At 40.1% G+C, this 115343-nt stretch carries 104 protein-coding genes and 1 tRNA gene (1 of these 105 running past the window's edge); 80 read left to right on the top strand and 25 right to left on the bottom strand.

Features of this window, described 5'->3' with window-relative positions:
* The 4 genes in view from Q4600_RS14830 to Q4600_RS14815 are tightly spaced (at most 26 nt apart) and all read left to right on the top strand, a layout consistent with a single transcriptional unit that may run on beyond the window.
* Window positions 1-425: the end of a ketoacyl-ACP synthase III gene (locus Q4600_RS14830; RefSeq protein WP_303516960.1), read on the top strand. It extends 499 nt beyond the left edge of the window; only the last 425 of its 924 coding nucleotides appear in the window; its start codon lies beyond the left edge, outside the window; the stop codon is at window positions 423-425.
* A 13-nt stretch (window positions 426-438) separates the two neighbouring features.
* Window positions 439-669, top strand: a complete 231-nt coding sequence (locus Q4600_RS14825) for an acyl carrier protein (RefSeq protein ID WP_102528971.1) — start codon at window positions 439-441, stop codon at window positions 667-669.
* Window positions 662-1699 (top strand): pseudaminic acid synthase, encoded by a 1038-nt coding sequence (gene pseI / locus Q4600_RS14820; RefSeq protein WP_303516961.1) that lies wholly within the window; start codon window positions 662-664, stop codon window positions 1697-1699. The genes Q4600_RS14825 and pseI overlap by 8 nt, the downstream gene beginning before the upstream one ends.
* 26 nt (window positions 1700-1725) lie before the next feature.
* Window positions 1726-2784 (top strand): putative sugar O-methyltransferase, encoded by a 1059-nt coding sequence (locus Q4600_RS14815; protein WP_303516962.1) that lies wholly within the window; start codon window positions 1726-1728, stop codon window positions 2782-2784.
* A 24-nt stretch (window positions 2785-2808) separates the two neighbouring features.
* Here the strand turns inward: Q4600_RS14815 and Q4600_RS14810 are convergent.
* The 3 genes from Q4600_RS14810 to Q4600_RS14800 all read right to left on the bottom strand — a co-directional run bounded on the left by Q4600_RS14810 (window position 2809) and on the right by Q4600_RS14800 (window position 6834).
* Window positions 2809-2884, bottom strand: a tRNA-Arg gene (locus tag Q4600_RS14810).
* Between the two features lie 198 nt (window positions 2885-3082).
* Window positions 3083-5560 carry a 6-hydroxymethylpterin diphosphokinase MptE-like protein gene (locus tag Q4600_RS14805; RefSeq protein ID WP_102528982.1) on the bottom strand — a complete coding sequence of 826 codons (2478 nt, stop codon included), beginning with the start codon at window positions 5558-5560 and terminating at the stop codon, window positions 3083-3085.
* A 92-nt stretch (window positions 5561-5652) separates the two neighbouring features.
* A complete protein-coding gene (locus tag Q4600_RS14800) occupies window positions 5653-6834 on the bottom strand; it encodes a flagellar assembly protein T N-terminal domain-containing protein (RefSeq protein ID WP_303516963.1) in 1182 nt (393 codons plus the stop codon).
* 384 nt (window positions 6835-7218) lie between these two features.
* Here Q4600_RS14800 and Q4600_RS14795 point away from each other — a divergent pair, with 384 nt between their 5' ends.
* Both Q4600_RS14795 and Q4600_RS14790 read left to right on the top strand, forming a co-directional pair.
* Window positions 7219-7929 carry a FlgO family outer membrane protein gene (locus Q4600_RS14795; protein WP_303516964.1) on the top strand — a complete coding sequence of 237 codons (711 nt, stop codon included), beginning with the start codon at window positions 7219-7221 and terminating at the stop codon, window positions 7927-7929.
* Window positions 7926-8384 (top strand): LPP20 family lipoprotein, encoded by a 459-nt coding sequence (locus tag Q4600_RS14790; protein ID WP_102528985.1) that lies wholly within the window; start codon window positions 7926-7928, stop codon window positions 8382-8384. Before Q4600_RS14795 ends, Q4600_RS14790 begins: the two co-directional genes overlap by 4 nt.
* A 103-nt stretch (window positions 8385-8487) precedes the next feature.
* Here Q4600_RS14790 and Q4600_RS14785 read toward each other — a convergent pair whose 3' ends face one another.
* The 3 genes from Q4600_RS14785 to flgA all read right to left on the bottom strand — a co-directional run bounded on the left by Q4600_RS14785 (window position 8488) and on the right by flgA (window position 10103).
* Entirely contained in the window at window positions 8488-8913 is a 426-nt protein-coding gene (locus tag Q4600_RS14785) for a flagella synthesis protein FlgN (protein WP_102528986.1), read from the bottom strand.
* Between the two features lie 65 nt (window positions 8914-8978).
* Window positions 8979-9308, bottom strand: a complete 330-nt coding sequence (gene flgM / locus Q4600_RS14780) for a flagellar biosynthesis anti-sigma factor FlgM (RefSeq protein ID WP_102528987.1) — start codon at window positions 9306-9308, stop codon at window positions 8979-8981.
* A 72-nt stretch (window positions 9309-9380) separates the two neighbouring features.
* Window positions 9381-10103: a flagellar basal body P-ring formation chaperone FlgA gene (gene flgA / locus Q4600_RS14775; RefSeq protein ID WP_102528988.1), complete on the bottom strand. Its 723-nt coding sequence runs from the start codon at window positions 10101-10103 to the stop codon at window positions 9381-9383.
* A 335-nt stretch (window positions 10104-10438) separates the two neighbouring features.
* Between flgA and Q4600_RS14770 the strand changes: the two genes are divergently transcribed.
* From Q4600_RS14770 to Q4600_RS14525, 50 genes are all read left to right on the top strand, one after another.
* Complete coding sequence (locus Q4600_RS14770; RefSeq protein ID WP_102528989.1) at window positions 10439-11359, top strand: chemotaxis protein CheV; 921 nt, start codon at window positions 10439-10441, stop codon at window positions 11357-11359.
* Window positions 11360-11557: 198 nt separating this feature from the next.
* Window positions 11558-12391: a protein-glutamate O-methyltransferase CheR gene (locus Q4600_RS14765; RefSeq protein WP_102528990.1), complete on the top strand. Its 834-nt coding sequence runs from the start codon at window positions 11558-11560 to the stop codon at window positions 12389-12391.
* 149 nt (window positions 12392-12540) lie between these two features.
* Window positions 12541-12939, top strand: coding sequence for a flagellar basal body rod protein FlgB (flgB, locus tag Q4600_RS14760; RefSeq protein WP_102528991.1), 399 nt, complete (start codon window positions 12541-12543; stop codon window positions 12937-12939).
* 2 nt (window positions 12940-12941) lie between these two features.
* Window positions 12942-13358 carry a flagellar basal body rod protein FlgC gene (gene flgC, locus Q4600_RS14755; RefSeq protein WP_102528992.1) on the top strand — a complete coding sequence of 139 codons (417 nt, stop codon included), beginning with the start codon at window positions 12942-12944 and terminating at the stop codon, window positions 13356-13358.
* 24 nt (window positions 13359-13382) lie between these two features.
* On the top strand, window positions 13383-14153 hold the full coding sequence (gene flgD, locus Q4600_RS14750; RefSeq protein WP_102528993.1) for a flagellar hook assembly protein FlgD: 771 nt from the start codon (window positions 13383-13385) through the stop codon (window positions 14151-14153).
* Between the two features lie 103 nt (window positions 14154-14256).
* The gene (gene flgE, locus Q4600_RS14745) at window positions 14257-15621 is read left to right on the top strand and encodes a flagellar hook protein FlgE (RefSeq protein ID WP_102528994.1); all 1365 of its coding nucleotides are present in this window, start codon (window positions 14257-14259) and stop codon (window positions 15619-15621) included.
* A gap of 236 nt (window positions 15622-15857) precedes the next feature.
* The gene (gene flgF / locus Q4600_RS14740; protein ID WP_102528995.1) at window positions 15858-16601 is read left to right on the top strand and encodes a flagellar basal-body rod protein FlgF; all 744 of its coding nucleotides are present in this window, start codon (window positions 15858-15860) and stop codon (window positions 16599-16601) included.
* Window positions 16602-16612: 11 nt separating this feature from the next.
* Window positions 16613-17401: a flagellar basal-body rod protein FlgG gene (flgG, locus tag Q4600_RS14735; protein WP_102528996.1), complete on the top strand. Its 789-nt coding sequence runs from the start codon at window positions 16613-16615 to the stop codon at window positions 17399-17401.
* 24 nt (window positions 17402-17425) lie between these two features.
* Window positions 17426-18100, top strand: a complete 675-nt coding sequence (gene flgH, locus Q4600_RS14730; protein WP_303516965.1) for a flagellar basal body L-ring protein FlgH — start codon at window positions 17426-17428, stop codon at window positions 18098-18100.
* Window positions 18101-18164: 64 nt separating this feature from the next.
* Window positions 18165-19226 carry a flagellar basal body P-ring protein FlgI gene (locus Q4600_RS14725; protein ID WP_241906460.1) on the top strand — a complete coding sequence of 354 codons (1062 nt, stop codon included), beginning with the start codon at window positions 18165-18167 and terminating at the stop codon, window positions 19224-19226.
* A gap of 17 nt (window positions 19227-19243) precedes the next feature.
* Window positions 19244-20338 (top strand): flagellar assembly peptidoglycan hydrolase FlgJ, encoded by a 1095-nt coding sequence (flgJ, locus tag Q4600_RS14720; protein WP_102528999.1) that lies wholly within the window; start codon window positions 19244-19246, stop codon window positions 20336-20338.
* Complete coding sequence (flgK, locus tag Q4600_RS14715) at window positions 20338-22275, top strand: flagellar hook-associated protein FlgK (protein ID WP_303516966.1); 1938 nt, start codon at window positions 20338-20340, stop codon at window positions 22273-22275. The genes flgJ and flgK overlap by 1 nt, the downstream gene beginning before the upstream one ends.
* An 11-nt stretch (window positions 22276-22286) precedes the next feature.
* Window positions 22287-23489: a flagellar hook-associated protein FlgL gene (flgL, locus tag Q4600_RS14710; RefSeq protein WP_102529001.1), complete on the top strand. Its 1203-nt coding sequence runs from the start codon at window positions 22287-22289 to the stop codon at window positions 23487-23489.
* Between the two features lie 111 nt (window positions 23490-23600).
* The gene (locus Q4600_RS14705; RefSeq protein ID WP_102529002.1) at window positions 23601-24422 is read left to right on the top strand and encodes a flagellin; all 822 of its coding nucleotides are present in this window, start codon (window positions 23601-23603) and stop codon (window positions 24420-24422) included.
* A gap of 249 nt (window positions 24423-24671) precedes the next feature.
* Window positions 24672-25490, top strand: a complete 819-nt coding sequence (locus Q4600_RS14700; RefSeq protein ID WP_102529003.1) for a flagellin — start codon at window positions 24672-24674, stop codon at window positions 25488-25490.
* A gap of 110 nt (window positions 25491-25600) precedes the next feature.
* Window positions 25601-25990 (top strand): flagellar protein FlaG, encoded by a 390-nt coding sequence (locus Q4600_RS14695; protein ID WP_241906457.1) that lies wholly within the window; start codon window positions 25601-25603, stop codon window positions 25988-25990.
* A 62-nt stretch (window positions 25991-26052) separates the two neighbouring features.
* On the top strand, window positions 26053-27420 hold the full coding sequence (gene fliD / locus Q4600_RS14690) for a flagellar filament capping protein FliD (protein ID WP_102529004.1): 1368 nt from the start codon (window positions 26053-26055) through the stop codon (window positions 27418-27420).
* 3 nt (window positions 27421-27423) lie between these two features.
* On the top strand, window positions 27424-27744 hold the full coding sequence (locus Q4600_RS14685) for a hypothetical protein (RefSeq protein ID WP_102529005.1): 321 nt from the start codon (window positions 27424-27426) through the stop codon (window positions 27742-27744).
* Window positions 27745-27756: 12 nt separating this feature from the next.
* On the top strand, window positions 27757-28161 hold the full coding sequence (fliS, locus tag Q4600_RS14680) for a flagellar export chaperone FliS (protein ID WP_102529006.1): 405 nt from the start codon (window positions 27757-27759) through the stop codon (window positions 28159-28161).
* 471 nt (window positions 28162-28632) lie between these two features.
* On the top strand, window positions 28633-30063 hold the full coding sequence (locus tag Q4600_RS14675) for a sigma-54 dependent transcriptional regulator (protein ID WP_248955054.1): 1431 nt from the start codon (window positions 28633-28635) through the stop codon (window positions 30061-30063).
* Between the two features lie 133 nt (window positions 30064-30196).
* Window positions 30197-31591: a PAS domain-containing sensor histidine kinase gene (locus Q4600_RS14670; RefSeq protein ID WP_303516967.1), complete on the top strand. Its 1395-nt coding sequence runs from the start codon at window positions 30197-30199 to the stop codon at window positions 31589-31591.
* On the top strand, window positions 31584-32933 hold the full coding sequence (locus tag Q4600_RS14665) for a sigma-54 dependent transcriptional regulator (protein ID WP_303516968.1): 1350 nt from the start codon (window positions 31584-31586) through the stop codon (window positions 32931-32933). Before Q4600_RS14670 ends, Q4600_RS14665 begins: the two co-directional genes overlap by 8 nt.
* Window positions 32934-33130: 197 nt before the next feature.
* The gene (gene fliE / locus Q4600_RS14660) at window positions 33131-33472 is read left to right on the top strand and encodes a flagellar hook-basal body complex protein FliE (protein WP_102529009.1); all 342 of its coding nucleotides are present in this window, start codon (window positions 33131-33133) and stop codon (window positions 33470-33472) included.
* A gap of 34 nt (window positions 33473-33506) precedes the next feature.
* The gene (gene fliF / locus Q4600_RS14655) at window positions 33507-35201 is read left to right on the top strand and encodes a flagellar basal-body MS-ring/collar protein FliF (protein WP_102529010.1); all 1695 of its coding nucleotides are present in this window, start codon (window positions 33507-33509) and stop codon (window positions 35199-35201) included.
* Entirely contained in the window at window positions 35191-36237 is a 1047-nt protein-coding gene (fliG, locus tag Q4600_RS14650; RefSeq protein ID WP_102529011.1) for a flagellar motor switch protein FliG, read from the top strand. The genes fliF and fliG overlap by 11 nt, the downstream gene beginning before the upstream one ends.
* An 85-nt stretch (window positions 36238-36322) precedes the next feature.
* The gene (fliH, locus tag Q4600_RS14645) at window positions 36323-37441 is read left to right on the top strand and encodes a flagellar assembly protein FliH (RefSeq protein ID WP_303516969.1); all 1119 of its coding nucleotides are present in this window, start codon (window positions 36323-36325) and stop codon (window positions 37439-37441) included.
* Window positions 37410-38747: a flagellar protein export ATPase FliI gene (fliI, locus tag Q4600_RS14640; RefSeq protein ID WP_303516970.1), complete on the top strand. Its 1338-nt coding sequence runs from the start codon at window positions 37410-37412 to the stop codon at window positions 38745-38747. Before fliH ends, fliI begins: the two co-directional genes overlap by 32 nt.
* Entirely contained in the window at window positions 38747-39193 is a 447-nt protein-coding gene (gene fliJ, locus Q4600_RS14635; protein ID WP_102529014.1) for a flagellar export protein FliJ, read from the top strand. The genes fliI and fliJ overlap by 1 nt, the downstream gene beginning before the upstream one ends.
* 231 nt (window positions 39194-39424) lie before the next feature.
* Window positions 39425-40999, top strand: coding sequence for a flagellar hook-length control protein FliK (locus Q4600_RS14630; RefSeq protein WP_303516971.1), 1575 nt, complete (start codon window positions 39425-39427; stop codon window positions 40997-40999).
* A 98-nt stretch (window positions 41000-41097) separates the two neighbouring features.
* A complete protein-coding gene (fliL, locus tag Q4600_RS14625) occupies window positions 41098-41622 on the top strand; it encodes a flagellar basal body-associated protein FliL (protein ID WP_229369244.1) in 525 nt (174 codons plus the stop codon).
* Between the two features lie 27 nt (window positions 41623-41649).
* Window positions 41650-42675, top strand: a complete 1026-nt coding sequence (fliM, locus tag Q4600_RS14620; protein ID WP_102529017.1) for a flagellar motor switch protein FliM — start codon at window positions 41650-41652, stop codon at window positions 42673-42675.
* A 6-nt stretch (window positions 42676-42681) separates the two neighbouring features.
* Complete coding sequence (gene fliN / locus Q4600_RS14615; RefSeq protein WP_102529018.1) at window positions 42682-43071, top strand: flagellar motor switch protein FliN; 390 nt, start codon at window positions 42682-42684, stop codon at window positions 43069-43071.
* Between the two features lie 33 nt (window positions 43072-43104).
* Window positions 43105-43545: a flagellar biosynthetic protein FliO gene (gene fliO / locus Q4600_RS14610; protein WP_102529019.1), complete on the top strand. Its 441-nt coding sequence runs from the start codon at window positions 43105-43107 to the stop codon at window positions 43543-43545.
* 5 nt (window positions 43546-43550) lie between these two features.
* The gene (gene fliP, locus Q4600_RS14605; RefSeq protein ID WP_102529020.1) at window positions 43551-44297 is read left to right on the top strand and encodes a flagellar type III secretion system pore protein FliP; all 747 of its coding nucleotides are present in this window, start codon (window positions 43551-43553) and stop codon (window positions 44295-44297) included.
* A 12-nt stretch (window positions 44298-44309) separates the two neighbouring features.
* Complete coding sequence (gene fliQ / locus Q4600_RS14600) at window positions 44310-44579, top strand: flagellar biosynthesis protein FliQ (RefSeq protein WP_102529021.1); 270 nt, start codon at window positions 44310-44312, stop codon at window positions 44577-44579.
* Window positions 44580-44583: 4 nt separating this feature from the next.
* Entirely contained in the window at window positions 44584-45390 is an 807-nt protein-coding gene (gene fliR / locus Q4600_RS14595) for a flagellar biosynthetic protein FliR (RefSeq protein ID WP_102529022.1), read from the top strand.
* 7 nt (window positions 45391-45397) lie between these two features.
* Complete coding sequence (gene flhB / locus Q4600_RS14590) at window positions 45398-46528, top strand: flagellar biosynthesis protein FlhB (RefSeq protein WP_102529023.1); 1131 nt, start codon at window positions 45398-45400, stop codon at window positions 46526-46528.
* Window positions 46529-46644: 116 nt separating this feature from the next.
* Window positions 46645-48744, top strand: a complete 2100-nt coding sequence (flhA, locus tag Q4600_RS14585) for a flagellar biosynthesis protein FlhA (protein WP_102529024.1) — start codon at window positions 46645-46647, stop codon at window positions 48742-48744.
* A gap of 30 nt (window positions 48745-48774) precedes the next feature.
* Window positions 48775-50160 (top strand): flagellar biosynthesis protein FlhF, encoded by a 1386-nt coding sequence (flhF, locus tag Q4600_RS14580; protein WP_102529025.1) that lies wholly within the window; start codon window positions 48775-48777, stop codon window positions 50158-50160.
* Window positions 50161-50164: 4 nt separating this feature from the next.
* Window positions 50165-51046 (top strand): MinD/ParA family protein, encoded by an 882-nt coding sequence (locus Q4600_RS14575; protein ID WP_102529078.1) that lies wholly within the window; start codon window positions 50165-50167, stop codon window positions 51044-51046.
* Window positions 51039-51758 carry an RNA polymerase sigma factor FliA gene (locus Q4600_RS14570; RefSeq protein WP_102529026.1) on the top strand — a complete coding sequence of 240 codons (720 nt, stop codon included), beginning with the start codon at window positions 51039-51041 and terminating at the stop codon, window positions 51756-51758. Before Q4600_RS14575 ends, Q4600_RS14570 begins: the two co-directional genes overlap by 8 nt.
* A 43-nt stretch (window positions 51759-51801) precedes the next feature.
* The gene (gene cheY / locus Q4600_RS14565) at window positions 51802-52185 is read left to right on the top strand and encodes a chemotaxis response regulator CheY (protein ID WP_080916243.1); all 384 of its coding nucleotides are present in this window, start codon (window positions 51802-51804) and stop codon (window positions 52183-52185) included.
* A 14-nt stretch (window positions 52186-52199) separates the two neighbouring features.
* On the top strand, window positions 52200-52937 hold the full coding sequence (locus tag Q4600_RS14560) for a protein phosphatase CheZ (protein WP_102529027.1): 738 nt from the start codon (window positions 52200-52202) through the stop codon (window positions 52935-52937).
* Between the two features lie 16 nt (window positions 52938-52953).
* The gene (locus Q4600_RS14555) at window positions 52954-55230 is read left to right on the top strand and encodes a chemotaxis protein CheA (RefSeq protein WP_303516972.1); all 2277 of its coding nucleotides are present in this window, start codon (window positions 52954-52956) and stop codon (window positions 55228-55230) included.
* A 24-nt stretch (window positions 55231-55254) separates the two neighbouring features.
* Window positions 55255-56433 (top strand): chemotaxis response regulator protein-glutamate methylesterase, encoded by a 1179-nt coding sequence (locus Q4600_RS14550; RefSeq protein ID WP_303516973.1) that lies wholly within the window; start codon window positions 55255-55257, stop codon window positions 56431-56433.
* Window positions 56426-56890: a membrane anchored protein in chemotaxis locus gene (locus tag Q4600_RS14545; protein ID WP_241906459.1), complete on the top strand. Its 465-nt coding sequence runs from the start codon at window positions 56426-56428 to the stop codon at window positions 56888-56890. The genes Q4600_RS14550 and Q4600_RS14545 overlap by 8 nt, the downstream gene beginning before the upstream one ends.
* 30 nt (window positions 56891-56920) lie before the next feature.
* Window positions 56921-57712 (top strand): ParA family protein, encoded by a 792-nt coding sequence (locus tag Q4600_RS14540; protein WP_102529030.1) that lies wholly within the window; start codon window positions 56921-56923, stop codon window positions 57710-57712.
* Window positions 57696-58769 (top strand): chemotaxis protein CheW, encoded by a 1074-nt coding sequence (locus Q4600_RS14535; RefSeq protein WP_303516974.1) that lies wholly within the window; start codon window positions 57696-57698, stop codon window positions 58767-58769. The genes Q4600_RS14540 and Q4600_RS14535 overlap by 17 nt, the downstream gene beginning before the upstream one ends.
* An 8-nt stretch (window positions 58770-58777) precedes the next feature.
* Window positions 58778-59272 (top strand): chemotaxis protein CheW, encoded by a 495-nt coding sequence (locus tag Q4600_RS14530; protein ID WP_102529032.1) that lies wholly within the window; start codon window positions 58778-58780, stop codon window positions 59270-59272.
* A 107-nt stretch (window positions 59273-59379) separates the two neighbouring features.
* Window positions 59380-59778 carry a DUF2802 domain-containing protein gene (locus Q4600_RS14525; RefSeq protein WP_303516975.1) on the top strand — a complete coding sequence of 133 codons (399 nt, stop codon included), beginning with the start codon at window positions 59380-59382 and terminating at the stop codon, window positions 59776-59778.
* 30 nt (window positions 59779-59808) lie between these two features.
* On the opposite strand, the gene Q4600_RS14520 is transcribed toward Q4600_RS14525, so the two are convergent.
* Window positions 59809-60108, bottom strand: a complete 300-nt coding sequence (locus tag Q4600_RS14520) for an EscU/YscU/HrcU family type III secretion system export apparatus switch protein (RefSeq protein WP_102529034.1) — start codon at window positions 60106-60108, stop codon at window positions 59809-59811.
* 26 nt (window positions 60109-60134) lie between these two features.
* A complete protein-coding gene (locus Q4600_RS14515; RefSeq protein ID WP_303516976.1) occupies window positions 60135-62219 on the bottom strand; it encodes a hypothetical protein in 2085 nt (694 codons plus the stop codon).
* A gap of 329 nt (window positions 62220-62548) precedes the next feature.
* Between Q4600_RS14515 and Q4600_RS14510 the strand changes: the two genes are divergently transcribed.
* Window positions 62549-63328 (top strand): VacJ family lipoprotein, encoded by a 780-nt coding sequence (locus Q4600_RS14510; protein ID WP_229369222.1) that lies wholly within the window; start codon window positions 62549-62551, stop codon window positions 63326-63328.
* Window positions 63329-63379: 51 nt separating this feature from the next.
* On the top strand, window positions 63380-64525 hold the full coding sequence (locus tag Q4600_RS14505; RefSeq protein WP_303516977.1) for a response regulator: 1146 nt from the start codon (window positions 63380-63382) through the stop codon (window positions 64523-64525).
* A gap of 193 nt (window positions 64526-64718) precedes the next feature.
* Here the strand turns inward: Q4600_RS14505 and Q4600_RS14500 are convergent, their stop codons facing one another.
* On the bottom strand, window positions 64719-66191 hold the full coding sequence (locus tag Q4600_RS14500) for a peptide MFS transporter (RefSeq protein ID WP_102529038.1): 1473 nt from the start codon (window positions 66189-66191) through the stop codon (window positions 64719-64721).
* Between the two features lie 609 nt (window positions 66192-66800).
* Here Q4600_RS14500 and Q4600_RS14495 point away from each other — a divergent pair.
* The 4 genes from Q4600_RS14495 to Q4600_RS14480 all read left to right on the top strand — a co-directional run bounded on the left by Q4600_RS14495 (window position 66801) and on the right by Q4600_RS14480 (window position 69950).
* Window positions 66801-67334 (top strand): OmpA family protein, encoded by a 534-nt coding sequence (locus Q4600_RS14495; RefSeq protein ID WP_102529039.1) that lies wholly within the window; start codon window positions 66801-66803, stop codon window positions 67332-67334.
* Between the two features lie 22 nt (window positions 67335-67356).
* Window positions 67357-68181 (top strand): mechanosensitive ion channel family protein, encoded by an 825-nt coding sequence (locus tag Q4600_RS14490; protein WP_102529040.1) that lies wholly within the window; start codon window positions 67357-67359, stop codon window positions 68179-68181.
* Between the two features lie 150 nt (window positions 68182-68331).
* Window positions 68332-69357, top strand: a complete 1026-nt coding sequence (gene ltaE, locus Q4600_RS14485; protein WP_229369220.1) for a low-specificity L-threonine aldolase — start codon at window positions 68332-68334, stop codon at window positions 69355-69357.
* Window positions 69358-69581: 224 nt separating this feature from the next.
* Complete coding sequence (locus tag Q4600_RS14480) at window positions 69582-69950, top strand: hotdog domain-containing protein (RefSeq protein ID WP_102529042.1); 369 nt, start codon at window positions 69582-69584, stop codon at window positions 69948-69950.
* A 116-nt stretch (window positions 69951-70066) separates the two neighbouring features.
* On the opposite strand, the gene Q4600_RS14475 is transcribed toward Q4600_RS14480, so the two are convergent.
* From Q4600_RS14475 to Q4600_RS14460, 4 genes are all read right to left on the bottom strand, one after another.
* Complete coding sequence (locus Q4600_RS14475) at window positions 70067-71368, bottom strand: NAD(P)/FAD-dependent oxidoreductase (RefSeq protein WP_102529043.1); 1302 nt, start codon at window positions 71366-71368, stop codon at window positions 70067-70069.
* A 523-nt stretch (window positions 71369-71891) separates the two neighbouring features.
* Window positions 71892-72260, bottom strand: coding sequence for a cytoplasmic protein (locus tag Q4600_RS14470; RefSeq protein WP_303516978.1), 369 nt, complete (start codon window positions 72258-72260; stop codon window positions 71892-71894).
* A 565-nt stretch (window positions 72261-72825) separates the two neighbouring features.
* Window positions 72826-73974: an L-threonine dehydrogenase gene (yiaY, locus tag Q4600_RS14465; RefSeq protein WP_102529045.1), complete on the bottom strand. Its 1149-nt coding sequence runs from the start codon at window positions 73972-73974 to the stop codon at window positions 72826-72828.
* Between the two features lie 276 nt (window positions 73975-74250).
* Window positions 74251-74868, bottom strand: coding sequence for a peptidylprolyl isomerase (locus Q4600_RS14460; protein WP_102529046.1), 618 nt, complete (start codon window positions 74866-74868; stop codon window positions 74251-74253).
* 265 nt (window positions 74869-75133) lie between these two features.
* Here Q4600_RS14460 and Q4600_RS14455 point away from each other — a divergent pair, with 265 nt between their 5' ends.
* Both Q4600_RS14455 and Q4600_RS14450 read left to right on the top strand, forming a co-directional pair.
* Complete coding sequence (locus Q4600_RS14455) at window positions 75134-76417, top strand: DEAD/DEAH box helicase (protein WP_303516979.1); 1284 nt, start codon at window positions 75134-75136, stop codon at window positions 76415-76417.
* A 50-nt stretch (window positions 76418-76467) separates the two neighbouring features.
* Window positions 76468-77592: a GTP-binding protein gene (locus Q4600_RS14450; protein ID WP_303516980.1), complete on the top strand. Its 1125-nt coding sequence runs from the start codon at window positions 76468-76470 to the stop codon at window positions 77590-77592.
* A 137-nt stretch (window positions 77593-77729) separates the two neighbouring features.
* On the opposite strand, the gene nadK is transcribed toward Q4600_RS14450, so the two are convergent.
* The gene (gene nadK / locus Q4600_RS14445) at window positions 77730-78608 is read right to left on the bottom strand and encodes an NAD(+) kinase (protein WP_102529049.1); all 879 of its coding nucleotides are present in this window, start codon (window positions 78606-78608) and stop codon (window positions 77730-77732) included.
* A 98-nt stretch (window positions 78609-78706) separates the two neighbouring features.
* Between nadK and grpE the strand changes: the two genes are divergently transcribed.
* Window positions 78707-79324 carry a nucleotide exchange factor GrpE gene (gene grpE / locus Q4600_RS14440; protein WP_303516981.1) on the top strand — a complete coding sequence of 206 codons (618 nt, stop codon included), beginning with the start codon at window positions 78707-78709 and terminating at the stop codon, window positions 79322-79324.
* 269 nt (window positions 79325-79593) lie between these two features.
* Here the strand turns inward: grpE and dxs are convergent, their stop codons facing one another.
* The 3 genes from dxs to xseB are packed head-to-tail and all read right to left on the bottom strand — an operon-like array spanning window position 79594 to window position 82625.
* Window positions 79594-81486, bottom strand: coding sequence for a 1-deoxy-D-xylulose-5-phosphate synthase (gene dxs, locus Q4600_RS14435; protein WP_303516982.1), 1893 nt, complete (start codon window positions 81484-81486; stop codon window positions 79594-79596).
* A gap of 20 nt (window positions 81487-81506) precedes the next feature.
* Window positions 81507-82388 (bottom strand): (2E,6E)-farnesyl diphosphate synthase, encoded by an 882-nt coding sequence (gene ispA / locus Q4600_RS14430; RefSeq protein ID WP_303516983.1) that lies wholly within the window; start codon window positions 82386-82388, stop codon window positions 81507-81509.
* Window positions 82389-82625 carry an exodeoxyribonuclease VII small subunit gene (gene xseB / locus Q4600_RS14425; protein ID WP_303516984.1) on the bottom strand — a complete coding sequence of 79 codons (237 nt, stop codon included), beginning with the start codon at window positions 82623-82625 and terminating at the stop codon, window positions 82389-82391. It lies immediately after the preceding gene.
* A gap of 416 nt (window positions 82626-83041) precedes the next feature.
* Between xseB and pomA the strand changes: the two genes are divergently transcribed.
* The 3 genes from pomA to thiI all read left to right on the top strand — a co-directional run bounded on the left by pomA (window position 83042) and on the right by thiI (window position 86585).
* Window positions 83042-83809 (top strand): flagellar motor protein PomA, encoded by a 768-nt coding sequence (pomA, locus tag Q4600_RS14420; RefSeq protein ID WP_303524412.1) that lies wholly within the window; start codon window positions 83042-83044, stop codon window positions 83807-83809.
* 3 nt (window positions 83810-83812) lie between these two features.
* A complete protein-coding gene (locus Q4600_RS14415) occupies window positions 83813-84748 on the top strand; it encodes a flagellar motor protein MotB (RefSeq protein WP_303516985.1) in 936 nt (311 codons plus the stop codon).
* 382 nt (window positions 84749-85130) lie between these two features.
* Window positions 85131-86585, top strand: coding sequence for a tRNA uracil 4-sulfurtransferase ThiI (gene thiI / locus Q4600_RS14410; protein WP_303516986.1), 1455 nt, complete (start codon window positions 85131-85133; stop codon window positions 86583-86585).
* 285 nt (window positions 86586-86870) lie between these two features.
* Here thiI and Q4600_RS14405 read toward each other — a convergent pair whose 3' ends face one another.
* Window positions 86871-87107, bottom strand: coding sequence for a hypothetical protein (locus Q4600_RS14405; protein ID WP_102529057.1), 237 nt, complete (start codon window positions 87105-87107; stop codon window positions 86871-86873).
* A gap of 181 nt (window positions 87108-87288) precedes the next feature.
* On the opposite strand from Q4600_RS14405, the gene Q4600_RS14400 reads away from it, so the two are divergent.
* From Q4600_RS14400 to rlmM, 4 genes are all read left to right on the top strand, one after another.
* Complete coding sequence (locus tag Q4600_RS14400; RefSeq protein ID WP_102529058.1) at window positions 87289-88200, top strand: transcriptional regulator GcvA; 912 nt, start codon at window positions 87289-87291, stop codon at window positions 88198-88200.
* 65 nt (window positions 88201-88265) lie between these two features.
* Complete coding sequence (locus Q4600_RS14395; protein WP_303516987.1) at window positions 88266-89000, top strand: alpha/beta family hydrolase; 735 nt, start codon at window positions 88266-88268, stop codon at window positions 88998-89000.
* A 38-nt stretch (window positions 89001-89038) separates the two neighbouring features.
* Complete coding sequence (locus tag Q4600_RS14390; protein WP_102529060.1) at window positions 89039-89419, top strand: DUF423 domain-containing protein; 381 nt, start codon at window positions 89039-89041, stop codon at window positions 89417-89419.
* Window positions 89420-89650: 231 nt separating this feature from the next.
* Window positions 89651-90745, top strand: a complete 1095-nt coding sequence (rlmM, locus tag Q4600_RS14385) for a 23S rRNA (cytidine(2498)-2'-O)-methyltransferase RlmM (protein ID WP_102529061.1) — start codon at window positions 89651-89653, stop codon at window positions 90743-90745.
* A 110-nt stretch (window positions 90746-90855) separates the two neighbouring features.
* Here rlmM and Q4600_RS14380 read toward each other — a convergent pair whose 3' ends face one another.
* Window positions 90856-91866 carry an isocitrate dehydrogenase gene (locus Q4600_RS14380; protein ID WP_102529062.1) on the bottom strand — a complete coding sequence of 337 codons (1011 nt, stop codon included), beginning with the start codon at window positions 91864-91866 and terminating at the stop codon, window positions 90856-90858.
* A 496-nt stretch (window positions 91867-92362) separates the two neighbouring features.
* Here Q4600_RS14380 and Q4600_RS14375 point away from each other — a divergent pair, with 496 nt between their 5' ends.
* Entirely contained in the window at window positions 92363-95119 is a 2757-nt protein-coding gene (locus tag Q4600_RS14375) for a prolyl oligopeptidase family serine peptidase (protein WP_303524411.1), read from the top strand.
* Window positions 95120-95279: 160 nt separating this feature from the next.
* Here Q4600_RS14375 and Q4600_RS14370 read toward each other — a convergent pair whose 3' ends face one another.
* The 5 genes from Q4600_RS14370 to Q4600_RS14350 all read right to left on the bottom strand — a co-directional run bounded on the left by Q4600_RS14370 (window position 95280) and on the right by Q4600_RS14350 (window position 101996).
* Window positions 95280-95756: a DUF3192 domain-containing protein gene (locus Q4600_RS14370; protein ID WP_303516988.1), complete on the bottom strand. Its 477-nt coding sequence runs from the start codon at window positions 95754-95756 to the stop codon at window positions 95280-95282.
* A 3-nt stretch (window positions 95757-95759) separates the two neighbouring features.
* On the bottom strand, window positions 95760-96536 hold the full coding sequence (xni, locus tag Q4600_RS14365; protein WP_303516989.1) for a flap endonuclease Xni: 777 nt from the start codon (window positions 96534-96536) through the stop codon (window positions 95760-95762).
* 175 nt (window positions 96537-96711) lie between these two features.
* Window positions 96712-98076: a nucleotide 5'-monophosphate nucleosidase PpnN gene (gene ppnN / locus Q4600_RS14360; RefSeq protein ID WP_303516990.1), complete on the bottom strand. Its 1365-nt coding sequence runs from the start codon at window positions 98074-98076 to the stop codon at window positions 96712-96714.
* 35 nt (window positions 98077-98111) lie between these two features.
* Complete coding sequence (locus Q4600_RS14355) at window positions 98112-99668, bottom strand: GGDEF domain-containing protein (RefSeq protein ID WP_102529067.1); 1557 nt, start codon at window positions 99666-99668, stop codon at window positions 98112-98114.
* 168 nt (window positions 99669-99836) lie between these two features.
* Window positions 99837-101996 (bottom strand): tetratricopeptide repeat protein, encoded by a 2160-nt coding sequence (locus Q4600_RS14350; protein WP_303516991.1) that lies wholly within the window; start codon window positions 101994-101996, stop codon window positions 99837-99839.
* A gap of 185 nt (window positions 101997-102181) precedes the next feature.
* On the opposite strand from Q4600_RS14350, the gene Q4600_RS14345 reads away from it, so the two are divergent.
* Window positions 102182-103987: a M61 family metallopeptidase gene (locus Q4600_RS14345; RefSeq protein ID WP_303516992.1), complete on the top strand. Its 1806-nt coding sequence runs from the start codon at window positions 102182-102184 to the stop codon at window positions 103985-103987.
* An 87-nt stretch (window positions 103988-104074) separates the two neighbouring features.
* On the opposite strand, the gene rdgC is transcribed toward Q4600_RS14345, so the two are convergent.
* A complete protein-coding gene (gene rdgC / locus Q4600_RS14340) occupies window positions 104075-104986 on the bottom strand; it encodes a recombination-associated protein RdgC (RefSeq protein ID WP_102529070.1) in 912 nt (303 codons plus the stop codon).
* A gap of 345 nt (window positions 104987-105331) precedes the next feature.
* Between rdgC and Q4600_RS14335 the strand changes: the two genes are divergently transcribed.
* The 6 genes from Q4600_RS14335 (at window position 105332) to Q4600_RS14310 (ending at window position 113202) form a co-directional block, all read left to right on the top strand.
* Window positions 105332-106291, top strand: coding sequence for a porin (locus Q4600_RS14335; protein WP_102529071.1), 960 nt, complete (start codon window positions 105332-105334; stop codon window positions 106289-106291).
* 234 nt (window positions 106292-106525) lie between these two features.
* Window positions 106526-107215, top strand: a complete 690-nt coding sequence (gene phoB, locus Q4600_RS14330) for a phosphate regulon transcriptional regulator PhoB (protein WP_102529072.1) — start codon at window positions 106526-106528, stop codon at window positions 107213-107215.
* Between the two features lie 219 nt (window positions 107216-107434).
* Window positions 107435-108727 (top strand): phosphate regulon sensor histidine kinase PhoR, encoded by a 1293-nt coding sequence (phoR, locus tag Q4600_RS14325; RefSeq protein ID WP_303516993.1) that lies wholly within the window; start codon window positions 107435-107437, stop codon window positions 108725-108727.
* 352 nt (window positions 108728-109079) lie between these two features.
* Window positions 109080-110024, top strand: coding sequence for a hypothetical protein (locus Q4600_RS14320; protein WP_229369199.1), 945 nt, complete (start codon window positions 109080-109082; stop codon window positions 110022-110024).
* 256 nt (window positions 110025-110280) lie between these two features.
* Entirely contained in the window at window positions 110281-111255 is a 975-nt protein-coding gene (locus Q4600_RS14315) for a PstS family phosphate ABC transporter substrate-binding protein (protein ID WP_303516994.1), read from the top strand.
* A gap of 219 nt (window positions 111256-111474) precedes the next feature.
* Complete coding sequence (locus Q4600_RS14310; protein ID WP_303517007.1) at window positions 111475-113202, top strand: M1 family metallopeptidase; 1728 nt, start codon at window positions 111475-111477, stop codon at window positions 113200-113202.
* Window positions 113203-115343: the final 2141 nt, after the last annotated feature.

Below are 115343 nucleotides of genomic sequence, written 5' to 3'. Positions count from 1 at the left end.
GTTGGATTGGTCATGAACCTGTTTTTAAACTGGGTTCTGTGCTGTTTGGAACTGACGGCAATGGAGCAGAAAGTTTACAAACAAAACAAGGCATTTTGTCAATGAATGGCCGACAGGTGTTCAACTTTGCTTCGGTGAATGTGCCTAAACATATTAAAGCGTTGCTAGAAGGTAGCGAAATGTCTGAGGCTGATATTGATGCTTTTCTTATCCATCAGGGAAGCGCCGCGATTGTGGACACGATTGCGAGGCGTTTTAAAGACAAGAACCGCTTTATTAAAGATCTCAAAGATACTGGTAATACCGTTTCATCCTCTATTCCTCTTCTTATTGAAAAGCACGCGATGAGTAGTGAATGGAACAATATTGTGTTGAGTGGATTTGGTGTGGGTTTCTCCTGGGCCAGTGCATTAATTCATAGATAATAAGGAGGCCATTATGGTCAATTTAGAAGTAATTAAAAAAGCGCTAGAAGAATCTGGCGCAGTCGATCTTGAAGCGCTAGCACTTGATGTCACTTTCGAGGACGCAGGATTTGACAGTTTAGACATGTTTAATTTATTTGTGGAACTTGAGCAACTTACAGGCCATCAAGTTTCTGACGAAAAGGTGGATGAATTGACCACACCTGCTGCTTTGATTGCTTACTTTGATAGTTTAAATGACTGATTGGCTCCCGAAAAAGGCCATCATCATTGCTGAATTATCAGCCAATCATAATGGTAGCTTAGAAAGAGCTTGTGACACTATTAGAGCTATGGCAGCTTCTGGTGCCGATATTGTAAAGGTTCAAACATATCGCCCTGAATCATTATGTCTTGATATTGATAATGACTACTTTGGTAAGCGCAAAAAAGGCTTATGGAAGGGGAGGACGTTATGGAGTCTTTACCAAGAAGCCGCATTGCCTTATGAATGGCATCAGCCTTTACAAAAGCTTACCCATGAGCTGGGGATGGAGTTTTTCTCAAGTCCATTTGACCTTGAAGGGGTGGACTTTTTAGAAAGCCTTAATGTGCCATATTACAAAATTGCCTCCTTTGAAGTTAACCATATTCCCCTGATAGAAAAAGCAGCACTAACAGGTAAGCCACTTATTATCTCTACCGGTGTTGCTGATGATAAAGATATCGAACTCGCCCTTAATACTTGCTTCAAGGCTGGTAACTTTAACGTTGCTTTACTTAAGTGCACATCTCAGTACCCAGCAAGCTTAAATGATGCCAATCTGAAGATGATCACCGATATGCAGCAAAGATTTAAGGTACCCATAGGATTGTCAGATCACACAATGGGCTCACTAGTCCCCATGACTGCAGTGAGCCTAGGGGCAAGAATCATTGAAAAGCACTTTACCTTAAATCGAAATGATGGCGGCGCCGATGGCGCGTTTTCTATGGAGCCCCATGAGTTTCGAGAAATGGTTGATCAGATCAGAGCTGTTGAGTCCTGTTTAGGTGAAGTGAATTACACAGTGACCGAAGAAGATAAACTACGCCGCCGTTCGCTCTTTTATTGCCGAAATCTATCCGCTGGAGAAGTGATTGGTGAAGAAGATATAAAAGTGCTGCGTAATGGTAGTGGCTTACAGCCTAAATATATGGAGCAGTTATTGGGTAAAGCCATAGAACGCAGTGTAAAAGTGGGTGAACCTGTACTTGCAGATGATCTGCCGAATAAAGATAACTGGCAAAACTAGATACAGTAATGAAAGGATGTTTTTCCATGTGGACTGAACAGATTGAACTAATTAGCACAGATATGAAGCAAGCTGATTCCAAATATTTGCCTACCAGCTTTTGGCAATTTGGTGCTAAAGGTTTGCAGCAGGATATTGAAACCAATGGCATTGAGAACTTTCGGGGGCTGAAAAGTGCCTTGTCATTCTTTGTTCCTACCTATACTTTCCATGGCTGGGCATCATCACCTGCAAAGTATCAGGAAATGATGACACTGTGCGAAACGCACTTATCAGGAAATCAAAAAGCAATCCTATCGATGCAGGACTTCTTGTCTGGTGAAAATCATGCAAGAAGTGATTTTCGAGTTTACAAAGCGAGCGATAGTAATAAAAAACCTTTCACTGATAACTTTAATGAAAGCTCAGTTGGCTCACCTGTTGAGCAATTTGAATTTGAAAATCGTAAGTTTAGTCGTTCAAGTTTAAACTATTTATTAGGTCTCAATTTTTTAAAGCAACAACTCGCTGATGTACCTATTAATAAAGTATTAGAAATTGGCGGTGGTTTTGGCTCGTTAGGTGAAATCCTGTTGAGTGATGAGCGAAATGACACTTTTTATTTAAATGTTGATATTGCACCCACTTGTTTATTTTCAACATATTATCTTCAGTCTATTTTTGGTCAAGATAAGATTGCTGATTATAAAGCCCTGACGACTTGTGATGACTTTTCACTAGAAAATCTATCAAGTCAGTTTCAAGGTGCGGTAATGTGCCCTTGGCAGCTTCCAAAAGTGACCGGTGAGCTGGATTTGTTTGTTAACTTTATCTCATTTCAAGAAATGGAACCTGACATAGTTGAAAACTATTTGGGTCATGTGTCGCGATTAAACTGTAAATATGTGCTTTTGAGGAACCTAAGAGAAGGTAAGCAACTTGCCATTGATGGAAAACGAGCTGGTGTTAAAAAGCAAATTAAGGGAGAAGATTATGATGTTTTCTTACCTGAATATGAATTACTTGCCACCAATGTTCATCCGTTTGGTTTTGAAACCATAGACGGTTTTCATTCAGAACTGCGTCTGTATAAACGTAAGAGCTAAATGGGGAATAAAGAAAGGTTAGTATGGTCTCCCCACAAGGACTCGAACCCTGATCGGCCGCTTAGGAGGCGGCTGCTCTATCCTGTTGAGCTATAGGGAGACTTTACTAATTATACAAGTTTTACCTTTGATTAAAAGCGTTTAAATTTAGTTGCTTAGTCCTTAGCCACTTCTAATATCATTTCCTTATCGAATCAATGATTATTATAGCTTTTCCCCGAAAATGTGGGCAAACCAAACCTGTCAAAATCAGCTGACTAGTAGGTTAATATTCAAATATGTATAAGCTAGTGAATGGTTAAGCTTGCTGGAGTACTTGCTCCAAATAATTTTTAGCTGAAATGCTATCAGGGTTAATACTTAACACTTGTTCAAAAGCTGACTTCGCTCCCCCAAGTTGACCAATTTTAGCAAGAAAAATTCCAAGCTTAAGTAAAGTGCCTTCGTCCGTCGGGTATTTATCTAAATAATCAAGATAGGTATCAAGTGCTTGTTGATTATTGCCTTGTAGCGAGAAAATATGAGCAAGTTGAGGGAAGTATTCATCGCTGTAAAGTGAAAGGCTTTTGATGGTTTGTTCTGCAAGATCAAGTTGATGAAGCTTTAAAGCCACCAATAACAGTTGTTTGAGCTCTAACTCTGTTCTATCTGCCTTTTCAATTTGTAATAAAGACTGCAACGAAGATTCAAAATCTTTTTCAATGAAATAAATATAATGTTCAGCAAGGAGGAGTAGCCTTGCCGCAAAAGCATCTTTTTCGATTAAAGGTCTAATACTATTAATCAGTAAAGTTAGCCCTTTTATATTGTTATGCTTCTTTAAGTCCAGAATTTTGGCTAATGTATTATCTAAATTCTGATTGGTTTTTTTCATGGCAAAATATGGATGAGAAAAACTAGTTAATTGTTCTTGATATTGCTTTTTTGATTCTGCTAATTGTTCTGATTCTTTTGCTGATAATGTATCCAAAGAAGTTGCATTGAGTTTTTGTTCCAATAACCATACTCGACCTGGTTGATTGTATTTATTCCAGCCAATGGTAAGCAGCTCAATGTTGGGCTGAACTTTAGTTTCTTCACGTCTAATTCTAATAGTCTCTATCGATGTTTCTGTCAGATTTTGTAGCTTTTGAGTGATGACTTCATATGCGCTGTAATACAACTTTGTCATCTTAAGCATATGTTGTTCAGACCAATCTTGTTTTTTTTTGGTGGTCAGAAACTGAGAAAACTCAAAATAGCCAAACACTTTAATCGACATGTTATAGCGATTAAACTTCTTATTTATTTTAGTTTCAATGCTATCTATTTCTTTAACTTTACCTTGATATTCAATGGATTCAGGTTTAAGTTTTCTCGCTGAGTTAGTCAAATTTAATGCTTTTTGGGACAGCTTTTTAATGCTGACAAAAGCATTTTTAGCATCGATGACTTCAGTTTCTAATGTGCTAAGAAAGCTTGATTCATTATCGGTATTCGACGGTATCATTGCCAATAATTGAGCAGGAGAACATTGTGCAGATACAATATTAATATCGTTGAAGTTTTTATAAGCAACGCCTTTTATTTTGGCAGCGTGTTCTGAGAGGTTAATAATTTTAACATTAGGAAATTGCGAAGCTTCTTCTTCAAGCCCTTGAGCTGCGTATAGTAATTGAATCGGTGTCTCAGCTATTTGCCCTGAATAGGTTTCAACCCACTCGTGGATTTTACTGTTTTTACTGCCTGCACTGGCTTCAAGGCTACCTTTAGCATGAGTAACCCCAGTTGGAGAATGACAAAAATCAACGCCGGTTAATAATACTTGTTCAAACCCCATTTCTATAGCGATTCTGATGGCACTGTTTGTGACTGTTGGTCCGATGGTCAGAATATTATCTGTTTCAATCCAAGGTAACTGATCTCCCAAGAACAATGATTTACCTTGCCATTGAGCAAGAATTCTATGATTGACATGATGTGAATTGATGAACAGGCTTTCTCCTGCTAATTTCATCATGTCACGATTCACTTCAAAGCTCGTATCTTGGGGATCAACTGAAACAATAATATGTGCGGGAATACCAGCTTGGGAGAGTTTTGCTGCAAATCTTGAAACGGTAAAGATAAAGAGTTGTTGATAGTTTTCTTTTATCCACTCTAGGTGTAGATCCAGTGACGGGCCACCACCAATGACAATGGCGGTTTTACCAAGAAACTTATTTTTTAATAATGATGCAGGTAACTGGTTTTCAACCACGTTAAACATCTGCTGTTCAAAAAAAGACTTTTGGTTAAAGTTGGTTTTATGTGAAATAGAGTGTTGATTTATGGTTCGATAAGCTTGGCTGTATAGCGTTGAATACTCCTCTATCACGCCTGATGAAGCTGCTAGTGAAAGAGTCACAGCAATCTGGTCTTTAATAAAGTATAAGTCGTCTTCTGCAGATTCAATATGGTGTGTTAACTCATCAAAACTGATGACTTTTAGGTAATCCTGTTGCTCTGTAGGTATCTCAATGTTGAGCATGTTCATCACTTCTGGTAGTTCAACAAAAATGTATTTACTGCCATCAGTTTTTGGCGCTTCCAGAATGTAATTTACCAATAATCCAGAATCTAAGCCCAGAACAATATGTAGGGTGTCTTTAGCAAAAATATCTTGTTTAAATTTTTGTTTAAACGCAGTTGTCGAATCTACTTTCTCAAAGGTATTACGATTAACACTCGGTAAGTAATATTCGCCAAATTGACTAATTGAAAATTGATTATTAAATACTGAGCTAGATCTTTCCATTGTTTGTAAGCCTTTTCTTTTAGTAGCAAATCGCAAATAAATTTTTAATAATTTAATCTATATATCAGGGTTTTACTTCAGTAAAGTTTATATTAAATTTTAATCACAATATCTTGTACTTGAATATTGCCTGTACTTCCTATCCCTTCTAGCACCGCAGTTGCGCTTTCTTCTGATACTTGCTCAATGGTAACTGTGGCGCGATTTTTCGTTGCGACTGCACGCATTAAGTTGACTCTGTCTGGGATATTTTGCTGCAAGACAATTTGAAAGTTATCACCCATTTTAACGTTATTTTTTCGGCCTAGATTGATGATAATTCTGTTTCCTTGCTTAGCGACGATTTGTCCTAATAATGGACGACAGTTTAGGAGGTTATCAATATCTTGCGTGCTTTGTTGAAATAATTGGTTCATTGATTGTCCGTAAGTCGAACTCCAAAAGCGCTTTGTTGTTGGAGAGACGGTTTCATCTTTATCAAATGCCCATTCTGCTGTAGCGGCGTAGTCTTTACTCCATACTTTTTCGCCGCTAATGCCGTGAAATAATGTAAAGCGTAAATTAATTTGTCGTTGAGGGTAATCACTCCACAGGCCGAACATTGAGCTCTGATTTGGCTCTGTGGAAATATCTAAAATCTCAGGCTGTAAAATATATTGGCTATCAGTAATTTCACCCAGCCAACTTGGGATCCTGTTGCCTCTAAAGTTTATCAATTGATTTTTATGGTCTAGTTTTTCTTCGGCGTGCATATGCGCAAAACTAAACTCTGACATGCTATTAATCACTGTGCCATATTGTTGTGACAGGGCTTGTTCAAAATTGGCTAATTGACCATAGCGCAATTGGGAGCGATCTCGCATGGTAGCTTGTGGAATCATCAGTGCCGCTTTAAGTTGCTGGCTGTGACATTGCTGAACGACCTTCTGTGATTCGAGATTTAGCCTTAATGAGACAGTAATATCAGTTGAGGTGATTATTTCTGATACCACTTCAATATTTTTAGCCTCACCCATGCGTTGTACTTGAAATGCATTTTGAGTCAAGTTGCCTTGATTAATGGTTTGACGACTATTGAAGTTCACTCCAGCTTTTAAGCTGGCATAGTTTAATGCTTGATTTATTGCAGCTTCACGGGCTTTATCAATATTGCCATCGACTATGCTCGCTTGACCTGATACTTCGATTCTTTGTGCAAAAGCGACGTGACTGATACTAGCCAATTGCAGTACAAGCACTGAAAAAAATAATAATTTAATGTTTAAATTCGGCATGTTCAGTTTCACTTTTTACAAAATAATGAAGATATCAGTGCCAACTTAATGACTTTTAGACACCATTTTTATGAGTCTTTATAGCAAAGCAATAATTGTGCCCTTTGTGTATCTGTGGCTTTGATAAGTGTGAACATTTAGAAAAGGCTCATCATGGCTAATTAATAGCGGTTAAATGATAAAGTTTTTAACTTAAGTGCCGATAGGGTTTCAGAGAGTGTGGCTATTAACATTGTTATGAGTGTGATGACGAATATGGTTATTAATAAAGTTAGGCCACTTGATACCCATTGAATGAGTAAGGTTTGTTCACTGGGTTTAAAACCATACTTCTCTAGATAACGCCAATGACAGTGCATGAATTGAGTTAAGGATATAAAGGCTATGCGTCAATTTATTTTATTACCCATCGCTTTATTAATGGCAGCTTGCGCAAGTGAGACGTCAAAGAGTGGCGATGAGTTAACCTATACTGGGCAGCCTACTGACACTAACTCATGGTTTATGTCCGAACCAGAAGCTCAGACGCCAAAAGCATTAAGCTACGATATAGAGAAGGTCGGTTTAGCCCCAAAGTCTCAAGTGAACACCCTTGCAGAAAAAATCGTCAATGAACTGGTATTACAAAATGATAGCCTGCGTTCAGATCAACCTTTATTGGTGACGACACCTGTAAAAATAGATGCTTTTAGTCAAACTGACGCTCTAGGTTTGCAGCTACAACAAGGTTTTGTTGCAGCATTTCATGCTCATGAATTTAATTTAGTTGATATGAATGTGGCTAATGCCATAAGAGCAACAGAACAAGGTGAGTTTATTCTCAGTCGCGATTGGAAGCTATTGCCGTCTGATTTACCCGTGTCCCATGTTGTTGTGTCGACAATGGCTACAACAACACAAGGAGTCGTGTTGAATGCCAGGATTGTTAATGTAACCAATAATCGAGTGGTTTCTGCTGTACAAACTTTTGTTCATACAGACAGTTTACCGGGTTACTTATCACCCTCTAATAAAGTTACCTCAGAAAATGGTTTGCTCTATCGTAATGAGCAATCTGGGGATGGAAAAGTGGCTGTGCTAGGAGAGAAATTATGAAAAAGCTTTTAATGGCAATGATGTCTGTCGCAGCATTATCGTTAGTCGGTTGCTCAAGTAATGATAAATATGTTCAGTGGGAAACAGAGGCGCCTGAGCAGTTTCCAAAATTAACCGCGATAGGTTATGCCCCTCTCGCGACGCAGCCAGCAAAAGAGCAATCTCATAAAGTGTTAATGGCGATGCAAGCGTCAAAAATTGCGGCGTATCGTGAGTTAGCAGAGCAGGTATATGGTCAACAAGTGGATGCTCATAGCCAAATGAGCGAGTGGTTATTAAATAGTGAAACCGTGTCGACTCAGGTTTCTGGCATGATTAAGGGGGCTAAGGTGATTAAAAGCTATCCCGCTGGTGATATGTATGTTACTGAATTAGAGTTAGATTTTGCTCAAGTGTGGAACTTATATCAACAAGACAATCGACCAAGAAAAATCAAAGAAGTCACTTATTTTTAGTGTTTAAATGTTGATTGAGCTATTACAAATAAATACAAGAAAGCCGCTGATGACAGCGGCTTTTTTATGGTTTTATTCATGGGTGCAGAAATTGACGCTTACATTAGGCTTTTAGATTAGAGCCTAATGATGAAATGGTCGACGTTCGCCCTTTGTCATTATAAGTGAGGCTGGTAGCGTTTCGACTCATTTGCATCGCTTGAGAAAAGCGATTTAGACTCGCAATATTCAGTTCAATCAAGCTGGCATTTTGATTATTAATGTCTTTACACTCTTCTAATATTACCTTGGCTTCTTCCACTTTCTGAATCAATACAGTGTCAGTGCTAAGTAATTCTTTATCAGGATGGTTAGCGAGCTTCTGATCATTCTGCTGCAGATTATTGAGACAGGTTACTTTCTCGCGGGCTAAAGCTAAAAGGGTATCTGCATCTTGATCTGTTAACGCTTGCTTTTCTGCAGATACAAGTTTTTTCAGCGACGACAAAGTGCCGTGCTGAAAAGATAACAGCTGTAGTAATTCATTCATAAGTTACTCTTCATAAAATCCACATTACATTTGTAATGCTTGATTAGCCAAGAGTCATTATGAAATTACTCTTGGTCGAAATTTAGTCCGCTCATGTCAGCTTCAAAACTGGCAATATTAGCAGCAAGCTTTTCTGGATCGACTTTATATCGACCTTCAGAAATCGCTGTTTTAATTGCATCAACTTTGCTTTGATCAATTTCAGGTAACGATGCCATTTTGCTCTGAGCTCCTTGCAGCTGTTGTGCTTGCGAGGTAATGCTGACCGAATCAGTTTTCACTGCTGCTGTATTACTGCTCGTTGACTCTGCAGTTTTTGTCGCAGCACTTGCGTCACGGTTAGTACGTAACTGAGTGTGTGAAGCTGTTTTTAGATTGTTAATATCAATTGCCATGTAAGGCTCCAGCGTAATTTATGGTATTCCTAACAGGGTATCGGCCATGCTGGAAAGAACTTTAGGATTATTTTACATCCTAACTTCAACTTCTCCAACACCTATGACAATAACATCTAGTTTCCTGTTTGAGTTAGAGTTTTTGACTCTAATGGTCTCTCCCACATTTCCGTCTCTTAATGCTTCACCGGCTGTTTTTATTTCAAAGCTATTAGTTTTTGCATATATGGAGACTGAATCACCTTTACATACAAAACATAGGTTATTATTGAGTAATGGGGCTTTGGCTGGGACTCGTCTTTTTGAGCGAGTGCCAATAATGTCGGATACACCCGAGAAAAACTGGCCACGAATACTGTGCTGATCAACATAATTTATTTCTATGGTGTCATTGGTGATGAGTTCGCCTTTCTCGATAATACTTTTAGCCGTCACTACAGGGTAGAGTACTTCAACTTTGACGGATAAATACATTTGCCAAGGGTAATCGTACTCCGGACTGTTGCAACTTATCTTTACGGTATTGGTTCGGTTAATCGGTCTGTCGCTGGCCATTTCTACATTGATTGGCGGGTAGCATGATGGAGGGGTTAACCTTCCTTCAACACGTTGTGGCAAGATATTTATCTTTGCATCACTATTATATGAAGGACTATTAGCAATTTTTTTTGCCACAGTCTCTTTAGCTAACTCAGTAATGGTCGATAAAGAGTAGGTAATAGTGCTGTCTTCACTGGCGAAAGCCGGTAAAGAGGAACACAATATAATGAGTAGCCATAGCATTCTTTTATTCATTTTTAGTTTCTAGCCAGTATTGCCAGTATGTCTCTATACTTCTCTATTAACGGTTTAAATCTGTGGATTTAAACAAGAATATTAATTTAGTTGTTTATATGAGTCGCATTGTACTCATCAGTGAGTCAGAAGTTTGACTGTTCAACTATCAATATGGGGTTTTATTGTCATTGTTTTACATGAAGCAATAAGCATGCCCAGTTAGTATGTTGATAATCATATTGTCAGAAAATCGAATTTAGCGTGTGGTACAATTTGATGGTAATAGATTTACTGTCGCTTTAAATCATAAGAAAAACGCCCGGAAGGGGCTGTAAAATAAACAAGGCAGGGTTATGTCGAGTATTCTTGAATCAGTCAATAAACGTACCCAACTCGTTGGTCAAAATAGACTTGAGTTGTTACTTTTTAAATTGAATGGCCGTCAACGATTTGGTATCAACGTTTTCAAAGTAAAAGAAGTCTTACAGTGTCCACCATTAACGACATTACCGCGCTTAAGCCCAATGATTAAAGGTATTGCTCATATTCGTGGTTCGACTATTTCTGTGATTGATTTGAGTGCGGCAACAGGCGGCCGTCCTTTAACTTCAACAGAGAACTGCTTCATTATTATTGCTGAGTATAACCGCAGTATTCAAGGGTTCTTAGTCAGTTCTGTTGAGCGTATTATCAATATGAACTGGGAATCAATTATGCCGCCGCCACAAGGTGCGGGACGTAATTCATATCTAACAGCAGTGACTGAAATTGAAGGTGAATTGGTCGAGATTTTGGACGTTGAAAAAATCTTAGATGAAATCTCACCTGTTAAGACTGAAATCAGTAAAGAAGCTGATGAAGCGTTAACTATCGACCGTGATCAGCATTATCATATTATGGTCATTGATGACTCTGCGGTGGCACGTAAACAAATTATTCGTTCTTTAGAGTCTTTGAATCTGCAAATTGATACTGCAATTGATGGTAAAGATGCACTCGAAAAACTCAAAGCTATAGCAACAGAAATGGACAATGTCGCTGACGAAATTCCATTAATCATCTCTGATATTGAAATGCCTGAGATGGACGGTTATACCCTAACTGCTGAAATTCGAGATGATCCAAAACTAAAAGACATTAAAGTTGTATTACATACTTCGTTAAGTGGTGTCTTTAACCAAGCAATGGTTGAGAAAGTCGGTGCAAATGATTTTATCGCAAAATTTAATCCGGATGAGCTGGCTTCTGCTGTAAATAAACACTTAATTTTATAAGCATTATTATCATTCTCTGTCTATGATTAACTTAATAGACAGATGAATGTTATCTATGAAACTGCAGCATCTCGTTAAGTTCATTAAAATGAATGTTTGAGTTAGCAAGTCAACATTGATAGCGTTAGATGAGTCAATCAAGTGACCGGTTCACACTGAAATTACTTGTAGGTAGTTTCTTTATAATAGGGTGTAAATGTGACGAATAAATCACTCGCTGAAGCAGAATATAATCAGTTTAAGCTTTTTTTAGAGCAGCACAGCGGCATTGTATTAGGTGACAACAAGCAGTACTTGGTCAGAAGTCGTTTGGCTCCATTGATGGGTAAACATGATTTACCCTCATTATCTGAAGTCGTTAAACGCTCAATGAAGCCAACTGAAAGACATTTACGGGCAGAAGTTATTGATGCCATGACCACAAATGAAACCTTGTGGTTTAGGGATAAATACCCCTTTGAATTACTTCATAATTCATTATTACCTGAATATAGCCGTTTAGGGCGTCCATTGAAAATATGGTCAGCTGCATGCTCGTCTGGGCAAGAACCTTACTCCTTAGCGATGACCATTCTTGAGTATCAGCAACGTAAGCCTGGTGCGTTACCCGGAAACGCGACTATTCAAGCAACTGACTTATCACCTTCGATGTTAGAGCGGTGTAAGAATGCAGAATATGACAGTTTAGCGTTAGCGCGTGGGTTATCTCCTGAACGCAAACGCCAATTCTTTGATCAATTACCGTCTGGTAATATGAAAGTTAAAGATAACGTTAAGCGATTAGTGAACTTTAGAGCGCATAACTTACTTGAAAGTTATAGCCTTTTAGGTAAATACGACATTATTTTTTGTCGTAATGTACTGATTTATTTTGCCCCTGAGGCAAAAGCTAAAATACTGCGGCAATTTGCTGCCGCTTTGAATCCTAACGGCATACTATTTTTAGGTGCGTCAGAATCTATCTCAGGTTTGACTGACGAATTCAGTATGGTTCGATGTAACCCTGGTATTTATTATCAAAAGAAAACCTAATTATAATACATTGTAAATAAAGGTTTTTTATCATTTTCTATGCCAGCTTCTGCTGGCATTATTTTTTTTATCTATTTCGCATCTACTTCCTAAATGTTTTGGCATAACCTTTGCTTTATTCCTCTCAGTTAGCTGATGGAGGCAATTTTATGGCGATTAATTTTGAAAATGGTTTGGGGATACATCAATACTCATTGGGCATTCGTGCTCAAAGGGCTGAAGTGCTATCAAGTAACATCGCCAATTCAAATACGCCTGGCTATAAAGCACGTGATGTAGACTTTGCGTCTGCCATGAATAGTGCTCGTTCTCATCAGCAAGGTTTACAAATGAGTCAAACAACTGACAAGCATTTTGATTTAAAGGCGCTTAGCCAAGAACATGTGCAGTTCCGCGTACCCAATCAGCCAGATACAGGCGATGGCAATACTGTTGACTCCCAGCAAGAACAAGCTGCTTTTATGCAAAACTCTTTAGAATATCAAATGTCATTGGGTTTCCTTGAAAGTAAGTTTTCTGGCATGCGTAAAGCGATTAGAGGAGATTAATCATGAGTCTATTTAATATTTTTAATGTGTCAGGTTCAGGTATGTCAGCACAATCAGTGCGACTGAATACGACTGCCAGTAACATTGCCAACGCCGATTCAGTCTCTAGTAGTGTTGATCAAACTTATAAGTCGCGCCATCCGATCTTTGAAGCTGAAATGGCAAAAGCGACGAGTCAGCAAAATAGTTCTCACAGTGTCAGTGTTAAAGGCATTGTTGAAAGTGATAAACCATTATTAAAGGAGTTCTCTCCTGATCATCCAATGGCTGATGGTGATGGGTTTATCTATAAACCAAATGTGAATGTGATGGAAGAAATGGCAGACATGATTTCTGCATCTCGGTCATATCAAATGAATGTCCAAGTGGCTGATGCAGCTAAATCTATGCTGCAGCAAACGCTTCGTATGGGTAAGTAATATGAAATTTGATGGAGGTAACAGATGAGCCTCGTAAATCCTTACAGCAGTCAAACATTGCCGCAGACACAGTCGAGCAGTACAAGTAGTGTTGCTTCAAATACAACACAAACGGCTACGACAGGTAATGCTTTTCTAGACAGTGTTCAGCATGCTGAAGTCGCTGAAACACCTGAGCCTAATAGCCAGGAGCTGACTCAAGCGGATTTCTTCGCTTTATTAAGCCAACAGCTGTCAATGCAAGATCCATTTAAACCTGTAGAAAATGACCAGATGATTTCTCAAATGGCATCTTTCTCAACGGTTGATGGTATCTCAAAATTGAATGAAGAAATCCTAAATCTAAATAACTTAACTAGCTCCAGCCAAGCGTTACAAGCATCAGGACTTGTTGGTCAAAAAGTACTTATTCCATCAGATACAGGGCATATCTCTAGTGAAAGCCCTGAAGTGAAAGGGGTGATCAGTACGCCGACACCGATTGACAGCATTACTGTGAATATCGAGGATGAATCCGGCCAAGTTATCAGAACATTCGAAGTTGATGGTTCTGCAGGCGGTAACATCGATGTGACATGGGACGGCCTAGATAAAAACGGTGAACCTGTTGCTGAAGGAAATTATGCCATTAAAGCTAACGGTAAAATTGATGGCACATCAGAAGACTTAGCGGTATCGACTTACGCACATGTTTCCAGCGTTTCATTGGGTGATGTCACAACCGGGGCGATATTAAACCTTCGTGGTATTGGCGGCATTCAATTGTCAGATGTACTTGCTGTTGCGGAAAGTTAATTTACTAAAAGTTAGACCGTGGAAAGCTTAAAACCAAATTTCAATAATGGTCAGAATACTGACTATTAACAATAAATAGAATTAGTAAGAGAAGGGGTGAATTATGTCGTTTAACATTGCTTTGAGTGGTATTTCAGCTGCTCAAAAAGATCTCAATACCACAGCAAATAACATTGCCAACGTTAATACAATTGGTTTTAAAGAGTCTCGTGCTGAATTTGCTGATGTTTATGCTAATTCTATTTTTTCAAACAGTAAAACTGCAGTGGGTGGTGGTGCAACCACGACTCAAGTGGCACAACAGTTTCAACAAGGTAGCTTACAATTCACCAGTAACTCACTTGATATGGCTATTAGCGGCGGTGGCTTCTTTGTTACGGCATCTGAAGTGGGTACGCAAGATCACTCATTTACACGTGCTGGTGCATTTAAAGTGAACTCTGAAAGTTTCATGACAGATTCAGCGGGTAACTTCTTACAAGGTTTCCCAGTTGATGCCGATGGTAACTCTACTTCGGTGAGCTTATCGAGTACTGTACCGATTAAAATTCCAGATACTGCTGGTAGCCCTGTAAAAACCAGTAATGTTGGTTTGCAAATGAACTTAAATGTAGGTGAGTCAGCATTAGATCCTGCTAACTTTGATCCAAACGATCCAGATACGTTTAATAACTCAACGTCAGTGACTATTTATGATTCATTAGGTGAGTCTCACATTATGACAACCTATTTCATCAAACCAACAGATGGTGCTTATACCGGTGAGAGTAACTGGGTTGCCTTTTATGCCGTTGATGGCGAGCAGGTCGATATTGATCAAGCAAATGGTGGTTCATACGGTGTAGATACTACCGGCGATGGTATTGCAGATGGTACGGCACTTGCTGAAAATGCATCAGGTTGGAAAGGGTCAGTATTGAAGTTTAATGATGCCGGAGCTTACACTGGTTCAGATCCCGCAACTGTTGAAACGGTCGAGCTGGGTGTCAATGGCGCAAATGTTCTAGGTCCTGGTGCTGATGGTACTCAAAAATTAACTCTTGGTTTTAATAACCCAACACAATATGCTTCACCTTTTGAAGTGACTGAGTTAACCCAAGACGGTACAACAGTAGGTCGTTTAACCAATGTGGGTATCGGTTCTGATGGCTTAGTGACTGCAAGTTACAGTAATGGTTCAACTGAGCCACTGGCGCGTGTTGCACTAGTGCGTTTTGCTAATGAACAAGGTTTGACTCAAGTGGGTAATACCTCTTGGAAAGCGAGCTTAGATTCTGGTGCAGCCTTGGCAGGTGAAGCCAATAGTGGCACGTTCGGTAGTATTCGTTCATCAGCACTTGAGCAGTCTAACGTTGATTTGACCACAGAATTGGTTGACTTAATCTCAGCTCAACGTAACTTCCAAGCTAACTCTCGTACGCTTGAGGTGAATAACACCTTGAATCAGTCAATACTACAAATCCGCTAGTTATCGATTAAGGTTTTGATTAATCATAGAGTTTAGATTTTCAAAGAGTTGCCGCAACGGCAACTCTTTGCCATTTTAATTGACCCCCTTCTTATTAGTACCTCACCAGGTAATCGTTTTATTCCATCTCAAATTCATTAGCTTAGCTTTAATTATTTCTACTTACATGTGTTGGCACACTGATTGCTAGTTCTGTATATATCTTTTGTTATGTAAAAAGTTTGACGGAGCAGCAAATGGACAAATTACTTTATGTTGCCATGAGTGGGGCAAAGCAGAATATGAATGCTTTGGCTGTTCGTGCCAATAATTTAGCTAATGCCAATACTGATGGTTTTAAAGCTGATCTTGCTCAAGCTCGCTCTATGCAAGCATTTGGTGAAGGTCTACCTACACGTGTGTTTGCCATGACAGAAAGTCCCGGACACAACTTTAATTCTGGCCCGATTAAAACTACGGGCCGAGATTTAGACATTGCAATTAAAGATCAAGGTTGGATTGCGGTTCAAAGTAAAGAAGGTGGTGAGGCTTATACCCGTTCTGGGAGTCTAAGTTTTGACAGTACCGGTTTACTGACCAATGGCCGCGGTAATCCAGTGATGGGTGAAGCTGGGCCAATTGTACTGCCTTTACCAATCGATAAAGTTCAGATATCACCTGATGGCATTATTTCTGTAAGACCACAGGGTGCTACCGCAGATGTGATTGAAGAAGTGGCGCGAATTAAATTAGTCAATCCAGATAATGCAGAAATGATGCGTGGCGAAGATGGTTTATTTAGGCTGACATCGGGCTTAAATGCGCCGAATGATCCTAATGTAACCGTTGAGAGCGGCGCAGTTGAAGGAAGTAACGTTAATGCTGTATCGGAAATGGTGGCGTTAATTGATATTCAGCGTCAATACGAAATGCAAGTGAAGATGATGAAAAATGCCGAAGATCTAGATCGCGCATCCTCGTCTTTAATGAGAATTAGTTAGGAGTAATTATTATGCATCCCGCTTTATGGATCAGTAAAACAGGCCTTGATGCCCAACAAACCGATATTGCTGTTATTTCTAACAATGTGGCCAATGCCAGTACCGTTGGCTATAAAAAGAGCCGAGCAGTATTCGAAGATTTACTCTATCAAACCGTCAATCAGGCTGGTGGTATTAGTGCTGATAACACTAAGTTACCTAATGGCTTAAACATTGGTGCAGGTACCAAAGTTGTCGCGACGCAGAAAATGTTCACTCAAGGCAATATGCTAACAACTGACAACTCATTGGACTTAATGATTGAAGGTCCGGGTTTTTTTGAAGTTGAAATGCCGGATGGCACAGCTGCATATACCCGTAACGGCCAATTCAGTCTTGATGAAAATGGTCAAATCGTAACTCCAGGTTCAGGGTATGTTTTACAACCCTCTATTACTATTCCTGATGATGCCACTTCAATAACTGTATCTTCAGAAGGTGAAATCTCGGTTAAATTATCTGGCGCGACAGAAAGTACGGTTGTTGGTCAATTGGCGATGAGTGATTTCATTAATCCATCAGGGTTAGATCCAGTGGGTCAAAACCTTTACACCGAAACGGGTTCAAGCGGCACGCCTATTCAAGGCACTGCATCATTGGACGGTTTAGGGGCGATTCGTCAAGGCGCGCTTGAGACATCGAATGTAAACGTGACTGAAGAGTTAGTGAACCTTATTCAAAGTCAGCGAATTTATGAGATGAACTCTAAAGTGATTTCAGCTGTTGACCAGATGATGTCTTACGTAACGCAAAACTTATAACGTTTGATGATTAGGAGAGGGATGATGAAAACATATCTAGTCATAGCATCAGTTATTGTGCTATCAGCTTGTAGCTCAACCCAAAAAAAGCCCATTCCTGACGATCCATTTTATGCGCCTGTTTATCCTGATGCACCCGCAACTCAGATGGTATCGACAGGCTCTATTTATATGGACCATCAAGCATCGAGTTTATATTCAGATATCAGAGCACATAAAGTGGGCGATATCATTACGGTGTTATTAAATGAGTCAACACAAGCCACTAAAAGTGCTAACAACGAAATCAAAAAAGATTCAAGTTTAAGTGTCGATCCGATTTATGCCGGTGGCGGTAATGTCACCATCAAAGGGGTGCCACTCGATTTGCGCTATTCAGATTCTATGGATACCAAACGTGAGTCTGATGCCGATCAGTCAAACAGTTTAGATGGCAGTATCTCAGCCAACGTAATGCAAGTGCTCAGTAACGGTAATCTAGTGATACGTGGCGAAAAATGGATCTCAATCAATAATGGAGATGAATTTATCCGTGTTACAGGCATGGTTCGTAGTCAAGATATCACCCCAGAAAATACCGTTGAATCAACCCGTGTTGCCAATGCCCGTATTCAATACAGTGGTACTGGCACGTTTGCAGATGTCCAAAAAGTGGGTTGGTTAAGCTCCTTCTTTATGGGCGAATGGTGGCCTTTCTAAGGAGTATGCCATGAAGACTAAATCATTTTTAAAAGGTGTGGTTGTTACAGCAGCTATTACTACAATGTTGGCCCTTACAGCGCCTGTTCAAGCGCAACGAATTAAAGATATTGCCAATGTTCAAGGGGTGCGTAGCAACCAATTGATTGGTTATGGTCTTGTTGTTGGCTTACCAGGCACAGGTGAAAAAACGCGTTATACCGAACAAACCTTTAGAACGATGCTGAAAAACTTTGGCATTAACCTACCTGATAATGTTAAACCGAAAACCAAAAACTCTGCAGTGGTAGCTGTACACGCTGAAATGCCAGCATTTATCAAACCAGGTCAAAATCTTGACATTACCGTATCCAGTATTGGTGAAGCCAAAAGTTTACGTGGTGGAACACTGCTGCAAACTTTTCTTAAAGGAGTCGACGGCAATGTTTATGCTATTGCGCAGGGAAGTTTAGTTGTTAGTGGCTTTAGCGCAGAAGGCCTAGATGGTTCGCAAGTTATTCAAAATACCCCAACAGTGGGACGTATTCCTGGTGGTGCAATGGTTGAACGTAGTGTGATGTCGCCTTTTGCTACAGGTGACCACTTGACGTTTAATCTACATCGTTCGGATTTTTCAACGGCAAAGAGCATGGCTGATGCGATTAATAGCTTTTTAGGCCCTGGAATGGCACGCGCGTTAGATGGCACTTCTATTCAAGTCAGTGCACCACGTGATGCATCTCAACGAGTGTCATTTTTAGCCACATTAGAAAATGTAGAAGTCGAGATAGCCAGCGAGTCGGCGAAAGTGATTGTTAACTCTCGTACAGGCACGATTGTTGTTGGCCAAAATGTGAAGTTAATGCCAGCTGCAGTTACCCATGGCGGTCTAACGGTAACCATTGCTGAGGCCACGCAAGTTTCTCAACCTAATGCTTTTGCAAATGGTCAAACAGTTGTCACTACTGATTCAACCATTGATGTGGCCGAAGCTGACAGCCGTATGTTTCTTTTTGACCCTGGTACCACCCTTGATGAGCTTGTGAGAGCGGTAAACCTTGTAGGTGCAGCTCCTTCTGATGTACTTGCAATACTCGAAGCGTTAAAGATGGCAGGCGCTTTGCATGGAGAACTTATCATCATCTAAAAATTGTCGGTACGACTATGGAAAAGCTGTCAAATTCATCGCACTTTCTGGATCTAGGAGGACTAGATTCATTACGTTCTCAAGCTCAGAAAGACGAGAAAGGCGCGCTTAAAGAAGTCGCGAAACAGTTTGAAGGTATCTTCATTCAAATGCTGATGAAAAGCATGCGTGATGCCAATGCAGCTTTTAAATCAGATAGTCCAATGAACAGCCAAACCACCGAGTTTTTTGAAAACATGCGTGATCAACAAATGTCGGTGGATTTATCAGATAAGGGCATGTTGGGCATAGCAGACTTGATGGTGCAGCAGTTATCACCGCAAGATACTCCATTTAGACCAGCGTCAGTGCTTCGTGGTGATATCGATGCAAAAATAAAGCATGGCATGTTCGATAATCATTCTCGTGATGATAAAACGCTAAATCAACCTGCCATACCGTCTTCTAGCATTGCAGTGCATTCAATTCAGCAACCGGCCATTAATATTGAGCAATTATCTTCGAGCCATGATGCGATTGATGAGGCGGCACTTCAGCAAATTTTGGCTGGAAAGTCGGTGACTTCTGTTGCCACGAGTGGCAATCAATTGCCGCAAACGATAAATAAAGCCCCTAGCGAATTTGAAAATCCTGAGCATTTTGTTGCCGTGTTATATCCCCATGCAGAAAAAGCGGCGAAAGCATTAGGTACCACACCAGAAGTCTTGTTAGCACAATCAGCATTAGAAACTGGCTGGGGACAAAAAATGATCCGCCGTCATGATGGTGAGGCCAGTAACAACTTATTCAATATTAAAGCTGATAAGCGCTGGCAAGGTGATAAAGCCTCGGTGAATACCTTGGAGTATGAACAAGGGGTAGCAGTGAAGCAAAAAGCCGACTTCAGAACCTACGACAGTATTGAGCAGAGTTTTAATGATTTTGTGTCATTTATTTCAAATGGCGAGCGTTATCAAGAAGCTAAAAAAGTGGCAGCAGAGCCTGCCAAGTTTATACATGCATTACAAAAAGCTGGTTATGCCACTGATCCTCAATATGCACAAAAAGTGTTGAAGGTGATGGAGTCAGTGACCAATGGGCTTAAGTCTGTATTACCAGGAGAGACTAACTAATGGCTGTTGACTTACTAAACATTGCCCGTACGGGTGTACTGGCTGCGCAATCTCAAATGGGCGTGACCAGTAATAATATTGCCAATGCCAATACGGTGGGTTATCACCGTCAAGTGGCTGAGCAATCGTCATTAGAGTCCCAAAAAATTGGTAATAGTTTTTATGGACAGGGCACTTATGTATCCGATGTTAAACGGATATATAACGACTATGCAGCAAGAGAGTTGCGTATTGGCCAAACCGCAATGAGTGGCGCGGAAACTCGCTACACTAAAATGAACGAAATGGATCAGCTATATTCTCAAATTGGCTCTATGGTTCCTGATAGATTGACTGATTTTTTTGCCAGTATTAATAGTGTCGCCGATCTGCCTACAGATATTGGTATGCGTGACAGTATGTTAGGTGCTGCACAGCAAACTGCGACTAGCTTGAATCAAATGCAGTCTCACTTAGATTCACAGATGAAACAAACCAATAGTCAAATTGGCGCTGTTGCAGATCGAATCAATGAAATTAGTACTGAGCTCGCCAATATTAATTTAGAGCTAATGAAATCGGGCGGACAACAAGATAGCCAGTTACTTGATCAACAAGATGCGTTAATTCTTGAATTAAGTGAATACTCAGAAGTGAATGTGATTCCGTTAGAAAATGGTGGCAAAAGCGTCATGTTGGGCGGCTCTGTGATGCTAGTGTCTGGTGAAGTGGCTATGCAAGTGGGCACAACCACAGGCGACCCTTATCCTAATGAGCCGAGACTGACAACGTCAACAGGTAACCAAACTTTAGTTATTGATGGTTCTAAACTTGGCGGGCAACTCGGAGAGTTGTTCAAATTTAGGGATGAAACCTTAATTCCAGTTAACCAAGAGTTAGGACAACTTGCTCTAGGTGTTGCTGATGCATTCAATGAAATGCAGTCTAAGGGTTTTGATTTAAATGGTGAGCTTGGACAGAATATGTTTACCGATATTAATGATCCAACGATGGCAGCTGGCCGAGTTGGCGAATACGAAGGTAATACTGGTACTGCCAAATTAAAAGTTAATATTGATGATGTCGGTCAATTAACAGGGAGTTCATATGAGCTTTCATTTACTGCACCTTCATCTTATGAATTAAAAGATACTAAAACGGGTGAGACCCAAGCGTTAACTTATGATGCTGTGAATAACCAATTAACGGGTGGGGATGGTTTTTCTATTCAAATTGATTCAGTTCCAGCGGGTTTCGCTGATGGTGATAGGTTTGAAATAAGACCAAACGCAGGTGCAGCCGCAGGTATCGGGGTTGAAATGACAGACCCAAAAGGTATTGCTGCAGCAGGCCCTAAAATCATAGGCGAGTCAACAAATTCGGGTGATACGAGTGTTCAGTTAACTAGCATAGATCGTACTAATGCTAACTTCCCGCTCACAGACAGTGAAATCACGATTCAGATTGATACCGTCACTAATACATATCAAGCATTTGATGTCGATGGTACTGCTATTGGTGGACCTACTGCATTTACACCACCTCAAATCAGTACACCTTTTGGATTTGATTTTGAAATCGATGATAGTTCTGCTGGCGGTGTTATTGATACTTATACCTTCGACTTGTCATTTGCTGAAGGTGATAACAGTAATGCAGTTGAAATGGCTAAATTGTCAGATGCAAAATTGATGAATGGTGGCACTACAACCTTAGCCGGTGTTTTTGAGGGCAGTAAATTAGATATTGGCAGTAAAACTAAAGCTGCAGCAGTATCTGTTGCGTCTAATGAAGCGGTTTATCAGCAAGCTTACAATCGAGTTCAAAGTGAGTCTGGTGTTAATTTAGATGAAGAAGCAGCTAACCTCATGCGTTTTCAACAGTCATATCAAGCTTCCGCCAGAATCATGACAACTGCTCAGCAGATGTTTGACTCATTGCTTAGTTCTGTTCGCTAGGAGAATCAGTTATGCGAATTTCAACCGCTCAAATGTTTAACCAGAATACTTCTAGTATTTCAAAGGGGCAGTCTGCAACCAATAAAATTCTTGAACAGTTGGCAAGCGGCAAAAAGATTAATACTGCTGGCGATGATCCTGTGGCGGCAATTGGTGTTGATACCTTAAGGCAGAAAAACGCACTAGTTGATCAATATGTCAAAAATGTTGATTACGCTCAAAAGCACCTTGGATTAAGTGAAAGCAAGTTAGGCAGCACTGAAACCTTGATGAGCAGTATGCGTGAACAGCTACAACGCGCTGCAAACGGCAGTTTATCTCAGTCTGAACGGCAAATGATTGCCGATGAAATGAAAGATAGCTTAGAAGAGTTAATGTCGATAGCCAACACTAAAGACGAGTCTGGTAATTATATTTTCGCGGGGAACAACACGAATAACCCTCCGTTTGCTTTTGATAACAATGGCGAAATTGTTTATAGCGGAGATAGCGGAGAGCGGCAAAGTATTGTTGCCTCCGGTGTCACCGTAGGAACAAATGTGCCAGGGGATACGGTATTTATGAATGCCTCAAACCCTTTAGGTGACTATGGCGTCAATTATCTGCCATCCCAACAAGGTGACTTTACCGTAGATAAGGCGGCAATATTTGATTCCGCTGCTCATGTTGAAGATACCTACACGTTTAAGTTTGTTGATAACGCCGGTGTATTGGATTTACAAATAGAAGACTCTGGCGGAGCAGTTATTTCTACAGTGCCCAATTTTGATCCCAGTAACCCTGTAAGCTTTAACGGTATTGAGGTTCAATTGTCTGGACAGCCCGTTGCAGGTGACTCTTTCACTATGGAACCGCAAGAAACAGTCAGTATTTTAGATACCTTTAATCAAGCAATTTCTATGCTTGAAGACCCTACAATACCAAATACTCCCCAAGGTAACTCAAAGTTGGCACAGCTATTGAATAATATCGATAGTGGTCAAATTCAAGTCAGTGCGGCAAGAAGTATTGCAGGCAATAGCTTGAAGAGTTTAGAAAGTATCTCTACAAATCACGCAGAAGAAAAAATCGTTAATGACAGTGCTTTATCCATGCTTGAAGATTTGGATTATGCCGCAGCAATAACTGAGTTTGAAAAACAGCAACTGGCATTAAATGCCGTGTCGAGTGTATTCGGCAAAGTCGGTTCTATTTCGTTGTTTGACTATATCTAGCAAGGTTTTTGAATTTTGCAAAATATGTAAACAATAATGACCCACGTTAAATTGTAAAATTTAGCCAAGCTCCAAAGTCTTGGCAACAAAACTAAGAATGAGGATTTATTTATGGCTATTACAGTAAATACAAACGTTACATCAATGAAGGCACAGAAAAACTTAAACACTTCAACTCAGGGGTTGGCGACCTCGATGGAACGCTTATCTAGTGGTTTACGTATTAACAGTGCAAAAGATGATGCGGCAGGTCTGGCTATTTCTAACCGCTTGAACTCTCAAGTTCGCGGCTTAGAAGTGGGTATGCGTAATGCAAATGATGCAATTTCGATTGCACAAATTGCTGAAGGCGCGATGCAAGAACAAACAAATATGCTGCAACGTATGCGTGATCTAACGATTCAATCTGAAAATGGTGCAAACAGCACAGAGGATTTAGCTGCACTTAAAGCTGAAATGGATCAACTTGCAGAAGAGATTACCGCTATTGGTGGCAGTACTGCATTTGGTGATACTAAGTTATTGGATGGTAGTTTTTCAGCAGGTAAAACTTTCCAAGTTGGCCATCAAGATGGCGAAGATATTAGTATAACTGTAAAGCAAAGTGACTCAACAAGCTTATCAGTTGCCGCTTTAACTAATGCTACTTCTGCAGGGCGAGCTTCTTCCCTTAACAAAATTGATGCAGCGATTAAGTCAATTGATGAACAACGTGCTGACTTAGGTGCAAAACAAAACCGTTTAGCACACAACATCGCTAACAGTGCTAACACTCAGGCAAACGTTGCTGATGCTAAGAGCCGAATTGTAGATGTAGATTTCGCCAAAGAAACAGCTGAAATGACCAAAAATCAGGTATTACAACAAACAGGTAGTTCAATGCTTGCACAAGCGAATCAATTACCTCAAGTTGCACTTTCGCTACTGGGGTAATTTACATCCCAGAAATGTAGTTTAGTTAACCAATTGCATAAAAAGCCATATCCATTTTTGAATGAATATGGCTTTTTTAATGCCTGTAAGCCACTGTTTTCTAGCTAATATGATAAATGTTCGAAAAATGTTCAAATAATTTCTAAAGTATCTTAAAACGCTGCCGTTAAAGTATTTGTAACCCAATAGACCCGCCTGGCAATAAAGACAGGCAATGTTTTAAAGCCAGGTATAAAGAGGAATCAAATTATGGCTATTACAGTAAATACAAACGTAACTTCAATGAAAGCGCAAAAGAACTTAAACGCTTCAACTGGTAACTTAGCCACATCGATGGAACGTTTATCAAGCGGTTTACGTATTAACAGTGCAAAAGATGATGCGGCGGGTTTAGCGATTTCTAACCGTTTGAACTCTCAAGTTCGTGGTTTAGAAGTGGGCATGCGTAACGCTAACGATGCAATTTCAATTGCGCAAATTTCTGAAGGCGCGATGCAAGAGCAAACTAACATGCTTCAGCGCATGCGTGACCTGACTGTACAATCTGAGAATGGTGCAAACAGTACTGAAGATTTAGCAGCTATTAAAGCAGAGATGGACGAGCTTGCCTTAGAAATCACTGAAATCGGAAACAATACTGCATTTGGTGATACTAAATTATTGGATGGTAGTTTTTCAGGCGGCAAGAATTTCCAAGTTGGTCACCAAGATGGCGAAGACATTACTATTACAGTAGCTACAAGTGATTCGACTAGCTTATCAGTTGGAGGTCTAACTAATGCTACCTCCGCAGGTCGTGCTTCAGCTCTAACTAAAATTGACGCAGCGATTGCCACTATTGATAGCCAACGTGCAGATTTAGGTGCGAAACAAAACCGTCTTGCTCACAACATTGCTAACAGTGCTAACACTCAAGCAAACGTTGCAGATGCTAAGTCTCGAATCGTAGATGTGGATTTTGCTAAAGAAACAGCTGAAATGACTAAGAATCAGGTTTTACAACAAACGGGTTCAGCAATGCTTGCACAAGCTAACCAACTACCTCAAGTTGCACTTTCTCTTCTCTAATTTGACTAATCGAATTAGAGTTTGAAAATTTAAGAAGGGAGGTCTTGATAGATCTCCCTTTTGTCGTTTTTGATGATGATTATCGTAATAAACTAACTAAGAGGCGTAAGATGGCTATGGATATCAATTTTACTGGTACCTCAAATACCCTTACTGATAATATGGGGACTCGTCAGCTTACTGAGACTAAGGCTGCGGTAGCTGAAGAAAAGTCGAAAGTCACTGAGCTTGAAAAAACAGAGCAAGAAAGTAAAGATTTGACAGAAAAAGATTCTGACAAACAAGATTTAGCAGATATTACCAACGATCTTAATGATATGACTGCATTGATGCGAAAAGGTTTGGCTTTCAAATTAGATGATGATTCCGGTCAAAATGTCATTAGCGTTATGGATGTAGATTCAGGTGATATAATAAGACAGATACCCAATGCCGAAGCGTTGGAATTATCAAAAAAACTGGCTGAAGTGGCAGGAATTTTGCTTAATACAGAAGCATAAAATCAGCAGTTTTAGTAATCTTTGGTCGCTCACATTTTTATCGAAGTATCTAAGAGGAAATTATGGCATTAACAGCAACTGGTATTGGCTCGGGCCTTGATATCAACACCATTGTCGGTGTATTGGTCGATGCTGAAAAACTTCCCAAAGAGGCACTATTCGACAAAAGTGAAGCAACAATAGATGCTAAGGTTTCAGCTATCGGTTCATTGAAAAGTAAATTATCTACCTTCCAAGATGCGTTAGAGAAACTGAGCGATCCTGATTCATTAAATATTCGCAAAGTGTCTACGGGTGACAGTATTTATTTTGGCGCTACGGCCGATAAAACTGCGCAAACAGGTAGTTATCAGATCCAAGTCGAGCAACTCGCATCTTCACATAAAGTGGCTGGAGCAAACGTTGCTGATCCAACTTTAGGTGTCGGGGCTGGTAGTTTGGACCTCTCTGTCAACGGTGAAGCTTTCTCTGTTGATATTGAAGCGACTGATTCACTTGAAGATATTGCCAGTAAAATTAACAGTTCAACTGATAATTCTGGTGTGACAGCCACCATTATTACAAGTGATGCTGGAAGTCGGTTAGTGTTTAGCTCAGATGAGCCTGGTACAGACAATGAAGTTACTATAACTGCAACAGATACTGCAGGTACAGGACTAGATGACATGTTTGGCGCCGGTAACCTGACGACATTACAAACTGCTGAAAATGCAGTTTTATACATAGATGGTCAAAAAGTAACATCACAATCTAATGAAGTTACAGATGCCATCGCTGGTGTGACTCTGTCGTTAACAGATGCTGACATTGCTAAGACAACAACATTGAAAATAGAACAAGATGACGAGCTGGTTAAAGAGAATATCCAAGCCTTTGTTGACGCTTACAATACATTAGTTACTTCAATTAGTGACATGTCTAAATACGATACTGAAAAAGAAGAAGCGGCTGCTTTGCAGGGGGATTCGATGATCCGCTCAATCGAATCTCAAATGCGCAGTATGATCAGTAACCGAGTCGATGTTGATGGACAAACTGTTGCATTATATGACATAGGCATCGAGACTGATCGATACGGTAAAATGTCAATTGATAGTGATAAGTTAGATACTGCAATTAGTGAAAATATGGATTTAGTTGAAGGCTTATTTGCGACTCCTGATACTGGGATCGCTAATCGTTTAGATACTATGGTCGAAGGTTATGTGAAAACTGGTGGACTCATTGATAACCGAAATAATAGCTTAACCAGTGAAAAGAGTCGTTTAGATGACCAACGAGACGCATTTAGTTTGAAAATGGAGCTGTTAGAAGCAAGATTATTTAAACAGTTCAATACAATGGATTTAATCGTTGCTCAAATGAACCAACAAAGTTCGGGCCTCGTAGAGCGTTTAAATTCACTTCCAGGCTCAGTTCCAAGCAGTTAATTTATGAAACAACTTAACGAAACTAATAAAAAAATAGAACAAACACTGCAGACATTAGAAAATACCCCATCAGAAAATGAACAGTCTGATGAGTTGGTATCTATTTTGCAAGAGTTGACTGTAGAGCGTCAAATTTTACTCGATAGTATTGATGAGACAGATGTAGAACTTGCTAAAAAGACACTTCAAGAACAGATCGTAATTAGTGAAGGGTTTGAATTAAGGGCGAGAAATGTTCTTAAGCATATTCAGGCATTGCTTCAAGCTAGAAAGAAAAATCAACGCCAAATTAATATATATCAATCAGTCGATTCAAATAAGTAGCGAAGGTGACCTATGAGAGGATCAATAAAATCTTACCGCAAAGTATCTCTAGATAGTGAGATTGCTGTTGCTTCCCCGCATCGTTTAATCCAAATGATGTTCGATGGTGCTTTGTTGCGTTTAGCTCAAAGTCGTTACGCAATCGAAACTCAAGATTTACAAGGCAAAGGCGTTGCAATCAATAAAGCGATTGGAATTATAAACGGTCTAAATAACAGCTTGAATATGGATGTAAAAGATTCTGTAGCGGGTAATTTAAGTGAACTATATGACTTCATGTTACGCCGTATTTCAGAGGCAAATATGAATAATGATGTTAAAGCGATTGATGATGTTTCGGGGATTCTTCGAACCATTAAAGAAGGCTGGGATGCCATTCCTCAAGATATGCACTTGATGACTTCAGAAGCAAGTTGATACTAAGTGTTACGATTGTAAAACAGGCGCCAATGGCGTCTTTTTTATTGCTGATAAGTTTTAAGGTTGCAGTTAAAGCGAATGCTCGTTTTATTTACTTTTTGAAATAAAATGTTGAAACCTGCCTATAAAAACAACTGTTGGTGACTTAAATCAACAGCATGGTAGAATAATGTCTTCTGATGCTTGATTCTCATGCTCTGATAATACAATATTTAATTTTTGCGTATTCGTTTAAACTTTATTGCTGGTTTGGCTATATTTAAGTAAAGATTAAAAAATATGAGTATGCATTCTGCTATGTTAATGTTTATATTATAATTGTGTCTTCTGACTCAAAAAATATAGCGTGATAATCAATATTCAAGTCTAGACTCTGTAATGTGTGCTAACTCTATGATGTTTGCAAATAGACAGCCAATACATGAATATGACTTTGAATAACTAATAACTAGAGCTTTGGCCTTCTTAATGATGCAAATAGAACAACGAATTTTAATTGTTGCTGAACCTTCTGAGCGAGTCTCTCGTCTTTGTTGTATTTTTGAATTCTTAGATGAAAAACATCATGTCATCTCTACTGATGATCTTGCTTCATTATCACGTGAATCTCGTTTTAGAGCCTTAGTCATTGATACTGAATCAGTATCGCCAGAGTTTATCAAAGATGTTCAGTCATCCATTCCTTGGCAGCCAGTATTATTGATTGGTACGCTTGAAATTAATGGTGTTAATGTACTTGGCACTATTGATGAGCCTATCAATTACCCTCAATTAACTGAGCTACTTCATTTTTGTCAGGTTTATGGTCAAGCTAAGCAACCACAAATTCCTACCAGTGCTAATCAAACTAAGTTATTCCGTTCACTCGTCGGGCGAAGTGAAGGGATAGCCAATGTTCGTCATCTGATAAGCCAAGTGGCCACTTCAGGTGCGACTGTTTTAGTATTAGGTCAGTCTGGTACAGGTAAAGAAGTTGTAGCCCGCAATATTCACTACATGTCAGAGCGACGGGATGGTCCTTTCATTCCGGTAAACTGTGGCGCAATTCCACCTGAATTATTAGAAAGTGAACTTTTTGGACATGAAAAAGGCTCATTTACTGGCGCAATTTCAACTCGTAAAGGCCGTTTTGAATTGGCTGAGAATGGCACACTATTTCTAGATGAAATTGGTGATATGCCGCTGCAAATGCAGGTTAAGTTACTACGCGTATTGCAAGAAAAAGTATTTGAAAGAGTGGGTGGTTCTAAAACTATTACCACTGATGTGAGGGTTGTTGCTGCAACACATCGTGATTTAGAAACGATGATAAATGATAATTTATTTCGTGAAGATCTTTATTATCGATTGAATGTCTTTCCAATCGAAATGCCATCGCTGAGCGAGCGCCGTGATGATGTGCCTCTTTTACTGCAGGAATTGGTGAGCAGAGTCTTCAATGAAGGGCGGGGTAAAATCCGTTTTACCCAGCGTGCAATAGAGTCATTAAAAGAACATAACTGGTCAGGAAACGTGCGTGAGTTATCTAACTTGGTCGAGCGCCTGACGATACTTTTCCCTGGCGGACTGGTCGATGTTAATGATTTACCGCGAAAGTATCGTTATATCGATGTGCCAGAGTACAGTGTTGAAATTAGCGAAGAGCAACAAGAGCGTGATGCATTAGCGTCAATTTTCAGTGATGATGAACCTATTGAGATCCCTGAAACCCGTTTCCCAAGTGAATTACCGCCAGAAGGTGTCAACTTAAAAGATTTATTAGCTGAGCTAGAAATCGATATGATCCGCCAAGCTCTAGAGCAGCAAGATAATGTGGTTGCTAGAGCAGCAGAAATGTTGGGGATTAGACGAACAACCTTAGTTGAAAAAATGCGTAAATATGGCATGAGCAAAGATTAACCAGTTTTGCCATAAACGGTTACACTAAAGCATGCCTCATGGCATGCTTTTTTATGCTTATGATTTACACATAACGTTTTGGCACACCAAATGCATCAGCTTACACAAAAGTTAATATTTTGACGGAGTGGCTATGTTTTCGGCGCACAGCAGTTTAGCACAATCGATGGTAGAGCCTAATTCTATTACAGAAATGGGATCGAGTTATAATGCCTCAAATTCCTATGCTCTTAACGATACGGCTCAAGAAAGCTCCTATTCAGCACCTCAAGGATTAGACTATCAAGAAGTCGGTTATCAAGCACTTGATAATCAAGACCTTTACACCTCAAAAAACGATAATCTTTCCGAGGCTTCAGCAAGCGTTAATCATGATTTAGCTGGACAAATAGCCCGTTCAGCACCGCAAAAGGCGGCGAATATGTCAAATCAAATGGCGCACATTCTGCAAGCGATGCCTTCAGGTGTTGTTATTATTAATGGTGATGGACTGGTTACATTGGCAAACCCTGTGGCAACAGAGCTTTTAGGTAGACCGCTACAAGGGGCTAAATGGTTCGATATTATTAACCGCGCTTTTTCACCGCAAGAAGATGATGGTCATGAAGTCTCACTTAAAAACGGTCGAAGAGTTAAACTGGCTATTACTCCGTTAACGCCAGAACCTGGACAATTAATTGTTTTAACAGATTTAACCGAAACACGTTTATTACAGAAAAATTTGTCGCACCTCCAACGCTTATCGGCGTTAGGAAAAATGGTCGCAACCTTGGCTCACCAGGTAAGAACACCGCTTTCTGCCGCTATGTTATATGCATCTAACCTTGCTAGTCCAAAACTGAATGATACGGCTAAAAAACGATTTCAAACTAAATTAGTCGACAGGTTGAATGAACTTGAGCGACAAGTAAATGACATGCTGTTAATGGCTAAAAATAAGCAAGATGATGCATCCCAGGTGACTGACGTTGAAGATATTATCGAACCTGTACTTGCTAGTTGTGAACCCATTGCTGAAAAAAAACAGTGTCAGTTAAATTATTTTAATCAAGCTAGTGAACGAATGTTAGCTAATAGTAATGCGCTAAGTTCAGCAATTAATAATCTTGTTATGAATAGCTTAGAGGCTAATGCCACAGAAATTAGAATCATTACAGCTTCATCTAATACTCATATTAATATTGATGTTATTGATAATGGCAAAGGATTAGCAGCTGATATGCAGCAACAGATTCTAGAGCCATTTTTTACAACCAAAAGCCAAGGTACAGGTTTAGGCTTAGCAGTTGTTCAAACGGTAGTAAGAAATCATAAAGGGACAGTGCAAGTCTCATCACAACCAAATAAAGGCTGTTTAATCAGATTGTCATTCCCGATTTATCAATCGCATAAAACTCAGACGACAGGTTTCGAAAGTGAAGTGTTAAACAATGAAGCATTAGCTGATAACAACATTACAGATAACGACTTCAGTAAAACAGAACGTGGCGCAGAAAATCACAATAGCCCGGAGGCATCACATGGGTGAAGCAAAACTATTACTCGTTGAAGATGACGCATCTTTACGTGAGGCCTTACTCGACACCTTACTGCTGGCAAGCTATGAATGTGTTGATGTTGCATCTGCAGAAGATGCAATTCTTGCTCTCAAGTCAACAGAATTTGATTTGGTTATTAGTGATGTTCAAATGGAAGGCATTGGTGGTATAGGCTTGTTAAATTATTTACAGCAGCAAAACTGTAAAGTGCCAGTGCTACTGATGACCGCTTATGCAACCATTGATAGTGCGGTTAGTGCGATTAAACTTGGTGCTGTTGATTATCTAGCGAAACCATTTGCGCCAGAAGTACTACTTAACCAAGTGTCACGTTATTTACCCCTAAAGCAAAATCTTGATCAGCCTGTGGTGGCTGATGACAAAAGTTTGGCATTACTTTCTATTGCCCAGCGTGTAGCCAGTTCAGATGCGTCAGTGATGATTATGGGGCCAAGCGGTTCAGGAAAAGAGGTATTGTCACGATACATACATCAAAATAGCTCGCGTTCACAACAACCCTTTATTGCAATTAATTGTGCCGCCATTCCAGAAAATATGCTCGAAGCGACATTATTTGGTTATGAAAAAGGCGCTTTTACTGGCGCATACCAAGCTTGTCCCGGTAAATTTGAACAAGCTCAAGGTGGTACGATTTTATTAGATGAAATTTCAGAAATGGAATTAGGTCTTCAAGCTAAGCTACTGCGAGTGTTACAAGAACGAGAAGTTGAACGTTTAGGCGGGCGTAAAACTATTTCTCTTGATGTGCGTGTGCTTGCTACTTCTAACAGAGACTTAAAAGAAATGGTGGCATCAGGCGGTTTCAGAGAAGATTTATATTATCGAATTAACGTATTCCCGTTAACTTGGCCTGCTTTGAATCAACGACCAGCTGATATCTTACCACTTGCGCGTCATTTATTGGTTAAGCATGCTAAGAATGCCAATATCTCACCTTTGCCGACTTTGGATGAAGTGGCTTGTAGACGTTTGTTGACTTATCGCTGGCCAGGAAATGTTCGTGAGCTGGATAATGTGATTCAACGAGCATTAATTCTTCATACTGGAGAGGCTATTTCAACAGCAGATATCATATTAGATTCAAATGAAGTTGAATTACAGCAACCTGAACCTACTCAAGTCAAACCTGTAGCTGAAAATGAAGGACTTGGTGATGAGTTAAAAGCTCAAGAGCATGTAATTATTCTTGAGACACTTAACCAGTGTAATGGTAGCCGCAAAGACGTTGCGGAAAAGCTAGGTATCAGTGCTAGAACCTTACGTTATAAAATGGCCAAGATGCGCGATATGGGAATACAAGTCCCTGCTTAGCTTTTAGCTAGACTGCTACAAAGTAAACCTGATTTGGCTTTCGATCAGGTTTACTTGTTCACTTGCTAGTCAAACAGTCATCCATTAGTAATAAAATCACCCAAACTATCGCGTTAATTCTATTGTTGGCATCCTACTTGCTAAATCTATTGTAACTGGTTTTTAGTCGTCAAATATCCGACGAATAGGAGATTACAATGCAGATTAGCTCGAATCCTTTCTTACAAGAAATGCAATCACTTCGTGGTGAAATCTCGCCTAATCTTCGCTCACCTATCCAACCGGATATGATCCAGAAAGTAGGCAATACTTCAGGTGCAGACTTCGGAGAATTGCTTTCTCAAGCTGTTGGCGGTGTGACAGAGTTACAGAAAAACTCGGCTAATCTAGCCACTCGTTTAGAGATGGGTGATTCTACGGTAACTTTATCAGATACCGTTATTGCTCGTGAAAAATCTGGTGTGGCTTTTGAAGCGACAGTACAGGTAAGAAATAAGCTTGTCGAAGCTTACAAAGAAATTATGAGCATGCCTGTTTAGGCCTCTTTATCAGATTAGAAAGTAGGTAATTATTGTGAGTACAGATCTCGTATTAGATTCAGATACCGCTAGTAGCACAGGGATTCAGCAGGAAAATAAACCTGGTTTGATGAGTTCTTTTGGTAGTGCTGATTTTATGCGTCAAATTACTATGATTCTGGCATTAGCCGTTTGTTTGGTATTGGCTGTATTTATGATGATGTGGGCGCAAGAGCCTGAGTACAGACCGTTAGGTCAAATGGAAACAAACGAAATGATCCAAGTGTTGGACGTTTTGGATAAAAATAAAATTGCCTATAAAATTTCTGGTGATGTCGTCAGTATTCCTGAAGACAAATATCAAAATGTAAAACTATTACTAGCTCGTGCAGGCGTTGAAGCATCAAGCCAGCCAACAGATTACCTAAGTAAAGACAGTGGCTTCGGTGTTAGCCAACGAATGGAGCAAGCACGCTTAAAGCAAAGCCAAGAAGTCAATTTAGCCCGAGTAATTGAAGAACTAAATAGCGTAACTCGCGCTAAAGTTATTTTAGCTTTGCCAAAAGAAAATGTTTTTGCCCGCAATAAATCCAAACCAAGTGCAACTGTTGTGGTCAATGTTCGTCGAGGCAGTTTAGGACAAGAAGAAATTGACTCTATCGTCGATATTGTTGCTTCAGCAGTACAGGGCTTAGACCCAACGAGAGTGACTGTAACTGACTCTAATGGCCGTTTATTAAATTCAGGCAGCCAAGATGCGGCATCATCTAGAGCGCGCCGCGAACAAGAATTGGTTCAACAGAAAGAAGCTGAGTATCGTAATAAAGTCGAATCGATTTTAATGCCGATATTAGGACCTGAAAATTTTACTTCTCAGGTCGATGTGAACATGGATTTTACTGCGGTTGAACAAACGGCCAAACGCTTTTCACCTGATTTACCTGCGATTCGTAGTGAAATGACCATTGAACGTAATTCATCAGGTCAATCAATGGGCGGTATTCCTGGCGCTTTATCAAATCAACCGCCAATGGAATCAAACATCCCACAAGAAGTCGGTGAAGCAGAAACTACCTCAGTCAGTGGTGACAGCCACCGTGAAGCGACCCGTAACTTTGAGTTAGACACCACAATTAGTCATACACGTCAGCAAGTTGGCCAAGTAAGACGAGTCAGCGTGTCAGTGGCGATTGATTATAAACCAGGTGCGGTTGATGAAAATGGTGTGGTCACTAGAGTGCCAAGAACCGAACAAGAGCTGACGAATATTCGCCGTTTACTGGAAGGGGCTATGGGCTTTACTAGCCAACGTGGTGATACTTTAGAAGTGGTTACCGTTCCATTTATGGATCAATTAATTGAAGCATTACCTGAGCCTGAGTTATGGGAGCAACCTTGGTTTTGGCGCGCGGTAAGACTGGTTTTAGGTGCATTATTGGTATTAGTCTTGATTTTATTTGTTATCAGACCAATGTTGAATAAGTTGCTGAAAGCCAATGAAGTTGAAATGCCAGAAGAGGCTCGCTTAGGTCATGAATTGGCTGAGATTGAAGATCAATATGCTGCAGATACACTCGGAATGCTCAATACTCAGCAAGCTGATTATAGTTATGCAGATGATGGCTCAATTCAAATCCCAAATCTTCATAAAGATGATGATATGATTAAGTCAATACGGGCATTAGTGGCAAATGAACCTGAACTTTCTACCCAAGTAATTAAGAGTTGGTTACAAGACGATGGCAAATGATGACGTTGCGGTAGCAGAGGCTACTAAAGGGTTTAACCCAGATGATTTAACGGGAACTGAAAAGACCGCTATTTTACTGTTAAGCCTAAGTGAAGCTGACGCGGCTTCAATACTAAAACACTTGGAACCAAAACAGGTTCAAAAAGTCGGTATGTCTATGGCGGCCATGGAAGACTTTGGTCAAGAAAAAGTCATTGGCGTACATAAGTTATTTCTTGAAGAGATTCAAAAATTCTCATCTATTGGTTTTAATAGTGAAGAGTTCGTAAGAAAAGCCTTAACTGCAGCACTTGGTGAAGATAAAGCCGGTAATTTAATTGAACAAATTATCATGGGTAGCGGTGCTAAAGGCTTAGATTCATTAAAATGGATGGATGCACGTCAAGTTGCAACCATTATTCAAAATGAGCATCCGCAAATTCAAACCATTGTTTTATCTTATCTAGAACCTGATCAGGCAGCAGAAATATTCAGTCAGTTTCCTGAAAATACTCGCTTAGATCTGATGATGCGTATTGCTAATTTAGAAGAAGTACAGCCAGCTGCATTGCAAGAATTGAATGATATTATGGAGAAACAGTTCGCAGGCCAAGGCGGCGCACAAGCAGCGAAAATGGGTGGACTTAAAGCTGCTGCTAATATTATGAACTTCTTAGATACAGGCGTTGAAAGCCAGATTATGGAAACAATGCGTGAATCAGACGAAGAGATGGCTCAGCAAATTCAAGATCTTATGTTTGTATTTGAAAACTTGATTGATGTTGATGACCGCGGAATTCAAGTTTTACTAAGAGAAGTACAGCAAGATGTGCTGATGAAGGCATTAAAAGGCACTGATGACCAATTATCAGATAAAATTATCGGTAATATGTCTAAACGTGCCGGTGAATTATTACGTGATGATCTTGAAGCAATGGGACCTATTAGGATCAGTGAAGTTGAAGTGGCCCAAAAAGAAATTCTCGCAATTGCTCGTCGCTTAAGTGATAGTGGTGAAATTATGCTTGGTGGCGGTGGTGGTGAAGAGTTCTTATAATGCCATCATTATAATTTTATCCATAAGCCATTACCGTTTAGCTGCAATATAAAACCATTAATCGCTGTAGAAATTAGGCATATCCATGACGGAATCTAAAACCAATAAATCAATCGAAAATGATGACTTAGATTTCAGTCATTGGCAATTGCCTGATGTCACCGAAGATCAAACAGACTCTCCGTCTAATTTATTTGGACACTTAGGTAGCCAAAACCCACCTGCTAAATCAGAAGAAAAACCGCTTCTACCTCCAACCATGGCAGAAATTGAACAAATCAGAGTTGAAGCTGAGCAGGAAGGGTTTGAGCAAGGAAAAGTAGCAGGTCACAGCCAAGGTCTTGAACAAGGTAAACTTGAAGGTCTTGAAGTCGGGCACGCTGAAGGCTTTGCTCAGGGGGAACAACAAGGCTATGAAGTTGGCCAAGTTAAAGTCAATGAAGTGCTCGAGAAATTAACTCAATTGGTAAAACAATTCGAGCAACCATTGATGTTACTTGATGCTGAAATTGAAGCAGAAGTATTACAGTTAGCAATCAACCTAGCTAAATCTATTGTTGGTCATGAACTCAAAACCCATCCTGAGCATATTTTATCAGTCTTGCGTCAAGGTGTTGACTCCCTGCCGATTAAAGAGCAACAGGTTAAACTCAGACTGCATACAGATGATGCTACCTTAGTGATGCAATTATACAGCGATGCACAATTAGAAAAAAATCATTGGGACATTGAAGCTGACCCTTCATTAAATCCAGGTGATTGTATTATCAATAGCATGCGTTCAAGCGTTGATTTGCGGGTAGAAGAGAGAATGCGTCAGGTATTGCAAGAGTTACACGAGCAAGCCTCTGGCATTCAAGCAAATGTGCAAACGATAAAAACTGAACATCCGCAATATACGACTGAAGTCGTGGATCACTTACCAGAAAGTCAATCTTCAAGCTTAACGACGGAAAACAGTCAAATTACTGAAGTGACTGATTCAAAAATCAGTGAGAATGATACAAGTCTGCAAGAAGCAACTCGTCATGAACCATTGATAGAAGAATCATCTATAAAAGATCAAAGTTTCCAAGTCGCAGATTCTTCAGTTGACCTTCATAACACAACAGCAATTGAAAATGGTGCAGACGAGCAATCCAAAATTTTAGAAACTGATGAGGTACGAGACAATGCAAAGCCGTCAACATCAGTTACTGAATAAACTCAAAAACCAAAGTCAAAAAGTCAGCCCACTTAGGCCGGTAGCCAGTGGGCAGTTAGTGCGTGTTGTGGGCTTAACATTAGAAGCTACAGGCTGTAGAGCACCTGTGGGCAGTTTATGCTCGATTGAAACTATGGCGGGTGAATTAGTTGCCGAAGTGGTTGGGTTCGATGACGAGCTGTTGTACTTAATGCCCGTTGATGAATTAAGAGGTGTACTACCTGGGGCAAGAGTGCGGCCATTAGGTGAGCAGTCAAGTTTGAATGTCGGACTGAGTTTGTTGGGCAGAGTGCTTGATGGCAGTGGTTTACCACTTGATGGCTTAGGGCCATTAAATACAGATCAACAAGCTTCTCGTCATGCACCGCCAATTAATCCACTTGCTAGACGTGCCATTTCTGAACCTTTAGATGTAGGGGTAAGGGCCATCAATGCCATGCTAACAGTGGGTAAGGGTCAGCGAATGGGCTTATTTGCTGGCTCTGGTGTGGGTAAAAGTGTGCTATTAGGCATGATGACTCGCGGGACAACTGCTGACATTATTGTTGTAGGGCTAGTGGGCGAGCGTGGTCGTGAGGTAAAAGAGTTTATTGAAGAGATCCTTGGTGAAGAAGGACGGGCTCGCTCCGTTGTCGTAGCCGCACCAGCTGACACTTCGCCATTAATGCGTCTTCGTGCTTGTGAAACATCCACTCGTATAGCTGAATACTTTCGTGACTTGGGGTACAACGTTTTATTATTGATGGATAGCTTAACCCGTTATGCTCAGGCGCAACGTGAAGTGGCGTTAGCTGTTGGAGAACCGCCAGCAACAAAAGGCTATCCGCCATCAGTATTTGCTAAATTACCAAGACTGGTTGAACGGGCTGGTAACGGAGGCCCTGGACAAGGTTCCATTACTGCTTTTTATACTGTACTGACAGAAGGTGATGATCAGCAAGATCCCATTGCAGATGCGTCAAGAGCGATTCTTGATGGTCACATTGTTTTATCTCGCACACTTGCTGATTCTGGTCATTACCCAGCTATTGATATTGAACAATCTATTAGTCGTGTTGCGCCAATGGTGATTGCGCCAGAACATTTAGAATCGATGCGTTTAGTTAAGCAAATGTATTCTACCTATCAGCAAAATCGCGACCTCATATCCATTGGAGCATATTCTCAAGGTAGTGATCCGCGAATAGACAATGCCATTAGGTTACAACCTGCGATGAATGCATTTTTAAGACAGGGCTTTAAAGATGTTATCTCGTTTAATGATAGCCAAACTATGGTGGGGCAAATCGCTGCCCAATGTAAATAATGCGCCGCGCTGATCCGCTGTTGACAGTATTAAAAATCAATAAAGAAGCTGAAGAGCAAGCTGCTTTGCAATTAAAGTCTGCCCAGCTTGAGCAGCAAAAATGCCAAGGCCAGCTAGATGCTCTGAATAACTATCGTCTTGAATACATGAAGCAAATGGGTGAAACCCAAGGCAAAACTTTAAGTGCCAGTGAATACCATTCATTTCATGAATTTATTAAGCAAGTCGATCAAGCGCTCATTCAACAAGTTAATGCAGTAAAAGAAACTGAAAAACAAACGGGTTATCGCCAAGTACATTGGCAAGAAAAGCAGCAAAAACGTAAAGCTGTGGAAATGTTACTCGAAAAAAATGCATTAAAAGCGCAAATAATTGCAAATAAACGTGAACAAAAAGCATCGGATGAATTTGCTATGCAACAATTCATCCGTAAAAAACCTCGCTAGAAATCTTCTTAAACTTAACGCTTAAACTTGACTCAAAACTTTCATTTTTCAGTCTGATAATTACCTTGCGATAAAAGAGTAAATAACCTTAAAAACCAATATTCTAATAAGCTGGCATTTTAATTGCTTATTTATAGAGTTAGTTAGTGAAGTGTCAGCTTTGTGACTGTTATCAGGATCCGATTGTTGTACCAATTGGTTCGTTATGAGTGATGTTGAGTGGAGTTTGTTATGCAACAAATGAGCAGTATTTTATTGGGGAATAGTGGCAAAACCACCAATTCGCAGGTTTCAGGAACCGTGCAACTCGATGATAAACAGTCTTTTTTATCTGTCTTTAATCAAGCATCACAAGTGGATGTAGATAAAACTAATCTCAGTCTAAATACTAATGAACAACCAGCGAGTATCGATGCTCCATCGGCAGAAGGTTCGGATGTTGACCTTATTTTTGCTCAAATAGATTTAGCTGAAAATTTCGATACTCAGGCAGATATTGAAAAAAGTGGCAAAGACTTGCCGCTTGAATCTGAGTTGTCAGAGTTAGCACTTTCTCAAGCCGATAGCGAATTAGTGTTAACTGAAGAAACTCAGCATTCAGTTGAAAAGGGTTTATTGGTTAATGAGCTCGCAGTCGATGTTTTTCCGGAAGAAGCAGAAATTGAAGAATTAGATAAAGAGTTAGATAAAGAGTTAGGTAACGAAATAAGTACCACTTCTTTTTTAAGTTCACTGAACACTGAACAACTAGATGCATTGACTCAATTTTCTTCGATGAGTGAACAAGATCTTACCGCCTTAAGTGTAGCTGAACTGAACAAACTAATTAATGGCTATAATCAACAAGTCAGCATCACTGATAACCAAGCCTTACCTTTGTTAATCGATGGAAAACTCAATAACCAGACAGCAACAATCCCTGTTACAGAGGCCAATGCTGATTTAATTACTGCTGAAAAAGCTAAACTTGCTAACTCAACATCTAATATCGCAAATAGTGTCCAAAGTGCTGCGAATGCCACTGATACAGCGAACAATATTGCCGCTTCAGCTCAGGTTGCCAATGCTGAGAAAGTTGTGGCTGATTCAAAAGTCATAGCTGATACGAATAAACTAGCTAAGAACGAGGATAAAGAAAGTGTCCCTGTGAATCTTAGTAAAGCCGAGATAAGTGTGGCATTAGATAAACCAACCTCCAAAGTAGCCTTTAATAATGCCATGGTTAATGCAGTAGCTAACTCAAGTCAATCAACACTTGCTGAACTAGGGCAAGAGAGTGAAACGATAGATGTAAAAGCACTACAAAATCAAAGCAGTTTTACACCACAGCACAAAAGTGATGTACCTCAATTTCAACTTTCGTTACGTCAAGGGGCTGAGTCCGTAGTGCAAATGCAGGATATGATTCAAAAATTTGCACCTGTAATGAAACAACAACTTATCACTATGGTTGGGCAAGGCGTTCAGCATGCTGAAATTCGTCTAGATCCAGCCGAGCTTGGGCACATGGTAGTAAAAGTTCAAGTTAACGGTGAGCAAACTCAAGTACAGTTCCAAGTAGCTCAATCTCAGACAAAAGACCTCATTGAGCAAGCGATTCCAAAATTGAGAGAAATGCTGGCTGAGGAAGGATTACAACTTGCAGACAGCCAAGTATCTCAAGATGGCGAAAGCCAGAAAAAATCCGAGTATGATGAACAAAACAGCAGTGGCGAGAATATGCTGGATGAAATTTCAGCACAAGAACTCGAGATTGCTACAAAACATGCAAAGAGTAGCAATTCAGCTATAGATTATTACGCCTAAGTCGGTAATCTATAGCCATTACGTTAATGCAGTCAAAGCCCTGTAATAATTGAGATGAGATTATTACCAATGTGGCAGCACATAAAATGGAATAAATGATGGCTGAAGAAGAATCTCTAGAGTTAACAACAGAAAACCAACCTAAAAGTAAGAAAAAGCTGATTATCTTTATTGCTATCGGTGTCGTCGTTATTGGTCTGATTGCAGGCGCAGCATTATTTTTTCTAGGAGGCGAAGAGGAGTCAATTCCTGCAACTCCTGGTACTGCAACTTCAGCAGAAGCCGAAGTTGATGAATCTAAAAAAGGCAAGGCTAATTATGTTGGCATGCCGAGGCCATTTTTGTTTAACCTTCCTGGGGTTGATCGAGCTCGCTTAGTGGAAATAAAAGTACAATTGATGGTACGTGGCGATGATGGTCAAACTGCGAAAATGCATATTCCATTAATTGAAGATGCTTTATTAACCACGTTTAGTGCTGCTGATGTACAAAAGCTAAGTACTCAGGCTGGTAAGGATGAACTAAGACAATTAGCGCTACTTAATGTGCAAAATACACTACAACCTGTAGCTGGCCGCAAAATAGTAGAAAAAGTACTATTTACTGGTTTTGTGATGCAATAACACCAGTGAATAAGACAAGGTGATAATGTGAGTGATTTATTAAGCCAAGACGAAATTGATGCGCTGCTTCACGGAGTCGATGATGTTGATGAGGATGACATTAACGACGGTGAAGATACTCGTGTCTATGATTTCTCCTCTCAAGACCGCATCGTTCGTGGACGAATGCCGACGCTGGAAATTGTCAATGAGCGTTTTGCCCGCCATTTACGAATTAGTATGTTTAATATGATGCGCAGAGCTGCAGAAGTGTCAATTAATGGCGTACAAATGCTTAAGTTTGGCGAATATGTCCATACATTATTTGTTCCTACTAGTCTTAATATGGTGCGTTTTAGCCCACTTAAAGGGACAGCCCTTATTACCATGGAGGCGCGTTTAGTCTTTATTTTGGTAGACAACTTCTTTGGTGGTGATGGTCGTTTCCATGCAAAAATTGAAGGCCGTGAATTTACGCCAACAGAAAGACGTATTGTTCAATTATTGCTGAAAATTATTTTTGAAGATTATAAAGATGCTTGGGCTCCAGTCATGGATGTTGAATTTGAGTATTTGGATTCAGAAGTCAACCCGGCAATGGCAAACATTGTTAGTCCAACAGAAGTTGTGGTGATTAATTCTTTCCATATTGAAGTTGATGGAGGCGGTGGTGATTTTCATATCACCATGCCATATTCAATGATTGAACCTATCCGTGAGTTACTTGATGCGGGTGTTCAAAGTGATAAGCAAGATACTGACATGCGTTGGGGACAAGCCTTACGTGATGAAATTATGGATGTACAGGTCGGTATTGATGCCAATATCATCGAGCATGAAGTCAAACTTCGTGATGTCATGGAATTCAAAGCAGGGGATGTTATACCGATTGAATTACCTGAGCACATCATGATGCGAATTGAGGATTTACCCACTTATCGATGTAAATTAGGTAAATCTAGAGATAACTTAGCGTTGAAGATCAGCGAGAAAATTCCTCGTCCTGAGACCGCTAAATCAGAACTACAGTTAATTACGCGCAAAGGTAAAGCGCGTGATATTTCAGAATTATAAGGTGACATGATGAGCGATGATACTGACGATTGGGCTGCGGCAATGGCAGAGCAAGCACTTGAAGAGGCCAATGTTGCCGAACAAGTAGAGCTCGATGAGCTCGTAGATGAGTCAAGCCCTATTTCTCAAGCAGAAGCTGATAAGCTTGATAGCATCATGGATATTCCTGTGACAATCTCGATGGAAGTCGGGCGCAGTTTTATCAGTATTCGTAATTTACTGCAGTTGAACCAAGGTTCAGTAGTGGAATTAGACCGAGTGGCTGGCGAACCTCTAGATGTAATGGTAAACGGCACTTTAATTGCTCATGGTGAAGTGGTTGTGGTCAATGATAAGTTCGGTATTCGTTTAACGGATGTCATTAGTCAAACTGAACGAATCAAAAAGCTAAAATAAAATAATTTCAAATTATCAGTTAAGGGTTCATTTGTGCTAAATGCAGTTAGTCTATTAGTGGTGGCAAGTTCTGCTGTCACTGAAGCGTCAAATTCAGAATCAGCCAATTCAGAAATAGCCATCCGTGGTGCTGAAACATCGAATATCGCTGCATTATCAAGCATGATGGGTGGGCTGATCCTTGTTATCGCCATTATTTTTGTATTAGCTTATATCGTTAAAAAGCTTAACTTGGTTCAATCAAATCAGGGGGTGATAAAAACTGTTGCGATGACCCCTTTAGGCCAAAAAGAAAAAATTGTTTTGATTGAATTAGAAGGGCAGCAGTATTTACTCGGCGTTACTGCTCAGCAAGTGAATTTGATTGAAAAGCTCGATACGGCTGTTAATGTCGAAACGACGTCTTTTGCTAGCAGGTTAAAGCAAGCCAAACAGCAAGCCAGTCAACAAGAAAAAGAGCAGGCTAAGGAATAGCAATAATGAAAAAGTGGATAGTGTTAGTCTTATTTGCCGCTGTTTTTTTTACGCCATTGAGTTTTGCTGAAGATGGAATATTAAAAGCCGTTACGGTTTCAACCGGTGCTGATGGAAGTACTGAGTATTCCGTAACAATGCAAATATTGCTGCTGATGACGGCAATGAGTTTTATCCCTGCAATGGTGATAATGCTCACTTCGTTTACGCGGATCATTGTAGTGCTATCTATTTTGCGTCAAGCTTTGGGGTTACAGCAAACACCATCTAATCAAGTACTCATTGGTATGAGTATGTTCATGACATTCTTTATTATGGCGCCAGTATTTGATCAAATTTACGATCGAGCTGTAGAGCCTTATATCAATGAATCTTTAACAATGCAGCAAGCCTATGAAGTCGGTAAAGAGCCGCTGCGTGCATTTATGTTATCTCAAGTCAGAACCACAGATTTAGAAACCTTTATTGAAATTTCCGGCTACACCAATATTGCGTCGCCAGAACAAGCGCCAATGAGTGTATTGGTACCTGCTTTTATTACCAGTGAATTAAAAACTGCATTCCAAATTGGCTTTATGTTATTTGTGCCATTTTTAGTTCTTGATTTAGTGGTTGCGAGTATTTTAATGGCAATGGGTATGATGATGTTGTCGCCGATGATTGTGTCACTCCCATTTAAAATAATGCTGTTTGTATTGGTTGATGGTTGGGGATTGGTATTAGGAACGCTGGCAAACAGTTTTGGTAGATAGGGAGCGTTACTGATGTCACCAGAGTCACTGATTGATATTTTTCGTGAAGCGTTATCTGTAATTGTCCTGATTGTATCGGCAATTATTTTACCTGGCTTATTTATAGGTCTAATTGTAGCTGTATTTCAGGCCGCAACTTCAATCAATGAACAGACATTAAGTTTCCTTCCTAGATTATTAACTACGCTATTTTCGTTGATGTTTCTTGGCCATTGGCTAGTGCAAACCATGATGGATTTTTTTTACACTATGGTGAATATGATCCCTCAGGTGATAGGTTAGTCCTGTGGAAATTTTATTTGAAGAAATCAGTCGAACAATAGCCGCATATGTTTGGCCGTTATTTAGAATATCTTCAATGTTAATGGTTATGGCCGTTTTTGGTGCCAATACCACCCCAGCAAGAGTCCGTTTGTTTTTATCTGTTGCGATTACTGTTGCCGTAGCACCTGTACTTCCAGCACCGGTTGATCCTATCGAGTTGTTCTCATTAAGTGCTGTATTCATTTCTGCGCAGCAAATACTCATAGGTACTGCTATGGGGTTTGTGACAATTTTAGTGATGCAAACCTTTGTACTAACGGGGCAGATTATTGGTATGCAAACCAGTTTAGGTTTTGCCTCTATGGTCGATCCTAGTTCAGGTCAGCAAACACCAGTTGTAGGTAATTTCTTTTTATTACTGGCTACGTTGATTTTTCTCGCCGTTGATGGACATTTGTTGATGTTTAAAATGCTGGTGGCTAGTTTCGATACTATCCCCATTTCAAATCAGGGTTTTAGCATTACTAATTACCGAAAATTAGCAGAGTTTGGTGGTTATATGTTTGGTGCGGCGTTAACGATGTCGATTTCAGCAATCGTCGCATTACTGCTGATTAACTTATCATTTGGTGTGATGACGCGCGCATCGCCTCAACTGAATATTTTTGCCATTGGCTTCCCGGTAACAATGGTAAGCGGGTTATTGATTTTGTGGCTTACATTAGGGCCCATCATGTCTCATTTCGATGAGGTTTGGCTGCGAGGCCAATTATTGATGTGTGATATTTTGCAATTGACCTGTCAAATTGACGGCTCATTAACTCAGTAGGTTACTGATGGCAGAAGATACAGGTCAAGAACGCACAGAGGACCCCACCGCCAAGCGACTGCAACAGTCGCGTGAAAAAGGACAGGTGGCACGCTCTAAAGAGTTAGGTACAGCGGCTGTTTTATTAGCATCAGCTGTAGGGTTCGCAATCGTTGGGCCTAATCTTGCCCGAAGTCTGCACACTATCATGACACAAATATTGACCATGGAGCGGGATCAAATATTTGATACCAACTCAATGTTTCTGGTTTGGGGAGTGGTTGGCAATGAGCTTGCTTTTCCACTCATCAGTTTTATTGCATTTCTCGCCTTAATTGCTTTTATCGGTAATATCATTCTGGGTGGTATGACGTTCTCAGTTAAAGCTTTTATGCCCAAAGGCAGTAAAATGAATCCTGCTAAAGGATTTAAGCGAATGTTTGGTACACAAGCTCTAGTTGAGTTGACCAAGGGCATCGCTAAATTTGCTGTAGTGGCTGTATCAGCCTATTTTTTATTGAGTTTTTACTTCTTTGAGATAATGACTCTCTCGACAGATCATCTACCTGGCAACGTTTACCATGCACTAGAGTTGTTAGTATGGATGTTTATTCTGTTATGTTCTTCAATGCTATTTATTGTGGTGATTGATGTGCCATTTCAAATATGGAATCACAATAAACAATTGAAAATGACCAAGCAAGAAGTCAAAGATGAATACAAAGACACTGAGGGTAAACCTGAAGTAAAAGGTCGAATTAGACAAATGCAGCACGAGATGGCCAACAAAAGGATGATGTCTGAAGTACCAAATGCAGATGTTATTGTGGTTAACCCTGAACATTATGCTGTAGCGGTTAAATACGATGTTAGTCAGTCAGCTGCGCCTTTTTTAATTGCGAAAGGCATCGATGATGTCGCATTTAAAATTCGTGAAATTGCCAGAGAGCACGAAGTACCTATTGTGTCGGCGCCACCTTTAGCACGTGCTATATACCATACGACGAAAATTGACCAACAAGTGCCTGAAGGGTTATTCACTGCAGTCGCACAAATTTTGGCATATGTATTCCAGCTCAAGCAGTATCAAAAAGGTAGGGGCAAGCGACCTAAGCCCGTGCCAATCAATCAACCTATCCCTGATGATTTAAAACACTAAATCGTTTACAAAACCTTCAATTAACCCAGCGGCCCTTTTGAAACTATTCTTTTGGCTTAGTAATTGCATTTTACTGTTGTCAGCGTCAAGAATATTACTATAAAGGTTTCCTACTGATGGATGTAAAAGCAGCATTAGGTCAAGTTAAACAAGTTAGATTAAGTACTTTTAAAGGTATAGGTACGCCATTATTAGTGCTTGCAGCACTCGGTATGGTGGTTTTGCCCATGCCTGCCTTTTTGTTGGACATCTTATTTTCATTCAACATTGCTTTAGCACTCGTTGTACTGCTTGTCGCTATTTATTCTGATAGACCATTAGATTTTGCCGCATTCCCCAGCGTTCTGTTAGTCGCAACGCTACTTAGATTGGCACTCAATGTTGCCTCAACCCGAATCGTGTTATTGGAAGGTCATAACGGTGGTGATGCCGCAGGTAAAGTCATTGAAGCCTTCGGCTCTGTGGTTATTGGTGGTAACTACGCTGTAGGTTTAGTGGTTTTCCTGATTCTTATTATCATCAACTTTGCCGTTGTTACCAAAGGTGCTGGCCGTATTTCTGAAGTGAGCGCCCGTTTTACATTGGATGCCATGCCAGGTAAACAAATGGCAATTGATGCCGATTTAAATGCTGGCACATTAACGCAAGATCAAGCTCGCGTACGCCGCGCTGAAGTGACTAAAGAAGCTGACTTTTACGGTGCGATGGATGGTGCATCAAAATTTGTTAAAGGTGATGCCATTGCGGGTATCATGATTTTGGTGATTAACATTCTCGGTGGTTTTGTGATCGGTATGGTTCAACATGGATTGGATTTTTCCAGTGCTGTTGAAATCTACACTTTATTGACCATTGGTGACGGCTTAGTCGCTCAAATCCCTGGGCTACTGTTATCAATCGCTGCAGCATTGATGGTGACCCGTCAAAATGAATCGGGTGATATGGGCGGCATGATGATAAGCCAGATGTTTGTCAGCCATAAGTCAATGGCGATTGCATCAGGCGTATTGTTTGTCATGGGTATCGTGCCTGGAATGCCTCATTTTGCATTCTTAACGTTCGCTTTTATTACAGCCTTTGCTGCATATATGATTTATAAGCGAAATAATGACAACAAAACCGCAGCGCTTGAGCAAGCGGTTAAAAGCCCAGCAGAAATTAAGGATGCAGAGCCTAAAGAACTCAGCTGGGAAGACGTTCAACATGTCGATACTATCGGGCTTGAAGTAGGTTACCGCCTTATTCCGTTAGTGGATAAAGGTCAAGGTGGTGAGCTTTTAGGTCGTATTAAAGGTGTACGTAAGAAATTATCACAAGAATTAGGTTTCTTAGTACCAGCGGTGCATATTCGCGACAACCTTGATTTATCACCTAACTGTTATCGTATTTCGTTAATGGGAGTAGTGGTTGGAGAGGCTGAAGTTCGCCATGACTGTGAACTCGCGATCAATCCTGGGCAAGTGTATGGCAAGCTTGATGGCATTGAAACAACAGATCCTGCATTTGGATTAGAAGCTGTGTGGATAGCGCCAGAGCAGCGCGAACATGCTCAAACCTTAGGTTATACCGTGGTAGACACGGCAACAGTTGTCGCGACCCATATCAGCCAACTATTGACTAACAATGCGGCTAAATTACTGGGTTATGAAGAAGTACAGCAGTTAATGGATATGTTAGGTAAAAACTCGCCTAAGTTAGTTGATGGCTTTATTCCAGATATTATGCCATTGGGTTCTGTGGTTAAAGTGATGCAAAACCTTCTAAATGAAGGTGTTTCTATCCGTGATTTACGCACAATTGTGCAAACCCTGTTAGAATACGGTACAAAGAGTAATGATACAGAAGTATTAACCGCTGCAGTGCGTATTGCATTGAAGAGAATGATTGTTCAAGAAATATCTGGGCCTGAATTAGAGATACCTGTCATTACATTGGCACCAGAGTTGGAACAGATGTTGCACAAGTCTATGCAGGCGACAGGCGGTGAAGGGCCAAATATCGAACCAGGCCTTGCAGAACGCATGCAGAAGTCATTATTAGACGCTTCTCAGAAGCAAGAAATGGTTGGACAACCAGCCATTTTATTGACATCAGGTATGCTAAGGTCAACGCTGTCACGATTTGTTAAATATACTATCCCGAATTTACGGGTTATTTCTTACCAAGAAATACCTGATGAAAAGCAAATACGCATAGTATCTGCGGTAGGGCAATAGCGATGACTTTCTGTTTGAAAGAGGTGCGTAGTGAAAATTAAACGATTTTTTGCCAAAGACATGCGTTCAGCATTAGCTCAAGTGAAAGAAACCTTGGGATCTGATGCCGTTATTATGTCGAATAAAAAAGTAACGGGTGGAATAGAAATCGTTGCGGCAGTTGACTACGATGAGCCTAAAGCGGACGTTGCTGTAAATTCACCTGTACCTGGTTTTATGAATGTCAGTGATGATCAAGTCTCACTAGGGCAAAATAAGCCAACAGTGAAAGCGCAAACCAAGGTAAGCCCACCTCCTGCAGCTGATTCACTACAGGCTTTGCTTGAAAAACAGCATAATCGTTTGCAGCAACAAATGTCGCAGCGAGTTGAAGAACCTGAGTTACCCGATTGGGCCAAACAATTACAAGATACAAAAACAGCGAAAGTTGAGCCTAAAATTGAACAACAGCAATTTGCCCAACCAAGAACATCGAATAAAAGTCAGTCTGCTGAAATTGAAGCAATGCGAGAAGAAATGGCCTCTTTGCGTGGGTTGTTAACTCATCAAGTATCTTCGTTAATGAAAGACCAGAAAAAGCGCACTGACCCCGTTGGGGCAATGCTAGAAAGTAAATTAATTAATGCAGAGTTTTCTCCTGCTGTAGCGGCGAAATTGGCAGGCTTAAGTCAGCAATATACGCCTGCAGATTTAGTGAGAGCGTTACCTCAGAGTTTAGCGAACTTATTAGATAACCAAGGTGATGATATTGTTCGTACTGGTGGCGTGGTGGCATTTGTTGGTCCAACAGGTGTTGGTAAGACGACTTCGCTGGCTAAATTAGCGGCAAGATTTGCAGCACATCATGGTCCAGAGCAGGTTGCACTCATAACTACAGATCATTATCGTATTGGAGCCTATGAGCAATTGGCAACTTATGGCAAAATAATGGGATGTCCAGTAAAACAAGCTCACGATCTTGCTGAATTAGAACAAATTCTCTACCAGTTTAAGAATCGTAAGTTAGTATTAATAGATACAGCTGGGATGGGGCAGCGTGATATGCGCCTTTATCAGCAGTTAGATGATTTAATGGCAAATACAAGAATACCGATTAGAAGTTATCTAGTCATGTCTGCAACCTCTCAAAGAAGAGTGTTACAAGATGCTGTTGAGCATTTTAAAAGAATCCCATTATCTGGGGTGATTTTGACCAAATTAGATGAATCGGTTTCGATTGCTGGCGCATTAAGTGTATTGATTCAAAATGGGTTACCATTAAGCTATATAACAGATGGTCAACGTGTTCCAGAAGATATGCAAGTTGCTGATACGCTTATGCTCGCAAAACAAGCGTTAGCAGCATTAAACGACACCAAACCTCAAACGTCACATGACACTGCGTGGTCAAATGACATGGCCTATGCATTCGAGTAACAATATGACCAGAGATCAAGCAAGTGGTTTACGTATGATGAATCAACCAAATAACGATAAAGTAAAAGTAATTGCAGTCAGTGGCGGCAAAGGCGGCGTGGGTAAAACCAGTGTGTCTATTAATACCGCTGTTGCGCTCGCTGAAAAAGGTAAACGAGTGTTAGTACTCGATGCCGATTTAGGCTTAGCAAATGTTGATGTGATGCTAGGTATTCGAGCAGAACGCAATTTATCCCATGTACTTTCTGGCGAAGCAGAGTTGGACGATATTATTGTCCGTGGCCCTAAAGGTATTGGCATTGTGCCTGCCACTTCAGGGACTCAAGCCATGGTCGAGCTTACACAAGCTCAGCATGTGGGCTTAATTCGCGCCTTCAGTGAAATGAAAACTCAATTCGATATCTTAATTGTCGATACCGCTGCTGGTATCTCGGATATGGTGCTGAGTTTCTCCCGTGCCTCACAAGATGTGTTGATTGTTGTTTGTGATGAACCGACATCAATAACCGATGCCTACGCCTTAATTAAAATCCTAAGTCGTGAACATGGCGTGTTTCGTTTTAAAATTGTGGCGAATATGGTCAGAAGTTTGCGCGAAGGCATGGAATTATTTGCCAAACTCAGTAAAGTGACGGATAGATTCTTGGATGTCGCTTTAGAATTAGTTGCTACGGTTCCATTTGACGAAAATTTAAGAAAATCAGTTCGTAAACAAAAATTGGTTGTCGAAGCTTTTCCTAAGTCACCTGCAGCGATTGCTTATCATGGTTTAGCGAATAAAATTATGAGCTGGCCTGTTCCTCAACAGCCAGGCGGCCATCTTGAGTTCTTTGTCGAACGATTAGTTCAACGTAAAGATCAACAAGAGGATTCAACGAGTGAATAAAGCCGCTGCGTATACTCAGTTTGATAATAAAACTTCAATTGTTGAACAGTATGCTCCGTTGGTAAAAAGAATTGCTCATCATATGTTGGCAAGGCTGCCAGCATCAGTGCAATTGGATGACTTATTACAAGCAGGGATGATGGGGTTATTGGAAGCATCATCGAAGTTTGATGGCAGTAAAGGGGCTAAATTTGAAACCTTTGCTGGCATCCGAATTCGTGGTTCAATGATTGATGAAATCCGCCGAGGTGATTGGGTTCCTCGTTCTGTACATCGTAACCAACGTCGTGTTGCCCAGGTTATTGATGAATTAGGACAAGAGCTCGGCCGTGATGCAAAAGATATTGAAATTGCTGAAAAATTAGAGATGACTCTTGAAGAGTATCATCATATTCTAAATGATGTTTCAGTGGGGAAGATCATCGGGATTGAAGATCTTGGTGTATCTGAAGATGTGATTGTAACAGCAGAGTCTACTCCTGATGAGAGCTTTGAGTCACTTGCTGAAATGCAATTTAAATCAGCACTATCTGAAGCAATTACAACATTACCCGAAAGAGATGCGTTAGTTTTGTCGCTATATTATGACGAAGCATTAAATTTAAAAGAAATCGGTGCCATTCTTGAGGTCAGCGAGTCGCGTGTTAGCCAGATATTAAGTCAGGCAATGCTGCGTCTTAAAGGCAAACTCAAGCATTGGACACAGGTATAATTATTAATATAGAGCACAGTGTATGAGCTCACCGGAGGAAACCTTGGACAAGAATATGAAGATTCTTATTGTTGATGACTTTTCAACAATGAGACGTATCATCAAGAACTTGTTGCGAGACTTGGGATTCAACAATACCCAAGAAGCAGATGATGGCTCAACCGCCTTACCAATGTTACAAAAAAGCGAATTTGATTTTGTTGTAACTGACTGGAATATGCCAGGCATGCAAGGTATTGACTTGCTTAAGGCGATTCGTGCTGATGATTCACTCAAGCATTTACCCGTGTTAATGGTAACTGCAGAAGCCAAACGCGAACAGATTATTGCTGCAGCGCAAGCGGGTGTGAATGGTTACGTAGTAAAACCGTTTACTGCTGCAACGTTAAAAGAAAAACTCGATAAAATATTTGAACGTTTAGCATAAGCTAAGGATAAGTTATGCAGGCAGCAATATCAGGGCTGATCGACCTTGAACAAGCAAAGCAACTCGTAAAACTGCTTGAAGATGGCCAACAAGAACAAGCTGATGAAGTCATTCGTGACTTATCAGCGCCTCTTCAGCGGGATTTATTTGATGAAGTCGGAAAGTTGACACGTCAACTTCATAGTTCATTAAATGAGTTCCAAATTGATACCCGTTTAGCCGAACTTGCCAATACTGAAATACCTGACGCAAAAGAAAGATTAAACTTTGTTATCGATATGACAGAGCAAGCTGCAAATAAAACTATGGATGCAGTTGAAGAATGTTTACCTTTGGCCGATACAATAATTAATAACATTCAATCGGTCACACCCATGTGGGACAAATTGATGCGTAGAGACATCGCGTTAAGCGAATTTAAATCTCTGTGTCATGAGGTTCAACATATCATGTCTCATAGCGAGCATGACTCAGGTAGATTAAAGGAATTGCTCAATCAAATTTTGATGGCGCAAGATTTCCAAGATCTAACTGGCCAAATGATCCGTCGTGTTATTGATTTAGTCAGAGAAGTTGAGAGCAATTTAGTCTCCATGCTCACTATTTTTGGCGAAAGCGCAGCAGACTCAACACGGGTCGTTGATGACAATAAAATTGAAGCAGAAGGTCCCATCTTGAATGCTGAAACCCGTGAAGACGTGGTAACAGGCCAAGATGAAGTTGATGATCTGCTATCAAGTCTGGGTTTCTAATTAGGAGTCAAATTTAATGTCTTTTGATGTTGATGAAGAGATACTCCAGGACTTTTTGATTGAAGCTGGTGAAATTTTAGAGCTTCTACAAGAGCAACTCGTCGCTCTTGAAAATAATCCTGATGATGCTGATTTACTTAATGCTATTTTTAGAGGTTTCCACACAGTAAAGGGTGGAGCAGGTTTTTTAAGCTTGGGCCCTATGGTCGACGTTTGTCATGAAGCAGAGAATACCTTTGATTTACTGAGAACCGGTAAGCGTCAAGTAAACGCAGAGTTAATGGATATCATTCTCCAAGCTGTTGATGCTATCAATAGTATGTTTGAGCAAACTCAGCAAGGCCAGCCGCAAGATGATGCAGATCCCGCTTTACTTGAAAAGCTTAAGCTTTTGAGTTCTGGTGCGCCTCTTCCTTCTGAAATCTCTGAGACAGTTGTTGAGACTGAATCTGAAGTTGTGGAAGAGTTCATTGAAGCCATTATCGAACAACCTGTTGCAGCGGCTGAAGCTGAAGTTGTCTCCGATGCAGGAACTTCAGGTAGCATTGATGATATTGATGAAAGTGAGTTTGAAGCTTTACTTGATGCATTACATGGACAAGGGAAAAGCCCAACATCAGTCAATGACGAACCTGTTGCAGGTGTGACAGTAAATGCCACAAGTCCTAACAATGACAGTGCTGCTAGCGATGAAATTAGCGATGATGAATTTGAAGCGCTTCTTGATGAGCTACATGGTTCAGGTGGATTTCAGTCAACGACAGCAAAGAATGAGCCTGCAGCAGTAGCTGAAGAGCCAAAAGTCGATGCTGATGACATTACTGATGATGAATTTGAAAAACTACTTGATGAGTTACACGGTAAAGGTTCTGCACCAGCAGCGGTCACGCCGCCTGTCGAGGCAAGTAAACCTAAAGCCAGCCCACCAAGTGAACCTGCTAAAGCTGAGCCCAAAGCACCAGCTCCTGTAGCTAAAGCTCCAGTTAATAAAGCGCCAGCAAGTAAAGCGCCAGCAAGTAAAGCGCCAGTTGCAAAAGCGGCAGAGCCTGCATCTAAAGCTGTGCCCGCTGCGAAAAAAGCAGAACCTGCGAAAACACAAAATGCAATGCCACAAGGTGAGACTACGGTTCGTGTAGATACATCTCGCTTAGACCAGATTATGAATATGGTTGGTGAGCTAGTATTGGTGCGTAACCGTTTGGTGAGTTTAGGTATTTCTCGTGATGACGAAGAGATGTCTAAGGCGTTGGCAAATTTAGATTTAGTGACAGCAGACCTTCAAGGCGCTGTAATGAAAACACGAATGCAACCAATCAAGAAAGTGTTTGGTCGCTTCCCTCGCGTTGTCAGAGATTTGGCACGTACGCTCAATAAAGAAATTGATTTGATCATGGTTGGTGAAGACACCGACCTTGATAAAAACCTTGTCGAAGCACTCGCTGATCCATTGGTTCACTTAGTTAGAAACTCAGTAGACCACGGTATTGAAATGCCGATTACCCGTGAAGCGAATGGCAAGCCAAGAACTGGTACCATTACCTTATCAGCCAGCCAAGAAGGCGATCATATTCTACTAAAAATTGAAGATGATGGCGCAGGTATGGATGCCAACAAATTAAAAGAAATTGCTATCAGTCGTGGCGTGTTAGACGAAGATTCAGCTGCACGCATGACGGATAACGAAGCTTATAACTTAATTTTTGCTCCTGGTTTCTCTACTAAAGTAGAAATTTCAGATATTTCAGGTCGTGGTGTTGGGATGGATGTGGTTAAAACCCGTATCACCCAGCTTAATGGTACTGTTCATATTGATTCCGTTCAGGGCAAGGGAACAATCTTAGAGATTAAAGTTCCACTCACATTAGCAATTATGCCGACTCTAATGGTAGATGTTGCTAAGCAGGTATTTGCTTTACCTCTTTCAAGCGTTAACGAAATTTTCCACCTCGATCTAACTAAAACAAATGTAGTAGATGGACAATTAACCGTTATCGTTCGTGATAAAGCCGTACCGCTATTTTATCTTGAGCAGTGGTTACATCGAAATAAAACTAACTTTATTCATGGTGATAAAAAGCAAGGGCATGTAGTAATTGTGCAACTTGGGACCATGCAAATTGGCTTTGTGGTTGATGCACTGATAGGACAAGAAGAGGTGGTAATTAAACCTCTGGGAAGCATGTTGCAAGGTACGCCAGGTATGGCTGGAGCAACAATTACTTCTGATGGCGGTATTGCACTGATTTTAGATGTGCCAGGCTTATTAAAATATTACGCTAAAAGTAAGAAGTAAAAGTTCCATTATTTAAGGAATTAAATGGCTACTAAAGTTTTAGTTGTTGATGATTCGAGTTTTTTTAGACGACGAGTCAGTGAGATTGTTAATCAAGATCCTGACTTAGAAGTTGTGGGTGTTGCCGTCAATGGTCAAGAAGCTGTTGATATGGCTGCTCAATTGAAACCTCAAGTTATTACTATGGATATTGAAATGCCTGTTATGGACGGTATTACTGCCGTTCGTAAAATCATGGCTGCCAATCCGACTCCAATACTGATGTTTTCTTCATTAACTCATGACGGTGCACAAGCAACGCTTGATGCATTGGATGCGGGCGCATTAGACTTTTTACCGAAACGTTTTGAAGATATCGCATCAAATAAAGATGATGCGATTAAGCTTTTACAGCAAAGGGTTAAAGCACTAGGTCGTCGTCGTCTATTTAAACCAGTGGCGAGAACTACCCCATCTTCGCTAGGAACTTCAACGACAAGCTCATCAGCGTCAAGACTGACTAATTCGAATCTGAGTGGTGCGAATTCGACACTTAAATCATCAATCACTCCCAAGTTATCTACTGCTAATTCGACGACGAATCAGGGAAATACTGCTTCAGTAGCTTCGATTCGGGCGAGCGGCAAAAAATACAAAGCTTTATTGATTGGCACATCAACGGGTGGCCCTGTAGCGTTACAAAAAATTCTGACAGCTTTTCCTGCAAATTACCCACACCCCATATTATTGATTCAACATATGCCTGCTGCATTTACACCAGCCTTTGCGAGTCGACTGAACAGCTTATGCAAAATTAATGTAAAAGAAGCCCAAACAGGGGATATGCTTAAGCCTGGTTGTGCCTATTTAGCGCCAGGTGGAATGCAGTTAATGGTTGAAAAAAGCGCTAGCTTAGGTCGCTTAAAAGTCATCGCCGGCAATGCTGATATGAACTATAAACCCAGTGTAGACATTACTTTTGCATCAGCATCAAAAGCTTTTGGTAGTGGTGTTATGGCGGTTGTGCTAACTGGCATGGGTGCTGATGGACGCGAAGGTGCTAGAATGTTAAAAACTGCAGGGGCAACTATTTGGGCTCAAGATGAAGCCAGTTGTGTTGTATATGGCATGCCTCAAGCCGTCGCATCAGCGGGTATTTCTAGTCATTCAATTGCATTAGAAAATATGGCAGAAGCGATTATAAAAGAGACGGCTCGTGGCTAGAGTAAAACAATCAATGACGACACAGCAAATGTTGCTGGTGTTTTTATTGGTTATTGCAGTGGTGTGCTTAGCGAGTTTATATTTTGATTTAGCGAAAAAAAACCGCGAACTTAATGCAGAAGTTATTGAATTAAAAGCATCCCAAGTATTGTTAATGGTACCGGATGAACAAGCAGAACAAATCGCGAATTGGTTAGCTAAATATCCTGGACAAACCAAAGCGATGGCCGCCAGAGCCGCAAAAGGTGAAGATATCACTATGGCATTTGGCCCTGGCACCGAGTTAATGAGTTCTGATACTGTTGAAAACTCTTCAACGAGTCAACAAGCATTAAATCCTGCACTTTCAAGTCAAGCTGTCACTGAAAATGCACAAGGTGTAAAAGTTATTACATTGCCACATGGTGGCATTAGGGTAACCACCCGAGAAACTGACACCGCTAATAAAAATAAATAGTGCGATTAATATTGAGTGGCGAGGCGTGATTTGAAAGTTTGGACAATAGCTAATCAAAAAGGTGGTGTGGGAAAAACCACGACAGTGGCCAGTCTTGCTGGTGCATTAGTTAAGCGTGGGAAGAGGGTATTGATGATTGATACTGACCCTCATGCTTCACTGGGTTATTATCTCGGTATTGATTCAGAGCAAGTTCCCAGCTCACTTTATGACATATTCCTGGCTCATAAAAACCTTACACTAGAAGGTGTTGAGAAACACATCGTGCCTACATCAATTGATGGGCTAGATTTAATTCCTGCTACCATGGCTTTAGCGACACTTGATAGAGCATTGGGACATCAAGAAGGAATGGGATTGGTACTTCGCAATGTCACCTCATTGCTTGAAGATAAATATGATGTTGCCATTATTGATTGCCCGCCGATATTAGGCGTATTAATGGTTAATGCACTTGCGGCTAGTCAGCATATTATCATTCCTGTGCAAACAGAGTTTCTAGCGATTAAAGGCTTAGAGCGTATGGTAAAAACAATGGGGTTAATGGGGCGTTCTAAAAAAACCTCTTATAGTTTTACTATTTTGCCAACGATGTTTGACCGACGCACAAAAGCTTCACCTACAGCCCTTAAGTCCTTAGAAGAAACTTATCCTGATACCTTATGGCCTGATGTTATTCCTGTGGATACTAAGTTTAGGGATGCCAGTTTAGCTCATGTGCCCGTATCTCACTTTTTCCCAAGCTCACGTGGTATGAAGGCGTACAACCGTTTATTGGATTTCTTGCTCGCGAAGGAGTTTAAGCATGTCAAAATCGGTTGACGAGACTGTTTTTGATTTTTTCTCTGTTCTACTACAAGAGCCCACTAAAGAGGTTCAAACGCCGGCTGAAGATAAGCCAGCACCAATAGCGTCGAACAGTAATTCGGTTAGTTTAAAAAAACAACACAGTAAAACATTCAAAAAACCGCATATAAATAATAGCTTGGGTGCGGTGGTTAAAAAAGTAGCTCCTCAGCAGCAAGAAGTCAAAAAAGCGTTTGCTGAGCCTCAAGTCGATAAAGCTGCACTTTCCAAATTGTTGTCGGCTGTGTCAAAGCCAGAAGTTAAGCAACCTGAAAGCAAGTCTATACACATCGGCGAAATCGATTCTGCGGCGTCTGATAAGTCGGCGCAACAAGTTCAAGATGAGATTAAATTAAAAGCTCAGCAGGTTAGATTGCAACTTGAGAAAGCCGTTGTTCAAGAGTCAGCGGTTGATGACGTTAAAATTATATCTTCGCAAAACAATAAAGAACCTGAAATATCAGCCGATATAAGCTTTGATAAAGCTGAAGTTAATGTCAGTGAAGTTGAGCTTAATGTTGAAGAACAACAGAAATCATCAGTACCACCCAGTATTACGGGAAATTTACAAGATGTCCTGGATGATGAGTTTCAAGTTTTATTTTTCAATGTTGCGGGGTTAACCCTAGCTGTACCATTGGTAAGTTTGGGTGGTATTGTTAAAATAGAACATATAAATCATTTGATTGGCCGCCCTAATTGGTTTTTAGGTGTGCAAACTCGACGTGAACAGAAAGTGAATGTTGTTGATAGTTGCCGCTGGGTAATGCCTGAAAAATATACTCAAGAATTGGCTGACAGTATAGATTATCAATATCTAGTGATGCTTGAAGACAGTAACTGGGGGCTCGCATGCGAATCCTTGGTGAATGCAGTAAGAATAGATAAATCACACGTAAATTGGCGTGGAAAACCTGGTAAGCGCCCTTGGCTTGCTGGTGTAGTAAAAGAACAAATGTGTGGTATTTTGAACGTGCAAGCGCTTATCGAAATGCTAGATGCAGGATTAGGTTGTCAAGATTCGATTGACTGAGGTTATTTATGACAGACTCAAGAAATGTTGCAGCAGTTGCTGCAGGTAAAGAAGATGTAGTACTACAATGGGTGACATTTAAGCTAGATAATGAAACCTATGGTATTAACGTAATGCAAGTTCAAGAAGTGTTACGTTATACCGAAATAGCGCCAGTGCCAGGTGCACCTTTATATGTACTAGGTATTATTAATCTTCGTGGTAATGTCGTTACCGTCATTGATACTCGTTCACGATTTGGATTGGATGCAGCAGAGGTTGATGATTCCTCAAGAATTGTGATCATTGAAGCTGAAAAACAAGTTATCGGTATTTTAGTCGATAGTGTTGCTGAAGTGGTTTATCTACGCCGTTCAGAGATTGATAATGCGCCAAATGTCGGTACTGAAGAAAGCGCTAAGTTTATCCAAGGTGTAAGCAATCGAGATAACGAACTATTGATTTTGGTCGATTTAGACAAGTTATTATCAGATGATGAATGGGCTGAAATTACCCAGTTATAATGATTTTTGATTGTCGATGAAAGCCAGCATTATTTTTTGCTGGCTTTTGTGTTTTAATACCTTAAATTAAATCCGTTTGATGGAATTGGTATTACTAAGGAAAATAAATGTCGCAAGAGTTGCTCATTGTTATCGCTGTTTATGTTGTTAGTTGTGCAGTCATTTGGATGTTCTTTAGTAAAAAGACAACAAAACTTCAGAGCAAAGTTGATGCGTTAACTGTATTAGTTAAAGAAAACGATCGACAACGTGAAACCGTCAAAAAGGAACTACAAGAATTGCGCAGTGGCACAATTGGTGTAGGCCGACGAGTGGTAGAGCTTGAACAGAAAATAGGTAAACAGTCAGAGTTAATTGAAGAGGCAAGCCAGCAAGACCCTCAGTCAAAAATGTACTCTAGAGCGCTTAAGATGGTTGGGTTAGGTGCTGGAATAGAAGAATTAATACAAGAGTGTGAGCTACCAAAAGCTGAAGCTGAATTGATTATTCGGTTACATAAAAAATAATGCCATTAAGCAACTTATACATTAGTGAATTTAGGCTTTGTCGATAATTTTATGGTGTAAGTTGTTCCATTGCTCAGGGAATTTACCATCGAGCATATAAACAAATGCAATAAGCTCTGCAATTAACGTGTAGAGCTCTTCTGGGACTTCATCACCGAGTTCGAGTAACTGTAAAAAGTGACTGAGATGCTCATCTTGATGAATATATACCCCGGCTTCTTTAGCTAATGAGATAATTTCTTCAGCCACCAAATCTTTGCCTGTTGCTGTAATCGTTGGTGCACTATTACCATCAAAACTTAATGCTACAGCCTTTTTTACGTCAGTCATCTTAAATACCTTAAATATCAATTTGGTTAAGCATTGGTTTTGACCAAGTAATGATCGCCAGGTAAAAGAGTGGGGGGGACATGGTCAACCAAGGTCGATATTTCTCTTGCTTGTAACCCAGCTTGTTTGATTTTATCCATTAAAGAGGCTTGGAATTGCTCAACCTTAGATAATACTTGGGTGTCATTACCTGTGAATGTGAGGTCTAAGTATTCCCCTTGTTTATGCGCCATAACTAGAATAGGTCCTTGGGCTAAATTAAACTTAAGCTGCAGGCGCCAGTTTTGTTGTTTGTCTTCATTATCTTCACCTGGTTGTTTTTCGAACTTCCCTTCTAGCTGCTCGTCTCTTTGCCCTATTGAATAGGGTAAAGCAAAATACCAAGTTAAGTTTTGGTTAGCATCACTGCTTTGTTGATAAAGCGAAATGCTACTAGCCAGTTTTCCCATTGATTCAAGGCTGCCTGCTTTATCTAAAGCCGATAATAGCTGCGGCGCAAGTGATGCAGGCTTGGCTATCTTTTGTTGCAGTTTTGCCATGTATGACTGTAAGCGCGGGCTTATGGATGTATTGTTTGCTGTTAGTTTAAAACCGAGTAAAAGCTGAAATAATGTGGTAATAGCACCACCAGAAAGGTTGATATTAGCTGGCGTGGTTTGAGCCAGATTTAAACTCGTCAGACTTTTGAGTTCAGCTTTAAGTAATGAAGGATTGGCAAGTTCAGTTAACGGCGATAGATCCAAACTTGGGATCAGTTTTATAAGTTGAGATGCTAGGTTTTGTTGAACTTCACTAGTTGCCTTTTGTATTGGCATCGCTCCAGCTTTAGATAAGTTTTGATTCAATACCTCAAAAGGTGATTTAACTGTCCCCCCAGGCTTACGTAACTCAGACGTAAGGGGGCTTGGGTTGAGTTTTGAGATGAGTAACTTAACTTCGTTTACTTGTTTCTCAGCCAATACACTTTCGGGTTTTAGTAAGTTTTGATTAACCAGTGTTTGTAATTGTTTAAACTGACTTTTAGTTAAGCTGTTATGGCCATTGTTTTGATGTGCCAATTGTTGAATAAGTTGCTGGCTTAATTGTTCAAGGCGTTGAGCTGTGAAAGGCTGTTGTACAAGCGCATTGATATTTTGTGGTAATTGACGATTCAACTCGCTGGTAATAGGCTTATTTCCTACTAAATACGGGCTTTTTTCATTAACCAAGGGTATGCGTTCAAGGTTTTTTAAATATTGCGTTAATAATTGAACAGGCTCGTGTTTACTGAACACCATGTTACCCAATTGTGGTTTAACTTGTGTAACAGGAACATTGTTTGTAGGGCTTAGCGACACATTGTCGATTAACTTTATTGGGCTCAAGCTTAGTTGAAGTTGACCTGCTAATTGAGTCACTGTAGCAAGGTTAAGCCCTGATGGCAGTTTAGTTAAAGGCGACACTATCACATTCGTGCCATTTTCAAACATTAGCCGGTTTGCATTTAACTCAACTAAAGGTAAAGGGTACCCTTGAGGGCGTGTGGCTAATGCTAACAGTTGTTGCGATGTTACCCCGTTTGATTGTGCTAAGTTAACAATCTCTGTGGGTAGATTTAACTTAATGGCTTGAGACACTAATACCAATTGAGCTGAAAGCTGCTGGCTAGAAGTGTTAATTTTGTGAGAAACGATGTTTTGAAGCTGACTAATACTGTCAGTACTCAACAGCCCCTTAGCACCCATTTGGATCAGTTTGATTATTTGTTCATTGGCTTTAAATTGAAAATTATTGCCTTCAATAGTGATAGTGACGATTGCAGGTTTTTGGTTAAAGCTATCATCCGTTTTAGATAAGTTGGCCGAAGTGCTTGGCGTATTAATAAGCATTTTAACGGGTAATAATACTGCATTGGATGGCAATGTAGTGGAGTTATCTTTAACAGGCGATTGAGCTACAGATGTTTGTTCAGCGGGACTAGATACATTTGAATTAGTCCCTTGATAGTTGAGCTGCGCAGTTTTGCTATTTGTATTCACTGTCGATTTTAAGACATGAGAAGCTTGCGAGTCTAACTTGGAGGTTTTAGACGCCGGTTTGTCTGTCGATGCTGGCAGTTTCATTGATGTCATTTTAAATCTACTATCACCTTTAAATATGTTCTATTACAAATTAATTGTTGATCTATCAAGCCTCAGCAGTATTCTTAGCGATAATTACTTAACAAGACTTCCTGAGTGTAATTCGCTTAATACCAACCTTTATCGACTTGCAGTAATCAAGCTTTAACGTTTTGGGTTAATTACTATTATTTGCAACTTATGGTTTATAGGTTTGCTCTTGGGTTAATCATTGAATCAATTTTCTGTATTAGATAGTGATTCAGTAAAGTGGGTTAAACGTATTAGTACTATATTTATTGTAAAACGTTTACATAAATTGTTCCCGTAAAGAGAGATGTATGAAGTATAAATGGATGTTACTTTCTTTGTTGTTGGGTTGCTTTTCTGCATCAATTCATGCCGAAGAAATCGCTGCCAGTGAAGCGAGCCAAAAGCCTGCAGTAGAGATGGTCTATAATGACCCACGGGATCCGATTGAAGGGTTTAACCGTGCAATGTGGGACTTCAATTATCTTATTTTAGATAAGCATTTATTCCGCCCTATAGCTCATGGATACAATGATTATCTCCCATCACCTGTTAAGTCTGGCGTCAATAATTTTGTACGTAATTTCGAAGAACCTAGTTCATTAGTTAATAACGCTTTACAAGGTAAGTGGGGGTGGGCTGCCAATGCTGGTGGACGCTTTACTGTTAACACCACACTAGGACTATTAGGGGTTGTTGATGTCGCTGACATGATGGGCATGGTCAGAAAACAGGATGATTTCAATGAAGTCTTAGGCTATTACGGCGTGCCTAACGGGCCTTATTTTATGGCACCATTTTTTGGACCATATGTGACAAGAGAGCTCGCGACAGATTGGGTTGATGGTCTATACTTTCCGTTATCAGAGTTCTTGTTGTGGCAATCTATTTTAAAATGGGGATTAAAGAATCTTGATTCCCGTGCTTCCGCTATTGATCAAGAACGCTTATTAGATAATGCGCTTGATCCATATACCTTTGTCAAAGAAGCTTATTTTCAACATATGGATTACAAAGTTTATGATGGCAATGTGCCAACTAAACAAGATGACGATGAGTTACTCGAAGAATATCTATCAGAACTTGAGTAACACTGCCGAAGCCTGACAACGTCTTCGGCAGTTAGCTGCCTAAGGAGTGGTATGGCATTAACAGATGTCTCAGTGCTTTTAGTTGAAGATGATTCAGTATTTAGACAATTATTGGCTGACTTTTTAATCCAACAAGGTGCGGTTGTATTTGAAGCTTGTGATGGCGACGAAGGGGTGAGTGAGTTTCAATCACATACCGTAGATGTTGTTATTGCCGATTTGAGTATGCCAAGGCTTGGTGGGCTTGGCATGTTAAAACAAATTCTTAAAATAAACCCCGCAATTCCTTCGATTGTTATTTCTGGCAATAATGTTATGGCTGATGTTGTTGAAGCGCTGAGATACGGTGCGAGTGATTATCTGGTTAAACCTGTTTCAGATTTAAAGATTATTGAACAAGCAATAGAACAAGCTATCTCTCCAGCTAATACCGACTTAGGCGCTATCGATTTTAGTGATAGTCACGCTGTAATTAACTCCGCTGCCAGTATGAGCCAAGATTTATCCTATCAAGAGTTAGCAGATAACTTTACCCTGCTTGAACACAACGCAGAAGCGGCTAAAAGTGTTCAGCAGCAATTATTTCCAGCGTCTAATGTGAGTTATCCTACCGCTCAGATCCATTATAGCTTGTGTAAAAACAGTGACGTCAGCGCTTATTTTATTGATTCAACCATGGTGGGTGATAACCATTTAATTATGTATATGGCGCATTTTCATCCTGAAGATAATCGCGCCGCATTTGGATGTGTATTACTCAGAAGCTTCGTTAATCAGAAGTTGAAACTGTTTCGTAATGGTTTGAGCACCACGTTAGTCGAACCATTTAGTATGTTGAGCTATCTCAATGACAGGATGGTTAACTCTGGTTTAAATCTCTATGTAGATATTGTGTATGTGGCTGTCGAGTTAACTCACTACAGAGCTGCGATAGGGCAGGCTGGTGGAGGTTTACGATGTTATTTGAGAAATGGCACAGGGTTGGCTCCCCTTGCTATTTCAGAGTCTTTACAGCTCGGTACAGTTGAGTGGAATAAACCTAGCATGCAGTTTAGAACCTTAATGCCAAATGAGAAAATTTGTATCGCCAGTAATATATCTCATCATCGCAACCGCTTAATGAATAACCAATTTGATGGTTTGTTTTATGATGAAGAATTACCTGCTGGTGGTTTTATTGAATTAGAATTCGTTTAATTACCTTCGTTTAATTATCTTCGTTTAATTATCTTCGTTTAATTATCTTCGTTTGAAGGCTAAACGCCTGTACTTTATAGGTTTATTCTATTATCAAAGATAGCGTTAATAGGGTATTGGATAAAATCACAAACAATAATTCAAAAAAAACCTCGCAATTGCGAGGTTTTTTAGTCAGCGTTAATCTAACAAATTAGCTAGGTTTAATCGCTTCGTGCTCAGCAGTAACTGCAATTTCTTCAGCTAATGCTTCTTCTTCAGTTTCATTGTGCCCTTCAGCGCCATGCATCCAGTCAACAAGCTTGTCTGCCAAGAAGTAAAGAATGATACCTGATACAGCAGAGGTGATAGCAATACCAGCGAAGATAGCCATAGCATTTGCTAATTGTTCTTCTTTCTCACCACCATGTCCGATAAATGAACCGACGATACCACCTACTTTGTTTGCAATAGCAACGAATAGGAACCATGCGCCCATCATTAGCGAAGCAATACGCAGTGGAGCCAATTTAGTCACCATTGAAAGACCGATTGGAGATAAACATAACTCACCCATTGTATGGAAGAAGTATGCACCTACTAGCCACCACATGCTTGATTTAGCATCAGCGTCGCCGCCCATTTCAAGTACAGCGCCAATCATGAATAAGAAACCAATACCAAGCAGCACTAAACCGAGTGCAAACTTAACTGGCGAGTTAGGTTCATTTTTGCCAAGTCGAATCCAAATAGATGCGATAACAGGAGCAAAAATTACAATGAACATTGCGTTAAGAGACTGGAACCAAGTCGTTGGTACTTCCCAGCCGCCAATCATGCGGTCAGTAAAGTCGTTAGTGAATAAGTTCATTAGACCACCGGCTTGTTCAAAACCAGCCCAGAAAATGATGGTGAATAAACCCATAACCATGATGACTTTAATACGGTCACGTTCGATTTTAGTTAAAGGTTCTTTACGTACTTCACCCAATTCTTGCTGTTTTTCTTTTTCAAGCTTAGCAGCAGGGTAACGACCAATGTCGCCTAATAACTTTTGCGCAAAAAGAAATTGGATAATAAGTGAAAGTACCATACCGATACCTGCACATAAGAAGCCCATTTGGAAGTTACCATCATAAGCTGCAACAACTGAGCCTACGATAATACCTGAGAGGAATGCACCAACGTTAATACCCATATAGAAAATAGTGAACGCGCCATCACGACGATGATCACCCTCTTCATACAAGTCACCAACCATAGTTGAGATGTTTGGCTTAAATAGACCATTACCAATAATTAGCGTACCAAGACCAATGTAAAATACCATGGTTTCAGAACCTGGGATCCAGCTGTGAGGCAGCGCTAGAATGAATTGACCCGCTGCCATTAAGGCACCACCAATCATAATCGCTTTACGTTGACCAAGATATGCATCAGCTAACCAACCACCAATAAGCGGGGTTAGATATACAAGACCAGTGAAAGTACCGTAAAGTGATATCGCATCACCTTGAGTCCAACCAAGACCGTGTCCACCTTCTGTTTGAACTTTATCTACTAGATATAGCACCAGAATGGCGCGCATTGCGTAATAACTGAATCTTTCCCAGAGTTCTGTTGTAAACAGCAGGAAAAGCCCCTTGGGATGACCAAGCATGGTCCCCTGTGGTTTTGCATTGCTCATTTAGTCTTCCACCTTAAGCTTGTGATTGCCTGCGGGACAAAGGTCGCCACAGAAATTGTTGTCTGCAATGGTAATTAATTTAAACGTATTGATATTTTCAGGCTGTGGCCTGTTATTGTTTCAATTTAGTTGCTATAAAATTAATCACTTTGTTGTTTATTTATTATATTAAATATCGTCTTTTTACAGTTTTAATCATTAAAACCATAAAAAGCTCACCTTATATACCCTTTAAAGCCCTTATAAGTCAATGGTAGTGGGGTATTCGGCGAACTAAATACTTGCTCTAAATCACCTTTGTTCGCAAAATTGTTGATACGTATGTTGAGGTTTGGGTTTTATTGTGAGTGTTAACCTTCAAGGTAAAGTCGGGGTTAGATTTTTTCATAAACGATTGAGAATAGGTGACTTCTACACACTTCATCAATTCGCGCGTTTCAGTATTGAACCTATACTCATGTAAGTTGTTGGTAAACGCTTTCAAAAGTGTTAACAAATCTATAAAATGTAACCCATTGGATTTATACTGCTAAAAGCTATCAAGGTTAAGATAATTAACTTTTGTGTAACCGTATGTTGGTTAAAAACTAATGAATTAGGGGCTGAATCATGCGAAAAATATTAGTCTTGTTCGTTTGTTTAAGTTTTATTAGCTCCAGTTACGCATGGGTAGATACTGATAGAGATGGTGTGCCAGATAAAAAAGATGCTTGTCCGGATACACCTCTAGGGGTATTGGTGTTAGCTAATGGGTGCCAAGACGTCACTGAACTAGCAATTGCCAATAATCCAATTGAACAAAATTCGGCGCAAAATAGCTCACTTAAAGTGTATTTTGACTTTGCTCAGGCAAATGTTCTACCAACTCAGTTGGCAGCGATAAAGCAAATGATACCTATTTTACAAAAAGGTAAAGGGCTTCTATTAGTTGGTCATACGGATGATATTGGATCTGAGCAAACTAATTTGAACCTGTCATTACAAAGAGCTGAGTCAGTAAAAAAAGTGTTAGTGGATGAATTTGCTTTTGAGCCTAGCTCGCTAGCAGTGCAGGGAAAGGGCAGCCTCGAACCCGTGGCTGACAATAAAACGGCTCAACAAAGACAATTAAATAGACGTGTAGAATTTAAAGTAGAAAAATAATTTTTATTAAGGGAGTAAGACAATGGAAAATATTGAAGGTTTGATGGCTCAAGCCCCTGAGTTTATCGTGACGTACGGCTTGAAAGTCGTTATGGCAATTGTGATATTTATTATTGGTAAATATTTATCAAACGTGGCTAAAAAATTAACCACGAAAGTGATGGTCGGTCGTAAGATTGATGAAACAGTGGCATCTTTTGTCGGCAATTTAGTTTGGGGATTGGTGTTTGTATTTACCATCATTGCAACTTTAGGGCAGATAGGCGTTCAAACTGCATCTCTGGTCGCTGTTATTGGTGCTGCTGGTCTTGCTGTTGGTTTGGCGCTTCAAGGTTCATTGTCAAATTTTGCAGCTGGTGTGTTGATGGTTATCTTCCGCCCTTGTCGTGTAGGTGATTTTGTTGAAGCCGCTGGTGTAGCAGGAGTGATTGAAGAAATTACTATTTTCTCTACTAAACTTCGCACAGGCGATAACAAGACCATTATTGCTCCAAACTCAGCGATGATGGATGGCACTATTACTAATTACTCGACTAAAGAAACACGTCGAGTTGATTTAGTTATCGGTGTGGGTTACACCTCAGATATCGCAGCAACCAAGAAAGTTATCTCTTCTGTATTAGACAATAATCAATACGTTCTTAAAGATCCTGCATACACTGTTGCACTAGGTGAACTAGCAGATTGTTCTATTAACTTTGTGGTTCGTCCATGGGTTAACACTGCCGATTACTGGCCAGCTCATTTTGAGTTACTAGAGCAGATTAAGAATGCTCTAGATGCTGCTAACATTGAGATTCCATTCCCGCAAATGGATCTACAAATTAAAAATATGCCAGCTCAGTAATATTGAATGAGCGGAAGAAAAGCCAGCATTAAATGCTGGCTTTTTTGTTTGCGAAATTTAACTCAACGCGGGTAATATTTTTTAAGGTAGAATGGCTTTCTTATAAATTTAAACTGCTTTTAAACGAGCTTGATGTAGTTGAGTATAAACATGATAGATTTTCGAAGTGATACTGTGACAAAACCAACTGATGCGATGCGAAAAGCCATGGCTCAAGCTGAAGTCGGTGATGATGTTTATGGCGACGATCCTACCGTTAATCGTTTACAGGATATGGCCGCAGAACGATTTGGTTTCGATAGCGCCTTATTTGTCAGCTCGGGTACTCAAGCAAACTTATTGGCCTTGATGAGTCATTGTGAGCGCGGAGACGAGTACTTGTGTGGCCAGCAAGCCCATAATTATAAGTTTGAAGGTGGTGGGGCAGCCGTGCTTGGAAGTATTCAACCTCAGCCACTTAATAATCAGGCTGACGGCAGCATTTTACTGGCAGATATCGAAGCTGCGATTAAACCAGATGATGTTCATTTTGCCCATACGCGTTTATTAAGCATTGAAAATACTATTGGTGGTAAAGTGTTACCGCAGCAATACTTAGCAGATGCTCAGGCATTAGCCTTTAATCGCGGTTTGAAAATACATTTAGACGGAGCTCGAGTGGCAAATGCTGCCGTTGCTCAAAATGTGCAGATCAGTGAAATTACCCAATATTTTGATTCAGTGTCGATTTGTTTATCAAAAGGCTTAGCTGCGCCTATTGGCTCAATTTTATTGGGTGATGAGCGTTTAATTAACAAAGCGGTTCGTTGGCGTAAAATGTTGGGTGGTGGTATGCGTCAAGCTGGCATTATCGCTGCTGCAGCAGAACTGGCCATTACTGATCAAGTTGAAAGATTGGCTGAAGATCATGACAACGCAGCTTTACTCGCTCAACATTTAGCTGAGATGGCGGAATTTAATGTTGATGCTAAACAGGTTCAAACAAACATGGTGTTTGCTGAATTAGATAAGCGTTTTGATGTTAATCATTTAAGTTTATTACTATCTCAGCAGGGTATATTAATTAGCGCGACCTATTCACTTCGTTTTGTCACTCATAAAGATATCAGTCGACAGGATGTACTGACATTTGTTGATGTGCTTAAAAAATGTCTTCCTCAAGTAACAGTTCAGTAATGTCACGCTAAAAGAGACTTGTATCTTATTTGTGCGATGTTAGCAGGAAAGCTGCATCGTGCTTTTAATTGGTGCATTCAGTTGAGTTGTTGCCGTATTCTGGTTAGGTAATTCTTCTATATTTCTCTCCGCAAATTAATTTGTGCTTATTTTTCAATGACTTTTTATGTTGGCTTTGTTTTTGCTACCTCTTTAGGGGTATTCATAATGTAAGGATCAATATAATGGAATATTCAAGCCGTCATATTGTAAAACCTATTGATTTAAATTCTGAAAAAAATCTTTGTTGTGGCCAGTTATTGAATTGGCTAAATGAAGAAACATCTCTTTTTGCACGCTGTGAAATGCACAGTAAATTGCTAATGGCCAAACTAGTTTCTGAGATTAATTTTATGAGTCCAGCAAAGCTTGGCGATGTAATTGAATTTGGAATGGAAGTGATAAGCCTAGGGCAAAGTTCTATCACGTTACGTTGTAAAGTGCGAAATAGCTTTAATAATGCACCAGTGGCTTTTGTTGATAAGGTGGTGTTTGTTAATATTAACGAAAGAGGGTTACCTGTACCTCATGGTGTTAGAGCGAATGCTGCTTAATCAAGGATGTAAAAAGTATTAACGCTTGAGCATTGCTAAACACTGGTATAGCTAAATAAAAAGCCAGCTTCAACAAGTTTGAAGCTGGCTTTTTCATTTTAGATGCACATTGACGCTTAATGTAGTTTTAAATGTGGATGAATAATGCGTCCAATTCCTTTTGCTAGCATCATTAATGTGCCTTTGACTACGCCATGTAATTCAATCAAATGACGACGGTAAAGTGAAGTATATACAAAGCGCGCAATCTTACCTTCTACTAGTACACCGCCTCCCATGAATGACATTAAGTTACCTACAGTATGGAATTTAGATAAATTAACTAAAGAGCCCAAATCTTTATAAACGTACTCATTGGCTGGTGCTTTGCCTTCAAGCATCAAGATAATATTATCTGCTGTCATCAATGCCATTTGTCTTGCTGATTGACCACGAGGTGGCACCCAGCTTCCGTCAGCTTGTGGACATGCAGCGCAGTCGCCAATGGAGAAAATATTATCATCAAGGGTCGTTTGCATATTTTGCTTAACCATGACTTGATTGATTTGGTTGCTTTCAAGGCCACCAATATTATTTAAAAAGTCAGGTGCTTTTACCCCTGTTGACCAAATAACCATGTCAGACGGTATTAGATTACCGCTTGTGGTGGTAAGTCCTTCAGGGCTAACTTCTGTGATACGGGTATTTGTCATCACATTAACACCCAGTTGCTTAAGCTCACGGGTGACAGAGTTTGAAATTTCTACTTTATCAACTTTAGGCAGAATACGTTCATCAGCTTCAATTAACGTGACTTCGAGTAAACTAGTATCAATTTTATAGCCAAAGCCACTGAGCTGTTCTACAGCGTGGTGCATTTCAGCTGACATTTCTACGCCAGTTGCGCCCGCACCCACGACTGCAATTTTAATCTTTTCATCCAATTGGTGATGACTGGCATAGCGCATGAATTTATTCAGGAGAATCTTACGAATAGACATCGCTTGCTCGGTGTTATCTAAGAACAAACTATGCTCTTTAACACCTGGGATTTTAAAGTCATTTGCGACACTACCAATGGCGATGACAGCGTAATCGTAAGGGATTTTACGCGCAGGCAGTAGCTCTTGACCGTCTTCATCATTAATCGGTGCAAGAATGATATGCTTGTTTTCACGGTCAATATCAATCATTGCGCCTTGCTGAAAATGATAACCGTGATCAGATGCGTGACCGCGATAGCTTATCGCATCTAAACCAATATCCAGCGCGCCAGTTGCCACTTCATGGAGCAATGGTTTCCAAACATGGCTTTCTGCGCAATCAACTAAAGTGACTTTTGCTTTGCCTTTTTTACCTACTTTACGGCCTAACTTAGTGGCGATTTCCATGCCACCTGCGCCGCCGCCAATAATGACGATATTTGGAACTGCTTGCATCGCTTGATGCTCCTTACTTAAGGTTAAAAATAAAATGGGCAAACTCTGATACCAAGAACTAAAACCGAGTTCTGACTCGGCTTCTATTGAAATAGTCAACTATTATTGGCTGGATACATCGTTGAGTGTGGTTTTGATTTAAGTGGCTAATGCGCTCGAAAAAATCAACAACCATAGTGCTTTCACTAAAGGAAACCATTCTGTTTGCACTAAAAGTAATTAAAGTGTTAGTACTAAAAAATACATCAGTAAGTTGACTCAGCTGAAGCTGGATTTGATGTTATGTGGCGATTCAGAGTTATATGGAGATGTTTATATATTAAACAGTCACAATATGTCATTTTGAGATTGTTAAAGTGTGACCGAATATTAAAATAGAATTTAGAAATGCGAAATTGATCACTTTTTACATGATTCAGGATTGGATGTTACAAAAACAAACCGACAAGTAAAAACTTGTCGGTATGGATACTACAGCATCGATTTAGGCTTTATGCTCTAGTCATTCAGTATATGGAAGAGGTTATGCCTGTGCTTTAGCAAGGCGACCATTATAGTCTTCAACTAGATGAGCAATAATTTTTTCAGGATCAGCATTCTGACAACATTTATCTAAGAATACTTTAAACGTAACTAAGGAGTGAGCATTATTGAACATTCGATCGCTTTGCATAGCGTAGTAAGTATCATCAGTATTAGATTTTCTTACAATGAATTCGCCATTTTTAAAAGCTTTGGTGCCTGGCTCATCATGCCACTTTGTGATTCTGTTTAATGCGATTTCACTAGATTGATTGACTTCGACATGATTCAACCAGCTTGCTGGTTGTTCATTTTCTTTGTAATGAGGACATCTTACCGTGTAGTTATACACGTGAGTGATTGCTGTCATAGCTTACCTACTTTTTTAAGAATGTAATTCATCATAGACCGCTAATTTAACTTTGGTCAATGGTTATTTGTAGAAGTTAGATCTAGTTAACAAATGTTATGTTGTTAACTTTTTTTGTTCAATTATATCAGTGGCTTAATTTGTTTTTGTGAAGGCTGCTTGTATTGTAAATAGTTGGGTATTTTATTGTCTAAATAATGCTCAAAATGAATATTTCTCGATTATCCTAGCTTGCTTCAAGCCGTAATAATGACAAAATCAATAATATCTCATTTTAAAAATGACAAGCATTTGAGAGCCATTCACGTAAGTGTCATTCTCATAAGAGTGATTCACATAAGAGTGATTCATAGAAGAGCTATAAACATAAGAGCAAAACAAGCATTTCAATATTCGCGAAATCACAGACAGACAATGGTCACTATGCACATGTAGAATAAAATGTGCATAGCCATTTCCAATTCATGCAATTACGCAATACTTACAATTTTAGTCACTTTCACATTTAGTCACTTTTACATTTGTCTATTTCACAACATTTTTGAAAGCGACTCTTATTGCTTATTTATAGTGCGTTGGTAAATATTTCGCAAATTTCAGCATGGGTAGCTTGTTTAGGATTGGTAAAGCCACAAGCATCTTTTAACGCATTGTCAGCAAGGACTGGAATATCTTCTGGGTTAACGCCAAGTTCAGTCAAGTTAGCTGGAATATTTACAGCGACAGACAAGGTTCGAATGGCATCAATTGCGGCTTCAGCGCCTTGCTCATCAGTTAACTGGGCAACATCGACTCCCATTGCTTTACCAATATCTTTAAGTTTAGCTGGCACAATTTTAGCGTTATAGGCTTGTACATGCGGCAGTAACAGCGCATTACAAACGCCATGTGGTAAATCGTAAAAACCGCCTAACTGATGCGCCATGGCGTGAACATAGCCTAGACTTGCATTATTAAATGCCATACCAGCTAAAAATTGTGCATAAGCCATTTGTTCGCGGGCATCAATATTGTCACCTTGTTCAACAGCGTTGATAAGGTTTGCTTGAATTAATTCAATGGCCTTTATCGCGCAAGCATCGGTGATTGGGGTTGCAGCGATAGATACGTAGGCTTCAATCGCATGGGTTAGTGCATCCATTCCCGTTGCAGCAGTCAATGCAGCAGGCTTTTCAATCATTAACTCAGGATCGTTTACTGATAAAATTGGTGTGGTATTTTTATCGACGATCGCCATTTTAATATGACGTTTTTCATCTGTGATGATACAAAAACGCGTCATCTCACTTGCTGTACCGGCAGTGGTATTTATTGCAACAAGTGGCATTTGTGGCTTAGCTGACATGTCTAAACCTTCATAGTCGCAGATATTACCGCCATTGGTGGCTACTAACGCGATGCCTTTGGCGCAGTCATGAGGAGAGCCTCCGCCTAATGAAATAACGAAGTCACATTCGTGTGCTTTTAACAGACTTAAGCCTGCTTCAACATTGGCCGTTGTTGGGTTAGGTTGTACCCCATCAAATACAAATACAGCAATGTCATTTTCAATTAACTTACTAGTGACTTTTTCGACTAAGCCAATCTTGACTAAAGGCGTATCTGTTACGATTAATGCACGTTTAAAACCTAAGGTTTTAATGTCATTAATGGCCTCATCTACACCACCTTGACCGATAACATTGACACTTGGAATAAAAAATTTTGTAGCCATGATAAACCTCGTTAGTACTTAAAATTAATAAATATAAAATTCTTTTCTGTTGTTAAAGTAACAACCAAATGCGCTGCAGTTTGTGATGAAAATCATATATTCATACTTGTTTTGTTCGGTTTTGTAGTTTTAATACCAAAGAGGGATTTGGCGCAGATTTTACTGTTTAGGTTTGATCTAGAGCATATTTGAGCTGAAAATAAAAATGCCTATAACTAAATTAGTTATAGGCATTAAAGACTGTTTGAACGCTAAATTTTTATAGAAAAAATACGTTTACACTTGAGGGCAAGTCGATTCGGTGACGCTATTAATGATGATTTCGGTATCGGGAACGTCATTTCCACTTGTATCAGTAATATTGATTTGATCAACTACTTCCATTCCCGCGACGACTTGACCAAATACTGCATACCCTGGTGCGCTACTGCTGCTGTAATCAAGTTGAGGATTGTCTAAAGCGTTGATGTAAAACTGTGAGGTCGCTGAATTGGCTACATTCGTTCTCGCCATCGCAATTGTGCCGCGAGCATTGGTTAATCCAGTGTTACTTTCAAGCTCAATAGGATCATTGCCTGGCTTGGCAACAAGCCCAGAGGTAAATCCACCAGCTTGGGATACAAAGTTGTATATTACGCGGTGAAAAATGGTGCCGCTGTAATATTCCTCATCAACATAACTTTTGAAGTTTTCCCCAGTAATTGGTGTATTAGTGGTATCAATCGCTAAGGTGATATCGCCTAATGTCGTTGACATTAGATAGCAAATGTCAGCTTGTAATTCAGCCTCTTCAACTGGCGGGACAGGATCTACTGGTTCTGGAGAGCTTGAATCAGAACTGCCGCCACAAGCGGATAACGTGAGTGCGAATGCTAGAGGGTATAACAACTTCATTTTTGGCCTTTGTTTGTTTTGTTTTTGTAGCGCTTATGTTGCTTAAATGGTTTATCGAAAGCAACAGAAAAAAGCCAAAGATACAAACTGTTACTTTGATATCTGATTTTTAAAGTATGAGCCCCCAACATAAACAAACCATGAAGTGTAATTCTGCGATGGCGTTATTAGCTTTATCACAATATAAAGCCTGTGAATAAATCGCCAAATTAGGCCATAGCCGTTACAATGACGCCATTATTGGTAGTGTAAATTAGAGAAAAATATGACTTTTGATTCAATTGGCTTTTCACAGCCTATTTTAGATGCAGTAAAGGCTTGTGGTTATGACAGCATGACACCTGTACAGCAAGTTGTGATGCCGTTGGCCATTGATGGAAAAGACATCTTAGCCAGTGCCCAAACAGGTACAGGTAAGACGGCAGCTTTCTCATTACCGCTCTTATCACTGTTAGAGCAACAGCTTGATGACCAAGACAATAAAACTGCTTGGCAACGTCTTAGGGTATTAATCATGACCCCAACACGCGAACTTGCGATTCAAATAGAACAGAATATTGTTAATTATGCGCAGTTCTTACCTTTTGAAAGCGTGGCTGTTTATGGCGGGGCAAGTATCAATCCTCAACGTAAAGCGTTAGCTAAAGGTGTTGATATTTTAGTGGCGACACCAGGTCGACTTTTTGACGTCATTGGTCAACATGATTTGGATTTATCGTTTGTCACACATTTAGTCATTGATGAAGCAGATCGCATGTTGGATTTGGGGTTTGTTAAAGATATCGAAAAGGTGAAGCGATTAGTGAATCGCCAGCATCAAACAATGATGTTTTCGGCTACCTATTCAGAAGCGGTGAAAAGCTTAGCTGCAAAAATGCTTAATGAACCTGAGTTTGTTCATGTATCAAATCAAACAACGGCTGAAACGGTGTCACAATCTGTATTTCAGGTGGACAAAAGACGTAAAGCTGAGTTGTTATCAGAGCTGATTGGCCGTAATAACTGGCAGCAAGTGATGGTATTTACCAGCATGAAAGAAACGGCTGAGCACTTATTAAAAGAATTAAAGTTAGATGGCATAAAAGCAGCGGTTTTTCATGGTGACAAAACTCAGGGGGCGCGTAACAGAGCACTAGAAGAGTTTAAGTCGGGCAAACTTAGGGTCATGATTGCTACCGATTTAGCAGCAAGAGGCTTGGATATCGAAGCACTGCCATTAGTGATTAATTTTGAGTTGCCACCAGAGCCAGAAGATTATGTGCATCGTATTGGTCGAACTGGCCGTGCAGGTTTAACGGGTCAAGCGATATCGTTAGTTGCGCAAAATGAAATGGATTTATTAAGTGACATTGAGTCTTTAATCAATACTCAAATTGATGTTCAGATACAGCCTGGTTATGAAGCGGGCGCGCCATTACCTGCAAGGTATCGTGAAGTGGAAGCGGAAAAACCTAAAAAGTCCTTCAAACATAAAAGAGCTAATGGCCCGCGTGGTCATGATAAATCAAAGCCAACTAGGCAAGGTAAATACGCCAAAAAAACGAAGTAACGTTTAACTCACCACAGCACCTCATTACAAGCTGACAAGGAAGAATCAGAGTGATCCTTAAACCCATTAATACTAATATTATTACCGGCTTTTTAGGCGCCGGTAAAACCAGCCTTATTTTGTCACTGCTTAAGTTGAAGCCTGAAAATGAAACTTGGGCTGTATTGGTGAATGAGTTTGGAGAAATTGGTATTGATGCAGGTTTAATTGGTGGCAAAAATGCATCAAAGCAAATTGTCATTAAAGAAGTTGCTGGTGGTTGCTTATGTTGCGCAGCGGGTATTCCGACTCAAGTTGCGATTAACCAGCTTATTCAAAAAGCTAAACCAGACCGTTTATTCATTGAGCCAACGGGGTTGGGGCATCCAGCTGAAATTTTAAAAGTGCTCACTAATGAGTTTAATCAACAAGTACTGAACGTGAACCAGACAGTATGTGTGGTTGATGCACGTAAAATACAAGATGAACGCTACAGTGAAAATGACAACTTTAACCAGCAAATCCAAATAGCTGATCTTGTGTATGCCAGTAAAGTGGATTTATATCAGCAACAAGAGCTTGTAAATCTCGAACATTTCTTATCGCAGTTCAGCCATACTAAATCAGTGATTCATTCAACGAATGACAATGCGGTTGCGCGAGTCTTTGAGTCACTTAATCAGCCTCGAGCTCTGTTACAAAAGGCGCAACAGAGTGCTAGTTTCGCTCGTTCGATAAAACCTGCTTTGACTAGCCAAACAAGTTCTATTTTTTCAACAGGCTTTGGTCTTGGTGCCAGTCAAAGCTTGAGCCAAGGCTTCGATCCAGAAACGGATAAAGAGAATGAAGCCCAGACTATTGAGTTTAATCAGCAAGGCTATTGGATGAGAGAGAATCAAGGTGAGGGTGCTTATAGTGTGGGCTGGATATTTGAGCCTAGATTGTGTTTTGATTTTGATAAATTAATTGATTGGATTAACCAACTCATTGCTGAAGATATTGTTCGACTGAAAGCCGTGATGATAACTGAAGAGGGTATTGCGGGTTTTAATATGGTTGATGGCAAACTGTCTGTGATGGAGTTGGATGAAGCTATGGATTCGCGAATAGAAATCATAGCATTGGAACCATTAGCTGGCACAAAGCTCAGTGAACCGTTGCTGGCTTGCTTATTTGATGAGTTGTTAAGTCATTAGGCTAATGCCTATGATGTTTTAGACCTTAAGCTTAAGGCTATTCACCTTAAGGTTGTTAACCATGAGATAAACCATATAGGTTAATCTCATGGCCATTATCGATACCTCACTTTCTAACAGCGACTTCTCGCTATCGATTAAAACAGTTTGCTGCCCCAGCCCAACTTTGCACGTAACACGTTAAAGTAATTATGGCCTTTCGGGTGGATCATTCTTAATCTGTCTTCACTTCGACTAATCAGTATTTCATCACCTGGCAGTACAGATAAGTGCACATGGCCGTCACAACTGACTTCTAAGTTTTCACCGTTATCAGGTGATACCACTAGCTTGATCGTACTACTCGCATCGACAACAATAGGCCTACAAGACAGTGTATGTGGAAACATTGGCACTAAAATAAGAGCTTGAAGGTTTGGCGTTAAAATAGAGCCGCCAGCTGACAATGAGTAAGCTGTCGAACCTGTAGGGGTTGAAACAATCATTCCGTCAGCACGTTGGCTATACATGAACTGGTCGTCAATATAGACCTCAAACTGGATCATGTGCGCCACTTTACCTGGATGCAATACGGCTTCATTGACAGCGGTATTGCTGGCTTTAAGCATGCCATGACGATGTACTTCAGCTTCGAGTAAAAAACGGTATTCAGTATCGTATTGACCATCTAACACTTTAGATAAGGATTCTTCAAAATTATCTGGGGGTAAATCAGTCAAAAAACCTAGATTGCCACGGTTAACTCCAATAACTGCAATATCAAATCTTGCTAGTACTCTTGCAGCACCTAACATATTACCGTCACCACCGACAACAATTGCCAAGTCGCAGCGCTCACCTAATTCAGTTAAATCAACGGATTCAATATCAACTTTGAGTTCAGAAGCGACACGTTCTTCGGCTAATATCTCGAAGCCTTGCATAGACAACCAATGATGCAAACGCTTCAAAGTGAGGTTTGTTCCTTGATGATGTGGTTTGCCGATAAGGCCAATTGTTTGAAACTTTTTGGTCATATTAGTATTTGATTTGCTCAAAGGCTTGAAACAACGAAATTGATCCCCATAATATGCCCATAGTAATCAGAAACAAAGCATTTTTAGCTGGAGTGAAAATGAGCAACGAGTCGAATAAAGTAGATCAAGAAGTAATTGATGCAGAAGCAACCACTGAAATTGAAACAGAAGTTGAAGCTGAAGCAGCACAAGAAGTTGATGAGTTAACTCAAGCTAATCTTAAAATTGAAGCATTAGAACAACAACTTGCAGAGTCACAAGCAGCTTTAGCTGAGCGTAAAGATGTTGAAATTCGCGCAGCAGCAGAGACGGCGAATATCCGTACTCGCGCAGCTAAAGACGTTGAAAAAGCACGTGCTTTCGCTTTAGAGAAGTTTGTTAACGAGCTTTTACCTGTGTTAGACAACATGGAACGCGCGTTAACGGGTGTTAATCCTGAAGATGAAGCAACGAAAGCGATTGTTGAAGGTGTTGATTTAACCATGAAAGGTTTCTTAAGTTCTGTTGAGAAATTTGGCGTGGTACAAGTTAATCCACTAGGTGATGCATTTAATCCTGAGCATCATCAGGCTATTGGTATGCAACCAAGTGCTGAATACCCGAAAGACACAGTGATGCTAGTGATGCAAAAAGGTTATACCTTGAACGCACGTTTATTGCGTCCAGCTATGGTTATGGTTTCGCAAGGCGGACCAAGCGTAGATACTCAAGCATAAGCCATTAAGACTGAGCGCTTAGATTTAGCAATTAGATTTAGTACTTAGATTTAGCACTTAGGTTTAGCACTTAGATTTAGTACTTAGATTTAGCACTTAGATTTAGCACTTAGATTTAGCGCTTAGGCTCCCAAGTTTACGCATTATCATAATGCCTAAACTTGAGGCTGAATAATTGAAGGTGGTTAATAGATATTAATCAAACCTCAAGTATAAAAAAGGACTGCAATGGCAGTCCTTTTTTTGTGTTTTGCTAATAATATTGAAGCTTAGCCAATATATTGCTTAATCTGCTCTAGCACGCCAGCGCCATCAAGCTTTAATTCTTGAATAATTTCATCAGGGGCACCATGTTTGATGAACTCATCTGGCAGGCCGATTTGCAGCACAGGCTTAATGATTTTCATTTTCTGTAATGCTTCAATCACACCACTACCTGCACCGCCCATAATGGCGTTTTCTTCAAGCGTGACGATAATATCATGACTATTGGCAAGTTCAGCCAGTAGTGCTTCATCTAGAGGCTTAACAAAGCGCATATCTGCAACGGTAGCATCTAAGGCTTCTGCAGCTTCAAGACCAGCAGCTAAAGTGGTTCCGAAGTTCACAATGGCAATACTGCTTTTCTTGCTTGTGCTTTGAATATCAGCGCCTTGTCGTTTAATGACACCTTTACCGATGGGTATTTCAGTCATCACTTCAGTTTGCTCGATACCTGTGGCACTACCGCGAGGATAACGAACAGCTGTAGGACCTGCTTTATAACGATAACCTGTATATAGCATCTGACGACATTCATCTTCATCAGACGGTGCCATTATCACCATGTTAGGTACGCAGCGTAAGAAACTTAAATCAAATGCGCCTTGGTGGGTTGGGCCATCAGCGCCAACGATACCGCCACGGTCAATGGCGAATAATACCGGTAAACGTTGTAAGGCCACATCATGAATGATTTGGTCATAACCACGTTGCAAGAAGGTAGAATAAATGGCCACCACAGCATTAAAGCCTTCACAAGCAAAACCCGCACCTAAGGTAACAGCATGTTGCTCAGCAATCGCGGCATCAAAGTATTGTTTAGGGAATTTTTGAGAAAACTCAACCATTCCTGAACCTTCACGCATGGCAGGTGTAATGGCTAACAGCTTTTCATCTTCCTTAGCTACGTCACAAAGCCACTTACCAAACACTTGTGAGAAGGTCGGTGAGCTAGGTTTCGCTTTAGGTTTTCTAAACTGAGTGTGGTCAAATTTGGGTACTGCGTGCCAGCCAATAGGATCTTTCTCTGCTGGCTCATAACCACGACCTTTCTTGGTCATGATATGTAATATTTGTGGTCCTTTAAGATCACGCATATTGCGTAAGGTTTCAACTAAAGAATCAACATCGTGACCGTCAATTGGGCCAATATAGTTGAAGCCAAGCTCTTCAAATAAAGTCCCTGGTACAACCATGCCTTTTAGGTGTTCTTCAGTGCGCTTTGCCATTTCTTTGATGACAGGCATGCCCTTAAGCACTTTTTTACTACCTTCACGAATGGTGGTGTAAAAACGGCCTGACATCAATTGGGCTAAATGGTTGTTTAAGGCACCGACGTTTTCAGAGATTGACATCTCGTTGTCATTTAACACAACTAACATGTCATTGTGTAAGTCACCTGCGTGGTTCATGGCTTCAAATACCATGCCGCCAGTCATTGCACCGTCACCGATAACAGCAACGACTTTACGATCTTTCTGCTCTTTTTCAGCAGCAACAGCCATGGCTAATGCCGCACTGACAGAAGTGCCAGAGTGACCAACACTGAATGTGTCATATTCACTTTCTTCGCGCCAAGGGAAAGGATGCAATCCATTTTTTTGACGAATAGTGTGCATCTGGTCTCGACGACCCGTTAAGATTTTATGTGGGTAAGCTTGATGTCCTACATCCCAAACCACGCGATCAAATGGCGTGTTGTAGACATAGTGAAGCGCTACTGTTAATTCAACAGTACCCAAGCCTGAAGCAAAATGGCCACTCGAGTTGCTGACTGATTTTAGCAAGAATTGTCTTAGCTCATCAGACAGTTGTGGCAGCATGCCTTGAGGCAGCTTTTTTAAATCTTCAGGCGTATTAGCTTGTGCCAATACCGGAAATTGAGAATTATCGAAACTCATAAGGAGATAAACTGTCTCTTTTATAATCTTCGCGCAATGATATAGCGGGCGAAGTCTGCAATTAACTGGCTATTGTAGGTTAAATTTGCCAGCGCTGATAGTGCATCGTTAATTAGTTGCTCGGCACATTCATTTGCACCTTGCAGTCCAAGCAAGCGAGGAAAAGTACTCTTGTTCGCTTCTTCATCACTGCCTTGGGGCTTACCTAACTCTTCTGTGCTAGATGTGATGTCTAAAATGTCATCTTGTACTTGAAAAGCTAAGCCGATATTAGCGGCGAACTCTCTAATAATCTGTTGTTCTTTTTGACTTGCATTAGCAGCAATTAAAGCCAACTCTGCAGCACAACTGATCAGCGCACCGGTTTTTTTATTATGTAATTGGGTTAACTGTTCAAGGTTGATACGTTTGTCTGTTGAGCTGAGATCAATTGCTTGACCGCCACACATACCACTATAACCTGATGCTTTTGCTAACGCGGTGACCATTGCTAATTGTTGCTGCGCCGATATGTTGTCATTTGGCTGGCATATCAGCTCAAAAGCCAATGTTTGTAATGCATCACCAGCAAGAATAGCTGTGGCTTCATCAAAAGCGATATGAACAGTGGGTTTGCCTCGGCGAAGGGCATCATCATCCATCGCTGGTAAGTCATCATGAATTAATGAGTAAGCATGGATACATTCGATGGCTGCAGCTGCATTATCTAGTAAAGCTAAATCTGCGCCTAACATTTCGCCAATGCTGTAAACCATAAAAGGGCGAATTCGCTTGCCGCCTAATAAAGCCCCATGGCTCATCGCTGCTTTTAATTCAGGGGCACTATCGTCGAGTTCTGCAAGTTTATTTCTCAGAACGTTATCGACGCGTTGTTGATACTTTTCAATTGCTTGGGCTAACACTTATTCGCCTTCAACGGTAAATGGGCTCAGGTTAGTATCATCTTCATTTAATAAGATGGATACTTTCTGTTGTGCTTGTTCAAGCTTGGATTGGCTTTGGCGAACCAACTTTATTCCACGCTCAAATTGTTTGAGGGCACTGTCTAATGTGACTTCACCTTGCTCAAGATCTGCAACAATGTTTTCAAGCTCCGATAAGGACTCTTCAAAACTAAGATTCTCAGGTTTTTTTGCCACAATAATGTTTCCTTATGTTGTGCGCAGAACAAAGTATATCAGGGCGAGCTAAGGGTCAAATTGAGTCGTAGTTTATTTGCTCAATAGCACGCTTTGTGACTGAAAAATTATACAATGAGTAAAATAACTCTAAACTTGGGCTAAGTTTGACCGATAACTATAACGAATGCCAGTTTCCTTCATCGACAAGTATTATTCATAAGTTATATTGAAAATGCTTTTTATACCGTGGAATTGATTGATTTTTTTACACCACTGGCTATTTTTTTAAAGAATGCTGGCTATCGAGTGTTTTTTTAGTAATTGAACTATTATCACTGACACTCAGGGTGTTACATTAATATCGATAAGACGGTTAACCATTTTACGGTTTTAATCAGTAGGCAGCATTATAAGACTGCAATCAAGGAGACATTGTGGATTTAGCAACCCTAATAGGTTTAATCGGAGCCTTTGCTTTTATTATTGGGTTTATGGTCAGCAGTGGCGGTATTTCAATATTTGTTGATGTGCCATCAGTGATGATTGTGTTTATTGGTTCATTGTTCGTTGTAATGATGAAGTACAATTTAAAGCAATTTCTGGGTGCTGTTAAAATTGGCGCTAAAGCTTTTATGTTTAAAATTGATAAGCCAGAAGATTTAATCGAACAATCGGTTAATATGGCTGATGCTGCCCGTAAAGGTGGATTTTTGGCATTAGAAGAGGCTCAAATCACTAATAGCTTTATGCAGAAAGCCGTTGATATGTTGGTCGATGGCCATGATGGCGATGTGGTTCGTGAAGCCTTAGAAAAAGATATTGCACTTACTGAAGAACGTCATAAAACCGGTGTTGGTATATTTAAGTCTCTAGGTGATGTAGCGCCAGCAATGGGGATGATCGGTACCTTGATTGGCCTGGTTGCCATGTTATCTAATATGGATGATCCTAAATCGATTGGTCCATCAATGGCCGTTGCTTTGTTAACAACGCTTTATGGCGCGATAATTGCGAACATGATTGCGATCCCGATTGCCGACAAACTTCAATTAAGAATGAGTGAAGAATTGCTCAACCGTAATTTGATTATGGATGCCGTATTAGCGATTCAAGATGGCCAAAACCCGCGTGTAATCGAAGGTTTTCTTAAAAACTACTTATCTGAAAAATCACGTCAAATTGATACAACGGACGGAGAATAACTCATGGCTAAGAAGGCCAAGTGTGATTGTCCACCGCCTGGAGCGCCATTGTGGTTAGCGACATTTGCTGACCTGATGTCGTTGTTGATGTGTTTCTTCGTTCTACTGCTAGCATTCTCTGAAATGGATGTGATGAAGTTCAAACAAATCGCTGGCTCGATGAAGTACGCATTTGGCGTACAAAATAAAGTGGAAGTAAAAGATATTCCTAAAGGAACGTCAGTCATCGCATTGGAGTTTCGACCTGGTAAACCTGATCCGACACCGATTGAAATTATTAATCAGCAAACCAATGAAATGACCCAACAAACCATTGAGTATCAAGCGGGTGATGATGCCAGTGCGGGCGGTGTGCAAAAACAACAAGGTGAAAACAGAGGCGGTAATGCAGCTGCTACAGCACAACAGCAAGCTCAAGCACAAGAATCTCAGTCATCATCAGAGCAAGAAAACATTAACGATCAAGTTAAAAAGATGGCCGAGAAACTCAACGAAGAGATTGTTGATGGTGCAATTGAAATCGAATCATTAGGTCAACAAATCATAATTCGAATTCGAGAGAAAGGTTCATTTGCCTCAGGCTCTGGTTTCTTACAGCCGCGATTTAAACCTGTTGTCCGCTCTATTGGTGACTTGCTCAAAGATGTTCCGGGGATCATTACTGTCTCAGGACATACCGATGGCATGCATATCAGTAATGAGCTTTATAGTTCTAACTGGGATTTATCGAGTAAGCGTGCAGTTGCAGTGGCTCACGAACTTGCTAAAGTGAATGGTTTTGATGAGGCGAGAATGAGAGTGGTTGGCATGGCATCAAACTCGCCACTAGTCCCCAATGACTCTAATCAAAATCGCAGTAGAAATCGCCGAGTTGAAATTTCTATTGAGCAAGGTAAAGCAAAAGAGTCGAGAGAAATTGAAGCTATCCCGCAGCAATAAAGGGCGCGGATTAATCAATTTTATCAGTTTACAATCGGATGTTTTTCGAGTTCGTTTTTGTTGATTTAAATGATTTTAAACGAGTTTTACGCAGACTATAAAAGGCCGTTTTAATAATTGTGATTCACTTTTATTAACGCGGCTTTTTTGATGTTTTCTAGTTTATAAACCCAAATGCGCTCTCGTCTAGGTATTGCTATTTAATGTGTTTGGTTAATAGTCAATTTTTGCTATAATCCCGCCCTTAAATGGCTGGTCACTGTCCAGTCATCGTTTTTTATGCCTTTTTAGTCACTAATATGAATGCCATAAGCGTCTTTTTGGCGAGATAATATTACTGCTTAATAAGGCTTATACCGAATCAGATGCCCGCGGAAATCCAATGAAGTTTATCGTAAAGCTATACCCAGAAATCATGATGAAAAGTAAAACCGTTAGAATGCGTTTTACTAAAATCCTTGAAACTAACATTCGCAATGTACTTAAAAAAGTTGATGAAGACGTAAGAGTACAGCGCCAATGGGATCGCATTATGATCCACGTAGCTAGCGATGAACAAGCCAGAGTTGATGCAATTTCTGCACGTCTAGAGTGTATTCCTGGTATTGCCCATGTTATTCAAGTAGATGAATACAGCTTCGATTCTATTGATGATATTTATCAGCAAGTGCTACCTGTTTATAAAGACGAGTTGGCAGGTAAAACGTTCTGTGTTCGTGTTAAACGTACTGGTAAGCATGACTTTAATTCGATTGAGGTTGAGCGTTATGTGGGTGGTGGATTAAATCAGCACACCGAAGCCGCAGGCGTTAAGCTTAAAAATCCTGATATGACAGTCAATTTAGAAATTGATCACGAGAAACTGTATATGGTTGTTCGTCGTATTGAAGGTTTGGGTGGATTCCCAATGGCCACTCAAGAAGACGTGTTATCACTTATCTCTGGTGGTTTTGATTCAGGTGTTTCTAGCTACCAATTTATTAAGAAAGGTGCACGTACCCATTACTGCTTCTTTAACTTGGGCGGCGCTCAACACGAAATCGGTGTGAAGCAGGTTGCTTATCATCTATGGCAGAAATACGGTGAGTCTCACAAAGTCCGTTTTATCACTGTGCCTTTTGAACCTGTTGTTGAAGAAATTTTAGAAAGAATCGATAACGGTCAAATGGGGGTTATCTTAAAGCGTGTCATGATGCGCGCCGCAACTAAAATTGCTGACAAGTATGGTATCCAAGCATTAGTGACTGGCGAAAGTTTAGGTCAAGTATCTAGCCAAACTCTCACTAATCTTAACGTAATTGACCGTTGTACTGATCTGTTAATCTTGCGCCCGCTTATTACAATGGATAAGCAAGACATTATTAACGAAAGCCGCAAAATTGGTACCGAAGATTTTGCTAAGGCAATACCTGAATATTGTGGCGTTATTTCGCAAAAGCCAACAGTTAAAGCAGTGCTAGCTAAGATTGAAGCGGAAGAGCTTAAATTTACTGAAGACTTAATTGATCGCGTCGTAAATGATGCCGTGGTTATCGATATTAAGCAAATCGCTGAAAAAGTAGAGACTACGGTCAGTGAAACAGAAACCGTTGAAGCAATTTATAATGGTGATATTGTTATTGATATCCGTGCTCAAGACGAAGAAGAGCAAAACCCGCTGAGTATCGAAGGTACTGAAATTTTAAAAATTCCTTTCTTTAAGTTAGCGACTCAGTTTGCTGATTTAGATAAAGAGAAAACTTACCTTTTATATTGTGACCGCGGTGTAATGAGTAAACTGCAAGCGCTTTACTTAACAGAGCAAGGTTATAGCAACGTGAAAGTGTACCGCCCATAAGCAGTACGCATCTTGGTAAGCGATACAGATATTGTGGCGCGTTGATATTACTGAGGTTTGATATTGTTGAGGCTTGAAATTGCAGTAATAACGGTTTAAAACTTATTAAATAATAGCTAGTGGTGTATTCCGCTAGCTATTTTTTTATCTTCTATTCTCAAGGTTTGCCGTTAGCTACTTTAAGTTGAACCCATATTGTGGTTTTCTATAAAAAATGGCCATAAAAAAACCGCATCACCATTAATTTGGCTAATGCGGTTTTTTTGAATCTGTTTTTACAGTAGATTATTCAGCAATGCGAACTTCTGCTGTGGTCACTGTTGTTTGATCTTCTTTCTCAGCAACTAATGAGCTTTTAACATCGACATCAACGTTGTTCTGCATTTCTGTCATACTTTGCTCAAATTCAGCGTTCATTGACGCTTGCAGGTCGCTGATATCAATTGTTGAATCTGTAGCGTTAGCTGCAAAAGCGAAAGTAGAAAGTAAAGTTACAGTTGCTAGGTTTTTTAAGTTAAACATAAAGGGTCGCCTCCGGGCTGACAAATCATACTGTCGGACACTCCCTCTTTTCCATATTGAGATTGTCCAACTCACTAAATTTCAATGGTTATAATTTAAACGAATACAGTGTTCTTTACAAACGACAAAAAATAACGATAATCATTAGAAAAACTAATTAAAAAACGAGAGATTGATCACTATGTCGAGAAGATTGCCACCTTTGAACGCGGTCAAAGCTTTCGAAGCAGCTGCCAGACACTTGAGTTTTACTCGTGCGGCAGAAGAACTTTTTGTGACTCAAGCGGCGGTGAGTCATCAAATTAAAGCATTAGAAGATTTTTTAGGTTTAAAACTATTTCGCCGTAAAAACCGCTCGTTATTATTAACGGAAGAAGGCCAGAGTTATTTTCTCGATATCAAAGATATCTTTATCCAACTTGGGGAATCTACGGACCGCCTTTTAGCAAGAAGTGCGATAGGTTCATTAACGGTTAGTATGTCTCCAAGCTTTGCAATTCAATGGCTTGTGCCTCGATTAGCAAAGTTCAGTGAAAAAAATCCAGACATTGATGTACGGATTAAAGCCGTAGACAGTGAAGCTGATTCATTAACTGATGACGTCGATGTTGCTATCTATTATGGTCAAGGCAATTGGCCAGGACTTCGCGCTGATAAGTTACGCAATGAAGTGCTTATTCCAGTTTGTTCACCCTTGTTACTCAATGGCCCTAAACCATTAGAGAAACCCAGTGATTTAAAAAATCACACCTTATTGCATGACTCAAGTCGCCATGATTGGCAAGCTTGGTTTAGACAATGCGGGATTAGTGAAATTAATGTTAACTCGGGGCCGATATTCAGTCATTCGTCATTGGTTTTACAAGCAGCAGCTCATGGACAAGGTGTGGCATTAGGTTATAGCGTGCTTGCTCGACCTGATATTAAGGCGGGGCGATTAGTGTGTCCTTTCTCAGAAGTATTAGTGAGCAAAGATGCTTACTACTTGGTTTGTCAGCAAAATCATTCCGAACTTGGTAAAGTTGCCGCGTTTAGAGAGTGGATGGTTGACATGTTTGCCGAAGAATCACGTAGTGAGTTACTTGCTGGTTAAGCTCGGTGAGGTGCAATTTGCTTCGCCTAATATTATGTCTACATGATTACTGATAAGCCCGAATAATGACAAAACTTGAAAATAGACTAACACCAGTGCCTGAAATAGACATTGAAACGATTTTATTGGGCAAGCCCAGTAAAACTTTGGTGGTTTTTGCCCACGGCGCCGGCGCTAATATGCATTCCGATTTTATGGAGCAAGTGGCAAACGATCTTGCACAAACTGGCGTGCAAGTTTTACGGTTTAACTTCTTATATATGCAAGCCAACATGCAAGACGGTAAGCGTAGACCACCCGATAGAGCGCCTAAGTTACTTAATTACTATCAACAAGTGCTTGTTGATATTGAACATCAAATCAAACAGGGCAACTTAATTACGGAAAATATTATCCTCATGGGGAAATCCATGGGGGGAAGAATGTCAGCGATTATTACAACGCCTGAATTAAGTGATATCGCCAAAGTTGAAATACACCCTGAGTTTGAGCAAGTAAAAAAGCGAATCAAGGCAGTAATGTGTTTAGGTTATCCATTTGTGCCGCTAAAAGGGGGAGAGCCCCGTTTATCACCGATAAATGATGCCTCAGTGCCTGTGATGGTGTTACAGGGAGAGCGTGATAAGTTTGGTGGCAAAACAGAAATTCCACTTTGGCCGCTAAGCGATGCCATTAAGTTAGGCTGGATTACTGATGGCGATCATAGTTTTATGCCAAGAAAGTCGTCAGGTGCCACTTTAGAGGCTAATCTGCAAGATTGTATTGAGCAATGTAAGCAGTTTATCGATTTACACGTTTAATAATTTTTGATGATAGTTGAATTTTTAAAGGCAATGAAATGAAAAAAGGCTTGTTACTATTAGCTGCATTGAGTGGTTTTCTTGCGGTTGGTTTAGGCGCATTTGGCGCTCATGGACTTAAAAATATTGCTCCTCCTGAACTTGTGGCTATTTTTAAGCTGGGAGTGGATTATCATTTCTACCATACCTTTGCGATTATTGCGGTCGCTTTTGCTGGGCATTGGATATCTTCAAAATTACTTAATTGGGCAGCAGGCCTATTCTTTGTTGGGATATTACTGTTCTCTGGCTCGCTATATGTTTATGCATTCACAGGGGCTAAATGGATTGGCCCGATAACGCCAATGGGCGGCCTTTGTATGTTATTAGGTTGGTTACTGTTTGCGCTTGCTATCTTTAAGCATGAAGATAAAGTTTAGAATCACTTTGGATTAATAGCGTCAGCTTAATATCGTTTGATGTTTGATGATTAATATTGCTACAGAGCCGCACAAAGGCAACTTTTTGCGGCTTTGTTGTTTTCGCTTTTTATATCTTCAATTCACACAGTGTCTGTAAAGTTGCGTATAATGCAGCTCAATATTGTATTTTTAATTGTACTGACTAACGACACTCAATCTTGAGTCTCGTTTTGAAGCTTAAGGTTCACCATGAAAAACCTATTTTTGTTCTGCCGTGCAGGTTATGAAAAAGATTGTGCTGCAGAAATTCAACAGCGAGCAGCTGACTTGAATATTGGTGGTTTTGTTAAAACCAATACCAACGATGCCTATGTTATTTACCAATGCTTTGAAGAAGATGGTGGTGAACAGCTAGCCAAGAAAATCGAACTGAATTCGTTAGTCTTTGCCAGACAAATGTTTGCAGCTAATGACTTATTAAAGGGCTTGCCTGAAACTGACCGTGTTTCACCCGTTGTGGCGGCATTGTCAGGTGTCACTAAAGCAGGTGAATTAAGAGTCGAAACGCCTGATACCAATGAAGCTAAAGAATTATCTGGATTCTGTCGTAAGTTCACAGTGCCATTGCGCCAGGGGCTAAAAAAGTCAGGTTCATTACTTGCTCAAGAAAATGACAGAAGACCGATTATTCATGTTTGCTTTGTGGCGCCAGGTCAGGCTTATGTGGGTTACTCATTAACGAACAACAGCTCGCCTCATTTTATGGGGATTCCACGCCTCAAAATGGCTGCAGATGCGCCAAGTCGTTCAAGCTTAAAGTTGGATGAAGCTTTTGGGCATTTCTTAACAAAGGAAGAGCAAGAGCAACGTTGTCGTTCAGGCCTGCATTCTGTTGATTTAGGCGCTTGTCCAGGAGGCTGGACTTATCAGCTAGTTCGCCGTGGTATGTTTGTGGCAGCTGTTGATAATGGACCTATGGATCAAAAGCTAATGGATACAGGACAAGTACGTCATTATCGTGCTGACGGTTTTCGTTTTGAGCCACCAAGAAAGAACATTTATTGGCTAGTGTGTGACATGGTAGAAAAGCCATCACGTGTTGCTGAGTTAATGGAAGCTTGGGCCATTAATGGTTGGTTTAAAGAAGCTATCTTTAATCTTAAACTCCCAATGAAGAGTCGCTATAAAGAAGTTAAACAAATTCTTGATACCATGGCTGTGATTTTAAAAGAAAATGAAATTGATGACTTTAAAATCCAATGTAAACATCTTTATCATGACCGTGATGAAGTGACGGTACATTTATGGGTTAAGCCTAATACAGCCTGGAACTTTCACGATTAAGTAGTAAACAGGCATAGCGAGTAAAAACAGATATTAAAAAGCCCTTAGTGAATCACTAAGGGCTTTTTGTTAAAGCTTTTTTATTATTTACCGACTGATTGTCAGGTAAATTAACCTAAACGGTCAATAACAGCTTGGGTGAAGTCAGTAGTACCATGAGTACCGCCTAAATCACGAGTAGTACGGTCGCCTTCTTCGATCACTGCAGATACTGCTGCGCGGATCATTTCAGCTTTGTCAGCCATACCTAAGTATTCAAGCATCTGGATAGAAGCAAGAATTACAGACGTTGGGTTAGCTAAGTTTTTACCCGCGATATCAGGTGCGCTACCATGAACAGCTTCGAAAATAGCAGCATCTTTACCGATGTTAGCACCAGGTGCCATGCCTAAACCGCCGACTAGACCTGCACATAAGTCAGATAAGATATCGCCGAATAAGTTAGTGGTGACCAAAACGTCGAAATTTTCTGGATTCATAACCAACTTCATACAAGTTGCGTCAACAATCATTTCTTCTGTTTCGATATCTGGGTAACGTTCACTTACTTCACGTGCCACTTTCAAGAATAAACCTGAAGTTGATTTCATGATGTTAGCTTTATGAACGATAGTCACTTTTTTACGGTTTTCTTTACGTGCTAGTTCGTAGGCAAATGTTGTGATTTGCTCAGCGCCTTGGCGTGTAATGATACTGGTGGCTTCTGCTGTTGCGCCGTCATCAGATACTTTTTGACCTAAACCTGAGTACATACCTTCCGTGTTCTCACGAACGGTAATGATATCAATGTTGTCGTAACGTGCTTGAGTACCGTTAAATGAAAGTACTGGGCGTACGTTTGCATATAGGCTGAATTTTTTACGTAAGCTCACGTTAATTGAAGTGAAGCCTTCTCCAACAGGTGTTGTTAAAGGTCCTTTCAATGTAATACGGTTTTTTTCGATTAGGTCTAAGGTACGCTGTGGTACTAATTCACCTTGCTTTTCTAGTGCGGCTAAACCGGCGTCTGCAAATTCATATTCAAAGTCGCAACCAGCTTTGTCGAGAATCTTTAAAGCGGAATCGATAATGCTTGGTCCAATCCCGTCACCTGGGATTACGGTTATAGTACGTTTTGGCATGGATAGTCCTTCCACTTAGTGGTTACTGCATTTTCCTGTCAGTGTTAATAACACTGTTACGGGACGATTAACTAACGGTTCTGTTGCGGCGCATTTTAACGAATTTTGAAATTTTTTTACAGGATTTAGTGAGATAAATCACATATTTTTTAAGTTTTTTAAGTTAATCCTCAGCTGATTGCTTTAAGATATTCACAACAGCTTAAATTAAAGCTTCAATATGCGTCATATTTAGACCGTGATTGTTGCTGATTCGTTAATTGGTTCGGTTAATTTACCAAGATAGCTTATTGAGATTAGATTTTTTGAACAGACGACTTTGGTCTAACAGTTTAAAAAATAAACTTAATTATTGTTTTTGCTAAAAAGAGAACAGAATTATACATTGATGGTAAACGATCTATTTCCACTCATGTAAAATATGTCGTTTCTTATGTTTAAGCGTTAGGATGAGTCTTCAAGACTTAGCCGTTTAAAAATAATAAATATAACGAGGATGACTTTGAAGTTACATAAACTTATTCCCTTGACGTTACTCACAGCGTCAATGTCGCTTGCTGCGGCTGAACAACCCACTTCATTATCGCTAAATGACATTATGCATTTTGAAACGCTTAAGCAGCCAGTGATTTCTGATAATGGAAAGACCATCGCTGTTGAAGCAATGCCTGATAGAGGTGATAGCCGGGCACTGATCAATATTGTTGAATCTAAGAAGCAGTTTGTTATTGCTGGCGGCTCAGATGTTAAGCTTAACAGCCAAGGCAGTTTTGCCATTGCGACGCTTAATCCGACGTTATTAGAAAAGAAGACATTAAAAAAATCGGAACTGCATTCAGGGCTTGCATTATTCAACACCGAAACGGCTGAACAACAAAACTTCGAGAAAGTGAAACATGCAGAGTTTAGCCAGGATGGGCTCTTTTTAGCGATTTGGTTTGAAGTTGAAGAAGCCGAGGATGATGAAGATAAAGAAGCACCTAGTATCAATGAAAAAGACATTGGCAGTGCAATAAAACTGATTCAATTAGCTGACAACTCAAGCCACGACTTTGACAATGTGACTCAATTTAGTTTTGACCGCGTCGGTAAAAACTTTGTTGTTGCTATTAATGATATCAAATCAAATCAACACCTCATTAAAAAAGTTAACTTAACCAATAATACCCTTAAGCAAGTGTTTAAAAACATTGATAGCCAGGTTGGAGAGCTAAGTTTATCTGATGATGGTCAATGGCTCGCTTTCACTCAAGGTGACGCTAAAGTCGAACGTGATGAGCGTGAATATCAGCTTTCACTATTAAACTTAACCACATTTAAATTGAAAGAAACGCCACTGGATGATGACTGGACATTAAACCAATATTCTAAAGTGTTTTTCTCTGAAGACAGTTTGCGACTATTTATTGGCCGCGTACCTCAGGTTGATAAAGTGGTTTCGTTAGCAGAGATCGAGTCTGAAGCTGATTTATATGATACCAGTGTGGTTACAGGTCTTCGTAATTTGAAAGTGTGGCATGGCGATGACCCAAAGATAAAGCCTCATGAAGTTAAGCAATATTCAAAAGAGCAACAACGCACTTATTTATCTGTACTGCACGTAAAAGCAAATCGCATCGTCCAACTTGCTGATGAAGCGATTCCAGATGTGCAATATGGAGAGCAGCAACGTTATCTACTGGCGACCTCAGATGTGCCATATCAGAAAATGATCACTTGGGCGGGTTTTTACCAAGACGTTTATCTGGTTGATTTAAATACTGGTAGAAAGTTGCAGTTACTGACTCAGCATCCATCTAATGAAATGCCAACATTATCGCCAAATGCACGCTTTGTTGCTTATTATCAACAAGGCCAGCTATTTATGTACGATATTGCAGGCGTGAGAAGACACACCATCTCAAAAGATATTATCGTCAGTTTTGCCAATGAAGATCATGATTATCCAGGTAATGCACCGAGCTATGGTTTCGGTCCTTGGTTAGCAGATGGCTCAGGCATTATTGCCTATGACAAATATGACATTTGGCAGTTCAACTCGTCATCTTTTGACGGCTTTATGTTGTCAAAAGGGGAAGGGCGTAAGACTAAAACGCAACTACGTGTAGAAGGGCAATACGAAGACGGCGATGTGCCAGCTGTTGTCACACAAGATCAATCATTGCTGATTCATGGTTATAACGAAACCACTAAAGCCGACAGTCTTTATGGTGCTACAGTTGGCGTCTCTAGTTTGACCGAATTAGTTGATAGTAACGCTAAACTGAAAATCTTAGCGCGCAGTAAAAATGCAGACACTATCGTGTATTCGAAAGAGCGTTATGATTTGTTTCCAGATCTTTATACCGCTAGCGTGAACTCACCAAATGATGCTGTAAAACAAACTGATTTAGACAAGCAACGTGATGGCTTTGATTGGGCAAGTGCTGAGTTGGTTCAGTGGAGCGATGCTGATGGTCGTAAAACTGATGGCGTATTGATTAAACCCACTTATTATCAAGAAGGTAAGCAATACCCTGTCATGGTGTATTTTTACCGCTTTATGAGCGACCGTTTACATTCATTCCCGCATATGGCGATAAACCATCGTCCTAACTTTGCTTGGTATGCTGACAATGGCTACGCAATATTCTTGCCTGATATCCGTTTTGAAGTAGGTTATCCTGGGGCATCAGCAGTTAAAGGGTTAACTTCTGGCGTCCAAAAGCTTATCGATATGGGTATCGCCGATCCTGACGCTGTGGGGATTCAAGGGCATTCGTGGGGCGGCTATCAAACTGCTTTTGCAGTGACCCAGACAAATATATTTAAAGCTGCAGTAACAGGCGCGCCCGTATCGAATATGACCAGTGCATATAGTGGCATTCGTCATGGTTCAGGTTTAGCGCGTCAGTTCCAATACGAAACAGGCCAAAGCCGTATTGCTGAAAGCTTGTTTCAATCACCACAGAAATATATAGAAAACTCACCAGTGTTTTATGCTGAACGTATTCAAACCCCGATGATGATTATGTTTGGTGATAAAGATGATGCGGTGCCTTGGGAACAAGGTGTTGAGTTATATCTGGCGATGCGCCGTACGGGGAAAGATGTGGTGTTCTTACAATATGAAGACGAACCACATCACTTGAAAAAGTACCCAAATAAATTAGATTACACGATTAGAATGAAGCAGTATTTTGACCATTACCTAAAGGGTGCAGATGCGCCAGAGTGGTTGGAAAAAGGCGAAGCTTATAAAGAATATAAGTAGCTACCTATATTCATTTAATCGAGCTAAACTGACTCAGTTAAGTCCAATAAAAATGCCACATTAAGTGGCATTTTTTATGTTTGCATGACGCTGGGTTCATTGAATAATACAACAGGTTTAGCAAAATCAATTCAGTGATTAGGCAATGAGCCTTTTAGCGTTACTTCTGGGTATCGCTTGTGGCTTCCACTTCTACAGCTGGTAACACAGCTGGTAACACAGCTGTTGTCGAGGTCACAGGCTCTACAATGTTATTTAAAATTGGGATCTGCAAGAACTGGTCATAAGTTTCTTGCCCCCATGCAATCAGCTGCTCATCTTTAAACAACAAAGGTGTACACTCATCTTTGGTGGTTTTACCATCGGATTTTACGTGGTGCGTTCGATAAAACATAATTTGAAAGTTTGCGCTATCGGTAGCTTTGGCTTCGGTAAAGTCAGCGCGGCCCATCTGTTGACGAATGCTTTGAATACTTTGCCCAATGGTTATTTCGCTCAGCATCCTATGGTTAAACTCTTGTCTTTCTTGCCAGCTTCTATCTTCAGGACGAGGCTCATAAATGATGACAACGGTGATTGCGAATACGACATAAGCGATAAACATTGATGCAATAAGCATGGAGAGGGAAGGTTTCATTGCTTAAGCATTCCTTTCGTTTTGGGCTGGGACTCTAAATTGTTTCAGATTGATATTAAGTGGCATATGGCATTGTAGCTGTGCCAGTTTATAACTTACCCGTGCCATATCTTTGCCATCTAATAATTTTTGAGCTTGCTTTGCCCCAAGGTTATCGATTGATTTATATAAGTTGGCGAGGCTACGAAATTTATTTAATAAGTCTGCAGCTGATTTGGGGCCAATGCCAGCAATCCCTGGCACTTTATTGCCAGAATCACCTGCTAGAGCGATAAAGTCTAATATTTGATTTTGCTGAACGGCTAACTTCTTTTCGTATTCTTTTATCTCAAAATACTGTTGTTTGAAGTGGTCCCAGATGTCGATATTCGATTGGCTAATTTGACCAAAACCTTTGTCCGTCGACACTATGATTGCTTTGCCATTATTTTCAGCGATTTTTGTGGCTAAGGTTGCAATGACATCATCAGCTTCTGAGGCTGCGTCATGTGAATGTATGTTGGCTTCTGCTAAAGCAACTTTAATATCAGCTAATCCAGATTTTAACGCTGCAGGCATGGGCTTGCGGCCTTTTTTATAATCTGGGTATAAGTGCTTTCGCCAGGATTCTTCATCACCGTCCCACACTACAATCGCATGAGTGGGTTTATGGTGATTTAGAAGCTTTTTTGACGCAGATATTGTGCGCTCTTTGACACTGGCAATATCATTTTCATCTGGTAATACAGCATGAATACGTCTAACAAGATTGAGACCATCAATGATCAATAGTTTATTCATGTTTTATCTTTTCGTTGCTGGTGGCACAACTCAAGTGAGTCGTTGCAGGGAATATTTTATTATTAATATCACAGAGAAAGTCTATTTCATGTGACGCAAATTGTGATGACTAATCATATAGCTATTTAACGTGATATTAAACAACGCCCTGCATTTTACTTGGCCAAAGTGGCTTCTAGTCATCAGGGGTAACAATTTGATAGCAAGGGACATAAGCGCTACCTGGTAGCTTCATTCTTTGCTGCTTAACAAAAGCGTTTAGCAGTTTATCCATCATCGTCATTAGTTGTTTATCACCACGGATTTCAAAGGGGCCAAACTCGTCGATTAATTTGATGGTATCGCTTTTTACATTACCAGCCACAATACCTGAAAATGCGCGCCTAAGTGTTGCGGCAAGCTCTGCTTTGTTTGGTTGAAAGTATAATTGCAAGTTCCCCATCACATCATGAGTAGGCTCAAAAGGTAGTTGAAATTCAGGCTCTATTTTTAATGACCACTGAAATTGATAGGCATCGCCTAAACTTTTACGCATTTCTTTTACCTTCAGCATACCTTGTTTCATTATGCGGCCGACAGCGACGGGATCATCAATAACGATTTGATACTTGTCCTGTGCTTCTTGACCTAGCGTTGCGCCAATAAAGGCATCAATTTCTATGAAATAGTCAGCGCTCTCTTTGGGACCAGTTAGAATGAGCGGGAAGGGTAAATCTTGGTTTGCCTGATTGAGTAAAATCCCCAGAATATAAAGTAATTCCTCAGCTGTCCCGGCGCCGCCAGGAAAGATAACGATACCGTGCCCTAAGCGAACAAAGGCTTCTAAACGTTTTTCGATATCAGGCAATATGACTAATTCATTGACGATTTGATTTGGAGGCTCAGCGGCTATAATACTGGGTTCTGTTAAGCCGATATAACGTGCATTACTGACTCGCTGTTTTGCGTGTCCAATCGCAGCGCCTTTCATCGGGCCTTCCATCGCGCCAGGGCCACAACCGGTACAGATATCTAAGCCTCTTAATCCCAACTCGTAGCCGACTTCACGGGTGTATTGATATTCAATGGGGTTAATACTGTGACCGCCCCAACAAACAACCACATTGGGATCTTTCATCGGAGAAATGACTCTGGCATTACGCAGAATATCGAACACCACATTGGTGATGTGACTGGCATTGGTCAGGTTGATATGCTTTAAATTATCATATTTATTGTCGATATAGACAATGTCTCGTAAGACTGCAAATAGATGCTCTTGAATGCCCGCAATAATTTCTCCGTCGACAAAGGCCTGCTCTGGAGGGTTGATTAATTCAATTAATAGGCCTCGCTCACGCTGTAGTACATTGATATCAAAATTGGCGTAAGTGTCAAATAGGGTTTCTGAGTTATCACTTTGCAAACCGGAGGCGAGGACAGCAAGGGAGCAGTTTCTTAGCAGTTGGTAAAGTTCACTTTTAGCGCTTTGCTTTAAACGATTAACTTCCATTTGAGACAGTTGATCTAAACTGCCTCTAGGGCTAATTTTTACAATCATATGCAACTCCTCTTAGAGATGAGTTGCCTATGATATTAGATATCAATCACGACTCTATCTCTGCCATTATTTTTGGCTTTGTATAGGGCAGCATCGGCACGCTCGAAGGTTTCTTCAATACGCTCGTTGTTCATAACTTGCGCTGCACCAATGGATAATGTGACGGTAATACGCTGATTCTTAAATTTAAATGGGATGTTCTTAATTTTTTCCCGTACACGGTTTAATAATAAACCAATATTGTCTTGATTGATTTCTGGAAGCAATAAAACAAACTCTTCACCGCCATAACGGGCAACAAATTCACTTTCTCGCAAAGAGTTTTTTAATGCCATAGCAATCACTTGCAAGGTTTTATCACCGGTGCTGTGGCCAAAGTTATCATTAACAGATTTAAAGTAGTCAATGTCTGTTACTGCAACCCATAGCGGCGTATCAAAACGTTTATGATTTCTAAATTCTTGCTCCATTCTGTCTTCAAGCGCTGCACGATTTGGCAGTTGTGTCAGTGGATCAAGTAAATTCAGTTTTTGGTGTTCAAACAGCTTTTCTTTATAACTATTAGCTTCTTTAGTGATGCTGGTGAGTTCTTTACGCATTGATTCAATGGATTTACGCAATAGTGCCTGTTCACGACTTTCTAATGCTTCCTTACGACTTAAGGCATCTTTTAATGATGAAAGCTGCACGGTAAGCGCTGTCTTTAATGCCATTAAATCATCAGACTCAATTAGAATGCCGTCAGCATTATCCACTCGTAAGTTAATTTCTTTATTAAGTTGAGTCTTAATTTGCTGTGAACGGTCATTGTTATTGGCCGTATTTGTGACTACATCACGTACAACACTAATCGCATCATTGAGTGCATATAAAAAGTCTTGTGATGCCGTTTTCTCACGTGCGATATTATTGAGTAATAAGCTTAGAATAGTTTGATACGACTCAAGTAATGTATTCAGTTTGATGTCACCCATCAAGACTTCTTTCATCACTAAGATTTGATCACGCTGTTCTTTTCTAAATTCTATTTCTGAAATTTTATGGGCAAGCTCTTTCGCTAAAATGAGGTGTTGCGGCAAAATGACATGGTCATCAGTGCCAGCAAACTCTTTTTGTAAAATATGCTCGTAGAAGCTAATCACTTGCTCTACTTTTGGAATGTATTCCCATATGGTATGGATGGGCTTATTAAGATCTTTTTTAAAGTAATTGATTTCTTTTTTGATTTCATCAGGCGCAGAATCAACTCTTTGTATCTGACTGATGACCCGAGAAAGGCTAGTGCGACTTTCTTCAAGGCGCGTCATAGTATGGTTGTATTGGCCTTTTAATAACCGTTCAATTTCTACTAATTCAGGTAGCGCTTCATCGATTTGATCGTAACCTTGAAGGTGGTGACGCAATTTGGCTAAACGGTTATCGAGCTCAAGATTTTGTCCTTTGCAGGCTAGACTCAAATGCCCTAAGAATTGAATTAAAGTACGTAATTTTTCATTACGATCTTCATGGATTTCTTCGAGCGCCAACTTAGCCGAATTAAGCTTCTGTTTTAATAATGAAACTTGTGAGACTGCAGTTGAAGAATCTTTCATGCTTATAGGTTTCCTAAGATAAACAAATAACTAATAACATCAATAATCTAGCCGATTGAATAGTCCATAATTATACTTTAAAAAAAGTATATTTAATAATGCTATCAATTAACTATACACCTATATCGGCCAATATGAATGAAAGCTTAGCCAATCGGGCTTTAGTGATTAATTTTTAGGCCATTTGATATCGGAAATGGCTCGATTACTTTCGGCCCGAATAATGCCCCTTTGCAGCGCATGAGTTAAATTTAAATATAATGGCTTGAAGAAAATGGCTGCTGGAGCAAAGTTTAGGGTTCTAATACTGACGTAAGTATGGCCTACATTAATACTTTTTGCTGCAGCTAAAGCGTACTGCACTGTTTCAAACTGTAATTCTGTAGTGAGCCTTATGTCAGGATTCGCCAAAAGCGGCAAGTTTATATGGCCAAGTACACACTCAAGCTCAAGCCTGTTTAGCGCCGAGAAGTGAGGGACATTGTCATTAATTGCTAATGCTTGATGAGACAAAGCATCGGAGATTTGAGCCAAGGTTTGTTCTGGGGTTAATACTTCTTTAAAGCAAAAAGCAAGCTCGCCAGGTTTCATTAGGTATACTTTACTGTTTAATTGTTCTTCAAATTGCCTGATTAAGTTCTCAGTGATGGCATTCGATTCTGTTAATCCAAACTCAATGTCTAACTCACTTAGTAAGCTAATACTCACCAAGGCAATGGTTTTAGGGGATTCATCATTAGACATACAGCAAAGTAATCCCTGATAACCCTTAAGCTGTGTTTGAGGCTCTTGTAATACTTGTTTAGCCAGTAAAGCTTTTTGTTGTTTCACACTATTGAGGCGTTTTAAGCTATAAAGCCATACAAAAGATAATATGAAAATCGTCGCAAGTAGGATGATAATAGCCATTTGTTGATCTTTGCTGCTTTCAATATATTTCCCCAATTTATGTTGAAAGATATTGATTTCAAACTTTAATTTTTCTTCAGTTAAGTTTGATGTAAGTGTTTCTTCAACAGGCTTTTCTTCGGTGCTTTGTTGCATTTGGACTAATCTTTCCATCATATCTAATGCCGCGGGATAATTACGTTCTTCTCTGTATGCTTTGGCTAAATATTCAAGAGCTTCCTTTTGCGCATCAGGTAATTGCTTTGAATCGGCTATGATTAATGCGGCAACCCCATGAGTTATTGTTTCTTTCCATAATGACTGCTCTGACAATGCTTGGGCAAATAGCAACTCATTATAAACAAGATAATGCATGATCCCTTTTTCTTTAAATATATCATTAGCCATTTGTAAGTAATTCATAGCAGACGGGTAATTACTTAAATGAAGATACGCTTCGCCAATATTATGGAAATTAAGCCCTTGGCTTATTCTTCGATTATGCTTTTCATCTAATTGCTGTGCATTAAGGTAATAGTCAATGGCTTTATTCCACTGTTCTTGATTTGCATAGATCATCGCAATGACAGTCATCGTTTTAGATTGAGATGCATCTCGCCCCAGTTTTTGATAACTGATTGCGGCTTCATTGGCATTCTTGAGGGCTTCATCCCATTGACCTAAGTCGCGGTAAGCACGAGATAATTGAAACTGCGTTTGCGCTTGAATGACTGGGTAGCTTAAACGATTCGAAATTCTATAGGCTTCACTATGATGCTGCAGTGCTTTAGCTAATTGATTACGCCCAGTGTAATAAATGCCTATTGCTGTTTCAGATTGAGCAATGAAGTAATCATTACGCAGTCGATAAGCAATTTCTCGGTAGCGTTTGTAATGATATAAAGCTTGCGTGTCTTGTTTCACTAAAGTGTGTAAGGAGCTTAAATTTTGATGCAGTATAAATTGCAAATTTAAACTTTGGTTATCGTTGATATTGCTTATTTTATTAAGGGCTTCTTTGAATAAAATGATGGACTGTTTGTACTGTTGATCTTCAAGGCCTCTAATTCTCCCCTCGAGTAGTAAAATAATTGCTTCATGCATTGGCGTTTCAGCAAGAGTTTCAAGTTGTTGTGTCAGTAATCGGGCTTTATTAATTTTGTCCTCAGCTTTCAGTGCTGTTTCTAGAAAAAGTCGCGCCAAAATCTCTAAATCAGCATGTAATTCGTCCGGATGATATTTTAAAGAGTCCGCAATGGCCTCAAATTCAGCGCGATCATTAAATGACAGAGGGAATTGAGTACGAGTTGATAATTGCTCAAACAATACATTGGGCGTTTCATTAAATTCAATTTCTCGCTGCTGATAACGGTCTGCATGAGCAGGAAAGGCGATTATTAATAGCAATAGTACGTAACTGCTTAGAATGATTTTTTGCATGAATGATTAACGGCCTTATTATTATTTTGTAAGCTTTTGTTGGAAGTCGGTGGGCGAATAATGCCGCTTGTTATATTATCATTTCCATTGAGGTAATCTTTTTTCAAAGAATTTGTATGATGTTGAAAACAAATAACTACAATAAACAAAAATTATAACAAGAATAATAACAGAAGGAATGTAGAGTGAAAGTCTCAAAACTGGCTATTTTTACTGCAGGAGTATTTTTTTCGGCTAATAGCTTAGCTGAAGTAAATTACCAAATCGATTTAACCCAACCACAACACCACTTAGCAAAAGTACAAGTGAGCTTTCCTAAATCTTCAGCAGAGATATTAACGGTCAATTTACCTGTATGGCGTACAGGCAAGTATGCGGTACTGCCACTAGCTGATGGAATACGACTCTTTGAAGCGACAGACAGCAAAGGAAAACCGTTAACCTGGCAAAGAAGTGCTACAGGCGAATGGCAGATTAATCTGACGCAACCCACTGAAGTTAACGTATCTTACCAACTTTATGCTAATGATTTAGGCACTCGTGTGCGCCATATTGACAACTCCCATGCTTATTTAGACGCCAGTGGCGTGTTTATGTATAGTCCTGAATTTAGGGGCGATGAAGTCAAGGTTTCAATGAAGGTACCTAAGGGCTGGCAGAGCCATTCGGGTATGGAGCAAGGACGTAAATCGCATTCATTTATTGCGGATAACTATGATGTATTAATCGATTCACCGATTGAAACTGGAATTAATACTCACTATGCCTTTGAAGCTGATGGCAGAGATTATGAGCTAGTGTTTTGGGGAGAGGGTAATTACGACGCTGAACAAGTGGTTAAAGACTTAACAAAAATCAGTAGTACAGCAAGTGTCATTTGGGATGACTATCCATTTGAGCGTTATGTTTATATGGTACATGCTACGAGCGGTGCACGCGGTGCTACAGAGCATTTAAATTCTACCATTATTCAGCTGCCACGCTTTAATTTCAGAGAGCGCAAAGATTACCTTCGTTTTATCAGTACAGCATCACATGAGTTCATTCACACTTGGAATGTTAAAGCATACCGTCCACAGGGTTTGGTTCCTTACGATTATCAACAAGCCAGTATGACGCAGTTACTTTGGATGGCTGAAGGGTCTACCAGTTATTTCCAAAATCAATTGTTGCTTCGTGCTGATGTGATTACCCCGAAAGAATTTTTTGCTGACTTAGCAAAACGGGTGAATAACAATATGCATAAACCAGGTCGTGAAATTCAATCTGTTTCAGAAGCCAGTTTAAATGAGTGGACCAATACAGGTGGGGATTACGCGATAAACCACGGGGTGAATATCTACTCAGAAGGTTATTTGGCCTCTTTATCATTAGATTTTAATTTATTAAAAGATACTGAGTTAGCACATTCTTATCGCGATGTTCATCGTCAGTTATATCGTGATTTTAAGTTACCTAAAGGCTATAACGTTGATGATGTAAAAGGGATATTAAAAAGCTTATCAGGAAAAGATTATCAATCTTGGTGGCAGCAGCATATTACCTCACCTTTTAGCTTAGATTTTGATTCACTGCTAGCGCAAGCGGGCTTAGTGATAACTTATGGGAAGAAAGATGAGTCGACAATTTATAGCGGTTTAAGGTTAAGCGGGGGTCATAAAGACTTAACACTAGCCCATGTCAGTCGTAACAGCCCAGCTTGGACTGCTGGCATAGCAGCTGGTGATGAAATTGTTGCTATTAACGGTCTTAAAGTGACAGCGGCAGGATTTAAAAAACGCCTAGAGGATTTTACACCTGGTGACAAAATTACAGTGTCATTGTTTAAAAACGACCAACTCATTAAAGTGCCACTCACGTTAGCAAAGCAGCCTAAAGGTGACTTAACGATCCAAGGTGTTGAAACGCCAAGTGTTGAACAAAAGGCCTTCTTAAAAGCGTGGCTTGGGATTGATTGGCCATTTGATGAAGCAGGAAAGTTTATTAACTAATTTTCTAACTTAGTTTATAAGCATTTGTTAAGTGGTAATAAAAAGCCCCGATAACCGAAAGTTATTGGGGCTTTTTAATTAAATCGATTAAATATTTTCTTCGATTGGACCAAGTGCTTGTTTAAGCGAGTTAATAAAGGCAACAAGCTCGCCGCCCATTAACGCAAAATCAGCATCGAGTTTCGCTAATGGATCTTCAGTGCCAACATCATCAGTTGCAGCTCTAAATTCTTCAGAGAATTTTAAGCGTTTCACGCTTGCATCTGATTGCATTAAAAAGGCGATTGATTGGCCAAAGTGAAGTGCTAATTTATGAACTTGTTTACCTGTCGCTAAGTGAGCAAGAACCTCATCTTCCTGAAGTACTTGTTGCTTAAAGCGTACAATGCCACCTTCATCTGAATCAGACTTAAGCTCAGCTTCATCTTGCATTTCAAATGGCTGCGGAGAAGCGCCATTTCTAAGCCACTCAGTCAGCGTGGTTTCAATCGGTGTAGTAAAGTGCAAAGGCACCACTGGCAAACTGCCTAATGCTTTACGTAATAATGCTAATAATTCTTCTGCTTTTGCTGCACTAGAGCTGTCGACTAAGATCATTTCAAGTTCAGGCATGATAAGCGCATGAGTTTGACTACGGCGAGAAAATGCTCGTGGCAGTAGCGTCATGGTTATCTCTTCTTTCATCGCATCTTTTTCTTTCTTGGTCACTTTGCGACTTTCTTGATCTTCAATCATCGCCACTTTTTCATCGATGGCTTCTTTGATGACTTGACCAGGTAGAATCTTTTCTTCTTTAGTCACACAAATCAAATGACGGTTTTCAGCAGTATGAACTAAGGCTTGGCCTTTTTTACCTAACGCATTTGAAAAACCAAACTTACTAATATCTTGGCTTGAGCATGGTGAGAAGGTGAAGTCTTCTAACGCTGTTTCGAGTGCCTCGGTATCGGTAGTGAAAGGCTTATTGAAACGATAAAGGGTGAGATTTTTAAACCACATAAAAAGGCGCTCATCAAAAATTAAAAATGCAGTTTACGGTATCACGGGGCTGGGGTAAACCATCAGGTTCATCAGTGTTGATTGTCGCTAAAACAGAATTCATTAAACTGTCATATTTGTGCTTTTTAGGTTAATTACATTTATTATCAACATCTTATTTGTTCTTTTTGGTAGTTAATTTAGCGAGAGCTAAATAAAATTCACGGATTGAAATATTTCTGCAACAAAAGGCGTGCAGAATTCGCCTCGTTCCCAAGCTATTGGTTAACAGTAACCTGTTAGTTCCAACCAAATAGCAGCAAAAATTAGGTGTGAAACACCAACAAATAATGTCTAAAGGATGAAATGATGAACGCTTTTTATAAAACTCTAGTTGCTTCAGCTATTGCTACTGCTACGCTTTCAACTGCTCACGCTGCAGAACCACTTGAAGTATATGGTAAGTTAAATGTTACTGTTCAATCTAACGATGAAGGTGATGGTTCAGTTACAGAAATTCAAAGTAATGCGTCTCGTTTCGGTGTTAAAGGCGGATTTGAATTAAGCGACTCTTTAGAAGCGTTCTACACAATCGAGTACCAAGTTGATACTGGTAACTCAAGCTCTGATAACTTCACTGCTCGTAATCAGTTCGTTGGGTTAAAAGGCAACTTTGGTTCTTTTGCTGTGGGTCGTAACGACACAATGCTTAAGAAGTCACAAGGTAAAGTAGACTTATTTAACGACTACTCAGGTGACTTAAAAAGTCTTTTTAAAGGTGAGAACCGTTTAGCACAAACTGCAACTTACTTAACGCCAAAGTTTGGTGACTTCCAAGTGGGTGTAACTTACGCAGCAGAAGGCGACAGCAAGCAAGAAGAAAAAGATGGTTTCAGCATCGCAGCTATGTACGGTGACTCAGGCCTTAAGAAAAGCCCTGTTTACGCAGCTCTTGCTTATGATTCTGAAGTAGCAGGCTACGACATCGTTCGTGGTACTGTTCAAGGTAAAATTGCTGGTTTTGTACTAGGTGGTATGTACCAGCAAGAAGAAGCAGTTGATAGTGGAAACAGCATCGATGGTTACTTACTAAGTGCAGCATACAAAATTGAACAAGTGACGTTAAAAGCACAATACCAAGACATGGAAGACAAAGGTGATTCATGGTCTATTGGTGCTGATTACGCATTAGGTAAGCCAACTAAATTATTTGCTTTCTATACTGATCGTACTTCAATGGGTACAGTTGAAGATGATGAAGGCAATGATTTAGACATCTCAATCGACGAAAGTTACTTCGCTGTGGGTATTGAACACAAGTTCTAATTAATCGTTTCATCAAAGGTTAACTTAGATAGCGAATAATTGAAGGAGGCGTGAGTCTCCTTTATTTTTTGATGAGTTAAGTGTTTTAAGCAAGAATCATTAAGCTATTAATGTAAAGAATGATAGATTTATGACAATAATATGATTTTGTAGCCGTTATTGGCACTGAGATCATATTTCTGTAATAAAACTGACCAATAATACTCATGCGGCAAATTAATCACAGAAAATATTATGACAGCGAAGATTTTAATTGTAGAAGATGAATCAGCCATCCGTGAGATGCTGACCTTTGTTATGGAACAACACGGTTTTACCACATCGGCGGCCGAAGATTTCGATTCTGCCATCGATCTACTGCAGGAGCCTTACCCGGATTTAATCCTATTGGATTGGATGTTTCCAGGTGGAAGCGGTATACAATTAGCTAAGCGTTTAAAGCAAGATGAGTTTACTCGCCAAATCCCTATTATCATGCTCACAGCACGTGGTGAAGAAGAAGATAAGGTGAAGGGTTTAGAAGTCGGGGCTGATGATTACATTACCAAGCCTTTTTCTCCTAAAGAACTTGTTGCTCGTATTAAAGCTGTCTTACGTCGTAGTGCACCTACGCGTCTAGAAGAGACTATTGATGTTCAGGGCTTGTTACTTGACCCTGTCAGCCATCGTGTCTCAGTGGGCGAGTCAGTGCTTGATATGGGGCCGACAGAATTTAGATTATTACACTTCTTTATGACTCACCCTGAGCGAGTCTATAGTCGCGAACAGTTACTAGATAACGTTTGGGGTACTAACGTGTATGTAGAAGATAGAACCGTTGATGTGCATATTCGTCGCTTACGCAAAGCGGTTGAAGACTCAGGCCATGATAAGTTGATTCAGACTGTACGTGGTGCTGGATACCGCTTCTCGACGAGAATGTAATCACAGACATCGCCGCGCTAAGAAAACCGCCGAGTAATATGCGTTTGAATTTAGACCCACGATGGGTGTTGCTTTAAATTCACAATTATTCGGCAGTTTTTTAACAAAAGGCTATAGTCAGTGATATCATTTTAAGCTATCTTGTGAGCCATTATTTCCTACCAATAATTAGGTAATAACCTGCTAAAGGTTTATTTACATTAATTTTTTAGGCTGCCTATGTTTCGATCTTATTCAGGTTCCAGATTGCTATTACGCCTCGTTGGAATACTGTTCGCTTTTGCCCTTGTTGGCATCATCATTGATCAAATCACCCTCGCTATTATCATAGGTTGTGTTGCCTTATTAGGATGGCATTACCGTCAAATTAGCCGACTTAATTTTTGGTTATGGAAAGACCGTAAATTAACCCCGCCTCAAGGCACTGGTTCTTGGGAAGGTATCTTTAATGGTATCTATCGTTTGCAGGGTAAAAATCGCCGCAGAGTAGGCCAGTTGGCTTCATTACTGAGTCGTTTCAGGCAAGGCGCAGAAGCACTGCCCGATGCTGCAGTTGTATTAGACTCTGAACATAATATCTTATGGTGTAATAAGCTTGCACAACTAATATTAGGCTTTGTATGGCCTCAAGATAATGGCCAACGAATAGATAATCTTATCAGGCACCCTGACTTTTCTGAGTACCTTAAAAAGGGTGAGTTTAAAGAGCCATTAGAGTTAGCTTCACCGATATCTGACCAGCGTTTATTAGAAGTTCGCTTAATGAGCTATGGTGATCGCCAACTGCTTCTCATTGCTCGTGACATTACTCGAATCAATCAGTTAGAAGGGATGCGTAAAGAGTTTGTTGCCAATGTATCCCATGAGCTCAAAACGCCGCTCACAGTATTACAGGGCTATTTAGAAATCATGCAAAGCATGGAAGAGCCTGACAGCATGAATCACAAGCCTTTAAATCTAATGCAGCAGCAAACAAGGCGAATGCAATCAATGGTCGAGCAGCTTTTAGCTTTATCGCGCATTGAAGATGGTGCTGATATCGATTTAGAGCAAACAATTAATATGACAGCCATGCTCGATATATTAAAAGACGAAGCGTCTGCATTAGCATTAGATCAGTATGAGTTAACTTTTTTTGCCGAAGATAATCTAGATTGTCACGGAAACGAAGTGCAATTACGCAGTGCTTGCACAAACTTAATCTCTAATGCGATTCGATACACAGAGCCTGGCGGTAAGATAAGCGTTAGATGGGAATTGGTACCTACTGGCGCAAGATTCAGTGTGACCGATACAGGTTTAGGTATTGCGCCGCAACATATTAATCGATTAACAGAGCGCTTTTATCGGGTTGATAATGCTCGCTCGAGTAAAACCGGTGGTAGCGGATTAGGCTTAGCTATTGTAAAACATGCGTTGAATCATCACTACAGTGAACTAACTATTACCAGTGAACCTGATAAGGGGAGTTGTTTTAGCTTTATTATCCCTATTCACTTGGTGGTAAAGTGAAGTTAGTTATCGTTTAATTTACCTTTGTATTTAATATTCGTATTGTTAAGTGCCTGTTTATTTCAACATAGACAGGCATTTTTTATAATGAAATATACCCGCCTTTCAACCCCTTAATGCTGTGATGGAGTTAACAAGCTTTAACTTTGATGACCAGAATGAGTGTATTCAATTTCTGCATGTGTTTTACAATATGTATCAGAGCTCATATTGTTTAATTTAATACTTTTCTTTGAGTTCTAATGCTTATCAGGCACTAATTCATTGAATTAAATCTTGTGTACTTTCCCCTAAATACAATTTCAGAACTATGATTAACGACTTAAATAACATATCAAAGACAAGACGTTCCATGACTAAAAGCCTATTAAGTTTACCCCTGTGCTTTTTCCTCACTTACAGCCTCTCAAGTCATGCGGCAGAGCCTGATGTGCAGGCTGCTGTTAACCAGCTAACTAAACCCGCCCATTGGAGCGGTTTACCTTTATTAGCAGATGAAGCAACTAAGAGAGGGCATGACTTACCTTTGCCAATTGGTGTGAGCTTGTTTTATAACAATATCGATGCAGATTATGTTGCTGATAATGATTTTCAAGTTCAAGTGGATGGAGGCCTGTTAGGTTTTCGTGGGCCTAATGATTATGTAGTGCCTGCTGAAGATGTCAGTATTACAGGAAGCGACAGAAGTGTGCAGTTAAAAATTGATGCTTGGATATTACCTTTTTGGAATGTTTATGCGTTACTGGGCTACACCGAAGGGCGTAAAGACATTAGAGCAAAGCTGGATAATGTTGAAGGCTTACCTTGTGATGATGCGTGTAATGGCATTGTATTGCCTATCCCGATTGAGTATACCGCTAAAAATTACGGTATTGGAACTGTGCTCGCTGGGCAGATAGATCCTATTATCGGCGATACCCCTGTAATAGTCATGGCAGTGGGTGCCATAGTGAATGCGAATACTGATACAACGGATAGCGTGATTAAAACCAAGCTTGCCTCGATAAGAGTCGGTCAGCGATATGATATCGGCAGTGATAAGCTTGCTTGGTTTTTAGGATTTAGCCATCAAAGTGTGAATCAGAATGTGACTGGAGACTATTCTTTTGTAGGCACTGATTTAGCCCCGCTGATGGAAGAGGTCAAATTTGATATTGATCTTGCTAAGAAAGAGACCAAGAATATGTCCGTGAGTATTAATTATGATTTTGGTCCAAGGAACGAATGGAACCTATATACAGAATACGGTTTTTTAAATTGGCAGCATTTGATTATTGGTGTTGGGCGTCGTTTTTAATCGAATTGAACAGTTTTTGTCATAATTAAGTTATTGGCAATGTATGTATTTTTATTGCCTTAGTTATTTATTACGGCTTAATTTATTGTTTTTGTGAGGCTTTTTATTTGATTGCGTATTCTGGAAAGATTGTGGCGTAAATGTTTCAAATGTTGATTGTCATACAACTGTCATATATTAGTCATAGACTTGTCATCGAAGCAATTGATACTGAGCGTGTCTTAAATAACAACGCTTATAATACCGGAGCATTACAATGAAACTTAAACAGCTAGTTGGCACTATCGCCTTTGCAGCAGCTGGTGTTTTTTCAGCAACATCGATGGCAGCAATTGATAAAACATTACCTGTATATGAAAAGACAAGTGGTGTTTCAGGTAACTTGTCATCAGTTGGTTCAGACACGTTAGCAAACATGATGACGTTATGGGCTGAAGATTTCAAACACATTTACCCTAACGTAAATATCCAAATTCAAGCTGCAGGTTCTTCTACTGCGCCACCAGCTTTGACTGAAGGTACTTCACAATTCGGCCCAATGAGTCGTCAAATGAAGCCTAACGAAGTTGAAGCTTTTGAAAAGCATTACGGTTACAAACCAACTGCTATTCGTGTTGCAATTGATGCACTCGCAGTATTTGTACATAAAGATAACCCAATTGAAGGGTTAAGCATTGACCAAATCGACTCAATCTTCTCTTCTACTAAAAAATGTGGCGGAAATGATGTAAATCGTTGGGGTGATGTTGGTCTTGATGGTAACTGGTCTAAGAAAGATATCCAATTATACGGTCGTAACTCAGTGTCTGGTACATACGGTTACTTCAAAAAGAAAGCACTGTGTAAAGGTGACTTCAAAGCAAACGTAAATGAGCAACCAGGTTCTGCATCTGTAGTTCAATCAGTTTCTCAAGGTCTTAACGCTATCGGTTATTCTGGTATCGGATATAAGACTGCTGGTGTTAAAGCTGTAGCTATTTCTAAGAAAGGCACTAAATACATTGATGCAACTGCTGCTAACGCTGCAAGTGGTACTTACCCATTATCACGTTACCTATACGTTTACATCAACAAGCACCCTAACAAAGATTTATCACCAATGGATCGCGAGTTCATCCGTTACGTGTTATCTAAACAAGGTCAACAAATCGTAGAAAAAGACGGTTATGTACCACTACCACGTAGTGTTGTTGCTAAAGACCTAGAAAAAGCGGGTATCAAGCTGAAATAGCTTAATTTACCTCGACACTAAAAGCCTCATTCGTGAGGCTTTTTTGTGTCTGAAATTAATCTAATCATAAGCCTCCTTATTTAATGTGAAGCACTCATAACCTCGATGAATTGATGGTATTGAGTTAACATAGCTGCAGAATCATATAGATAAGGATGTGATGTGGCTGAACAATTTGATTTTAATAATGATTACCACTCGGTTGCTAATACAGATGACATGAAAGTGCATCATATGGTGTTGGCGTTAAATGTGGATTTTGACAAGCAGCAGCTTCAAGGCTCAGTCAAATTGTTATTTAAACGCCTTTCGGATTCGACACAATTGGTACTCGATGGACGGGATATTAGTATTGATGAAGTATCAGATATTCATGGGAATCAACTTGAATTCACTCAGCAACATGTTAGTGCACTGCAAGGTGAGAGAATTGTCATTGAAGTGGGCGGTGAAATAACACAAGTCGTACTTCATTATTGCACTTCAAAGGATGCACAGGGGTTACAGTGGCTAACGCCAGTACAAACCCTAGGAAAACAGTCTCCTTATTTATTCAGCCAATCACAGCCAGTCAATGCACGTAGTTGGATCCCGCTGCAAGATAGCCCTAAGGCTAGAATTACTTTTAGCGCTTCAATTCAAGTTAATAACGGCTTAAGAGCTGTGATGAGCGCGGCTAACTCTGCCGAAATGCCAGCAGATGGCTTATTCACTTTTGAGATGGAAAAGCCGATACCGACGCATTTATTGGCATTAGCTGTGGGCGATCTCGCCTATGGTGAGGTAAGCGAGCGCTGCGCAATTTACACAGAGCCTGCCATGCTCGAAAAAGCCCTTAAAGAATTTGAAGACACAGAATCAATGATTGTAGCAGCCGAGTCATTACTGGGTCCGTATCCATGGGGGCGTTACGACATGATAGTACTGCCGCCAAGCTTTCCATTTGGCGGGATGGAAAATCCAAGATTGGCTTTTATCACACCCACATTGATCGCGGGTGATAAAAGTTTAGTGTCTACAGTGGCGCACGAGTTAGCGCATTCTTGGACAGGTAACTTGGTGAGTAATGCGACCTGGCGAGATTTATGGCTTAACGAAGGCTTTACGACTTATTTTACTAATCGCTTAGTGGAGAACATTTACGGCAAAGAACAAGCTGACTTGGAGTGGGTTATTGAGTATGGCCGCTTACAAGAAGAAATGCAGTCATTGCCAATGACGTCACAAACACTACCTGCCAATGTTCAACATCAGGATGCCAACGATGCTTTCAATCGTTTCACCTATGATAAAGCGTCGATGTTTGTACATGAGTTAGAGGCACGATTAGGACGAGAGGCTTTTGATAAATTTCTTTATCAGTATGTTCAGCATTTTAAATTCGAAGCCATTACCACAGAAACCTTTATCGACTATGCCAAACAAACCTTGCTGGTGGATCATGTGGATGTGATTTCCGAATCGGAATTGATGACCTGGGTTTATGGTGAGGGTTTACCTGAATGGTTTATAGCGCCTACATCTACCAGTTTGGATAAGGTGAAGTTAGCGTTAAAGCAGTTCACTGAAGGGGTCAATGCAGCCAAATTGCAAGTTGAAGCTTGGCGAGTGCATCATTGGCAATTTTTTATCACTCAGTTACCTTTTCAGTTAACTCAAGTGCAATTAAAAGATCTGGATATGACATTTAGTTTTACAGATAGTCAAAATGCAGAACTTGCTTGTGATTGGTTTAGAGTCGCTATCAGAAACCACTATGAAATTGTAATGCCCAAAGTTGGGTTGTTTTTAGCCCATATTGGCCGTGCTAAATTTGTAAAGCCGCTTTATAGCGAAATGCTCATTGCAGGTTATCAAACCCAAGCCATAGAGATATATCAGCAAGCGAGAGAGGGTTACCACCCTTCATTGCAAGTGCAGTTAGATGCGATGTTTAAAAACACATAAGTATCATTACTGATTATATGTACTTTATTGGTTTTTTTAGATTTTTAATAAAAACCTTGAGGCAAAAAAAATGGCAACCCAATGGGTTGCCAGAAGTATCTCAGCGGGACATGGCTAATAATGCGCTAGCGTATTAACTCGTTCCCAAATAAGGGGGATGATGATGAAACTTAAAACGCTGAAACAGTCTGAAAACTAATTCGGTTAGCACTGGCTGATGAGGCCATGTTGATGAGTGTATTTAATTGTATGACCCGTGATGAAGGGGTTATACGTTGGAGATAAATAACATTACCAACTCGCTACAGTTACTATGAGTACCTTGGTAAGAAAAGGTTCAATCAGTTCGATAAAAAATTATTTTTTTATCGCTTATTTATTAAATTAATTCTAACTCACCGTTTATTTGTGCACTTATTCGTGCATTTATTAAAGCATCCAGCGGCCTTTAACAGCATTAACTCAGCGTAAAAATGTGTTGATAGCACTCTAAATATCAAATTACATCACTTAACCAATGCTTGTTTTGCACAATTGGGTTTGTGTCATTCCTTTGCCGTCATTCCTTTGTCGTCACTTCACAGTCAAAGACATGCAAAAAAAATGGCAACCCAATGGGTTGCCAGAAGTATCTCTGCGGGACATGGCTAATAATGCGCTAGCGTATTAACTCGTTCCCAAATAAGGGGGATGATGATGAAACTTAAAACGCTGAAACAGTCTGAAAACTAATTCGGTTAGCACTGGCTGATGAGGCCATGTTGATGAGTGTATTTAAATGTATGACCCGTGATGAAGGGGTTATACGTTGGAGATAAATAAACATGACCAACTCGCTACAGTTACTATGAGTACCTCTCTATTAAAAGGTTCAATTTGTTTCATAAAAAATGATCATTTTTTTGATTTACTGAAAATATGGTTAAGAAACGCCTTGGAGGGTTATCTTATTTGCAGCTTGAGGGTGGATGTTGTGGACTCTCTGCCAGTGCAGGTGCATTTAACGTCGAACTCACCTTAATCAAAAATCAGGTTAAACAGAAGCCACCTAAATCAAAAGTTGCGTTAATCATTAGTCAGGTTAATTAAAAGTCACGTTAATCATTTATACGCAAAAAAAATGGCAACCCAATGGGTTGCCAGAAGTATCTCTGCGGGACATGGCTAATAATGCGCTAGCGTATTAACTCGTTCCCAAATAAGGGGGATGATGATGAAACTTAAAACGCTGAAACAGTCTGAAAACTAATTCGGTTAGCAGTGGCTGATGAGGCCATGTTGATGAGTGTATTTAATTGTATGACCCGTGATGAAGGGGTTATACGTTGGAGATAAATAAACATGACCAACTCGCTACAGTTACTATGAGTACCTCTCTATTAAAAGGTTCAATTTGTTTCATAAAAAATGATCATTTTTATGATTTATTAAAAATATGACTTAGAAATGCCTTAGCGAGTTATCTTATTTGCAGCTTGAGGGTGGATGTTGTGGACTCTCTGCCAGTGCAGGTGCATTTAACGTCGAACTCACCTTAATCAAAAGTCAGGTTAAACAGAAGCCACCTAAATCAAAAGTTGCGTTAATCATTAGTCAGGTTAATTAAAAGTCAGGTTAATCATTTATACGCAAAAAAAATGGCAACCCAATGGGTTGCCATAAGTATCTCTGCGGGACATGGCTAATAATGCGCTAGCGTATTAACTCGTTCCCAAATAAGGGGGGATGATGATGAAACTTAAAACGCTGAAACAGTCTGAAAACTAATTCGGTTAGCACTGGCTGATGAGGCCATGTTGATAAGTGTATTTAATTGTATGACCCGTGATGAAGGGGTTATACGTTGGAGATAAATAAACATGACCAACTCGCTACAGTTACTATGAGTACCTCTCTATTAAAAGGTTCAATTTGTTTCATAAAAAATGATCATTTTTATGATTTACTGAAAATATGACTAAGAAACGCCTTGGCGAGTTATCTTATTTGCAGCTTGAGGAATGGATGTTGTGGACTCTCTGTCAGAGCAGGTGCATTTAACGTCGAACTCACCTTAATCAAAAATCAGGTTAAACAGAAGCCACCTAAATCAAAAGTTGCGTTAATCATTAGTCAGGTTAATTAAAAGTCAGGTTAATCAT

The organism is Shewanella sp. 2_MG-2023 (assembly GCF_030548905.1).
Taxonomy (GTDB): Bacteria; Pseudomonadota; Gammaproteobacteria; order Enterobacterales; family Shewanellaceae; genus Shewanella; species Shewanella electrodiphila.
Note: the sequence above shows the minus strand (reverse complement) of the source record. Positions and strands in the feature narration are given on the sequence as shown.

What these genes read in the sequence shown, in the direction of transcription:
- fliD (WP_102529004.1), top strand. Translation starts at nt 26,053, where the DNA reads ATGGCATTAACAGCAACTGGTATTGGCTCGGGCCTTGATATCAACACC.
- yiaY (WP_102529045.1), bottom strand. Translation starts at nt 73,974, where the DNA reads ATGGCTACAAAATTTTTTATTCCAAGTGTCAATGTTATCGGTCAAGGT.
- phoR (WP_303516993.1), top strand. Translation starts at nt 107,435, where the DNA reads ATGTTTCGATCTTATTCAGGTTCCAGATTGCTATTACGCCTCGTTGGA.
- flgK (WP_303516966.1), top strand. Translation starts at nt 20,338, where the DNA reads ATGGCTGTTGACTTACTAAACATTGCCCGTACGGGTGTACTGGCTGCG.
- fliQ (WP_102529021.1), top strand. Translation starts at nt 44,310, where the DNA reads ATGTCACCAGAGTCACTGATTGATATTTTTCGTGAAGCGTTATCTGTA.
- Q4600_RS14475 (WP_102529043.1), bottom strand. Translation starts at nt 71,368, where the DNA reads ATGCAAGCAGTTCCAAATATCGTCATTATTGGCGGCGGCGCAGGTGGC.
- Q4600_RS14815 (WP_303516962.1), top strand. Translation starts at nt 1,726, where the DNA reads ATGTGGACTGAACAGATTGAACTAATTAGCACAGATATGAAGCAAGCT.
- grpE (WP_303516981.1), top strand. Translation starts at nt 78,707, where the DNA reads ATGAGCAACGAGTCGAATAAAGTAGATCAAGAAGTAATTGATGCAGAA.
- fliJ (WP_102529014.1), top strand. Translation starts at nt 38,747, where the DNA reads ATGCGCCGCGCTGATCCGCTGTTGACAGTATTAAAAATCAATAAAGAA.
- Q4600_RS14510 (WP_229369222.1), top strand. Translation starts at nt 62,549, where the DNA reads ATGAAGTATAAATGGATGTTACTTTCTTTGTTGTTGGGTTGCTTTTCT.
- Q4600_RS14525 (WP_303516975.1), top strand. Translation starts at nt 59,380, where the DNA reads ATGTCGCAAGAGTTGCTCATTGTTATCGCTGTTTATGTTGTTAGTTGT.
- flgD (WP_102528993.1), top strand. Translation starts at nt 13,383, where the DNA reads ATGAGCCTCGTAAATCCTTACAGCAGTCAAACATTGCCGCAGACACAG.
- fliG (WP_102529011.1), top strand. Translation starts at nt 35,191, where the DNA reads ATGGCAAATGATGACGTTGCGGTAGCAGAGGCTACTAAAGGGTTTAAC.
- Q4600_RS14490 (WP_102529040.1), top strand. Translation starts at nt 67,357, where the DNA reads ATGGAAAATATTGAAGGTTTGATGGCTCAAGCCCCTGAGTTTATCGTG.
- fliP (WP_102529020.1), top strand. Translation starts at nt 43,551, where the DNA reads ATGAAAAAGTGGATAGTGTTAGTCTTATTTGCCGCTGTTTTTTTTACG.
- Q4600_RS14530 (WP_102529032.1), top strand. Translation starts at nt 58,778, where the DNA reads ATGACAGACTCAAGAAATGTTGCAGCAGTTGCTGCAGGTAAAGAAGAT.
- flgJ (WP_102528999.1), top strand. Translation starts at nt 19,244, where the DNA reads ATGGAAAAGCTGTCAAATTCATCGCACTTTCTGGATCTAGGAGGACTA.
- pseI (WP_303516961.1), top strand. Translation starts at nt 662, where the DNA reads ATGACTGATTGGCTCCCGAAAAAGGCCATCATCATTGCTGAATTATCA.
- Q4600_RS14700 (WP_102529003.1), top strand. Translation starts at nt 24,672, where the DNA reads ATGGCTATTACAGTAAATACAAACGTAACTTCAATGAAAGCGCAAAAG.
- Q4600_RS14790 (WP_102528985.1), top strand. Translation starts at nt 7,926, where the DNA reads ATGAAAAAGCTTTTAATGGCAATGATGTCTGTCGCAGCATTATCGTTA.
- Q4600_RS14555 (WP_303516972.1), top strand. Translation starts at nt 52,954, where the DNA reads ATGTCTTTTGATGTTGATGAAGAGATACTCCAGGACTTTTTGATTGAA.
- Q4600_RS14785 (WP_102528986.1), bottom strand. Translation starts at nt 8,913, where the DNA reads ATGAATGAATTACTACAGCTGTTATCTTTTCAGCACGGCACTTTGTCG.
- Q4600_RS14770 (WP_102528989.1), top strand. Translation starts at nt 10,439, where the DNA reads ATGTCGAGTATTCTTGAATCAGTCAATAAACGTACCCAACTCGTTGGT.
- fliS (WP_102529006.1), top strand. Translation starts at nt 27,757, where the DNA reads ATGAGAGGATCAATAAAATCTTACCGCAAAGTATCTCTAGATAGTGAG.
- flgA (WP_102528988.1), bottom strand. Translation starts at nt 10,103, where the DNA reads ATGAATAAAAGAATGCTATGGCTACTCATTATATTGTGTTCCTCTTTA.
- fliN (WP_102529018.1), top strand. Translation starts at nt 42,682, where the DNA reads ATGATGAGCGATGATACTGACGATTGGGCTGCGGCAATGGCAGAGCAA.
- Q4600_RS14725 (WP_241906460.1), top strand. Translation starts at nt 18,165, where the DNA reads ATGTTGGCCCTTACAGCGCCTGTTCAAGCGCAACGAATTAAAGATATT.
- phoB (WP_102529072.1), top strand. Translation starts at nt 106,526, where the DNA reads ATGACAGCGAAGATTTTAATTGTAGAAGATGAATCAGCCATCCGTGAG.
- Q4600_RS14520 (WP_102529034.1), bottom strand. Translation starts at nt 60,108, where the DNA reads ATGACTGACGTAAAAAAGGCTGTAGCATTAAGTTTTGATGGTAATAGT.
- Q4600_RS14800 (WP_303516963.1), bottom strand. Translation starts at nt 6,834, where the DNA reads ATGCCGAATTTAAACATTAAATTATTATTTTTTTCAGTGCTTGTACTG.
- Q4600_RS14675 (WP_248955054.1), top strand. Translation starts at nt 28,633, where the DNA reads ATGATGCAAATAGAACAACGAATTTTAATTGTTGCTGAACCTTCTGAG.
- Q4600_RS14825 (WP_102528971.1), top strand. Translation starts at nt 439, where the DNA reads ATGGTCAATTTAGAAGTAATTAAAAAAGCGCTAGAAGAATCTGGCGCA.
- Q4600_RS14685 (WP_102529005.1), top strand. Translation starts at nt 27,424, where the DNA reads ATGAAACAACTTAACGAAACTAATAAAAAAATAGAACAAACACTGCAG.
- Q4600_RS14380 (WP_102529062.1), bottom strand. Translation starts at nt 91,866, where the DNA reads ATGCCAAAACGTACTATAACCGTAATCCCAGGTGACGGGATTGGACCA.
- Q4600_RS14515 (WP_303516976.1), bottom strand. Translation starts at nt 62,219, where the DNA reads ATGACATCAATGAAACTGCCAGCATCGACAGACAAACCGGCGTCTAAA.
- Q4600_RS14480 (WP_102529042.1), top strand. Translation starts at nt 69,582, where the DNA reads ATGGAATATTCAAGCCGTCATATTGTAAAACCTATTGATTTAAATTCT.
- fliI (WP_303516970.1), top strand. Translation starts at nt 37,410, where the DNA reads ATGCAAAGCCGTCAACATCAGTTACTGAATAAACTCAAAAACCAAAGT.
- flgF (WP_102528995.1), top strand. Translation starts at nt 15,858, where the DNA reads ATGGACAAATTACTTTATGTTGCCATGAGTGGGGCAAAGCAGAATATG.
- xni (WP_303516989.1), bottom strand. Translation starts at nt 96,536, where the DNA reads ATGAATAAACTATTGATCATTGATGGTCTCAATCTTGTTAGACGTATT.
- Q4600_RS14560 (WP_102529027.1), top strand. Translation starts at nt 52,200, where the DNA reads ATGCAGGCAGCAATATCAGGGCTGATCGACCTTGAACAAGCAAAGCAA.
- Q4600_RS14495 (WP_102529039.1), top strand. Translation starts at nt 66,801, where the DNA reads ATGCGAAAAATATTAGTCTTGTTCGTTTGTTTAAGTTTTATTAGCTCC.
- flgB (WP_102528991.1), top strand. Translation starts at nt 12,541, where the DNA reads ATGGCGATTAATTTTGAAAATGGTTTGGGGATACATCAATACTCATTG.
- Q4600_RS14400 (WP_102529058.1), top strand. Translation starts at nt 87,289, where the DNA reads ATGTCGAGAAGATTGCCACCTTTGAACGCGGTCAAAGCTTTCGAAGCA.
- Q4600_RS14310 (WP_303517007.1), top strand. Translation starts at nt 111,475, where the DNA reads ATGAAAGTGCATCATATGGTGTTGGCGTTAAATGTGGATTTTGACAAG.
- Q4600_RS14370 (WP_303516988.1), bottom strand. Translation starts at nt 95,756, where the DNA reads ATGAAACCTTCCCTCTCCATGCTTATTGCATCAATGTTTATCGCTTAT.
- Q4600_RS14390 (WP_102529060.1), top strand. Translation starts at nt 89,039, where the DNA reads ATGAAAAAAGGCTTGTTACTATTAGCTGCATTGAGTGGTTTTCTTGCG.
- flgH (WP_303516965.1), top strand. Translation starts at nt 17,426, where the DNA reads ATGAAAACATATCTAGTCATAGCATCAGTTATTGTGCTATCAGCTTGT.
- flgG (WP_102528996.1), top strand. Translation starts at nt 16,613, where the DNA reads ATGCATCCCGCTTTATGGATCAGTAAAACAGGCCTTGATGCCCAACAA.
- Q4600_RS14460 (WP_102529046.1), bottom strand. Translation starts at nt 74,868, where the DNA reads ATGAAGTTGTTATACCCTCTAGCATTCGCACTCACGTTATCCGCTTGT.
- fliH (WP_303516969.1), top strand. Translation starts at nt 36,323, where the DNA reads ATGACGGAATCTAAAACCAATAAATCAATCGAAAATGATGACTTAGAT.
- thiI (WP_303516986.1), top strand. Translation starts at nt 85,131, where the DNA reads ATGAAGTTTATCGTAAAGCTATACCCAGAAATCATGATGAAAAGTAAA.
- flgL (WP_102529001.1), top strand. Translation starts at nt 22,287, where the DNA reads ATGCGAATTTCAACCGCTCAAATGTTTAACCAGAATACTTCTAGTATT.
- flhB (WP_102529023.1), top strand. Translation starts at nt 45,398, where the DNA reads ATGGCAGAAGATACAGGTCAAGAACGCACAGAGGACCCCACCGCCAAG.
- fliE (WP_102529009.1), top strand. Translation starts at nt 33,131, where the DNA reads ATGCAGATTAGCTCGAATCCTTTCTTACAAGAAATGCAATCACTTCGT.
- Q4600_RS14505 (WP_303516977.1), top strand. Translation starts at nt 63,380, where the DNA reads ATGGCATTAACAGATGTCTCAGTGCTTTTAGTTGAAGATGATTCAGTA.
- Q4600_RS14415 (WP_303516985.1), top strand. Translation starts at nt 83,813, where the DNA reads ATGGCTAAGAAGGCCAAGTGTGATTGTCCACCGCCTGGAGCGCCATTG.
- Q4600_RS14695 (WP_241906457.1), top strand. Translation starts at nt 25,601, where the DNA reads ATGGCTATGGATATCAATTTTACTGGTACCTCAAATACCCTTACTGAT.
- flgE (WP_102528994.1), top strand. Translation starts at nt 14,257, where the DNA reads ATGTCGTTTAACATTGCTTTGAGTGGTATTTCAGCTGCTCAAAAAGAT.
- Q4600_RS14315 (WP_303516994.1), top strand. Translation starts at nt 110,281, where the DNA reads ATGAAACTTAAACAGCTAGTTGGCACTATCGCCTTTGCAGCAGCTGGT.
- Q4600_RS14500 (WP_102529038.1), bottom strand. Translation starts at nt 66,191, where the DNA reads ATGAGCAATGCAAAACCACAGGGGACCATGCTTGGTCATCCCAAGGGG.
- Q4600_RS14395 (WP_303516987.1), top strand. Translation starts at nt 88,266, where the DNA reads ATGACAAAACTTGAAAATAGACTAACACCAGTGCCTGAAATAGACATT.
- flgM (WP_102528987.1), bottom strand. Translation starts at nt 9,308, where the DNA reads ATGGCAATTGATATTAACAATCTAAAAACAGCTTCACACACTCAGTTA.
- ltaE (WP_229369220.1), top strand. Translation starts at nt 68,332, where the DNA reads ATGATAGATTTTCGAAGTGATACTGTGACAAAACCAACTGATGCGATG.
- Q4600_RS14470 (WP_303516978.1), bottom strand. Translation starts at nt 72,260, where the DNA reads ATGACAGCAATCACTCACGTGTATAACTACACGGTAAGATGTCCTCAT.
- Q4600_RS14805 (WP_102528982.1), bottom strand. Translation starts at nt 5,560, where the DNA reads ATGGAAAGATCTAGCTCAGTATTTAATAATCAATTTTCAATTAGTCAA.
- Q4600_RS14405 (WP_102529057.1), bottom strand. Translation starts at nt 87,107, where the DNA reads ATGTTTAACTTAAAAAACCTAGCAACTGTAACTTTACTTTCTACTTTC.
- Q4600_RS14665 (WP_303516968.1), top strand. Translation starts at nt 31,584, where the DNA reads ATGGGTGAAGCAAAACTATTACTCGTTGAAGATGACGCATCTTTACGT.
- ppnN (WP_303516990.1), bottom strand. Translation starts at nt 98,076, where the DNA reads ATGATTGTAAAAATTAGCCCTAGAGGCAGTTTAGATCAACTGTCTCAA.
- rdgC (WP_102529070.1), bottom strand. Translation starts at nt 104,986, where the DNA reads ATGTGGTTTAAAAATCTCACCCTTTATCGTTTCAATAAGCCTTTCACT.
- Q4600_RS14335 (WP_102529071.1), top strand. Translation starts at nt 105,332, where the DNA reads ATGATGAACGCTTTTTATAAAACTCTAGTTGCTTCAGCTATTGCTACT.
- fliL (WP_229369244.1), top strand. Translation starts at nt 41,098, where the DNA reads ATGGCTGAAGAAGAATCTCTAGAGTTAACAACAGAAAACCAACCTAAA.
- rlmM (WP_102529061.1), top strand. Translation starts at nt 89,651, where the DNA reads ATGAAAAACCTATTTTTGTTCTGCCGTGCAGGTTATGAAAAAGATTGT.
- Q4600_RS14670 (WP_303516967.1), top strand. Translation starts at nt 30,197, where the DNA reads ATGTTTTCGGCGCACAGCAGTTTAGCACAATCGATGGTAGAGCCTAAT.
- Q4600_RS14575 (WP_102529078.1), top strand. Translation starts at nt 50,165, where the DNA reads ATGACCAGAGATCAAGCAAGTGGTTTACGTATGATGAATCAACCAAAT.
- Q4600_RS14375 (WP_303524411.1), top strand. Translation starts at nt 92,363, where the DNA reads ATGACTTTGAAGTTACATAAACTTATTCCCTTGACGTTACTCACAGCG.
- flhA (WP_102529024.1), top strand. Translation starts at nt 46,645, where the DNA reads ATGGATGTAAAAGCAGCATTAGGTCAAGTTAAACAAGTTAGATTAAGT.
- Q4600_RS14705 (WP_102529002.1), top strand. Translation starts at nt 23,601, where the DNA reads ATGGCTATTACAGTAAATACAAACGTTACATCAATGAAGGCACAGAAA.
- Q4600_RS14320 (WP_229369199.1), top strand. Translation starts at nt 109,080, where the DNA reads ATGACTAAAAGCCTATTAAGTTTACCCCTGTGCTTTTTCCTCACTTAC.
- Q4600_RS14630 (WP_303516971.1), top strand. Translation starts at nt 39,425, where the DNA reads ATGCAACAAATGAGCAGTATTTTATTGGGGAATAGTGGCAAAACCACC.
- Q4600_RS14550 (WP_303516973.1), top strand. Translation starts at nt 55,255, where the DNA reads ATGGCTACTAAAGTTTTAGTTGTTGATGATTCGAGTTTTTTTAGACGA.
- Q4600_RS14355 (WP_102529067.1), bottom strand. Translation starts at nt 99,668, where the DNA reads ATGAAAGATTCTTCAACTGCAGTCTCACAAGTTTCATTATTAAAACAG.
- flgC (WP_102528992.1), top strand. Translation starts at nt 12,942, where the DNA reads ATGAGTCTATTTAATATTTTTAATGTGTCAGGTTCAGGTATGTCAGCA.
- Q4600_RS14535 (WP_303516974.1), top strand. Translation starts at nt 57,696, where the DNA reads ATGTCAAAATCGGTTGACGAGACTGTTTTTGATTTTTTCTCTGTTCTA.
- Q4600_RS14350 (WP_303516991.1), bottom strand. Translation starts at nt 101,996, where the DNA reads ATGCAAAAAATCATTCTAAGCAGTTACGTACTATTGCTATTAATAATC.
- dxs (WP_303516982.1), bottom strand. Translation starts at nt 81,486, where the DNA reads ATGAGTTTCGATAATTCTCAATTTCCGGTATTGGCACAAGCTAATACG.
- Q4600_RS14795 (WP_303516964.1), top strand. Translation starts at nt 7,219, where the DNA reads ATGCGTCAATTTATTTTATTACCCATCGCTTTATTAATGGCAGCTTGC.
- Q4600_RS14455 (WP_303516979.1), top strand. Translation starts at nt 75,134, where the DNA reads ATGACTTTTGATTCAATTGGCTTTTCACAGCCTATTTTAGATGCAGTA.
- nadK (WP_102529049.1), bottom strand. Translation starts at nt 78,608, where the DNA reads ATGACCAAAAAGTTTCAAACAATTGGCCTTATCGGCAAACCACATCAT.